This window comes from Rhizobium sp. BT03, assembly GCF_030053155.1.
GTDB lineage: Bacteria > Pseudomonadota > Alphaproteobacteria > Rhizobiales > Rhizobiaceae > Rhizobium.
The window spans coordinates 114,689-228,043 of record NZ_CP125642.1 but is presented as its reverse complement, the minus strand read 5'-3'; the positions used below and the strand labels follow the sequence as shown (position 1 = coordinate 228,043).

At 61.5% G+C, this 113,355-nt stretch carries 102 protein-coding genes and 1 pseudogene (2 of these 103 only partly in view); 43 read left to right on the top strand and 60 right to left on the bottom strand.

Features of this window, described 5'->3' with window-relative positions; all coding sequences use genetic code 11:
- From QMO80_RS25845 to QMO80_RS25825, 5 genes are all read right to left on the bottom strand, one after another.
- Positions 1-157 carry the 5' portion of a GYD domain-containing protein gene (locus QMO80_RS25845; RefSeq protein WP_071091803.1) on the bottom strand. It extends 176 nt beyond the left edge of the window, so 157 of the gene's 333 nt are visible here — the first part of the coding sequence; it begins with the start codon at positions 155-157; its stop codon lies beyond the left edge, outside the window.
- Positions 158-214: 57 nt separating this feature from the next.
- Complete coding sequence (locus QMO80_RS25840; protein ID WP_283201172.1) at positions 215-463, bottom strand: hypothetical protein; 249 nt, start codon at positions 461-463, stop codon at positions 215-217.
- Between the two features lie 65 nt (positions 464-528).
- A complete protein-coding gene (locus QMO80_RS25835; protein ID WP_283201171.1) occupies positions 529-1,143 on the bottom strand; it encodes a cysteine hydrolase in 615 nt (204 codons plus the stop codon).
- A 53-nt stretch (positions 1,144-1,196) separates the two neighbouring features.
- Positions 1,197-1,871 carry a glutathione S-transferase family protein gene (locus QMO80_RS25830; protein WP_283201170.1) on the bottom strand — a complete coding sequence of 225 codons (675 nt, stop codon included), beginning with the start codon at positions 1,869-1,871 and terminating at the stop codon, positions 1,197-1,199.
- Between the two features lie 50 nt (positions 1,872-1,921).
- Positions 1,922-2,680 (bottom strand): SDR family NAD(P)-dependent oxidoreductase, encoded by a 759-nt coding sequence (locus QMO80_RS25825; protein WP_283201169.1) that lies wholly within the window; start codon positions 2,678-2,680, stop codon positions 1,922-1,924.
- Positions 2,681-2,850: 170 nt separating this feature from the next.
- Here QMO80_RS25825 and QMO80_RS25820 point away from each other — a divergent pair, with 170 nt between their 5' ends.
- A complete protein-coding gene (locus QMO80_RS25820; RefSeq protein ID WP_283201168.1) occupies positions 2,851-3,750 on the top strand; it encodes an AraC family transcriptional regulator in 900 nt (299 codons plus the stop codon).
- A gap of 66 nt (positions 3,751-3,816) precedes the next feature.
- Here the strand turns inward: QMO80_RS25820 and QMO80_RS25815 are convergent, their stop codons facing one another.
- The 12 genes from QMO80_RS25815 to QMO80_RS25760 all read right to left on the bottom strand — a co-directional run bounded on the left by QMO80_RS25815 (position 3,817) and on the right by QMO80_RS25760 (position 15,665).
- Positions 3,817-4,587 carry an SDR family NAD(P)-dependent oxidoreductase gene (locus tag QMO80_RS25815; RefSeq protein ID WP_283201225.1) on the bottom strand — a complete coding sequence of 257 codons (771 nt, stop codon included), beginning with the start codon at positions 4,585-4,587 and terminating at the stop codon, positions 3,817-3,819.
- 783 nt (positions 4,588-5,370) lie between these two features.
- Positions 5,371-6,246 carry an FHA domain-containing protein gene (locus tag QMO80_RS25810; protein WP_283201167.1) on the bottom strand — a complete coding sequence of 292 codons (876 nt, stop codon included), beginning with the start codon at positions 6,244-6,246 and terminating at the stop codon, positions 5,371-5,373.
- Between the two features lie 2 nt (positions 6,247-6,248).
- Positions 6,249-7,151 carry a type II secretion system F family protein gene (locus QMO80_RS25805; RefSeq protein WP_283201166.1) on the bottom strand — a complete coding sequence of 301 codons (903 nt, stop codon included), beginning with the start codon at positions 7,149-7,151 and terminating at the stop codon, positions 6,249-6,251.
- Positions 7,151-8,014, bottom strand: a complete 864-nt coding sequence (locus QMO80_RS25800; protein ID WP_283201165.1) for a type II secretion system F family protein — start codon at positions 8,012-8,014, stop codon at positions 7,151-7,153. The genes QMO80_RS25805 and QMO80_RS25800 overlap by 1 nt, the downstream gene beginning before the upstream one ends.
- 10 nt (positions 8,015-8,024) lie before the next feature.
- Entirely contained in the window at positions 8,025-9,923 is a 1,899-nt protein-coding gene (locus QMO80_RS25795; protein ID WP_283201164.1) for an ATPase, T2SS/T4P/T4SS family, read from the bottom strand.
- Between the two features lie 20 nt (positions 9,924-9,943).
- Positions 9,944-10,882, bottom strand: a complete 939-nt coding sequence (locus QMO80_RS25790; protein ID WP_283201163.1) for a Flp pilus assembly protein CpaB — start codon at positions 10,880-10,882, stop codon at positions 9,944-9,946.
- A complete protein-coding gene (locus QMO80_RS25785) occupies positions 10,879-11,793 on the bottom strand; it encodes a hypothetical protein (RefSeq protein ID WP_283201162.1) in 915 nt (304 codons plus the stop codon). Before QMO80_RS25785 ends, QMO80_RS25790 begins: the two co-directional genes overlap by 4 nt.
- A 1-nt stretch (position 11,794) precedes the next feature.
- Positions 11,795-12,472 carry a TadE/TadG family type IV pilus assembly protein gene (locus QMO80_RS25780; RefSeq protein ID WP_283201161.1) on the bottom strand — a complete coding sequence of 226 codons (678 nt, stop codon included), beginning with the start codon at positions 12,470-12,472 and terminating at the stop codon, positions 11,795-11,797.
- Positions 12,444-14,084 carry a TadE/TadG family type IV pilus assembly protein gene (locus tag QMO80_RS25775; RefSeq protein ID WP_283201160.1) on the bottom strand — a complete coding sequence of 547 codons (1,641 nt, stop codon included), beginning with the start codon at positions 14,082-14,084 and terminating at the stop codon, positions 12,444-12,446. The genes QMO80_RS25780 and QMO80_RS25775 overlap by 29 nt, the downstream gene beginning before the upstream one ends.
- Positions 14,081-14,878 (bottom strand): TadE/TadG family type IV pilus assembly protein, encoded by a 798-nt coding sequence (locus QMO80_RS25770; protein WP_071091753.1) that lies wholly within the window; start codon positions 14,876-14,878, stop codon positions 14,081-14,083. Before QMO80_RS25770 ends, QMO80_RS25775 begins: the two co-directional genes overlap by 4 nt.
- A 5-nt stretch (positions 14,879-14,883) precedes the next feature.
- Complete coding sequence (locus QMO80_RS25765) at positions 14,884-15,447, bottom strand: prepilin peptidase (RefSeq protein WP_049735002.1); 564 nt, start codon at positions 15,445-15,447, stop codon at positions 14,884-14,886.
- Positions 15,448-15,461: 14 nt separating this feature from the next.
- On the bottom strand, positions 15,462-15,665 hold the full coding sequence (locus QMO80_RS25760) for a hypothetical protein (protein ID WP_003563674.1): 204 nt from the start codon (positions 15,663-15,665) through the stop codon (positions 15,462-15,464).
- A 382-nt stretch (positions 15,666-16,047) separates the two neighbouring features.
- On the opposite strand from QMO80_RS25760, the pseudogene QMO80_RS25750 reads away from it, so the two are divergent.
- Positions 16,048-17,448 (top strand): annotated as a pseudogene (locus QMO80_RS25750) (CpaF family protein).
- Between the two features lie 74 nt (positions 17,449-17,522).
- Here the strand turns inward: QMO80_RS25750 and QMO80_RS25745 are convergent.
- Together QMO80_RS25745 and QMO80_RS25740 are read right to left on the bottom strand one after the other, a co-directional pair.
- Positions 17,523-18,929, bottom strand: a complete 1,407-nt coding sequence (locus tag QMO80_RS25745; protein ID WP_283201158.1) for an RtcB family protein — start codon at positions 18,927-18,929, stop codon at positions 17,523-17,525.
- Positions 18,930-19,724: 795 nt separating this feature from the next.
- Entirely contained in the window at positions 19,725-21,281 is a 1,557-nt protein-coding gene (locus tag QMO80_RS25740; protein WP_283201157.1) for an RNA-binding protein, read from the bottom strand.
- Positions 21,282-21,491: 210 nt separating this feature from the next.
- On the opposite strand from QMO80_RS25740, the gene rtcR reads away from it, so the two are divergent.
- The gene (rtcR, locus tag QMO80_RS25735; protein WP_283201156.1) at positions 21,492-23,099 is read left to right on the top strand and encodes an RNA repair transcriptional activator RtcR; all 1,608 of its coding nucleotides are present in this window, start codon (positions 21,492-21,494) and stop codon (positions 23,097-23,099) included.
- A 279-nt stretch (positions 23,100-23,378) separates the two neighbouring features.
- Here rtcR and QMO80_RS25730 read toward each other — a convergent pair whose 3' ends face one another.
- The 5 genes from QMO80_RS25730 to QMO80_RS25710 form a co-directional block, all read right to left on the bottom strand.
- Positions 23,379-24,509, bottom strand: a complete 1,131-nt coding sequence (locus QMO80_RS25730) for an RNA ligase (protein WP_283201155.1) — start codon at positions 24,507-24,509, stop codon at positions 23,379-23,381.
- A 464-nt stretch (positions 24,510-24,973) separates the two neighbouring features.
- The gene (locus QMO80_RS25725) at positions 24,974-25,519 is read right to left on the bottom strand and encodes a sarcosine oxidase subunit gamma family protein (protein WP_283201154.1); all 546 of its coding nucleotides are present in this window, start codon (positions 25,517-25,519) and stop codon (positions 24,974-24,976) included.
- Entirely contained in the window at positions 25,512-28,466 is a 2,955-nt protein-coding gene (locus QMO80_RS25720; RefSeq protein ID WP_283201153.1) for a sarcosine oxidase subunit alpha family protein, read from the bottom strand. The genes QMO80_RS25725 and QMO80_RS25720 overlap by 8 nt, the downstream gene beginning before the upstream one ends.
- Positions 28,463-28,744: a sarcosine oxidase subunit delta gene (locus QMO80_RS25715; RefSeq protein WP_283201152.1), complete on the bottom strand. Its 282-nt coding sequence runs from the start codon at positions 28,742-28,744 to the stop codon at positions 28,463-28,465. The genes QMO80_RS25720 and QMO80_RS25715 overlap by 4 nt, the downstream gene beginning before the upstream one ends.
- Positions 28,745-28,755: 11 nt before the next feature.
- Positions 28,756-30,006: a sarcosine oxidase subunit beta family protein gene (locus QMO80_RS25710; RefSeq protein WP_283201151.1), complete on the bottom strand. Its 1,251-nt coding sequence runs from the start codon at positions 30,004-30,006 to the stop codon at positions 28,756-28,758.
- An 87-nt stretch (positions 30,007-30,093) separates the two neighbouring features.
- On the opposite strand from QMO80_RS25710, the gene QMO80_RS25705 reads away from it, so the two are divergent.
- From QMO80_RS25705 to purU, 7 genes are all read left to right on the top strand, one after another.
- Positions 30,094-31,053: a GlxA family transcriptional regulator gene (locus QMO80_RS25705; RefSeq protein WP_283201150.1), complete on the top strand. Its 960-nt coding sequence runs from the start codon at positions 30,094-30,096 to the stop codon at positions 31,051-31,053.
- Positions 31,054-31,124: 71 nt separating this feature from the next.
- Positions 31,125-31,808, top strand: a complete 684-nt coding sequence (locus QMO80_RS25700; RefSeq protein ID WP_283201149.1) for a helix-turn-helix domain-containing protein — start codon at positions 31,125-31,127, stop codon at positions 31,806-31,808.
- An 89-nt stretch (positions 31,809-31,897) separates the two neighbouring features.
- Positions 31,898-32,803: a glutamine amidotransferase family protein gene (locus QMO80_RS25695; protein WP_283201148.1), complete on the top strand. Its 906-nt coding sequence runs from the start codon at positions 31,898-31,900 to the stop codon at positions 32,801-32,803.
- Between the two features lie 55 nt (positions 32,804-32,858).
- Positions 32,859-33,545 carry a GXGXG domain-containing protein gene (locus QMO80_RS25690; protein WP_283201147.1) on the top strand — a complete coding sequence of 229 codons (687 nt, stop codon included), beginning with the start codon at positions 32,859-32,861 and terminating at the stop codon, positions 33,543-33,545.
- A 14-nt stretch (positions 33,546-33,559) separates the two neighbouring features.
- Entirely contained in the window at positions 33,560-34,888 is a 1,329-nt protein-coding gene (locus tag QMO80_RS25685; protein ID WP_116409417.1) for an FMN-binding glutamate synthase family protein, read from the top strand.
- 81 nt (positions 34,889-34,969) lie between these two features.
- Positions 34,970-36,277 carry a type III glutamate--ammonia ligase gene (glnT, locus tag QMO80_RS25680; RefSeq protein WP_283201146.1) on the top strand — a complete coding sequence of 436 codons (1,308 nt, stop codon included), beginning with the start codon at positions 34,970-34,972 and terminating at the stop codon, positions 36,275-36,277.
- Positions 36,278-36,439: 162 nt separating this feature from the next.
- On the top strand, positions 36,440-37,324 hold the full coding sequence (gene purU / locus QMO80_RS25675; protein WP_283201145.1) for a formyltetrahydrofolate deformylase: 885 nt from the start codon (positions 36,440-36,442) through the stop codon (positions 37,322-37,324).
- 119 nt (positions 37,325-37,443) lie between these two features.
- Here the strand turns inward: purU and QMO80_RS25670 are convergent, their stop codons facing one another.
- The 7 genes from QMO80_RS25670 to QMO80_RS25640 form a co-directional block, all read right to left on the bottom strand.
- On the bottom strand, positions 37,444-38,265 hold the full coding sequence (locus tag QMO80_RS25670; RefSeq protein WP_283201224.1) for an oxidoreductase: 822 nt from the start codon (positions 38,263-38,265) through the stop codon (positions 37,444-37,446).
- Between the two features lie 510 nt (positions 38,266-38,775).
- Positions 38,776-39,069, bottom strand: a complete 294-nt coding sequence (locus QMO80_RS25665; RefSeq protein WP_283201144.1) for a MurR/RpiR family transcriptional regulator — start codon at positions 39,067-39,069, stop codon at positions 38,776-38,778.
- 109 nt (positions 39,070-39,178) lie between these two features.
- Complete coding sequence (gene iolG / locus QMO80_RS25660) at positions 39,179-40,171, bottom strand: inositol 2-dehydrogenase (protein ID WP_283201143.1); 993 nt, start codon at positions 40,169-40,171, stop codon at positions 39,179-39,181.
- 45 nt (positions 40,172-40,216) lie between these two features.
- Positions 40,217-41,020 carry a TIM barrel protein gene (locus QMO80_RS25655; RefSeq protein ID WP_283201142.1) on the bottom strand — a complete coding sequence of 268 codons (804 nt, stop codon included), beginning with the start codon at positions 41,018-41,020 and terminating at the stop codon, positions 40,217-40,219.
- A gap of 81 nt (positions 41,021-41,101) precedes the next feature.
- Positions 41,102-41,896, bottom strand: a complete 795-nt coding sequence (locus tag QMO80_RS25650; RefSeq protein ID WP_283201141.1) for an ATP-binding cassette domain-containing protein — start codon at positions 41,894-41,896, stop codon at positions 41,102-41,104.
- Between the two features lie 2 nt (positions 41,897-41,898).
- Positions 41,899-43,020, bottom strand: coding sequence for an ABC transporter permease (locus QMO80_RS25645; RefSeq protein ID WP_283201140.1), 1,122 nt, complete (start codon positions 43,018-43,020; stop codon positions 41,899-41,901).
- 125 nt (positions 43,021-43,145) lie between these two features.
- Positions 43,146-44,093, bottom strand: a complete 948-nt coding sequence (locus QMO80_RS25640) for a sugar ABC transporter substrate-binding protein (RefSeq protein WP_283201139.1) — start codon at positions 44,091-44,093, stop codon at positions 43,146-43,148.
- A gap of 171 nt (positions 44,094-44,264) precedes the next feature.
- On the opposite strand from QMO80_RS25640, the gene QMO80_RS25635 reads away from it, so the two are divergent.
- Positions 44,265-45,260 carry a LacI family DNA-binding transcriptional regulator gene (locus QMO80_RS25635; protein WP_283201223.1) on the top strand — a complete coding sequence of 332 codons (996 nt, stop codon included), beginning with the start codon at positions 44,265-44,267 and terminating at the stop codon, positions 45,258-45,260.
- Positions 45,261-45,288: 28 nt separating this feature from the next.
- Here the strand turns inward: QMO80_RS25635 and QMO80_RS25630 are convergent, their stop codons facing one another.
- From QMO80_RS25630 to QMO80_RS25620, 3 genes are read right to left on the bottom strand one after another with little or no spacing between them, the layout of a single operon-like run.
- A complete protein-coding gene (locus tag QMO80_RS25630) occupies positions 45,289-45,930 on the bottom strand; it encodes a TetR/AcrR family transcriptional regulator (protein WP_283201222.1) in 642 nt (213 codons plus the stop codon).
- A gap of 17 nt (positions 45,931-45,947) precedes the next feature.
- Positions 45,948-49,076, bottom strand: a complete 3,129-nt coding sequence (locus QMO80_RS25625) for an efflux RND transporter permease subunit (protein WP_283201138.1) — start codon at positions 49,074-49,076, stop codon at positions 45,948-45,950.
- Positions 49,076-50,191 carry an efflux RND transporter periplasmic adaptor subunit gene (locus tag QMO80_RS25620; protein ID WP_283201137.1) on the bottom strand — a complete coding sequence of 372 codons (1,116 nt, stop codon included), beginning with the start codon at positions 50,189-50,191 and terminating at the stop codon, positions 49,076-49,078. Before QMO80_RS25620 ends, QMO80_RS25625 begins: the two co-directional genes overlap by 1 nt.
- A 98-nt stretch (positions 50,192-50,289) precedes the next feature.
- Between QMO80_RS25620 and QMO80_RS25615 the strand changes: the two genes are divergently transcribed.
- Positions 50,290-50,877, top strand: a complete 588-nt coding sequence (locus QMO80_RS25615) for a TetR/AcrR family transcriptional regulator (RefSeq protein WP_283201136.1) — start codon at positions 50,290-50,292, stop codon at positions 50,875-50,877.
- An 85-nt stretch (positions 50,878-50,962) separates the two neighbouring features.
- Complete coding sequence (locus QMO80_RS25610) at positions 50,963-51,973, top strand: helix-turn-helix domain-containing protein (protein ID WP_283201135.1); 1,011 nt, start codon at positions 50,963-50,965, stop codon at positions 51,971-51,973.
- Between the two features lie 121 nt (positions 51,974-52,094).
- Here QMO80_RS25610 and QMO80_RS25605 read toward each other — a convergent pair whose 3' ends face one another.
- A complete protein-coding gene (locus QMO80_RS25605; protein ID WP_283201134.1) occupies positions 52,095-52,718 on the bottom strand; it encodes an outer membrane protein in 624 nt (207 codons plus the stop codon).
- Positions 52,719-53,152: 434 nt separating this feature from the next.
- Here QMO80_RS25605 and minC point away from each other — a divergent pair, with 434 nt between their 5' ends.
- From minC to minE, 3 genes are all read left to right on the top strand, one after another.
- Positions 53,153-53,878 carry a septum site-determining protein MinC gene (minC, locus tag QMO80_RS25600; protein WP_283201133.1) on the top strand — a complete coding sequence of 242 codons (726 nt, stop codon included), beginning with the start codon at positions 53,153-53,155 and terminating at the stop codon, positions 53,876-53,878.
- An 83-nt stretch (positions 53,879-53,961) separates the two neighbouring features.
- Positions 53,962-54,777, top strand: a complete 816-nt coding sequence (gene minD, locus QMO80_RS25595) for a septum site-determining protein MinD (protein WP_003594851.1) — start codon at positions 53,962-53,964, stop codon at positions 54,775-54,777.
- Positions 54,774-55,034: a cell division topological specificity factor MinE gene (minE, locus tag QMO80_RS25590; protein ID WP_049734360.1), complete on the top strand. Its 261-nt coding sequence runs from the start codon at positions 54,774-54,776 to the stop codon at positions 55,032-55,034. Before minD ends, minE begins: the two co-directional genes overlap by 4 nt.
- A gap of 41 nt (positions 55,035-55,075) precedes the next feature.
- Here minE and QMO80_RS25585 read toward each other — a convergent pair whose 3' ends face one another.
- The 6 genes from QMO80_RS25585 to QMO80_RS25560 form a co-directional block, all read right to left on the bottom strand.
- On the bottom strand, positions 55,076-55,456 hold the full coding sequence (locus QMO80_RS25585) for a DUF6481 family protein (protein WP_116276594.1): 381 nt from the start codon (positions 55,454-55,456) through the stop codon (positions 55,076-55,078).
- Positions 55,457-55,600: 144 nt separating this feature from the next.
- Complete coding sequence (locus QMO80_RS25580; RefSeq protein ID WP_283201132.1) at positions 55,601-55,825, bottom strand: hypothetical protein; 225 nt, start codon at positions 55,823-55,825, stop codon at positions 55,601-55,603.
- 232 nt (positions 55,826-56,057) lie between these two features.
- On the bottom strand, positions 56,058-56,267 hold the full coding sequence (locus QMO80_RS25575; RefSeq protein WP_283201131.1) for a cold-shock protein: 210 nt from the start codon (positions 56,265-56,267) through the stop codon (positions 56,058-56,060).
- Between the two features lie 11 nt (positions 56,268-56,278).
- Positions 56,279-56,464, bottom strand: coding sequence for a hypothetical protein (locus tag QMO80_RS25570; RefSeq protein WP_283201130.1), 186 nt, complete (start codon positions 56,462-56,464; stop codon positions 56,279-56,281).
- A 101-nt stretch (positions 56,465-56,565) separates the two neighbouring features.
- Positions 56,566-57,597, bottom strand: coding sequence for an aldo/keto reductase (locus tag QMO80_RS25565; RefSeq protein ID WP_283201129.1), 1,032 nt, complete (start codon positions 57,595-57,597; stop codon positions 56,566-56,568).
- Between the two features lie 224 nt (positions 57,598-57,821).
- The gene (locus QMO80_RS25560) at positions 57,822-59,090 is read right to left on the bottom strand and encodes an NAD(P)/FAD-dependent oxidoreductase (RefSeq protein WP_283201128.1); all 1,269 of its coding nucleotides are present in this window, start codon (positions 59,088-59,090) and stop codon (positions 57,822-57,824) included.
- 115 nt (positions 59,091-59,205) lie between these two features.
- Between QMO80_RS25560 and QMO80_RS25555 the strand changes: the two genes are divergently transcribed.
- The 5 genes from QMO80_RS25555 (at position 59,206) to QMO80_RS25535 (ending at position 63,584) form a co-directional block, all read left to right on the top strand.
- Complete coding sequence (locus QMO80_RS25555; RefSeq protein WP_283201127.1) at positions 59,206-60,186, top strand: 3'-5' exonuclease; 981 nt, start codon at positions 59,206-59,208, stop codon at positions 60,184-60,186.
- A 190-nt stretch (positions 60,187-60,376) separates the two neighbouring features.
- Entirely contained in the window at positions 60,377-60,523 is a 147-nt protein-coding gene (locus tag QMO80_RS25550; RefSeq protein WP_011428254.1) for a DUF1127 domain-containing protein, read from the top strand.
- Positions 60,524-61,129: 606 nt separating this feature from the next.
- The gene (kduI, locus tag QMO80_RS25545; protein WP_283201126.1) at positions 61,130-61,966 is read left to right on the top strand and encodes a 5-dehydro-4-deoxy-D-glucuronate isomerase; all 837 of its coding nucleotides are present in this window, start codon (positions 61,130-61,132) and stop codon (positions 61,964-61,966) included.
- Positions 61,963-62,727 (top strand): 2-dehydro-3-deoxy-D-gluconate 5-dehydrogenase KduD, encoded by a 765-nt coding sequence (kduD, locus tag QMO80_RS25540; RefSeq protein WP_283201125.1) that lies wholly within the window; start codon positions 61,963-61,965, stop codon positions 62,725-62,727. Before kduI ends, kduD begins: the two co-directional genes overlap by 4 nt.
- A gap of 113 nt (positions 62,728-62,840) precedes the next feature.
- Positions 62,841-63,584 (top strand): FadR/GntR family transcriptional regulator, encoded by a 744-nt coding sequence (locus tag QMO80_RS25535; protein ID WP_283201124.1) that lies wholly within the window; start codon positions 62,841-62,843, stop codon positions 63,582-63,584.
- 4 nt (positions 63,585-63,588) lie between these two features.
- On the opposite strand, the gene QMO80_RS25530 is transcribed toward QMO80_RS25535, so the two are convergent.
- The 3 genes from QMO80_RS25530 to QMO80_RS25520 all read right to left on the bottom strand — a co-directional run bounded on the left by QMO80_RS25530 (position 63,589) and on the right by QMO80_RS25520 (position 67,762).
- Entirely contained in the window at positions 63,589-66,876 is a 3,288-nt protein-coding gene (locus QMO80_RS25530) for a cellobiose phosphorylase (protein ID WP_283201123.1), read from the bottom strand.
- 99 nt (positions 66,877-66,975) lie between these two features.
- Positions 66,976-67,119 carry a hypothetical protein gene (locus tag QMO80_RS25525; protein WP_283201122.1) on the bottom strand — a complete coding sequence of 48 codons (144 nt, stop codon included), beginning with the start codon at positions 67,117-67,119 and terminating at the stop codon, positions 66,976-66,978.
- 34 nt (positions 67,120-67,153) lie between these two features.
- Complete coding sequence (locus QMO80_RS25520; RefSeq protein ID WP_283201121.1) at positions 67,154-67,762, bottom strand: DUF2026 family protein; 609 nt, start codon at positions 67,760-67,762, stop codon at positions 67,154-67,156.
- Positions 67,763-68,042: 280 nt separating this feature from the next.
- On the opposite strand from QMO80_RS25520, the gene QMO80_RS25515 reads away from it, so the two are divergent.
- Positions 68,043-68,453 carry a hypothetical protein gene (locus tag QMO80_RS25515; protein ID WP_283201120.1) on the top strand — a complete coding sequence of 137 codons (411 nt, stop codon included), beginning with the start codon at positions 68,043-68,045 and terminating at the stop codon, positions 68,451-68,453.
- A gap of 68 nt (positions 68,454-68,521) precedes the next feature.
- Here the strand turns inward: QMO80_RS25515 and QMO80_RS25510 are convergent, their stop codons facing one another.
- From QMO80_RS25510 to QMO80_RS25500, 3 genes are all read right to left on the bottom strand, one after another.
- Entirely contained in the window at positions 68,522-69,133 is a 612-nt protein-coding gene (locus tag QMO80_RS25510) for a L,D-transpeptidase (RefSeq protein WP_283201119.1), read from the bottom strand.
- Between the two features lie 103 nt (positions 69,134-69,236).
- Positions 69,237-70,778: a DHA2 family efflux MFS transporter permease subunit gene (locus tag QMO80_RS25505; RefSeq protein WP_283201118.1), complete on the bottom strand. Its 1,542-nt coding sequence runs from the start codon at positions 70,776-70,778 to the stop codon at positions 69,237-69,239.
- A 201-nt stretch (positions 70,779-70,979) separates the two neighbouring features.
- Complete coding sequence (locus QMO80_RS25500) at positions 70,980-71,888, bottom strand: flagellin (protein WP_283201117.1); 909 nt, start codon at positions 71,886-71,888, stop codon at positions 70,980-70,982.
- Positions 71,889-72,225: 337 nt separating this feature from the next.
- Here QMO80_RS25500 and QMO80_RS25495 point away from each other — a divergent pair, with 337 nt between their 5' ends.
- Genes QMO80_RS25495 through QMO80_RS25470 form a run of 6 tightly spaced genes read left to right on the top strand, consistent with a single transcriptional unit; the run spans position 72,226 to position 79,645 of the window.
- Positions 72,226-73,917 carry an ABC transporter substrate-binding protein gene (locus QMO80_RS25495; RefSeq protein WP_283201116.1) on the top strand — a complete coding sequence of 564 codons (1,692 nt, stop codon included), beginning with the start codon at positions 72,226-72,228 and terminating at the stop codon, positions 73,915-73,917.
- Positions 73,918-73,936: 19 nt separating this feature from the next.
- Positions 73,937-74,917, top strand: coding sequence for an ABC transporter permease (locus QMO80_RS25490; RefSeq protein WP_283201115.1), 981 nt, complete (start codon positions 73,937-73,939; stop codon positions 74,915-74,917).
- Positions 74,917-75,819 carry an ABC transporter permease gene (locus QMO80_RS25485; RefSeq protein ID WP_283201114.1) on the top strand — a complete coding sequence of 301 codons (903 nt, stop codon included), beginning with the start codon at positions 74,917-74,919 and terminating at the stop codon, positions 75,817-75,819. The genes QMO80_RS25490 and QMO80_RS25485 overlap by 1 nt, the downstream gene beginning before the upstream one ends.
- Entirely contained in the window at positions 75,816-76,631 is an 816-nt protein-coding gene (locus QMO80_RS25480; protein WP_283201113.1) for an ABC transporter ATP-binding protein, read from the top strand. The genes QMO80_RS25485 and QMO80_RS25480 overlap by 4 nt, the downstream gene beginning before the upstream one ends.
- Positions 76,628-77,572: an ABC transporter ATP-binding protein gene (locus QMO80_RS25475; protein ID WP_283201112.1), complete on the top strand. Its 945-nt coding sequence runs from the start codon at positions 76,628-76,630 to the stop codon at positions 77,570-77,572. Before QMO80_RS25480 ends, QMO80_RS25475 begins: the two co-directional genes overlap by 4 nt.
- Positions 77,573-77,623: 51 nt before the next feature.
- Positions 77,624-79,645: a beta-N-acetylhexosaminidase gene (locus tag QMO80_RS25470; protein ID WP_283201111.1), complete on the top strand. Its 2,022-nt coding sequence runs from the start codon at positions 77,624-77,626 to the stop codon at positions 79,643-79,645.
- Between the two features lie 77 nt (positions 79,646-79,722).
- Here QMO80_RS25470 and QMO80_RS25465 read toward each other — a convergent pair whose 3' ends face one another.
- Positions 79,723-80,199 (bottom strand): helix-turn-helix domain-containing protein, encoded by a 477-nt coding sequence (locus QMO80_RS25465; RefSeq protein ID WP_283201110.1) that lies wholly within the window; start codon positions 80,197-80,199, stop codon positions 79,723-79,725.
- A gap of 188 nt (positions 80,200-80,387) precedes the next feature.
- Between QMO80_RS25465 and QMO80_RS25460 the strand changes: the two genes are divergently transcribed.
- The gene (locus QMO80_RS25460; RefSeq protein WP_283201109.1) at positions 80,388-81,389 is read left to right on the top strand and encodes an NADP-dependent oxidoreductase; all 1,002 of its coding nucleotides are present in this window, start codon (positions 80,388-80,390) and stop codon (positions 81,387-81,389) included.
- 12 nt (positions 81,390-81,401) lie between these two features.
- On the opposite strand, the gene QMO80_RS25455 is transcribed toward QMO80_RS25460, so the two are convergent.
- Positions 81,402-82,142 (bottom strand): AraC family transcriptional regulator, encoded by a 741-nt coding sequence (locus QMO80_RS25455; protein WP_283201221.1) that lies wholly within the window; start codon positions 82,140-82,142, stop codon positions 81,402-81,404.
- 276 nt (positions 82,143-82,418) lie between these two features.
- On the opposite strand from QMO80_RS25455, the gene QMO80_RS25450 reads away from it, so the two are divergent.
- A complete protein-coding gene (locus tag QMO80_RS25450; RefSeq protein ID WP_283201108.1) occupies positions 82,419-83,333 on the top strand; it encodes a DMT family transporter in 915 nt (304 codons plus the stop codon).
- A 2-nt stretch (positions 83,334-83,335) separates the two neighbouring features.
- Here the strand turns inward: QMO80_RS25450 and QMO80_RS25445 are convergent, their stop codons facing one another.
- The 5 genes from QMO80_RS25445 to QMO80_RS25425 form a co-directional block, all read right to left on the bottom strand.
- Positions 83,336-84,538, bottom strand: coding sequence for an ROK family transcriptional regulator (locus QMO80_RS25445; RefSeq protein ID WP_283201107.1), 1,203 nt, complete (start codon positions 84,536-84,538; stop codon positions 83,336-83,338).
- Between the two features lie 75 nt (positions 84,539-84,613).
- Positions 84,614-85,837, bottom strand: coding sequence for an MFS transporter (locus QMO80_RS25440; protein WP_283201106.1), 1,224 nt, complete (start codon positions 85,835-85,837; stop codon positions 84,614-84,616).
- A 98-nt stretch (positions 85,838-85,935) separates the two neighbouring features.
- Positions 85,936-86,712, bottom strand: a complete 777-nt coding sequence (locus QMO80_RS25435) for an SDR family oxidoreductase (protein WP_283201105.1) — start codon at positions 86,710-86,712, stop codon at positions 85,936-85,938.
- Between the two features lie 25 nt (positions 86,713-86,737).
- A complete protein-coding gene (locus tag QMO80_RS25430) occupies positions 86,738-87,601 on the bottom strand; it encodes a MurR/RpiR family transcriptional regulator (RefSeq protein ID WP_283201104.1) in 864 nt (287 codons plus the stop codon).
- 21 nt (positions 87,602-87,622) lie between these two features.
- Positions 87,623-88,012: a RidA family protein gene (locus QMO80_RS25425; RefSeq protein WP_183610415.1), complete on the bottom strand. Its 390-nt coding sequence runs from the start codon at positions 88,010-88,012 to the stop codon at positions 87,623-87,625.
- Between the two features lie 111 nt (positions 88,013-88,123).
- Between QMO80_RS25425 and QMO80_RS25420 the strand changes: the two genes are divergently transcribed.
- From QMO80_RS25420 to QMO80_RS25400, 5 genes are all read left to right on the top strand, one after another.
- Positions 88,124-88,606, top strand: a complete 483-nt coding sequence (locus QMO80_RS25420) for a hypothetical protein (protein ID WP_283201103.1) — start codon at positions 88,124-88,126, stop codon at positions 88,604-88,606.
- A gap of 29 nt (positions 88,607-88,635) precedes the next feature.
- Complete coding sequence (locus QMO80_RS25415) at positions 88,636-90,111, top strand: M81 family metallopeptidase (protein ID WP_283201102.1); 1,476 nt, start codon at positions 88,636-88,638, stop codon at positions 90,109-90,111.
- Positions 90,112-91,212 (top strand): D-TA family PLP-dependent enzyme, encoded by a 1,101-nt coding sequence (locus tag QMO80_RS25410; protein ID WP_283201101.1) that lies wholly within the window; start codon positions 90,112-90,114, stop codon positions 91,210-91,212.
- Between the two features lie 323 nt (positions 91,213-91,535).
- Complete coding sequence (locus QMO80_RS25405) at positions 91,536-98,015, top strand: hypothetical protein (protein ID WP_283201100.1); 6,480 nt, start codon at positions 91,536-91,538, stop codon at positions 98,013-98,015.
- On the top strand, positions 97,975-98,685 hold the full coding sequence (locus tag QMO80_RS25400) for a hypothetical protein (protein ID WP_283201099.1): 711 nt from the start codon (positions 97,975-97,977) through the stop codon (positions 98,683-98,685). The genes QMO80_RS25405 and QMO80_RS25400 overlap by 41 nt, the downstream gene beginning before the upstream one ends.
- 134 nt (positions 98,686-98,819) lie before the next feature.
- Here the strand turns inward: QMO80_RS25400 and QMO80_RS25395 are convergent, their stop codons facing one another.
- The 5 genes from QMO80_RS25395 to QMO80_RS25375 form a co-directional block, all read right to left on the bottom strand.
- Positions 98,820-99,953, bottom strand: coding sequence for an ABC transporter ATP-binding protein (locus QMO80_RS25395; RefSeq protein ID WP_283201098.1), 1,134 nt, complete (start codon positions 99,951-99,953; stop codon positions 98,820-98,822).
- Positions 99,954-100,046: 93 nt separating this feature from the next.
- Positions 100,047-101,252, bottom strand: a complete 1,206-nt coding sequence (locus tag QMO80_RS25390) for an ABC transporter substrate-binding protein (RefSeq protein ID WP_283201220.1) — start codon at positions 101,250-101,252, stop codon at positions 100,047-100,049.
- Positions 101,253-101,326: 74 nt separating this feature from the next.
- A complete protein-coding gene (locus tag QMO80_RS25385) occupies positions 101,327-102,184 on the bottom strand; it encodes a carbohydrate ABC transporter permease (protein WP_049735831.1) in 858 nt (285 codons plus the stop codon).
- Entirely contained in the window at positions 102,181-103,065 is an 885-nt protein-coding gene (locus QMO80_RS25380) for a carbohydrate ABC transporter permease (RefSeq protein ID WP_283201097.1), read from the bottom strand. Before QMO80_RS25380 ends, QMO80_RS25385 begins: the two co-directional genes overlap by 4 nt.
- Positions 103,066-103,078: 13 nt before the next feature.
- Positions 103,079-104,236, bottom strand: coding sequence for a Gfo/Idh/MocA family protein (locus QMO80_RS25375; protein WP_283201096.1), 1,158 nt, complete (start codon positions 104,234-104,236; stop codon positions 103,079-103,081).
- A 318-nt stretch (positions 104,237-104,554) separates the two neighbouring features.
- Between QMO80_RS25375 and yghX the strand changes: the two genes are divergently transcribed.
- On the top strand, positions 104,555-105,442 hold the full coding sequence (yghX, locus tag QMO80_RS25370) for a YghX family hydrolase (RefSeq protein WP_283201095.1): 888 nt from the start codon (positions 104,555-104,557) through the stop codon (positions 105,440-105,442).
- Positions 105,443-105,508: 66 nt separating this feature from the next.
- Here the strand turns inward: yghX and QMO80_RS25365 are convergent, their stop codons facing one another.
- Positions 105,509-106,882, bottom strand: a complete 1,374-nt coding sequence (locus QMO80_RS25365; protein WP_283201094.1) for an MmgE/PrpD family protein — start codon at positions 106,880-106,882, stop codon at positions 105,509-105,511.
- 38 nt (positions 106,883-106,920) lie between these two features.
- Here QMO80_RS25365 and QMO80_RS25360 point away from each other — a divergent pair, with 38 nt between their 5' ends.
- From QMO80_RS25360 to QMO80_RS25330, 7 genes are all read left to right on the top strand, one after another.
- Positions 106,921-107,895, top strand: a complete 975-nt coding sequence (locus tag QMO80_RS25360; protein ID WP_283201093.1) for a LysR family transcriptional regulator — start codon at positions 106,921-106,923, stop codon at positions 107,893-107,895.
- 37 nt (positions 107,896-107,932) lie between these two features.
- On the top strand, positions 107,933-108,838 hold the full coding sequence (locus tag QMO80_RS25355) for a LysR family transcriptional regulator (RefSeq protein ID WP_062940264.1): 906 nt from the start codon (positions 107,933-107,935) through the stop codon (positions 108,836-108,838).
- A gap of 178 nt (positions 108,839-109,016) precedes the next feature.
- Entirely contained in the window at positions 109,017-109,961 is a 945-nt protein-coding gene (locus QMO80_RS25350) for an ABC transporter permease (RefSeq protein ID WP_283201092.1), read from the top strand.
- A complete protein-coding gene (locus QMO80_RS25345) occupies positions 109,958-110,776 on the top strand; it encodes an ABC transporter permease (RefSeq protein WP_283201091.1) in 819 nt (272 codons plus the stop codon). The genes QMO80_RS25350 and QMO80_RS25345 overlap by 4 nt, the downstream gene beginning before the upstream one ends.
- A complete protein-coding gene (locus tag QMO80_RS25340) occupies positions 110,773-112,401 on the top strand; it encodes an ABC transporter ATP-binding protein (RefSeq protein WP_283201090.1) in 1,629 nt (542 codons plus the stop codon). The genes QMO80_RS25345 and QMO80_RS25340 overlap by 4 nt, the downstream gene beginning before the upstream one ends.
- Position 112,402: 1 nt before the next feature.
- The gene (locus QMO80_RS25335) at positions 112,403-113,266 is read left to right on the top strand and encodes a class A beta-lactamase-related serine hydrolase (RefSeq protein ID WP_283201089.1); all 864 of its coding nucleotides are present in this window, start codon (positions 112,403-112,405) and stop codon (positions 113,264-113,266) included.
- A 24-nt stretch (positions 113,267-113,290) separates the two neighbouring features.
- On the top strand, positions 113,291-113,355 hold the 5' end (the start) of the coding sequence (locus tag QMO80_RS25330; RefSeq protein ID WP_283201088.1) for an ABC transporter substrate-binding protein. The gene runs 1,480 nt beyond the window's last position; the window shows 65 of its 1,545 coding nt (coding positions 1-65); its start codon is at positions 113,291-113,293; its stop codon lies off the right edge, out of view.

Here is a 113,355-nt window from a genome sequence, read left to right as displayed (position 1 = left end):
TCCAGTCAGTTTCCCCGGTCGTGACGTAGAAAGAATGCTGTTTCCCGCCTGCTGCTTCCATGATGGCACGGGCCGCCGCTTCCCGGTCCGATGGATCGGCGATCATTCCCTTCGCTGCCGTGGCTGAATAGCACCCTGTGATTATGAACAGTGGCATAGGACATCCTCCCTCAACTATCGGGCAGATCGGGTGATCTGCCGCATATTCAATATCTCACATATAGGCGCCCGCCGCGATCAGATTAAACCGGAGTAAACCGGCGTACCTCGTGAGAAAGTCCCGCGCCGCCCTCTTCTCCGCCGAAACATCGAAACCGAGGATAAGGATGTCGGCGAAACTGCCGGAGGCCGCGCGCGCCACCTTTTCTTTCGGCGGCGCGATCCGGATACCCGCCGCGCATTGATCGAGCGCACACAGGGTGTGAGCGCCGGCCGCGCGCGCCACCGGGCCGGCGACGTGCAACAGCGGTGGCTGGCCGGGAGAACTATGCCCGGCGCCACCTCGGTGGAGCTCGGCATCGCAACGGCTTAAGCCTGCGTCATGAATGCCTGCGTCGTGATCGCATTTGCGTAGAAAGGTGCGATGTCGCTCAGGAACGAGGTCTGCTGTTCCCTGGTGAAGGCCGCCGACGCATCGTAGATGACGTTGGTGTGATAGCCGAGGTCGTGGGCGTTGCGCACGGTCGATTCGACGCACTGCCGCAGGGCGAAGCCCATGACGTAGATGTCGAAGATCCGGTTGTTGCGCAGATAGCTGTCGAGCGTGGTGGCGGCAAAGGCGCTGCCGCCGCCGGTGCGCTCGCTGATGACATATTCGCCGTCGCGAGGCTCGAACCCAGGGAAGAAATCGGTCTGCTCGCCGAGGAACGAGCCATAGTCGCGCACCATCTTGCGCAGCCCGTACTTCCCTTCGCCCAGCACCCGGTAGTTCGGTTCAAGCACCATCCTGACGTGGATGACCTCGATGTTGCGGCGCCGGGCTTGTTCGAGGATCGTCTTCGAATTGACGATCGCGGTGTCGATCTGCTCGCGGTCCTGGAACTGGCCGTTGATGCCGCCGGTGGGGGCCAGCCAGTCGTTCTGGTATTCGATGAGGATCAGCGCGCTCCTGGCGCCGGCTTCGTGGGATAGGTGGTCGGTCATGATGTTACTCCTTTGTTTGAATGATGTTCGGGTGCTCGCCCCTGCGGCCGGCGTCAGGCCGCGAGGAGAGCCTGATGCTGGCGCAGATGCGCGCGGAAGCGTTCGGCATAGTTCTCGATCACCGCATTCCCCACGCTGGCGCGCACCGCCAGCGCCGCCCGCCACGCCGAGACACGCGGGAAGCCTTCGAAGATCGCCTGCGACACGGCGGGGTCGATGATCGCGAAATAGCGGAAGAGCGGGGCGTAGACCGCATCGACCATGCCGAAGGCGGCACCGGCGAAATACGGCCCCGATCCGAGCTCCGCCTCCAGCTTCCGGAGCCGGTCGCGAAACGCGGCCCGCTTGGCGTCCGCTGTCGCCGGATCGGTGGCGTTGAGAAACTGCCAGCCATCGGCCAGCGTCTGCGTGGCGAACTCGATCCACGCGCGCTGCCGGGCGCGCAGCAGCGCATCGTCGGGATACATCGCCGCGCCGCCCTGCGTTTCCTCCAGATACTCGCAGATCACCATGCTTTCGAAGAGGATGGCGTCCTCCTCGTCGGTCTGGTGCACCTTGAGCAGCGGAACCTTGCCGGTCGGCGACAACGCCAGAAACCAGTCGGGCTTGGCCGAGAGGTCGACGTTGATCCGCTCGAACAGCACGTTCTTCTCGAGAAGGACGATCGCGGCGCGTTGAACGAACGGGCAGAGCGGGTGGCTGATGAGTGTCAGGCTGGGGTCGGGCATGATGGCCTCTCGATGTGACGGAAATTCCGGATGGAGGAGCGGCGCAACGGTCAGATCGCCTGGCCGCCCGAGATGTCGAAGGTCGTGCCGTTCGCCCAGCCCATGTCATCGGACAGGATGGCCGCGACCGCGCCGCCGATGTCGTCGGGCTCGCCGACACGGCCGAGCGCGATGGTCCCGGCGACATAAGCGTTCACATTCGCATCGTCGCGAACCACGCCGCCGCCGAAGTCGGTCGCGATAGCCCCCGGCGCGATCGTGTTCACGCGGATCTGCCGCGCCCCCAGCTCGACCGCCATGAACTTGGTCAGCGTCTGGATCGCCGCCTTCGCCGCCGCATAGAGGCCGTAGCCCGCCATCGTCACACGCACGAAGCCGGACGAGACGTTCAGGATGCGCCCGCCATCGGCGATCAGCGGCAGCAGCTTCTGCGTCAGGAAGACCGGGCCGCGCAGATGCGTGTCGATCAGCTGGTCAAACTGTTCCTCGGTCGCGTCGGTCATCAGCGCGTACAGGCCCTGGCCGGCATTGTTGACCAGGAAGTCGAACTGCTCGCGACCGAACCGGGTCTTCAGCATGTCGGCCACCGTCTCGGCAAATGCCGGGAAGCTCGCCGAATTGCTGACGTCGAGCGCGATCATCGCGGCCTTGCCGCCCAGCGCCTCGATCTCCTGGCGCAGCGTATCGGCCTCTGCCGCGCCGCTGCGATAGGTGCCGATGATGGCGACGCCGCGCTTGGCGAGATGCAGCGCCATGCTGCGGCCGAGGCCGCGGCTGGCGCCGGTGATGAGTGCGATCTTTTTGGTCATGGTCTGTCCTTCCTGGAGTGATCTCGCCGGAGTGCCGCACCGCTGCGGCGTCGTTCCGATGCCAACCAGATAAGCCCGGCGGCCCGCGCCCGCCCGCCCAATGCTCTCAATCTATTGCCTGATTGTCTCAGGCTCTTTGCTTGTTCGAAAAACGGTGTCATAGAAGGCTGATGACCGAGCATCTCCAGCCGCATATCGACCTCGCCCTGCGCCACGCGCGATCGGGGATGACCGTTACGCCGATCCGGCGACTGGAGATCGGCGTGGGGCAGGCGACATCAGGCACGTCGCCGTGCCTGTACCGCTCGATGATCTGCTTCATCCTGCAGGGGTCGAAGGATGTGGCGATCCACGACAATCTGTTGCGCTACGACTCCTCGCAGTATCTCGTCAGCGCGCTGGATCTGCCGCTGAGCGGCCAGATCCACGATGCCGATGGCGGCCGGCCCTATATCGCGGTGTCGCTCGTTCTCGACCCCGCACTGCTGGCCGAGATCGCGTCCACCATGCCGCCGGTGCGCGACGCCGATGCGCCCGGCATCGGGATCGCGATCAATCCGATGACCCCGCCGCTGCGCGACACGCTGCTGCGCCTGCTGGCGTTGCTCGACACGCCGGCCGACATTCCGGTCCTGGCGCCGATGGCGGAACGCGAATTGCTTTATCGTCTCCTGCAAGGCCCGCAGGGACGCCTGCTGCGCCATATCGCCCGGCCCGAGGGCGCGCTCGGCCGGATCCGGCGTGCGGTCGAATGGATTCGCGATCACCACAATACGCGGCTGCGGATCGAAGCCCTCTGCGACGCAAGCGGCATGAGCCGCGCCAGCCTGCACCGCCACTTCGTGGCGCTGACAGGGCTGAGCCCGATCCAGTATCAGAAGCAGCTTCGATTGCAGGAGGCGCGACAACTGCTGCTCTCCGGTGACCGAACCGCCTCAGACGTCGCCTTCGCAGTCGGTTACGAAAGCGCCTCGCAATTCAGTCGCGAATATCTCCGGCAATTCGGCGTACCCCCGGTGCGCGACATACGCCAGCTCAGGCAGGCGATCGGCAGCTCGGCAGCGGCGTAATCGGCCATCTTGCATCGTCTGTGGGAGGCTCGGCGGCGGAACGAACGCGGAGGGATGAGGCGGTCGTCAGGCGACGGACCATCCACCGTCCACCAGCAGGTTGGCGCCGGTGATCAGGCCCGCAGCCGGCGATGCCAGGAAGACGACAGCGCCCACCACATCATCGGTTTCGCCGATCCGGCCGAGTGGAATGTGATCGAGCGTCGCTTTGCGATTGCCGGCATCGGAGAGAAACGGTGCCGTGCCATCGGTGTGAATGAAGGTCGGCGATACGGTGTTGACGGTGACATTATAGCGTGCCCATTCAGCGGCAAGGCAGCGCGTGAGGTGATTGATTGCCGCCTTGCTCATGCAATAGATGGCTTCACCGCGTAGCGCCACGGTGCCGGCCTGCGAGCTGATGTTGATGATCCGGCCGCCATTGCGCTGGATCATGTGACGCCCGACTGCCTGCGTCATCAGAAAGGTGCCCTTGATGTTGACATCGAGGATCTCGTCAAGGTCCTTCTCCTCAACGAGTTCTGCGAGATTGCCGGGAGCCACGCCGACATTGTTGACGAGGACGTCGATCCGGCCGAACGTCGCCAGCGCCGCATCGACAGCTTGGGCGATATGGGCCTTGTTGGGAAGATCCAGTTCAACAGCGAGGATTTTTCTTCCCAGCCCCTCGAGTTCGGCAACCAGTCCCGCCGATGCTGCGACATCGCGCACCCCCAAGACAATATCGGAACCTGCGGCGGCACAGGCAAGCGCGCAAGCCCGGCCGATGCCACGGCTCGCTCCCGTCACCAAAGTCACCTTGCCCTCAAGGCTGAAGTCCGGCGCATTCTTCTGCATCATCCTGCCTCCCTCGATGACATCAATTTATGACAGGGTCGGCAGGCGGATGCCAGATATTCCACAAATCACGGGGGTCGGAAACACAGCGCCGGGGTTCAAGAGAGCCTCATCTAAGGTGCCCCGCAGGGGTCCAAGAGAGCCTCATCCTGAGGCGCCCCGCAGGGGCCTCGAAGGACGAGGCGGGTGCGCAGGCGTTGATACATGCAAGAAGCAGCGCTGCGGCGCACTTCGAGGCTTCGCCCTTCGGGCTGCGCTGAGCATGAGGGACGTTGGAGGACGCCGCGCCCCAACAACAGGCGCTTGCGATGCCCTATGCAAATCACGGGCGTCGGAGAATGCAGCGCCGGGGTCCAAGAGAGCCTCATCCTGAGGCGCCCCGCAGGGGCCTCGAAGGACGGGGCGGGTGTGCCGACATCAGGCGCAGCAAACCCAATCGTTGCCGGCTTTGCGCCAGAAGCGGACGTCCATGAAAAAAATGCCACCGAGATCTTTGCCGCGGCGTTGCCTCAGAATTCGCCCCCCTGGGGAGAAGAGGGAGCAAGGCGCACCAACACTGCCCAAACGAACCCACCTGTCCAAAGGCACTCCATCCAATGGAGTCGTTGGCGAAGCGGCAATCTCCCTCTTCTCCCCAGCGGGGGTCCGAAGGACGGGTTGAGACCCGTGGCTCAACCCCGGTCGGTGGCCCGCAGGGTCGGATGAGGGGGCCGCACTTTCACTATCGCCCTTCGCTCATTCCATTGCCGAGTGAGGCTAATATCAGCCCTGCACCGCCAGCCATCACCGCCTTGCCGGCGGCTTCACGGCCGCCCGACGCTGCAGCGCGAACCGCGCCGCCGAGCAGTTGACGTCGGGCACGAGGTCGTAGGTCTGCTGGTAGAGCGTCTGCGCCAGCGTGTTGTTGCCGCGGTTTTCCGAGGCAAGGGCGGCAAGCGCCGTGCGTTTGTAGGCCTCGACGATCGGTTCGGCGGCCTTTGCCAGTGCGACCTCGTCGGCGGGTTCGGCGCTGAGCGCAAGGGCGGCATAGGTGGCATCGCCATCGCGGCCGACGCGGCCGCCGACGGCGCCGTTGAAGCTGGCTTCGGAGACCTGGCGCATGCGCCGCGCATTCTTGATGCAGGTCGGGATGCGGGCGGCCTCGGCGTTGATGCGCTCGGCCGTCGGGCCGCCCTCGGTGCTGCCGCTGTCCGACAGGATGACGTAACCGATGATGCCGACAATGGCGAGATAGGCGAGCCCCATGCCGGCGAGAAACGCCGGCTGCTTGAAGAGAGGCTTCTGCGGCTTGTCGTCTCCCGTCTTGGACACCTCCTTCTTCGGCGCCTCCTTGGCGGGCGCCTTGACGACGAACTGGAATTCGACGTCCTTGCCCAGACGAAAACTGTCGCCTGATTTCAGCGAGGCCGTCTGCAGCAGTGCTTCGCCGCGCAGCATGATCGGGTTCAGCCCCATGCGGCGGATGATGAAGCCGCCGTCGCCCTGTTTTTCGATGCGCGCATGGATCGGCGCCAGGAAGGGATCGTCGACGACGATATCGGCGTTCGAAGCCCGCCCGATCGACATTTCGGGCCGGTCGAGCGCATGGCTGCGGCTCTGGCCGCCGGGGCCGGTCTGCAGCAGGCTGGGTTTGTTTCCGCGAAAGAAGGAAAAGGCCATGATCAGAACATCCCACTCGACATCATCTCGACAATTGCCGGCGCCAGCACCAGAAGCAGGATCGACACGACGATCATCATCGCCGGCATGACGATCTTGGCCTTCAGCTTTTCACTGGCCCGGTCGGCTTTTTCCCAGCGGCGGAAACGCAGGTCGCGCGCATGTTCGCGCAGCAGCTCGACACGGTTGCTGCCCTCGACCTCGCCCTGGATCACCGCACGGATGACGCGGATAACCTCCTCGGCGGTCATCCTGCGCTCCAGGCGCTGCAGCGCCTCGACCATGCCGGTGCCGAGCGCCACGTCCTTCAGCGTCTGGTCGATCTCCTCGCTCATCACGGTGCCGGGGGCGGCCTCGGCATAGAGCCTGAGGCTTTCCGGCAGGGTCGCCTGCGCCTGCTGGGTCATGACGACGAGGTCGAGGAAATAGGGGAATTCGCGCGAAATGCGCTCCTTGCGGTCCTGCATCTTGTCGTCGGCGACCACCCAGAAATAGATGGCGGGGATCAGCCCGAGGATCAGACCGGCGACCAGGCCGCCGATGATGCTGCCGCTGGCAATGCCGAACAGCACCCCGAGCAGGACGAAGCCGAACAGGCTCATGACGAGCAGCAGCGCGATATATTCGCGCCCGGTGACGCCGCCGAAGGGCCGGCCGCCATAGATCAGCTTCTGCTCAAGCTGCGCGCCGTAATCGGCGAGCCACGGCTCGAAATGCAGCAGCACGAATTCGACCGGCGTGCGCATGCCGATGCTGTCGACGATATTCGGCGGCGGCCCGTCGCCGCCGGCGGAGCGGCGCACCACCTGGATGCTGCCGAGCAGATCGCCGATCCACCAGACGAAGAGGGCGGCGGTGATGCCGGCAAGAACGACGGCGATCGGAGCGAGGGGTATCTGAGACATCAGACCGACACCTTCATCATCGAGCGCATCCAGAAGAAACCGGTGGCGTAGAGAATGGCGCCGACGATGGCGATGACGATGCCGATGGCGTTGCCGAACACCTTGTCGATCAGCTCCGGCTGGCCGAAGAAGATCATCAGGATCATGAACAGCGCGCCGCCGTTGACGACGCGGAAATTCATGCGCGCCTGCGACGACGAGGTGGTGATCTTCTGATCGAGCTTCCAGATTTCCTTGAAGGATTTCGACATTTCTGTCAGCGGCTCGGAAATATCGCCACCCTGGCGGGCGAAGAGGCCGAGGGCGGCATCGACCATCTTGAAATGCAGGCTCGGCACGGTGCGGCCGTGGCGGTCGAGCGCCTCGACCAGGCCGATGCCGAGCTTCTGTTCGCGGGCGATGCGCTCGAACTCGCGCGAGGCCGGCATCTGGCCGGTGTCGGCCACCGCATTGACGGCGACGGCGAGCGGCTTGCCGGTGCGCACCGCCGAGACGATCTGGTCGACGGCATAGGGAAGCTGCGATTCGATCTGCAGCCAGCGCCGCTGCAGGAAATAGCGGATGACCGCCTTGGGCAGGAAGAAGGCGACGGGAATGGCGATGACGATGCCGAAGATCGGCCCGAAGATCAGCGAGATCAGCACGAAGACGACGATCGCCGTGATGCCGTAGGCCAGAATCATCGTATAGGGCGGAACGGCATCGCGCCCGAAGACCTGCGCCGCTTCGCTGGCGAGCGCGATATCGCGTTCGGTGGCGCGCAGCAGCGGCGCCGGCCAGCGCACCGGCGCGCCCCAGACGAGCAGCCCCGCCGTCACCGCCCCGAGGGCGACCGTAAAAATCTGCAGAATGCTGATATCCATGGTTTTTCCCTCAAACGAACATGTCGAGTTTTTCGATTTCACCGTCTTCTCCGAACTCGACGAGTTCGGCGACGAAACTCGGCAGGTAGCCGGTGAAGGCATGCACCGCCTGGCCGCCGGCGCGGCCGACGAGATGGAAGATCGGCTCGACGATGACGAGGCCGGTATCCGGATCGATGCCGATCACCTCGGATATTTCGGTCACGGCGCGCCGGCCGCTTTCCAGGCGGTTGAGCTGCACGACGAGCTCGACGGCGGCGACGATCTGCTGGCGGATCGCCATGACAGGCAGCGAGCTCTGGCCCTGCAGCACCATCACCTCAAGGCGGGTCATCATGTCCTGCGGCGTATTGGCATGCGCCGTCGTCATCGAGCCGGCATGGCCGGTATTCATCGCCTGCAGCATGTCGATTGCCTCGGCGCCGCGGCACTCGCCGACGATGATGCGGTCGGGGCGCATGCGCAGCGCGTTGCGCACCAGATCACGGATGGTGACGCTGGTTTCGGACTCCGCCGTTTTCGGCCGCGATTGCAAGTAGACGACATGGATGCCGTCGAGCTGCAGTTCCGACGTATCCTCGACGGCAACGACGCGCTCGCCGATCGGGATGAACTGCGACAGGCTGTTCAACAGCGTCGTCTTGCCGGAGCCGGTGCCGCCGGAGACGACGATGTTCTTGCGGGCCCGCACCGCCGCTTCGAGGAAGGCGCGCATCGGTTCGCTGAGCGCGCCTGCCGTCACCAGCTTGGAGATGTCGAGCCGCGACTTGCCGCCGAATTTGCGGATGGTGAGACAAGCGCCCTTGACCGCCAGCGGCGGGATCACGGCATTGACGCGCGAGCCGTCGGGCATGCGGAAGTCGGCCATAGCCTCGCTCTCGTTGATCGAGCGGTTGGAATCGACGGCGATGCGCTCGATCACCTTCATCAGCTGCCGCTCATTGGCGAAGGCGAACGGATAGCGCTCCAGCAGGCCGAATTTTTCGACATAGATCTCGTCGTAGCGCGTCACCATGATTTCCGAGATGACGTCGAGATCCATCAGCTCCGAGATCGTGCCCCAGCGATACATCAGCTCCTCGATATTGGAGCGCAGATGCATATGGGCGATCTCGTAACGGTCGCCGGCATTGAAGAGCGCCTGCCGGGACTGGAAGGCAGCGCTGAACCGCGTGTCGAGCTGGGCGAAGTCGGCGCGGGTGGATTCGAAATTCAGCTTCAGCTGCAGCGCCGAGATCAGCGCCTTGCCGACATCGAACAGGCGGCGATTGTCCTGCTCCTCGCGCAACAGGCTGGCGGCCGTCGACGAGGCATCGCGCCGGCCGGTGCGGGCAATGCGTTTTGCCAGCCAGCGATAGACGGCGTTCTTGATGACGAGGATGACGAGATCCTGCGGCGCACCGTCGAGCGCCTCCTTGATGAACATGTCGAGCCGTTCGCGGATGCGGTTTCGCGTGTCCTCGCGGCCGAAATCGGAGGATTTGACCAGACGGTCATATTGCGTGTCTTTTAGCAGCCGCTCATGTATCTCCATCTGCAACGCCAGCACCCGCTCCTGGTCCGGAAACTGCGTCACCGCTTCGGCCGCCGCGGCCGGTTCGACCAGTTCGATCGTGACGTTCGGCACCCAGATCGACATGCCGGCCGAAACCGCAACCGGCGTACCGGCCCGCAGCGGCTGGTCGTCGACACGGGTCGGGTTGCGGCCGTGATGCTGCACCGACCAGCCCTGGCCGGATTTGCGCAGCACGAATTGCGGCGAAGAAACGTGGCTGCCGCGCAGCCGCACGACGCCGGCGCCGGCCGGCAGCGTCAGCGTGCTGCTTTCGCCGACGAAATAGGTCTCGTTCGCCGAAAGCGGGATTACCTCCCGGCCGCTGCCATCCTCATAGGAAATCTTCAACAGCATGGCTCACTCCCCAGCGACCGTCACATGCGCGTCCAGTTGATGCTCGGCAGTTCCTCGACGCTATTGTCGGCCGGATTGCGCAGCACCATGTTCAGGCTGCCGTTCGACTGGCCGAGCGCGAAAATCAGCATTTCGGCCTCCGACGGCGTCACCTCAACGGTCACGTTATTGTAGGTGCTGTTGGCCTTGGTGATGGCGCCCTCAGCCGTCGTCGCCGCGCCGACGGCGAGCACTTTGACATTCTGCAGGAAGGTGCGGGTGACGACGCGGGTGCGCGAGCTGATTCCGAGTTTATAATCCTGCGCCTGCTTGCGGTAGGCATTGACGTCATTCTCGTCGGCGCCCGGATATTGGGTGAGATAGTTCTTCAGCATCTGCTCGACCGGCGAGGCGGGCTGGGCCGGAGCCGGCGGCTGGCCGGCCACGGCAGGCGCTTGTCCGGGAACGGCCGGTGCCTGGCCGGGGGTTCCCGGCTGCGCCGCGGCGGCAGGCGCCACCGGTTCGACCGGCTCATCGACGGTGCCGATAATATCGACATAGCTGCCGGGCTCGACGAAGTGGCCGACGGCGGCAGCGGCGTTGACGGGAAGGGTGAGCGCCCGTTTGCCGGGCGCGATCATCGTCGTCAGGCGGCCGCCGTCATTATCGTCGAAATACTGGAAGAGCAGCACCGAGCCGGCCGGAATGTCGGCCGCGGCCGTCCTGTCCTTCAGCCATTCCTGATAGGCGCTGGCCGCAGGCACGGCGAGCTTGGCGAGCGCCCCGAAGCTTTCCGGCAGCATGACCGGTTCGGCAAGCATATCTGATGTGATCGCCTGACCGCGCGTCACCTTCCGGTCGGGCTGGAGCCGCATGAAGGCATAGGCCACCTGCTCGTTCTTGACGCTCTCGGTCCAGAAGTAGAGCAGAACGCCGGTGATCAGCCCGACGATGACGGCCGCGATGAGCTTCCAGTTCATGGTGTTATTCCTTCGACGAAGGGTTGCCTGATTTGAATGACCTCGACGGTCCGGCCGTCGCTCTTGCTGCTGGTGTAGAGAACATTGGCCTCGACGCTGCCGCGCCGGCCGTAAAGGGCAGTGACCCCGCCGCGCTCAGCCGGCGGCGCCTCGATGGTGAAACCATCACGGGTGAGAAGCTCGGCGCGCGCATCCGACCAGCGCACGGCCGACAGCGAGCCTTTCGAGACGACCGTGCGCGAGGTATGGCCCTTGTCGCGGTCGCCGATATCGCTCAGCACCTCGACGCCGGCCGGCGGGCGCAGCGACTGCGGCAGCTTGCTGACATCGGCGGGCGCCGCAAAGGCCGGCAGCGACGACGCCACGTCCTCGAAGCGGCTCATCAGCACCTCGGTCACCGGCGCATCGGCGGGGCGGCGGATCATGATCGAGACACCCGGGATCGGCGCTCTCGTCGAGGAATTTTCCGGGTCCTGCCGTCGGAGATAATCGAGCGCCGCCTCGCCGTCGCCGTCGAAGAAACGAACCACCACGGCAAGGTCGTCGCGGATGCGGCTTACCTTCGGGACGATCAGCATGTTGGCGGCGATGACGGCCGTCAGCTCCTGCCTGTCATTGCTTTTCGGCAGGGCAGGACGGGTATTGACGGCCAGCACCCGCAGCCATTCGTCGGTGATGTCGGAAATGCTGCGATCGCTCTGGTAGGGCGTGAATTCGAGCGGCTGGCCGTTGATGACGAGATCGCGCGGCGAACGTTCCGGCGCGCCGACAATGCCGGCCAGCATCGAATTCAGCGTCGCCCGGAAATCCTTGTAGACCTCGGCGCGGCCCGGCGTGGCCAAGGCGGCGGCAAGCCCGATACCGAACGCGGTGGCCAGAAGATGAACGGAGATGCGCGCGCCCTGTCTCATCCTATTTCGCTCCCGGAAAGACGCCGTCGAACAGATCGCCGGAATCGTCGGCCACATCGCGGATTTCCCGGCGCAGCGTCGGGTCGTAGCCGCGGCGCGTGGTGTCGTTGTTGTGCGAGGCAAACAGCGTTGCATCGTCCACGGTGAACGCATCCTTCCAGCGGATGCTCCTGATCGTATCGAGGTCGTCGGAATCCCTGAACTTGTAGACGCGGTCGGCCGTCGCGGTGACCAGCTGCGGTTTTTCATTGGCGAGGTCGCCGACCATATCGCCGAAGTCGCGGCCGTCGCTCTTCAGCGTGTTCTGGACGTCGTCCCAGACGAAGGTGCGCTGCGGCTCGCCGCCGCCTTCGTGCGAGGGCGTGCGCGAGCAGCTCATGGCGTCGCGTCCGGGCAGCGCCGGCAGAGAGGGGAGTGGAAAGACGTTCGAGAAATCCGAGGTGCAGTCCAGCCCGTTCGCCTCGGCGAAGGCGGCGTTGCGCATCGCCAGCATGGTGCCCACCTTCTTGGTGGAGATCCTGTTGGCATGGATCATGAAGATCACGATCAGCAGGATGACGGGTGCGGCGAGCACGAATTCGATCGAGGCCAGGCCGCGCCTGTCGCGGTGCAGCCGCATCATCAGGCCGCCGGCCGGCGCACCGGCAGGATCAGTGTGTGTTGACGGCAGCCCAGGCATTGGCTCCTCCCTTGTCGAAGACGCGGGTCAGGCCGGTGAAACTATCGGCGGCCGGGCTCTGCTTGATGGTGTTCGAAACCTCGCCGGTATCATCGGCGAGCGTGGCCGGCGCCAGCGATGCGAGCCAGTCCTGCGTATAGAGATCGAAGGCCGTGTAATTATGGACCCAGCTCTGCGCTAGCGCATAGGCGGACGGCGTCTTGTCCTTGAAGATGCGGATCTGCAGCCGGGCCCGCGGCGCACGCGAAACGATCGCCAGCGTCTGATAGTCATCGAGCTGCTCGCCGCCGAAGGGCGTGAAGTTGAAGGGGATGCGGCCCTTCAGCCAGTAAGGCTTGGGGAAGGAGATGACCGGCAGGGCGGCACCTGCCACAGAGATCGCCCCACCGGCCGGCCCGCAGACCTGGTTCCAGATCATGTCGAACTTGCGGGTGAAATCGTTCTCGTCCTTCGTCTGCTTGTCGGAATAGCGCGGCGGAACGTCGATCGGCAGCTGGAAGGGGTTCACGACGCCGAATTCAAGGCCGAAGAACTCCTCTGCAACGAAGAAGCTGGCATCGAGCGTCAGTTCCTCCCACCAGCTGAGATCGGCATATTGCTCGATGATCGCCTTGAACGGGATCTTACTCAGATAGGCCGGTCCGAAGGCTTCATAGAAGATGTAGAAGTTCACCAGCGCATCGTCGATGCCGCTTTCGTGGTTGACGAAGTCGCGGATATGGCTGCCGTCGACGCCGCCGGCGGTCAACGGACCCTTGCCGTTGGGGAAGCCGCGATTGGCGAATTCGCCGCGCATCAGCAGCGGGTCCTGTCCCTCCGTACCCCTGCTCATGGCAAGGCACATTTCAGCATAGGCCGCAGCGGGATTGACGCCGTCGCGATCGACCGGAAGGTTGCCGCCGGCACCTTCTCCGGCGTCGTTGCAGGATTCGCATGGCGGATGGAAGACGACATGGTCCGAGTTGTTCATGCGCACCAGATGCAGGGCTTCGTTGCCGACGCGCTGCGGAAAGCTCTCGACGAGATAGTCGTTGAGATCGTTCATGCCGTCGATGATGTCGCTGGACTTCACGATGAGGCCCCAGGGATCATAATCGATCTGTGCTTTTACCGTGTAGGCAATCGCAAGGCTGGCCTCCGTCGCCCGGAACCCCTGGAACGCCAAGCAGGCGCCGTAGATGATGCCGCCGACGATCGGAACCTTCTGCCAGCCCGGGCAATAGGGCATCGGCGGCATCGGCGGCAGCAGCGACGCCGGGCCGAAGCCCTCGGTGAAGGAGTATTCGGCAAGTTTCGCCAGAATGGCGGTCGAGCGCAGGGCCAGCTCCGCCGTGGTGAGTTGGAAGGCGACCGAGGTCGCCATGACGACGGTGGCCTGCGAGGAGGCGACATTGTTCATCGCCATGATGTTGAGATAGCGCGCTTCCCAGTCGGCATGGACGAGGGCGGCGGCGTCGGCCGTGTCCTGCGTGCGCTGCTTGTCGTAGATCATCTGTCCGGTATTCAGGATCCAGACGATCATCAGGGCGAGCGCGATCGTCATGTAGAGAATGATCGGCGACAGGAAGCCGCGTTCGTCGCGGTGCAGGCGTTTGATGAGGGTCGGTGTCATAGCAGGTTCACCTCCGCCTTCGAGATCGTGTAGTAGCGGCCGTCTTTCCTCTGGCCGCGGGCAAAGACCCAGCCGGCATATTCGAGCAGCAGGAAGCGCGCTTCGACCTTGGCGGTCACCGGCACATGCGGCGAGCGGTTGATGGCGGCATAGAGCGCCATCGGCGCGCGGTCGACGGTGACGGTTACGTTCTGCGGGTCGAACATGTAGCGGGCCTGGTTGCGCATCGCCCGCCAGTTCTTCGAAAGCCCGGAAGCATCGGCAAGGCTTTTCAGCGCCTCTTCCGGCGGCTGGCAGGCGCCGACGCATTTCAACTGGTCGTAGGGGGCGGCCGGGATCAGCGCCAGGCGGGCGGCAAGATCGGCCTTGCCGGGAGCAGCATCGTCATCGCAGGTCTTGGCGTCGATGAAGCTGCGGATGGTGATCGGCAGGGCCGGGCAGAAATAGACGCGGGCGCTGCGGGCCGCCGCATAGGCGGCATAATGGGTGAAGAGGTGATTTTTCGCCAGGATTGCGAACTGGAAGACCACGAACATGAAGAAGACGAAGACCGGCGTGACGAGCACGAAATCCATCATCGTCGTGCTGCCGGAGATATCGCCATGCAGCTCCGATATCCGGCGCCGGCGGGCGGAAAGCCGCGGCAACAGCAGCATCGAGGCAAGCAAAATCATCGCGATCGCAAAGGTGCCGAAGAGCGCGCCGTGATCCTCAGGGATCCAGAAGGTCCGCGAGTGCAGGATCGAACTCCAGAAGGCACCGTCGAAGAGGGGGCGTTCGAGTTCAGCGCGCATTGCCGTTACCTCACGAGTGAAAGAGGGGTGAAATCGGGCATGAACAGGCACCAGAGAAGTCCGAGAGCGGCGGCAACGCCGAAGCGGACGGTATGATGTGTCTCGCGCGGCTTCAGCACCGAGGCGGCATCGCGGAAACCGGCAGGCAGCAGCAGGGCAAACAATCCGACGTTCCGGGCCAGTACGCTCCACTGAACGCGCAGCGCCATCGAGAAAACGGCGATCACACCGCCGACCATCAGCGATGCGAGCGTCACGTCGATGGCGGGCCAGAGGCCGAGAATGGCGCCGAGCGCCGCCATCAGCTTGACGTCGCCGCCGCCGCAGCTTCCGGCTGCGAAGGCGATGATGAAGATCATGCCGGCCGCAAGGAGGCCGGCAAAGGCAAGGCCGATCCCTGCCAGACCACCGTTGACTGCCGCCAGCATGAAACCGGCAAGCAGGCAGGGATAGGTCACGGCGTTCGGGATGTGACCCTGGCGGTGATCGAGCACCGCCGCGGTCGTGGCGCAAGCGACGGCAAGAGCCGCCGCTGCAGGCATCAGGGTCAGATCGTAGGTCATATCCATGACACGGGACCCGCTTATTGACCCGGCTCGGGAATTCTCTCGGCATCCGAGAGCGCCGTGTTCTTTTCGTTGAACCATTCGCCGATCTGTTTGCCGAATGCGAGCAGGAGCAGCATCAGCGGAATGACGATCAGGGCGACGGCAAGGACGATCTGGGCCATGTCGCCGCGTTCGTCCTGGTGAAGTGCAATTGCGAGAGTCTTGAGTTTTCCAAACATCTGCGTATTCCTCGTTCCTAGGTTTGTTTCGGATCGAAGACCTGAGAGAAGATTACCAAGCATACGGTATCGATCCGAACCAGCACGTTGCTCGTTCCAATGATATGTTCTGCTTCAGCTTTTCTTCCCCGGCGGCCAACGCTTGTTGAGCAACACCATTAAGACCCAAGAGTGCGCCCAAGGCCAGCCCTCCGTCAAGCAAACGGAACGGAGGGTTCCAATTGTCTTGGAGGCGTCTCATGATGAAACGCAGTTGACGGCTGAAATTGCAAACTAACCGCCTGAACCTGCTATAGTTTTACCCTTTGGAACGCGTTCTTCGCCGGCATTGCGCGCTATCGTTCACTGCCCCATAATTGGTCAATTCTTTCAAGGCGATAGAATAGATGGAACAGAAGCACGAGATCCGCCGCCCGCGCGGGGACGCGACCATGGCGTTGCTTGACGATCTGGATTAAGCTTATCCGACAGATTGGGCTTGGCCCTTCAGTCGTTCCGGAGAGAAAACCATGGAAACGATGAGCAGCATTCTGATACTTGCACTGGTCCTCATTCCGCTGATGATGTTCTTTCCGACCGCGGTCCAGATGATGGCGACATTGTTCGGCATGAGCACGGTTCTGGTGGGGATGCCGCTCTGATGAAGGCCGTTTCCGACGACGCCGCCGAACAGGCGACCTTCCAGGTCCTGACTCGGGCGCTGGACAAGCTCCTGGGGCCGATCCGCTTCCTGCTCGAGGATCCGAGCGTTTCCGAAATCCTGATCAACGGGACATCCGATATCTTCGTCGAAAGGCGCGGCAAGCTCGAACGCGCCGATACGCGGTTTGCCAGCCGCGAGGACCTGGAATCGGCCGCGCGCAGCATCGCGCAATTCTCCGGCAAACGGCTGACGCCGGAGGAGCCGAGCGTCGAAGCCCGCCTGCCGGATGGCTCGCGCGTGCAGATGATCCAGCCGCCCGCCGCCCGCACCGGCCTCTGCATCTCCATCCGCCGCTTTTTGAAAGAGCACCGCAGCATCCGCGATCTCGTCACCCAGGGCAGCCTGACCGAGCAGTCGCTGACGCTGCTGCAGGCGGCCGTCGGGCTGCAGAAGAACGTCATCATTTCAGGCGGCACCGGCACCGGCAAGACGACGATGCTGAACGCCCTGTCGGAAGCCTTTGCCGACCACGAGCGCATCATCGTCATTGAGGACACCTCGGAACTGCAGATCCGCAAGGAGCATGTCGTCTATCTCGAAGTGACCAAGCCCGACCGTTTCGGCCGCGGCGGCGCCAGCATCCGCGACCTGTTCCGCTCGTCGCTGCGCATGCGGCCCGACCGCATCATCGTCGGCGAGTGCCGCGGCGGCGAGGCGCTCGACATGATCCAGGCGATGACCTCGGGCCATAGCGGCAGCCTGTCGACGGTGCATGCGAACACACCTTACGACGCCCTGCACCGGCTGGAAACGCTGGCGCTGATGTCGGATATCGACATGCCGCTGCGGCCGCTACGCGCCCAGATCGCCTCGGCGGTCGACGTCGTCGTGCAGATCGCCCGCTTCAAACGCACCGGACGACGCCGGGTGATCGAGATTTCCGAGATCAAAGGCCTCAACGAGGACGGCCAATATATCGTCGAGAGCATCTATAAGCTCGAAGGCGACGGCCATTCCAACTCCGACGGCGCATTGCTGTGGACCGGCGTCGTCCCGAGCTTCGCCGCCGATGCGGTGGAAGAACTGCAAGGCGCAGAGCGCGCGGAATGGATGAAGCCCGCCGCGCGGGAAACGGCTTGAAGCCTATTGGCAGACACTGGGAATCTGGTGCCTTTGAGGGAAGGGAGGGCAAGCCTGGTTGCCTTCCCCGGTGTTTACCGGCGCTTTTTACGCCAGGGTGCATTCTGCTGCCAGTCGCCGGCCATGATGCTCCCGTAGGGGATCACCTCGTCGACCACTTCGGCCAAGCCGTAGTGCTCGATCTGCCCCCGCACGTTCGCAGCGCTCTTGTAGGCGCTCGGCAGTTCCGACACATCGGCGAAACCGGAGAAGAACCGCGCGTCCAGACCGCTTGTTTCTTTCTCCAGAATAGCCGCGATGTTGTTCGGGCTGAGCCCCCGCGAATCCGCTCCATGTTCCGCAGACAACTGCCTCATATGCGCGCTGCGCGAAAAGTTGCGGCCGGCGCCATGCGGCGAGAAGCCGAGGCCATGGGCCGCGTTCGAGCCGCGAACGATCAGGATCGGTTCCGCCATATTGAGCGGAATGATGGTCAGATCGGTCGCGTCATGCGCCCAGTTGTCGAAGGCAGGGGTGGCACCCTTTCCGTGGTAGAACAGCCCGTCCGACTTCCGGAAGACGAAATTATGCTCGTTCCAGAAGCGGTCCGCGACCTTGGCCGAGAGCTTTTCCGCCGCCATGTCGTGAAGCACATAGTGGTTCTCCTTCGTCCACTGGCGGATCGTCTGCAGCGCCGACCAGTAGGCATCGCCTTCCTCGGTATCCGCCGGAATCCAAGCATTCTCCCTATGCGTCTCAGGCGAGATCTGTTCCCGAAACTGGTTGGCGACCTTCATGCCCTTGTCGTAGAGCCGCGCCCCCGGTGCTCGCGATCCGTGGTGGGTCACAAGCGCGGTTTCCCCGCTCGACTTCATCGTCCCGACATAGGCGAAATGATTGCCGTCGCCCTGGGTGGCGAAATGCTCGATGCCGGCGCTCAGCGCCCCATCGCGCAGATAAGGATTCTGCTGGAAGGCTGAAAGCGTCGCCTCGGAAGGCTTGAGCTGCGCGCCGCGCGGCCGGCCGCCGGGACCGAAATGCGTCACCGCATGCACAGCGTCGAGAAGCGACTTCGGATCCACGCCAGGAAAGATGGAGATCGCCATGGAGCAGCAGATATCGGCCGAATGCATGCCCGGATGGATCGCTTCGGACGCCACTACGCCGCCGACCGGGATCGTTCCGACCGGACCGGCCGGGCAAGCGTCCGGCATGATCGCCGCGGCCCGGACGACCGGTGTCCGCACCAGCGCCCGCATCGTCGCATTGACCTTCTCGACATTGTCTTGCTCAAAGGCATTCTCGGCGCGGATGTTGGAATAGATCTCGATATCGTTGTCAGTCCTCAAGGCAAGCGTCGGCCCGGGCTGGAAGGCCCTTGCCGCCTCCAGCGCATCGGTCAGCGAGCCGCCCTTGCGCAAAACCGCGTTGGCCGCGTCGAGAGCCGGGCGAAACCACTTCCCCTGGCTCAAGCCGGCATCGATCAAATCCTGTCCGCTCATTACCGCTATCATTGTCTTTTCTGCGTCCGCAGTCCTTCTTGTTCCGTTGCGTCTCTTCACACCGCCTGGGCGACGAGCATTGCGGAGATCTATCTCGCCGCACGCATTCCACGATCGTGGCGCGATGCGGCCCCTGTAGCCACCGGCGGCATTCGCCCAGGCTTTCTTCATCATCCCGACGACGAGATTGGGCAGGACAATTTACTGAGCTACGCGCTCCTTTCGGAAACACGGGATGATTTGAACACCCGACCTGCCCGCCGGAAATCCGATGGGCCGCTCTACCTGTAGTTCTGCCGGCATTCGCCGAGTTTATTCCGTCCCCGTGAAACGGGTAGTGCATGCCATGCAGCGGCGACGAGGGTGGACGAAACCGGATGGCCCCGCTCGTGCCAGAGAGCGTATGCCCAGGAGGAGTCGAACCTGCCAGACCATCCAACTTTGGAGGCTGTAGTTCCGTCCGGCATTCGCCACTGCAATCTTCGTCATGGCGACAAGTGTCCGGGAAACAGCTTGCTCTACCAACTGAGCTACAGGACCAGGCCCTGGCGAGGTTCGAACTCGCGACACAGATGTAGTTACCCATGCATTCGCCATGTCATTCCATACGTCCGTGACGACAAGGTGTGGTGAAACATCCTGCTCTATCCGCTGAGCTACGGGTCCATAAACTGGAGGACCCGACGGGATTCGAACCCGCGACCAGGAGATTAACGATCTGTAGTTTCATCCGGCATTCGTCACGGCTCCCCGCGCCGTTCACGGCGGCGCGAGAATATTGCTTCTGTGAGCCCGTCAGAGCTCGATTGCCTCGATGGCTTTCACCCAGCCATCCGCTCCTTTGCTGTTGGCCGCGAAAGCCGTGATCACCCCGTAGACGGCATCCGAGAAGCCACCGATGTTGAGCACGTCGTCCCGCGTCGGCGCCTGCGTCGTGGCGTGGGGCTGGATGTCGAGGCAGACCAGCTTTGCAGCCGGGTTGGCCCGCTTGATCCTGGCCCATTCCGTCATCACCGCCGTCGGCTGGCCGCTGCCACGCGCATCCACCCAGGACTCATTGTCCGAGATGAACACCACGAGATCGACCTTGGCCCTCTCGTTTGCCAGCATCTTCAGCGGTGCGGAGCAATTGGTTCCGCCGCCACCGATTTTCGCCAGCTTACCGGCATTGGTCATCACCGAATCCCGCTTGTTGAGGCTGACGCGCACCACGTCATTCTCGAACGGCAGCACCCGCGCCTTCGGGTTGCGCTGCAGGAACGCCGCGGTCATCAGACCGGCGACATCGATGCAACGGACCGAGGACGTCGCGCCCTTCCGGTAACCGGTCACGGGCGAGCCCATGGAACCCGACACGTCGGGGCAGAGCACCACATTGCCCATCAGGGAGGGCACATTGGCGATGGCGATATCCATCGCGTCCTGAAGCGCATCCCGCACGACATCCGGAACCTGGCCATCGACCATCTTCCACGCCATCATCAACTGATAGGGGAAGACCTTTGCCTTGCGGATTTCCTCCGGATCGGCAAGCCGCGCCGCCAGCGCCTCGGCAAAACCCTCGACCTCGAACACGCGGTTGCGTGCAAAGGTGTTGAGGTTCTGCCGCACCATCTGCCAGCCGCCCTTGCGGGCGATCTCGACCCAATGCTCCCGTGTCAACGGCAGCGAGGTCAGCATCTGGAACGGCACATCAGGCACTGGCACCGTCTGGTCGCGCCGGAACGCTTCCAATGCCTTGACGAGTTCCGGCAGTGCCGCGTAGTCGTGCGGCTTGCCGATCGCCCAGGCATAAAGCGCCTTGCGCTCCTCCGTAGCCGGCTTCGGATGCACCATGCGGATGACGTCGGCGAGCGAAGGATCGTTTCCGACCATCGCACGCAGGATCTGCTCGGTGCTGGCCCGTTCGAGCCACGCCTGCACCACCTTTTTCGGGCGTGTGCCGAGCGACTTGCGACCCGCGGCGCCAGAGCGCATGACCTGCACGAAGCCGCGCAGCATCTTGCCGCTCTTCACCACCCGCGGAAATGCACGGGCGAAGGCATCGCTCTGAAGGCTGGATAGCATGGCGAGCAACGTCACCGGCATGTCCTTCATGTGACCCTTCTCAGCGGCGTAAACAGCCACTTTGGCGAGAAATTCCGGCTCGACCTGAAGGGCAAGCGTCTTTATCGCGTCAAGCTGCTCAGCTCCATCAGCATAGAAGGTGCCGTTGAACGTGCCGGTCACAGCATATTGCGCCAGCGCCTCGCGCGGCGTCAGCCGGTAGGCAGGGGCCGCTTCATGATTTTTTGTGTCCGTTCCCGGAAGCAGTTTTCCGAGGTAGGTTTTGAAGATCGCCTTGTTGACCATGACAGCCCCTCTTGTGTGGTTCGTGCCAGATACCTTTCAAGACGCGTGCCAGTTTGGAGAAAAGTACACCTCCCGCCTGCATTTTTACTTTATCTGTTTGTTTTTAAATATTAAATTTTTCAGAGCCTTCATGCACAATCATGAATTGCGAAAATCCACATCCCGATTATATTATCGCAAACTATATAGCTTTATAATTTTGGATAAGTCATGAAGCGCCGTGTCGCCATCAGCATATTGGGAACCACCCTCGACGCAGGGAAATGGGAAAATCGCTGGAGCCGCTGGCGGCCCAATGTCGCGCTCTGCCAGCAACCGGGCTTATTCATCGACCGGCTGGAGCTGATCCACGACAACCACTCGCAAGCTCTCTGTCACCGCATCGTTGCCGACATCGAAACGGTGGCGCCGGCAACCGAGGTGCGGAGCAATGTCATCAACTTCCGGGATCCCTGGGATTTTTCGGAGGTCTACACGAACCTCAGGGACTTTGCCCGCAACTACAACTTCGACCCGGACACCGAAGACTATCTCGTCAACATCACCACCGGCACCCATGTGGCACAGATCTGCTGGTTCCTGCTGACCGAAGCCCGCATCATTCCCGGCCAGCTGCTGCAGCTCTCGCCGCCGCGCGACCGCGAACCGGAGCAGGATTTCGCCGGCACGCATCGGATCATCGACCTCGATCTCTCCCGCTATGACGAAATCGCCAAGCGCTTCGCCTCCGAGCGCGAAGACGCCGCCTCCTTCCTGAAGTCGGGGATTTCGACCCGTAGCGCCGCCTTCAACAGAATGATCGACGAGATCGAGAGGGTGGTGATCCGCTCGACGGCGCCCGTTCTGCTGACCGGCCCGACCGGCGCCGGCAAGTCGCAACTCGCCCGCCGGATCTACGAGCTGAAGAAGAGCCAGCGCAAGCTCAGCGGTCCGTTCATCGAGGTCAACTGCGCGACCCTGCGCGGCGACCAGGCCATGTCCACCCTGTTCGGCCATGTGAAAGGCGCGTTTACCGGCGCTGCCGGCGAGCGTGCCGGCTTGCTCAAGTCCGCCGACAAAGGCGTGCTGTTCCTTGACGAGATTGGCGAACTTGGCCTCGACGAACAGGCCATGTGCCTGCGCGCGATCGAGGAAAAGAAGTTCCTGCCCGTGGGCGCTGATCGGGAGGCCTCCGCGGACTTTCAGCTGCTTGCCGGCACCAATCGCGATCTTGGCGAGGATGTCCGCAAAGGCAGGTTCCGCGAAGATCTCTATGCCCGCCTGAACCTCTGGACGTTCCAGCTGCCGGCCCTGCGCGATCGCAAGGAGGACATAGAGCCCAATCTCGACTTCGAGCTCAGGCGTTATCTGGAACGAGAAGGCGAAAATGTGACTTTCAACAAGGAAGCACGGGAACGCTATCTTACTTTCGCAACTGGCCCGCTAGCCGTCTGGAGCGCCAACTTTCGCGATCTCTCGGCGTCGGTGACGCGTATGGCGACCCTCGCGCCGCATGGGCGCATCACGACCGACGTCGTCGATGATGAAGTCCGGCGGTTGAATGCGTTTTGGCGCAGCTCAAGTGACGACGGTAGGGTGGATCTGATCATTGAAGAAGTGCTGGGTGCAGAGACGGCCGCTCGCCTCGATCGCTTCGACACGGCCCAGCTTGCCGCCGTTCTTCACACTTGCCGTCAACACGCCACGGCAAGTGCTGCGGGCAGAGCCCTGTTTGCGATGTCGCGACTGGAGAAAAGGAGCAGCAACGACGCCGATCGCCTGAGTAAATATCTCGCGCGCTTCGGCCTCAGATTCGAGGATATCAGGAAAGCCGGATAAAGGCTTGTGGTAACCGGTGTTCCACTGCCACGTTGCCCTGTCTGGGCTAATCTGTGATCGGCTTTCCATGTTTCTCCATGGAGAGTACATTGGATGTTTTCACGACTAGGAAGTCTGGGCGTGAGGTTCACCTATCGAACGCCTTCTGGAGCAAAGCACACGTTCCACTTGTTGCCGCTATTTAACGCATTATTGCTTCAATGTCACAGCCGAAGGAACCTCTCATCCGAGGCGTTCTCCAATCCTGCATTCACGCCAGGGCTACTGTACGCTGCAAATCTACGATGTTGCCTCATCAATCACACGCCCCATGGCATATGACGGCTGGTAACCTGGCAACACGTTGCCAGTGGGTCTGATGGAACGCATCAACGCGTCTCGGGACTTGCCTACGATTGCACCTGCTTTTCGCAAGCCAAAAACGTAAGGACCCACGTCAGCAGGCAGTGAATTGAGCGACAATCCCAACTCTTTATCGGAAAGATGGGCGACAGATGCTGCCAGTTCAGCTACCTTCCTTTCCATCGCCGCGTATGCCGTCGTCAGGAGGAGTACGATGTTGTCAAAATCGCTCCAAAACTCTTCCGGCAAATCACGACGAATTGCCGCCATGTCGTCCCCAGCGGCCATTGCTTCCCACATTGCCAATGGCGTGCAGCGTGAGATCAACGCATGGATACGACGGTACTCGGAGCCTTTGAGTTTGAGGCGCAAGCCATTTGTGAATCTAACGACAAATCCCTCGTTGTCGCGTGGGAGCGTTGCAGTATGGAGCATCATGTCCGCCATATTCCCGAACTCATGGCGTTCGGCCGCACGCCATCCCAACGCTTGGCTGGTCGTTCGAACCTCGTCGTAGGTTACTTCAAGACCTGAAGCGTGGTAGGCCGCCAACATCACCATGGCAGGCTCCGCATATCGCACGACAATTCTGTTTTCCGGATATACCGCCTCGAACAGATATGTCGTATCCGGCGACAGACCGGAGAGATCGTGGGCATCCAAGCGTGCTTGAGCCCATAGGGCCTGTTCGGAGTCGAACGCGCCTTTGGTGGCTGCGTGCCAACGGCCAGCATCATTGAACACGATTATCAGACTACCATCGAGCTTTTCGAACGCCTCAAACGGCAGATCGGGTACTTCGCCATGCCGCTCGCCGACATTGAAAAACTTTGGAAACGGCGTGGCAACGACCCGACCAGCGCCCTCGTCCACAATGAGACCGCGAGCGATCAGCGAAAACCGATCCCAACCACCCTCATATACGCACCGGGGGGTATAGATGTAGAGCTGCAAAGTACCGGTTGCGTTCTGACGGCGATGGACATGGCCGAGCCCTTGGGCTCGCTTCAAGCCAGCGATAAGGTCGGGAAACGGGATTTGGCGTGCAGGGTGTATCAGGTCGTTCATCTTTTCACAGCACCCTCCTTTATCGCCTTCAGAATTAATTCTGGCTGAATTTATCAATTGTTCAGCCGTTCCACGCCGTCAAACGCGATTTACTGATAGATTTGATTGTCCGCTCTGATGGATGCATCGCCTATTGGGTTCGGATCCAGCACAGCCTTTGCCAATGATTTCGCTACTGGCGTTCGCGATCCCCGCGTCGAAGCGTGAATCCGATTCGAGATAACGGTTCGATCAATCATGCTCAAAGAATTTATCTCGCGGCATTATCTAGGCTGCCACAAGGTGTGATTGGGGCACCGCTTAGTATCTGCTCCATCGTCAGTCCCTAAAATTTCGCCGCCATCCTCTTCGCTGTAGCGAATTCTCGTGTAGGCTCGATGGTCAACGGCTGCGTGCCACCGCGCCGGAAAGTTGAACCTTCCAGCTATTTCGCTCAATCGTCGATCTTTGTGCCGGCACGGCCCTCACGCGCCATCCTTTTCAACGCTCGCCGCCATATGCCTGAGTTCGTCCCAGAGGCTTTCGGCAAAACTGCGCAGAACGGTGAGTTCGAAGCTGTCATCGCCGGTGCGGGCGATCTGGACGGAGATGTGGCCGACCATGGTCATCGCCGAACTGCCTTCCGGGAAAACGGCGGGATCGAGATCGATGGCGGTGCCTTTTGAGAGAAGCAGCCGCGAGGATCGGCCTGAGATGCCGATGCGCACGCGACCGTGGCTCTGGTCCATGACGAAGGCTTTTCCCGCGAGTGCTGCCGCAAGGGCGGCAAGACTGGCGGCGGAAAGCGGCTCGCTGCCGGCGACGAACCATTGGCGGAAGCCGGCCTTGCGGATCGAACTGTTGGTAAAGCCGGCTTTGGCCAATTCCGTGGCGAGAGCCGCCGGCTCGATCGCGCCGAGCACGTGCAGGAGATGGCCTTCCGGCAGGGCCTCCAGCCGGATGCCTGCTCCGGAAATGCCACTATATGCCGCTCCGGCAAGAACCGGTTTGTGCTGGGGAAGATCAGGCATGGAGCTTCTCGTTTTCGGGATCGATGAAGACGGGATGGCAGAGCACCGCATCGGTGAATTCATTGCGCAGGCCGTTCCAGACCGTCACCTTTTCGCCGATGCGCTCCGGCCCGCGCCGGACGAGCGCCAGGCCGATCGTATGGCCGAGGCTCGGCGAGAAGGCGCTCGATGTAACGTAGCCCTGGTCGTTTTCCAGCGTCGCCGCGGCGCCCTCGGCAAGGATATGCGAGCCGGTGCGGAAGCCGCTTGCCGGATTGAGCGGCTTGACGCCGACGAGGCGCGGGCGCTCGGGATCCTGCAGGCCGTCACGGGCGAGCATCGCCTTGCCGATGAAATCCGGCTTGGTCGATGACACCATGCGGCCGAAGCCGAGATCGCCTGGGGTGACCGTGCCGTTGATCTCGGCATGGGTGACATGGCCCTTTTCGATGCGCATGACGCCGAGTGCTTCGACACCATAGGCTGAGATGCCATGCTTCTCGCCTGCCGCCATGATGGCATCGGCAACGCTTTCGCCGTAGCCGGCCGGCACGGCCAGTTCGTAGGCGAGTTCGCCGGAGAAGGAGATGCGGAAGAGACGGCCTTCGAGGCGGCCTGCGAATAGCGACACCTTGCGGGCGCTCATGAAGGGGAAGGCTGCATCGGACAAATCCTCGTCGACGATCTCCGAAAGGATGGCGCGGGACTTCGGCCCGGCAACGGCCATCTGCGCCCATTGATCGGTCGAGGAGGCGAAGCAGACGTCGAGTTCCGGCCAGAGCGTCTGGGCGCAGAATTCGAGATGGGTCAGCACGCCGGCGGCCAGCGCCGTCGTCGTCGTCATGAAGAAATGCTCGTCGCTGAAGCGGCTGGTGGTGCCGTCGTCATAGATGAAGCCGTCCTCGCGCAGCATGATGCCGTAACGCGCCTTGCCCAGAGCAAGCTTGGCGAAACCGTTGCAATAGACGCGATCGAGGAAGGTCGCGGCGTCGCGGCCGAAAATTTCGATCTTGCCGAGTGTGGAAACGTCGCAGAGGCCGGCATTTTTGCGGATATTCAGCACTTCGCGGTCGACGCTTTCGCGCCACGTCGTCTCGCCGGCGCGCGGGAACCAGGAGGAGCGATACCAGAGACCGGTTTCGACGAAGACCGCGCCATTCTTCTCAGCCCAGCCGTGCAACGGCGATTTGCGCGCCGGCTGGAAATCTTTGCCGCGCGATGCCCCAGTCAAAGCGCCGAAGGAAACGGGCGTATAAAAGGGCCGGAAGGTCGTCGTTCCCACTTCAGCGGGTGACACGCCGCGCGCCTCGGCAAGAATACCGATGGCGTTGATGTTGGAAAGCTTGCCCTGGTCGGTCGCCATGCCTGATGTGGTATAACGCTTGGCAAGCTCGACATGGCCGTAGCCTTCGCGCACGGCAAGCCCGAGGTCCTTGAGATGCACGTCGTTCTGATAATCGACGAAAGCCTTGCCCTTCGAGCCCTTGACGGACCAGAGAGGCTTTGCGCGGTGCACCGTCTCGGCGGCCGAGGCAAAGGCCGGTTCCGTCGAGAAGCCGATCGCTTTCAATGCGGCCGCCGCCTTTGCGGCGCCATCGCCCAGGCAGGCCGCGATTTCCTCAAGGCCGGCAGCCGAGCCGGCAACGGTAAGACCGTCCTGCGCGGCCGGCGCTAGAAACGCCGCGGCCTCGTCCGACCATTGCGGCTTGCCGCCGCGATGGCAGGCAAGATGAATGATCGGGCTCCAGCCGCCCGACATGGCAAGCGCGTCGGCTTCGATGCGGCGAATGCCGCTTGCGGTTTCGACGCTGACGCCGTTGAGGCGCTTGCCGCCTTCGGCATCGATCACCCGGGCGCCCTTCAGCACCTCGGCGCGGCCCTGCCAGCCCTTGCCGGCATCGGCGCGGCTGTCGACGATCGCCGCGACCTGGAGGCCGGCCGCTTCCAAATCGGCAGCGGTGCGGTAACCGGCATCGTTGGAAGTGAAAACGACAGTGCTTTTACCTGGCGCCACTGCCTGCCGGTTGAGATAGCTGCGCATGGCGCCTGACATCATCACGCCGGGAATATCATTGCCGCCGAAGACCAGCGGCCGCTCCTCGGCGCCCGTCGCCAGGATCGCCTGGCGGGCGACGATGCGCCACAAGCGTTCGACCGGGCGTTCCGGATCGGGCAGCGCCACATGTTTCTGCACGCGTTCGACGGCGCCGAAGACATTGTCGTCGTACCAGCCGAAGACAGTCATGCGCGGCAGGCGGCGCACATTTTCCAGCCCCTCGAGTTCCGTCAGCAGCTCGCCGAGAAGCGTATCCGCCGGCTTGCCCTCGATCGTGCCACTCTCACAAAGCAGGCTGCCGCCGAGTTCGGGGCCTTCGTCGGCGAGGATGACTCGGGCGCCGGCGCGGCCGGCGGTGAGTGCCGCGGCAAGGCCGGCAGGGCCGGCGCCGATCACCAGCAGATCGCAATGCGCCCAGCATTTCTCATAAATATCGGGATCGGCCTCATAGGAAGCTCTGCCGAGGCCGGCCGCCTTGCGGATCACCGGCTCGTAGAGTTTTTCCCAGAGCGCCGCCGGCCACATGAAGGTCTTGTAGTAGAAACCGGCGCTGAGGAAGGGCGAGAGCAGGCCGTTGACCGCGCCGATATCGAAGCCGAGCGAAGGCCAGCGGTTCTGGCTCTTTGCCGTCAGCCCCTCGTAGAGCTCGATCATGGTCGCGCGCGTATTCGGTTCGGTGCGCCCGCCGCTGCCTGTCGTCACCAGCGCGTTCGGTTCGGCGGCACCCGCCGTCAGGATGCCGCGCGGGCGATGGTATTTAAAGCTGCGGCCGACGAGCTGGATGCCGTTGGCCAGCAGCGCCGAGGCGAGCGTATCGCCCGGATGGCCTTGCAGCGCCTTGCCGTCGAAACTGAAGCCGAGTGTCATGGCGCGGTCGATGCGCCCGCCGGAGGAAAGACGGAAGCTCGTCATGCCTTTCCTCCGCCGAGCTTCGCAAGGGCGGCGTCCCTGACGCCATGGACAGCATGGGTGACGGTATCGCGTTCGACGATCAGCCAGCGGCGGCATCCGGAGGAGTGGTGCCAATATTCGCTGTGGCGGCCACGCGGATTGTCGCGCAGATAGACATAGTCGAACCAGGCATCCGCCCCGGCATCCGGCGCCGGCCTGACAAGGCTAGCATCGCCGCGGATCGAGAATTCCTCCTTGGGCCGAGCGCCGCAATGGGGACAGGAAATCAGGCTCGCCATGTTGAGTGTCCTCAGTGCAGATTGGGCTGGGCGCCGACGCCCTTTTCGTCGATCGGATAGCCGCGCGCGAAACGGTCGAGCCGGAAGGCGCGCGCCGTCTGATGCGGCGTGTTGCGGGCGATCAGATGGGCGTAGCAGAAGCCGGAGGCGGGCGTCGCCTTGAAGCCGCCGTAACACCAGCCGGCGTTGAGATAGAGATTACCGATATGGGTGCGGTCGATGATCGGCGAGCCGTCCATGCTCATGTCCATCACCCCGCCCCAGGAACGGAGATAACGCACCCGCGACAGGGATGGGATCATCGCCAGCCCCGCTTCGGCGACATGCTCGACCGACGCCAGATTGCCGCGCTGGGCATAGGAATTGTAGCCGTCGATATCGCCGCCGAAAACAAGGCCGCCCTTATCAGACTGGGAGACGTAGAAATGTCCGGCGCCGAAGGTGACGACATTGTCGATGAAGGGTTTCAGCCCTTCGGAGACGAAGGCCTGCAGCACATGGCTTTCGATCGGCAGGCGAAGGCCGGCCATATCGGCGACGACGGTGGAATTGCCGGCCGCCGCCAGCGCCAGCTTGCCGCAGCCGATAAAGCCCCTGCTGGTCTCGACGCCGGTCACCTGACCGTTTTCGCGGCGGATTCCGGTCACCTCGCATTGGGTGATGATGTCGACGCCGCGGCTGTCGGCGCCGCGCGCATAACCCCAGGCGACCGCATCGTGGCGCACCGTGCCGCCGCGCGGCTGGAACAGGGCGCCCATCACCGGGAAACGCGCATTGTCGAAATCGAGGAAGGGCAGCTTTTTGCGCACCGCCTGCCGATCGAGAAGCTCCGCATCGACCCCGTGCAGCCGCATGGCGTTGCCGCGGCGCGTATAGGCATCGCGCTGCGCATCGGAATGGAAGAGGTTGAGCACGCCGCGCTGCGAGACCATGGCGTTGAAATTGAAGTCCTGCTCCAGCCCTTCCCAAAGCTTCATCGACAGCTCGTAGAAAGGATTGTTGCCGGGAAGCAGGTAGTTCGAGCGGATGATCGTCGTGTTCCGGCCGATATTGCCGGAGCCGAGATAGCCCTTTTCGAGGACGGCGACATTGGTGATGCCGAATTCCTTGGCGAGATAATACGCGGTGGCAAGGCCGTGACCGCCGCCGCCGACAATGACGACATCATAATGCGGCTTCGGCGCGGGGTCACGCCAGGCGGGCGCCCAGCTTTTGTTGCCGCGAAGGCCGTTGAGGAAAATCGAAAGAGCAGAGTAGCGCATGGGTCAATCCGAATGGAACGACCGCATGATGCCAGAAAGGCGACGCGCGACTTGCGCAATTAGGACATAAATGGTTAGAAAAGAGACATGTCCTCATCCGATAATAGAAATGTCCAGGAGATCGGCTTCATCCTGATCCCGGGATTTGCACTGATGTCCTATGCCTCGGCGACCGAGCCGCTCAGAGCGGCAAACCTTTTGGCCGGACGAGAGATCTATCGCCTGTCGATCTTTTCGCCGGACGGCGCGCCGGTGCTCTCGTCCTCGGGCGTCAGCGTGCCGGCCGAAGCTCTACCGGCCAGGGGTTCAGGCCTCGGCACGGCCTTCGTCTGCGCCGGCGGCTTGCCGCGGGACTGGCGTTATCCCGGCGTGCTTGCCTGCCTGAGGCAGTTGGCGCGCGAAGGTGTGAGGATCGGCGGCATTTCGGGCGGTCCCTATCTGATGGCGGCCGCCGGACTGCTTGCCGGCCGCGATTTTACCATCCACTGGGAGCATGCCGCCGCCCTTCTCGAGGCCTTCCCGGATCTCACGCCGCGCCAGGCGCGCTTCATGATCGACGCCAACCGCATCACCTGCGGCGGCGGCATCGCACCGCTCGACATGATGCATGTGCTGATCGCCGAGCGCATGGGACCGGATTTCGCCCGCCGCGTCAGCGACTGGTATCTTCACACCGAGGTCAACGAGCCCGCCGCCCCGCAGCGCGCCTCGCTGGCCGAGCGCTACGGCGTCCATCATCCCGGGCTGCTCAGCGTTCTCGAACGCATGGAGGAGACGATCGAAATGCCGCTCGGCCGCGCCGCCATGGCACGCATCGCCGGCGTCACCACCCGCCATCTCGACCGGCTCTTCTCAGCCCATCTCGGCACCACCTTTCTCGATCAATACCATCGGATCAGGCTGCAGCATGCCCATCGCCTGCTGAAACAGAGCCCGCTTTCCGTCTCGGAGATCGCGGTCGCCACCGGCTTTTCCAGTCTCAGCCATTTTTCCCGGCTGTTCCGCGCCGCCTACGGCATCGCTCCGCGCGAGGCGCGGCGGGAATAGGTTTTCTTCACGGTTGAGAAAATTTCACTATGACGATAGGGTTGGCTTCGGACAAAAGCGAAGGCGGCAGCATGAAAACCAAGCGTGAAGCGGCAAATCAACCGGACGAGGCGCATGGCGGACGCACGCCCTTTTCGCAGGATCCGCATGCCGTTCGGGAACCGAAGGAAAACAACCTCGAAATGGCGATCGGCCATGAGGTGCGCGCCTACCGCAAAAAACTCGGCATCACCGTCACCGATCTCGCGGCTGCGACCGGCATTTCGCTCGGCATGCTGTCGAAGATCGAAAACGGCAACATCTCGCCGTCGCTGACGACACTGCAATCGCTGTCACGGGCGCTCGGCGTGCCGATGACCGCTTTCTTCCGCCGCTATGAGGAGCCGCGCAACGCCGTCTTCGTCAAGGCGGGGCAGGGTATCGAGCTGGAACGGCGCGGCACGCGCGCCGGCCATCAATATAATCTGCTCGGCCATATCGACAACAATACCAGCGGCGTCATCGTCGAGCCCTATCTCATCACGCTGACGGCCGACTCCGATGTCTTCCCGACCTTTCAGCACGAGGGCATGGAGTTTCTCTATATGCTCGAAGGCGAGGTTATCTACCGCCACGGCGACCAGCTTTTCCAGATGCAGCCGGGCGACAGCCTGTTCTTCGATGCCGATGCGCCGCATGGGCCGGAACAGCTGGTGAAGCTGCCGAGCAAATACCTCTCGATCATCAGTTATCCCCAGCAGAACTCCAGAAGCTGATTTGCCTTAAAAGAAAAATTTATTCTTCCCAGTTGATGCCCTGAAACAGACCTGCTACTCCTTTCTCAACATGAACGGAGGCACGCGCTATGTGCGGCATTGTTGGACTGTTCCTCAAGGACAAGAGCCTTGAATCTCAGTTGGGAAATCTGCTCTCGGATATGCTGATCACCATGACGGATCGCGGGCCGGATTCGGCCGGCATCGCGATCTATGGCGGTGCTGCCGAGGGCAGGGCGAAGATCACCATCCAGTCCGCCAACCCCAGCGCGGACTTCGAAGGCCTTGCCGCCGACCTCGAGAAGGCCGGCATCAAAGCCGAGGTATCGATCAAGAGCACGCATGCGGTCATCGAGCTTGATGCCTCCAAGCTTGGAACCGTGCGCAAGGCGCTCGAAGAGATCCGCCCGGCGGTCCGTCTGATGGGATCGGGCGAAAGCGTCGAGATCTACAAGGAAATCGGCCTTCCGAAAGATGTCGTGAAGCGGTTCGACGTCCGCACCATGATCGGCACCCACGGCATCGGCCATACCCGCATGGCGACGGAATCCGCCGTCACCACGCTCGGCGCCCATCCGTTCTCGACCGGCGCCGACCAGTGCCTCGTGCACAACGGCTCGCTGTCCAACCACAACAATCTGCGCCGCGAACTCATCCGCGAAGGCATGAGCTTCGAAACGCAGAACGATTCCGAAGTCGCCGCCGCCTATCTCACCGCCGAAATGGCCAAGGGCAAGGATCTCGGCCAGGCGCTGACCCGCGCGCTCGACGATCTCGACGGCTTCTTCACCTTCGTCGTCGGCACCAAATCCGGCTTCGGCGTGGTGCGCGATCCGATCGCCTGCAAGCCCGCCGTCATGGCCGAGACCGACCAGTATGTCGCCTTCGGCTCGGAATACCGCGCGCTGGTCAACCTTCCCGGCATCGAGAATGCCCGCGTCTGGGAGCCGGAGCCGGCGACCGTTTATTTCTGGGATCACGACAAGGCGGCCTGAAGACGCCTGACAGCAGGAGTCGGCCTAGGCCGTCTCCCGGACCAACGAGGATTCAATGCCGACATTCGATCTTTCCAACACTCCTCTTCGCGAACTGAACAGCGCGCTGCATGCCCTTTCCCAAGGCGCCAACGACACCGAATTCGAGGTCATCAACCCGCGCGGCAGCCATGCCGTCGCCGTCGGCATCGACAGCCCCGTCACGGTCGCCGTCAGAGGCTCGGTCGGCTATTACTGCGCCGGCATGAATGACGGCGGCAGGGTTACGGTTCATGGGTCCGCCGGTCCGGGCGTTGCCGAAAACATGATGTCCGGCACCGTCGTCATCGAAGGCGACGCCAGCCAGTATGCCGGCGCCACCGGCCGCGGCGGCCTGCTCGTCATCAAGGGCAACGCGGCCTCGCGCTGCGGCATTTCGATGAAGGGCATCGACATCGTCGTTCACGGCAGCATCGGCCACATGTCGGCCTTCATGGGCCAGTCCGGCCATCTCGTCGTGCTCGGCGACGCCGGCGATGCGCTGGGGGATTCGCTCTACGAAGCCAAGCTTTTCGTCCGCGGCGAGGTCAAGAGCCTCGGCTCCGACTGCATCGAGAAAGAGATGCGGCGGGAGCATCTGGAGAAGCTTGCCGAGCTGCTCGAGCGCGCAGGGGTGACCGACGTCAGGCCCGAAGAGTTCAAGCGCTACGGCTCGGCCCGCAAGCTCTACAATTTCAACATCGACAACGCCGACGCGTATTGAGGCGAGGGATCCCCATGAGCTATCACAACCCCTATACCCCGCCACGCAAGTCCGCGACCTTCGACGATTATACGCTCGCCGAAATCCGCCGCGCGGCGGCGACCGGCATCTATGACATCCGCGGCGCCGGCACCAAGCGCAAGGTTCCGCATTTCGACGATCTGTTGTTTCTCGGCGCCTCCATCTCGCGCTACCCGCTCGAAGGTTATCGCGAGAAGTGCGACACGACAGTGGTGCTCGGCTCACGCTTCGCCAAGAAACCGATCACGCTGAAGACGCCGATCACCATTGCCGGCATGAGCTTCGGCGCGCTGTCCGGCAATGCCAAGGAAGCGCTCGGCCGCGGTGCGACGATATCGGGCACCTCTACCACGACAGGCGACGGCGGCATGACCGACGAGGAGCGCGGCCATTCGCAGACGCTGGTCTATCAATATCTGCCCTCGCGCTACGGCATGAACCCCAAGGATCTGCGCCGCGCCGATGCGATCGAAGTCGTGGTCGGCCAGGGCGCCAAGCCCGGCGGCGGCGGCATGCTGCTCGGCCAGAAGATCTCCGACCGCGTCGCCAATATGCGCAACCTGCCGAAGGGCATCGACCAGCGTTCGGCCTGCCGCCATCCGGATTGGACCGGCCCCGACGATCTTGAAATCAAGATCATGGAGCTGCGCGAGATCACCGATTGGGAAAAGCCGATCTACGTCAAGATCGGCGGCGCGCGGCCCTATTACGACACGGCCCTTGCGGTGAAAGCAGGCGCCGACGTCGTCGTGCTCGACGGCATGCAGGGCGGCACGGCGGCGACCCAGGACGTCTTCATCGAGAATGTCGGCATGCCGACACTTGCCTGCATTCGTCCGGCCGTCCAGGCGCTGCAGGAACTCGGTATGCACCGCAAAGTGCAGCTGATCGTTTCGGGCGGCATCCGCTCGGGTGCCGACGTCGCAAAGGCATTGGCGCTCGGCGCCGATGCGGTGGCGATCGGCACCGCCGCACTCGTCGCCATCGGCGACAACGATCCCCACTGGGAAGCGGAATATCAGAAGCTCGGCACGACGGCCGGCGCCTATGACGACTGGCATGAAGGCAAGGATCCGGCCGGCATCACCACCCAGGATCCGGAGCTTGCAAAACGCCTCGATCCGGTTGCGGCCGGCCGCCGCCTTGCCAACTACCTCAAGGTGATGACGCTCGAGGCGCAGACCATCGCGCGTGCCTGCGGCAAGAACCATCTTCACAACCTCGAGCCGGAAGACCTCGTCGCACTGACGATCGAGGCGTCGGCCATGGCGCAAGTGCCGCTCGCCGGCACCAACTGGATCCCCGGCAAGACCGGTTTTTAAAAAAACGCCCGGCCGGGCGCGTTTGGGAGGATGCGGCCGGCTTCATCATCAAGTGTCTAAGATCAATACAAGGGGACAAATGTGACACTGGACCTCTCGCAATACGCCTCCGAAAAAGGCATCAAATATTTCATGATCAGCTACACGGACCTGTTCGGCGCCCAACGCGCCAAGCTGGTTCCGGCGGAAGCCATTGCCGATATGCAGAAAGACGGCGCGGGCTTTGCGGGCTTTGCCACCTGGCTCGACCTGACGCCCGCCCATCCCGACCTGTTCGCGGTTCCCGATGCGTCCTCCGTCATCCAGCTGCCCTGGAAGAAAGACGTCGCCTGGGTTGCGGCCGACTGCGTCATGGACGATCAGCCGGTCGAACAGGCGCCGCGTGTGCTCCTGAAAAGACTGGTCGCCGAGGCTGCGAAAGAAGGGCTCAGGGTAAAAACCGGCGTCGAGCCGGAATTCTTCCTGATCTCCGCGGATGGTTCCGTCATCTCGGATCAGTTCGATACCGCCGAGAAGCCTTGCTACGATCAGCAGGCGGTGATGCGCCGCTATGACGTCATCGCCGAAATTTGCGATTACATGCTCGAACTCGGCTGGAAGCCCTATCAGAACGACCACGAGGATGCGAACGGCCAGTTCGAGATGAACTGGGAATATGACGACGTTCTGAAGACGGCGGACAAGCACTCCTTCTTCAAGTTCATGGTCAAGTCGGTCGCCGAAAAACACGGCCTTCGCGCCACCTTCATGCCGAAGCCCTTCAAGGGCCTGACCGGAAACGGCTGCCACGCCCATATTTCGGTCTGGGACATCGACGGCAAGGTCAACGCCTTTGCCGACAAGGAAATGGCTTTCGGCCTCTCGGCTCAGGGCAAGACCTTCCTCGGCGGCATCATGAAGCACGCCTCGGCACTTGCCGCTGTCACCAATCCGACGGTCAATTCCTACAAGCGCATCAACGCGCCGCGCACCACCTCCGGCGCTACCTGGTCGCCGAACACCGTCACCTGGACCGGCAACAACCGCACCCACATGGTGCGCGTTCCGGGACCGGGACGTTTCGAGCTGCGCCTGCCGGATGGGGCGGTCAATCCCTACTTGCTGCAGGCGATCATCATCGCCGCCGGCCTCGACGGCATCCGCAGCCAGGCAGACCCCGGCCGGCACTACGATATCGACATGTATGCCGAGGGCCATCTGGTGAAGGGCGCGCCGCGCCTGCCGCTCAACCTTCTCGATGCGCTGCGCGCTTATGATGCAGATGAGGGCTTGAAGCAGGCCATGGGCCTGGAATTTTCCGCCGCCTATCTCAAGCTCAAGCACCGGGAATGGAATACCTACTGCTCGCATTTCACCCAGTGGGAACGCGACAGCACGCTCGACATCTGAGGGGCCGACCGCTTTAGCTCTTTGTTTTTGTGCATGTCGTTATCCGGAAACCGCTGCACACTTTCCGGCGACATGCATTAAATGACCACCGACACGCCGGGGCTGACAAGCTTCGGCGTCGTCGCATCCCCGGGCACCTGATCTGGCCAAGGAAGAGACAGCATGAAAAACGTCGTACTCACCGTATCCTGCAGATCGACGCGCGGCATCGTTGCGGCGATTTCGAGCTATCTGGCGGAAAAGGGCTGCAACATCATCGACAGCTCGCAGTTCGACGATCTCGATACCGGCAAGTTCTTCATGCGCGTCTCCTTCATTTCGGAAGAGGGCCTGTCCGGCTCAGAGATCGGCGCCGATTTTGCCGCCGTCGCCGCACCCTTTTCGATGGACTACGAATTTCACGACAGCGAGAAGCGCATGAAGGTGCTGCTGATGGTGTCGCGCTTCGGCCATTGTCTCAACGACCTGCTCTACCGCTGGAAGATCGGGGCGCTTTCGATCGACATCGTCGGCGTCGTCTCCAACCATTTCGACTACCAGAAGGTCGTCGTCAACCACGACATTCCCTTCCACCATATTCCGGTCACCAAGGCCAACAAGGTGCAGGCCGAAGCCCATATCATGTCGGTGGCCGAGCAGACCGGCACCGAGCTGATCGTGCTTGCCCGCTACATGCAGATCCTGTCGGACGAGATGTGCCAGAAGATGTCGGGCAAGATCATCAACATCCACCATTCCTTCCTGCCGAGCTTCAAGGGCGCTAACCCCTACAAGCAGGCCTATGGCCGCGGCGTCAAACTGATCGGCGCCACCGCCCATTACGTCACCGCCGATCTCGACGAAGGCCCGATCATCGAGCAGGATACGGCGCGCATCACCCATGCCCAGTCGCCCGACGACTACGTCTCGATCGGCCGCGACGTCGAAAGCCAGGTGCTGGCCCGCGCCATCCACGCCCATATCCATCACCGTACCTTCATCAACGGCAACCGCACCGTCGTCTTCCCGGCAAGCCCCGGCAGCTACGCTTCCGAACGCATGGGTTGAACGCCGCCGGCCAGCCGGAAATTTAGACAAGCCTGTTCCGCCAGTCGCTCGGCGCGCGCTGGGGTCCTCACGCTAAATTAGGCCGGTGAGCCGACGACATCCGCAAGTTTGGACAAGACTTAGGACGCAGGACGCTTTCCGAAGCCGAACGTCTTGCGCAGGCTGCTGTCGACCGCGCTCGCCGGCATAAACCTGCGCAGCCGGCTTAGAAGCGTCGCCTGGCCGCCGGCCGGTTGGCGCATTTTGTATGGGCCGTTGATTGCCGCCAATATCTTCTCCGCAACCTTTACAGGCGACGGCGCGGTTTTGATCTGGGCCTGTACCGCCTTGATGGTCGCGTCCGCCTGCGCCGCGTAAGCTCCCAAGGGTGCCTCGGTCTGTGCCGCGTTTACATCGAGCTTGGTGTTGGTGAAGGTCGGCTCAATCAGCACGACGCGCACGTTGAACTCGCGAACCTCATGGTCCAGCGACTCCGACAATCCTTCGAGCGCATGCTTGCTGCTGGCATATATTCCCATGAACGGTGCCGGCAGGAAGCCGAGGACCGAGCTGATATTGATGATCAGCCCGCTGCGGGCGGCGCGCATGGAGGGCAAGGCAGCGCGGATCATCCGCAAAGGGCCGAAAACATTGGCATCGAATACCGTTTGCGCTTCGGCAGGCGACGTGTTCTCGACAGGGCCGACCAGCGAAACGCCGGCATTATTGACCAGGATGTCGATCTTGCCTGCCTCGGACAAAACCCATTGAACAAAATTGGAGACCGAAGCGTCATCGGTCACGTCGACAGTTCCATAGCGCACGCCGGGGATAGCGTTGACACGGTTAGGGTTGCGTACGCCCCCAAAAACCTGGAAGCCGTGTTGTACGAGAAGGCGGGCTGTGGCTTCGCCTATTCCGGAGGATGCTCCGGTGATGACGACAACTTTATTTTGAGACATGGATGCTCCTGGCGCGAGTGGTTGATTACGGGCTTCAATAGAAGGGTCGGAACTTTCACCCTGTCGCCAAAGGACAGCTTCCCAGACCCCGGCATCCAAGCGCGTAAGATTTCGATCTACATCTATTTTTGCTTTAGATGTCAGTCGAAATATAAAAGCAAGCACTTTTTGCTTTGCAGAGTTTTTTCGGTGACGACCGCTCTCCCGATCTCAGCCGATATCGCGGCGGCTCAGACACCGTCGCGCGCAAGGACGGCCCTCGCAAAGCTGGTAGCCAGGCGTTGAAGTCATCCGGGCTCTGCTACAGCGCCGCGCGCCTTTCAGACTCGCAAAGGACGCTGTAGCACTTTGAATTGCTGTATAATTTTGTGCTTAAATCGATTCCGATTTAGGGAATTATCCAGCAGGCGATCGCCAATAATGCCGCGACCTGCAGGTGCCCAGGCATGACATCCGATAAGGAATCAACGTCGCAGTCCGACGCCACTCAACGCAGCAAGCCGAGGCGCCTCATGGCGTAAACTCGAAACGTTCTCGAATATGTGAGGCACAGAGTTTTTTCAGGCTGCGGTAGGATCCAATTCCGAGATGGCTGCCAAGCCTCATGACTGTGGTTTGCGAGACATTGCATTTTTTCGCGACAGCGGCTGCGCTTTCGAAGGCGATTAATTCCGGCTGCGCAAGCATCTGCCTGGCCACCTGCTCCAGCTGCCTGGGCAGTCGGATCCGCTTCTTGGCAATAAACTGCTCTATCTCCCGCAAAGTTTGGGGATGTTGATCGCTTGTATGGGGGATGTTTGGCACTGGCGTCTCCGAACGATCTGCCATTAATTTACGAGCAGCACGCGGTTCCCGTCGTCTTGGGGCAGGCGAGACAGCGGATCCTTCGGATCAGGCTGTCTCGCCTCCAACGTTAGTTGACGGCGATCGGCCTGCCAGTGCGCCAGCTCTCGGTGGCCGCCTCCGCCAGTTTCTGTGCCTGCAGGCCATCAAAACCGCTCGGTCTGGGCGACCGATTGCCGCTGTCGACCGCGTCGATGAAGGCATCGATCTCGTGGGCGTAGGCCTGGGCGTAACGTTCGAGGAAGAAATACTGGACGGGATCGCCGCAGATGCCGCCGGCATTAGAAAGCTCGACGCTCGTTGCCTGGATGTTTTTCGCCGCCAACATGCCGGTGGCGCCGTGGACTTCGATGCGCTGGTCGTAGCCGTAGGTCGCGCGGCGCGAATTGGTAATGACCGCAATGCGCCCGGAAGCCGTCTGCATCTGCACCGCGGCGGTGTCCACATCGCCCTCGGCTCCGATTGCCTTGTCGACAAGCGACGATCCGAGTGCATTTACGACGACGAATTCTTCGCCCATCAGGAAGCGGGCCATGTCGAAATCATGGATCATCATGTCCCGGAAGAGGCCGCCCGAAGACTGTACGTATTCCGGCGGCGGCGGTGCGGGATCCCGGCTGGTGATCGTCACGATCTCGATCTCGCCGATATCGCCGTGGCGCAGGCGCGCTTCCACATTGGCAAAATTCGGGTCGAAACGGCGATTGAAGCCGATCATCAGTGTCGAATTGTTCTTATCGACCACATCGAGGCAGGCATTTATGCGTTCGACCGAAAGGGAGACCGGTTTCTCGCAAAGGACTGCCTTGCCGGCTCTCGAGGCGGCCTCGATCAGGTCGGCGTGGCTCGGCGTCGGCGTCGCGATCAGGATCGCATCGACGTTCGCGGAATTGATGACATCCTCCGCGCTGGCTACCTCGGCGCCCGTCTGCGCCGCAAGCGCATCTGCAGAGGCCGTGAAGGCATCCGCCACGTAAGCAAGCTTCGCCTTGCGGTTCGCCGCAATGGTCGAGGCATGCACCTTGCCTATCCGGCCGGCGCCGATCACTCCAAACCTAATCATCGGTATTTCTCCATTATGTATAAGCGTTGAGACCTGTCTCATTGTTCAGATCGTGAAGGAGTCGCGAAAGCGGGCAAGCGCGGCCTCATCGTCGCCGGAGGCCCAGGCCTCCATGCCCACCGGGCCGGAATAACCCATGGCGTTTAGCGCCTTGGCGACGCCGTTCCAGTTGACCTCGCCGGTACCGGGCTCGCAGCGGCCAGGCACATCGGCAACCTGGATTTCGCCGATCCAAGGCAGGCATTTGCGGCAAAGCTCGATCAGGTTTCCCTCGCCAATCTGGGCATGGTAGAGATCGAGATTAAGGCGGAGCCGAGGATGATTGACGCTGGAGACAAGCACCAACGTGTCTTCGGCGCGCCCGAACGGCACGCCCGGATGATCGACCGGCAGGTTGAGGTTCTCGAGCGTGAAGGTGACGCCTTCTTCTTCGGCCATGTCGACGACACGGCAGAGGGTGTCACGCGCCTTCAGCCACATGGCGCCGGTCACGACTTCGACTGGCTGGACCGGCAAGCCTCTGTCTCCCAGACCTGTGCCGTGCAGATTGAGCCTTTGCACGCCGAGCCGCTTACCGATCTGCGCCGTTTCGCGTGCCGTCTTGAGAAGTTCGGCGGCACCTTCGTCGTCCGTCAGACGACCGGCGAGATAGCCGTTCATGATTGTAAAGGTCGCGCCCGTTGCCTCCAACTTGCCGAGATCGTGCTCCGGCCAATTCCACAGACCAACGCCGAAGCCCATTTCCTTCAGGCGCGAGGCGCGCCACTCGATCGGTTTGTCGCGCCAGAGCATTTCCGCACAGGCGGCGAGCGTGAACGGAGGCAAGGAATTTTGTGATCGATCGTCCATGATCGTGTTCCATCGTTATTGCGTGAATGAGAGGCGATTGCTTCTTTGCAATGGTCGAACCGCTTGTGGTGTAACCGCGGGCTAGATCGTACCGCCGAGTTCTTCGGACAGTTGCTGCAGCTCCTTGCCACCGGCCATCAGGTTCTGGAGCTCGTCCATCGCGATGTTCGCCTTTGCGTATGTGCCAAGCGTTTGACCGCGGTTGAGGATGGTGAAACGGTCGGCCACCGCATAGGCGTGGCGGACATTGTGGGTAATAAAGATAACGCCCAATCCTTTCTGCCGGACCTGATGGATGTACTTCAACACCATTGATGTCTGCGCCACGCCGAGCGCCGAGGTCGGCTCGTCCAGGATGAGGATCTTGGCGCCGAAATAGACCGCTCGTGCGATGGCCACGCACTGGCGTTCACCGCCGGAAAGCGTGCCGACGGCCTGGTTGGGATCGCGGATATCGATGCCGATCTTGCGCATTTCCTCGCGCGTGACGTCATTGCAGTGATCGAAGTCGATATGACGGAATAGGAAGACGCCTCTGCGAGGTTCCCGCCCCATGAAGAAATTGCGGGTAATCGACATCAGGGGGATCATCGCAAGATCCTGGTAGACGGTCGCGATCCCCGCATCGAGGGCATCCCGGGGGCTCCTGAAATCGACCGGCTTTCCCTCCACCCGGAACTCGCCGCCGCTCGGGCGGACAACGCCGGATAGCGTCTTGATCAGCGTGGATTTGCCTGCGCCATTGTCTCCCAGCAGGCAAAGCACCTCTCCGGCGGAGACTTGCATGGACACGCCGTTCAATGCGATCACCGAACCGTAGTGCTTGACGATATCGGTCACTTCGATGACCGGAGTTCGAATGTTGACGTCAACCATGATCAGCGCTCCCCGGTAACCTTGCGGCGAATGAAATTGTTGAAGAGCACGGCCAGCAACAGCATCGAGCCGAGGAACACCTGAAACCAGTCGGAGTCGAACTTGGTATAGGTCAGGCCGATCGAAACCGAGCCGAAGATAATCGCACCGAAGAAGGCGCCGATCGCCGAGCCGTAGCCGCCGGTGAGCAGACATCCGCCGATAACGGCTGCGATGATGGCTTCGAATTCCTTTTGAAATCCGCGCCTGGCGTCGGTGGAACCAGCATCGAGTACGGTGATGATCGCGACGAGAGCTGCCGCACATGCCGTCAGCGCAAAGAGGCCGGTTTTAACCCTGTGAACCGGGACACCCGAGTTCCTCGCCGCATTGGGATCGCCGCCGGCCGCAAAGACCCAGTTGCCGGTGCGCGTACGCAATAAGACCCAGGTCGCAAGCAGGGCAAGGGCTACGAACCACAAGACGGAAACCGGAACGCCCGTGACCTTCGGCACGCCATTGGGGAACTTGTCGATCAGATCATGATCCGCAAGCCATAAGAAGGCGCCCTTCAGGGCTTCGCCGGAGAAAATTCCAAGCAGCGGGCTGTCCTTGACATGGTCGCTGACGCCGCGGAGCTGCGTCGAGCCACCGGTCGCCCATTTCAGGCCGACAAGCGTCAGGCCGCGGAGAATAAAGAGGAACGCCAGCGTCACGATAAAGGATGGCAGACGCGTATGGATCACGATCTGTCCGTTGATCGCGCCCATGAAGGCGGCGAAAAGCATCGTCATCACGATGGCGACCGACAATGGCTGCCCGAAGTTCGTCAGGATGACACCAAAGACCAGTCCAGCGAATGCGACCATAGACCCGATCGAGAGATCGAACTCGCCGCCGATCATCAGGAGTGCGGCCGCGATAGCGAGGATCCCCAATTGGGAGGCCGGCGCCATGATCGTCATCACACCCGAAAGCGAAAACATCGTGGGGTCTGCGGTGAGAAAGAAAAATACGATGACGAGCACTAGGCCGGCCACAGCTCCAAGCTCGGGCCGACGCATCAGTTGCGTCAGAAAGCCCACCTGCTTGATGCGCTCATCGGCTTTCGGCGTAACCGCCGCTTTCTGCTCAAGCGAAGCCATGATTCCTCCCTGTGAATGTAATTTGGCGCTTCATCTGCGCTGCCTTGCAGCGCGTTCCATCGAACCAAAGCTCCTCCCCGACAACAGGGAGGAACTTCGGGGAGGATGCCTTTCGGCAATCTCGTTCAGCGGATTCCCTTAGCAGAAAGATCGACCACCTGAGCGGCCTTTTCTTTGGTGATCAGGTTCGGACCGGAAGGGACGTTGCCACCCGGGATGAGCCCGTATTTGGCGTAATTGGCCAGAAACACGACAGGCAGATAGCCCTGAAGGAATTGCTGCTGATCGATCGCGAAAGCGGCCTTGCCGTCTGCCACCGCCTTCAGAAAATCAGCCGAAAGGTCGAATGTTGCCACCTTGATCTTCCCGGCCATACCGACATCTTCGACAGCCGCCAACGCCGGCTCACCGGCTGTGCTGGCGCCGAGCGCCATAACGGTATCGACGGCTGAGTTGGAACTCAACGCTGCCTTGACCTTCGCCCGAACATCGGCCGGATCGTTGCTGACAGGAAGCACCGTGACCTTGCCGCCGAAACCATCGGCAAAGCCCTTGCAACGCAGATCGAGCGAAACATTGCCGACTTCCTGATTGACGCACAGGCCTTCCTTACCGCCCAGTTCCTGCAGCTTCGCGCCGGCGGCTTTGCCGGCGGTATATTCGTCCTGACCGACATGCAGAAGCGCGCCCAGCTCTTTCGAAACATCGGAGCCGGAATTGATCGAGATGACCGGGATCCCCGCGGCGACGGCCTTCTTGATGGAAGGGCCAAGGGCCGAGGCGTCCGGAATGGAGACGATCAGCCCATCGGGTTTCTGATTGACGGCAGCATCGATAAGCTGCCCCATCGACACCATGTCGAAAGTTTCCGGCGCACGATATTCGACACTGGCACCCATGTCCTTGGCCGCTGCGCTCACGCCGTTCTTGACGACGGACCAGAATGGATCGTTGGCTTGACCGTGAGTGACGGCAACGATGCGAATGTCGGCGGCATTGGCAACTGCTGAAGACGCGATGATCGCGGCCGTCAAGGCGGCGCCTGCGACAAGTGATTTCAGACCAAATTTCATTTTACCCTCCCAAAAGGATCCAACGGGTGGATCTTCCCAATGCTACCGGTTGCAACTCCTTTTGCACCCGGTAGCAAGCTTGGCAAAATTACTTTGTCCTCGACAAAAATCAAGGATCTATTCCATTTTTATTTTTTTGTGGAATATTCATTCCAATTGAGGAGGCGGCAAATGCGCAAGCGGGCGACAGCAAAAGAGGTGGCGGAAGCCGCCGGCGTATCGAAATGGACGGTCATCCGCGCCTTCACTCCAGGGGCGTCCATTACAGATGCCAGCCGACAGAAGGTGCTTCAGGCGGCAGAGGCTCTGAATTACTCACCCAACCTGCTTGCCCGCAGCCTTGCAACGAACACGACGCATCAGGTCGCCGTATTTGTCGACGATTTCGCGAATCCGCATAAGCTTCCAGTTCTGGAGAGGTTGACGAAACGTTTGCAGGCAGAGGGTCTGCTGGCCGTGCTGGTCAACATCAATCATCATTTCGACCACGTTCACGCGCTGATAAACGCCGACCAGAGACAATTCGACGCCGTCATTCTGTTCGGTACAGCCTTTCGCGAGGAGACACTGAGCGACCGACGGCTTCATCCCGGTTTGCCGCCAATGTTTGTTCTTGCGAGAGACAGCCAAATTCCTGGCGTTCCTGCCATCGCCTGCGATGCCGAACTCGCCCTTGGCGAAATCGTAGACTACCTGTTCGACAAGGGATATCGCCGCCCCGGCTTCATGACGGGGGCGAAGACGCTGTCGACCGCGCTCGGCCGGCGGCAGCACTATTTAAATTTCTGGCATAGGAAGGGAGTCGAAAGCGTTGTTGAGCTGACCGCACGAAAATATAGCGCCGAAGCCGGGGCCGAGGCGGTTCGAGCCTATCTGAGCGCCACGTCGCCCGCTTCACGTATCGATGTGCTGATGTGCGAAAACGATATTCTGGCGCTCGGAGCGATGGATGTCACTCGAAGCGAGTTCGGCCTTCGCGTTCCCCGGGATCTGGCGGTGGTCGGCTTCGACAATATTGAACTGGGAGCCGCTCACGCGTATGGCCTCACCTCCTACGAACAGCCCGCCGAAGAGATGATCAACATGACGGTCGAAATGATCACTGGAAAGCGCGCGGCCGAAACGGCCATATTGGCGGGCCGCCTCGTGCCTAGATTATCCGCTTGAGCTTTTTCGGAGAGTCGGCAGCGCTAGATTAAGCGCTTATCCCTTCAGGCAGGACGCGCTCTGATGTGCCGAGCGCTTTCATGATGAAGCGGATTTGGGCGTGGAGGCTGACTGCGGCGGCATCACCCTCCTGAACCCGCTGCTCGACCAGAACCGGATGGAAGAACGGCAGGAAGGCGGTAATGATGCCGCGCGCGGCTTCGTCAACGTCTTCGACGTTGAACTCTCCTGTCTGCAGACCCTCGCGGACAAGGGCTTTGAGGATTGCCAGGATCTGCTCATTATGCGCGTTGATCGTTGACCAACTTCCATCCATGGCGGCGACGAGCAGCTCGTGCATGGGCCTGTCCTCCACCAGCCTTCTCGTGCTGTGCCGGTGGATGGCGGTCAAAAGATCCGCCAGCTTTTTGCTCGCCGGCGCATTCGATCGGGCAATCGCCAAAGCGATTTCAGCAACCTCTTTGACCACAAGTCCGCAGACAGAACTGTTGATCGCCGTCCTCGAGGGAAAGAAGCGATAGATATTGGCCCGGCTCATGCCGAGTTCGGCGGCGATGTCGGCGACCGACGTCTTGTGATAGCCGATCCGCCGAAAATACCTTTCCGCCACCTCGAGAATTCGCGTCCGCGACTGCTCCAGGTCAGTTGCTGTCGGATCCCCAAAAGTCATCGCCGCCTCGGAGAACATCACTCGGCAGCCAATGCCGTTGGTAATTCCACCTCCTTCGGTAACTCCACCTCCTTCGGTGAATTTTCATGGTTTTCATTTTTCGTCGGCTTGATGCGGAACCAGCTGGCGTAGAGAGCGGGAAGGAAGAGCAGGATCATCACCGTGCCGACCGCCGTGCCACCGATCAGCGTGTAGGCCATCGATCCCCAGAACACCGAGTGCGTGAGAGGTATGAAGGCAAGCACGGCGGCAAGGGCTGTCAGGATGACAGGACGCGTCCGCTGCACCGTCGCTTCGATGACGGCGTGATAATCGTCGAGACCGGCTGCCTTGTTCTCCTTGATCTGTTCCGTCAGGATCAGGGTGTTGCGCATCAGAATTCCCGCCAGCCCGATCAATCCGAGAATGGCATTGAAGCCGAAGGGCTTGTCGAAGAGCAGCAGGACGGGAACCGCCCCGGCAAGACCGAGCGGCCCGGTCAGCATGACCATGGTCATCGTCGACAGGCTGCGGACCTGCAGCACGATCACGATCAGCATGGCGGCAATCATCACCGGGAAGATTTTCACCAGGGCGTTATTGGCCTTGAGTGATTCCTCGATGTTTCCGCCCATCTCGATCCGATATCCGACAGGAAGCGAGGCGATCAGCGGCTGAAGCGCCTTCAGAATCTGCTCAGATACTTCAGGCGGCTGCGACGCCTCGTTGATATCGGAACGAATGGTGATGACAGGCATACGGTCGCGCCGTTTCAGGATCGGCTCTTCAAACCGGATTTCCGAGTGGCCGATCTGATCGAGCGGAACCTGCCGCCCATCCCGGCTCATCAGCGAGAAGTCTGCCAATCGTGACGGGTCAAGCCGGTTTTCGCCGGCACTGCGGGCAACGACAGGCACGCTGCGGATATTTTCGCGAACCTCGGTGATCGGAATTCCGCTCAGCAGCAATTGCATCTGCTGGCCTGCCTCGGCCGGCGACAGGCCGATCAGGTTCAGCCGATCCTGGTCGGGAACGAAGCGCAACACCGGCGTGCGGTTGCCCCAATCGCGGTTTGCCTGGCGCACATCCGGCACGCTCTTCATGATGTCGAGGGCTTTCTCGGATATCTGGTACAGTTGCTGCGGATCAGGGCCGGTGATCCGGAATTCGACCGGAAACGGCGTGTAGGGACCGAAGACGAGCTGGGTGACGCGGACATAGGCTTCGGGGGCGAGCCCGTCCGAAACGGCGGCGCGCAGGCGAAGCTTCAAGTCCTCGCGTGTGTGAGCGTCGGGGGTCAGCACGACGATCTTGGCGAAAGACGGGTCCGGCAATTCCGGCGCCATGGCAAAGAAGAAGCGGGGAGCGCCCTGGCCGACATAGCTGGTGACGGTCTTTGCCTCCGGCTGCTTCTGCAGCCAGTCTTCGAGCTTTTCAACCGTTGCCGTCGTCGTCTCGATGCTGGTGCCTTCGGGCATGCGGACTTCGACGAGAACTTCGGGACGGTCCGACGTCGGGAAGAATTGCTTTTTCACCGAGCCCATTCCAACGACGGAGGCCCCCATGGCGATGACGACCACCGCACAGATGAGGAACTTGTGGCGCACGGTGAACTCGATCAGCCGCCGCAGGCGCTGGTAATTCGGGGTGTTGTAGATGGCGTGATGGCCACCTTCGACCGGCTTGATCGCCGGCAGCATCTTGACGCCGAGATAGGGGGTGAAGATCACCGCGACGATCCAGGAGACGATCAGGGCAAAGCCCACGACCCAGAAGATGTTACCGGCATATTCGCCGGCGGTCGACCGGGCAAAGCCGACCGGCATCAGCCCGATGATCGTCACCAGCGTGCCCGACAGCATCGGGGCCGCGGTATGGCTCCAGGCATAGGCGGCCGCCTTGATGCGATCCATCCCCTCTTCCATCTTCACCACCATCACCTCGATGGCGATGATGGCGTCGTCGACCAGGAGGCCGAGCGCCAGGATGAGCGCACCAAGGGTGATGCGATCGAAGAACCGGCCGGTTTCCAGCATGATGAGGAAGACGACGGCAAGGGTCAGCGGAACGGCCAGAGCGACGACGATCCCGACACGCCAGCCGAGGCTGACAAGGCTGACGAACAGTACGACACCGAGCGCCATGGCGAATTTCAGCATGAACTCGCCGACGGCCTCGTCGATGTTGACGGCCTGGTCGCTGACCTTGGCGAGCGTCATGCCGAGCGGCAGGGTCTTTGCAATGGCGGCGGATCTTTCCTCCAGCGCCTTGCCGAGGTCTAGACCGTTCCAGCCCTGTTGCATCACCGCCGCCAGCATGATGGCGGGCTCGCCGTCATGGCGAATGAGATAGGTGGCGGGATCTTGATAACCGCGCCGCACGTCGGCAAAATCCGAGAGCTTCAAGGTGCGTCCGGCCGCAGCGACCGGCGTGTCTGATATCGCCTGGATACTGTCATAGGCGCCGTCGAAGCGAATGAACACCTGGGGGCCTCGCGTATCGATCGATCCGGCCGGCGTCACGGTGTTTTGCCGCTGCAAGGCGGCCGCGATGTCCTGTGCCGAAATGCCGAGGGTGGCGAGCTTGGCATAGGAGAACTCGACGAAGATCTGTTCGGGCCGCTCTCCGAGAATGTTGATCTTCTTGACTCCAGGCACATGCAGGAGATCCTGGCGGATCACCTCGGCCTGGCGCACGAGCTCGCGCATCGGCATGCCCTTGGCCTTCAGCGCATAAAGCCCGAAGCTGACATCGGAATACTCGTCGTTGACAAAGGGACCGAGCACGCCCCTCGGCAGGTTGCGGGCCTCGTCTCCGAGCTTCTTTCGCGCCTGATAGAATTCCTCCTCGACTTCAGTGGCCGGCGTACTGTCCTTCAAGGTGACGGTCAAAAAGGCGTAGCCGGGCCGCGTTGTCGTCTCGACACGATCGTACCAGGTGAGTTCCTGGAGGCGCTTTTCGAGCGGCTCGGCGACCAGATCCTGCATTTCGCGCGCTGTCGCGCCCGGCCACACGGCTGTCACGGTCAGGGTCTTGATGGTGAAGGAGGGGTCTTCGGCGCGCCCGAGCTTGACGAAGGCATAGGCGCCGGCGGCGGCGAGCAGTACGATGAAGAACAGCGTGACGGCCCGCTCGCGAACGGCGAGCGCAGATAGATTGAAATTCATCAGTTTGCCGCCTCTGCCTGTTCCACCTTGGTGCGCACGCTGGCGCCGTCCTGCAGCAGATGGGCGCCGAGAGCGACGACCGGCTCGCCTGCATTGACGCTGGAAACCACCGCGATCTCCTCACCCATCTGTTCGATTTTCACCTGCCGGAAGTGGACGGTCGACGATGTCTGATCGAAGACCCAGACGCCGGTGCGACTGCCATCGTCCAATAAGGCGCCGACCGGCACCGCGGCATGCGATTGGCCGCTGCTGCTGGCGATCCTGATCGTCACTGTCGCACCCAGCGGCGCCGACGCTGCGGCGCCGTCCAGAACCCAGCGCGCCTCATAGGTGCGGGTTTGCGGATCGGCTGCGTCGGAGATCTGCCGAAGCCGCGCCTTGTCCTGCCGGCTTTCGCTCCCGTAGACACTGGCATCGGCGATGTCGCCGATCTCAGGCCTGAGGAATTCCGGAAGCCAGACCAGCGCTTCACGCGGACCGGCCTGTGCGAGCCGGACCACGGTTTGTCCCGCCGTCACGACCTGTCCCGGCTCGCCCAGCGTTTCGACGACCGTTCCATCAGTATCGGCAACCAGGACGGAATAGGCGGTCTCGTTTTCCGCGACCTTGGCGTCCGCTTCGGCCGCGGCAAGCTGCGCGGTGGCGGTGTCGAGCGCTGCCTTTGCCTGCTCGTAGCGCTGCGGCGTCGCGGCCAATCCGTTTTTCACCAAAGCGGCATAACGTCTCTCGTCTGCCTGCGCTTGCGTCAGAACGGCCTCGGCTGCAGTGACAGCGTTTCGTTTCGCCGTCTGTGCGAGACGCAGATCGGTCTCGTCGATGCGCATCAGGGGCTGACCGGCCTTGACCTGCACGCCGACGTCCACATAACGCTGGACGATCTTGCCCGGTACCCGAAAACCAAGATTGCTCTGCACCCGCGCGGCGATGGTGCCGGTGAAGCTGCGCTCGGCTGTCTCCGGCGTCGTTGCTTCCACCAGTTTGACGAATGGCGGTGCGGTGCGGGGATCGGCGGCTTGCGCGCTTCCTTGCGAGGACACCCCGACAAAGAAATATGCCGTGGCGCCGGCAGCTGCCAGCAGGCCGAACGAGGCGAGGAGGATTTTGCGGTTCATGTCAGTAAGCCTTCTTGACGGGCGCAGCGATTAAATTAGATTGCGATCTAACTCTAAAACTGCTATAGATGTCAAATGAAATCTAATTGGAGATCGCAATGAGAGTCAGTCGCGCTCAGGCCGAGGCCAATCGTGAGACGGTAATCAATGTCGCAAGCCGGCTTTTCCGGGAGCATGGCTTCGACGGCATCGGGCTGAAGGATCTGATGAAAGGAGCCGGCCTGACCCAAGGCGGGTTCTACAAACAGTTCGAATCGAAGGATGATCTCGTGGCGCTGGCGTCCGGGCGGGCGATGGAAAGTGCCGTCCGCAGATGGTCGAGGGTTGCCGCCGGAAGCGCCGAACCGCTTGAAGCGGTTGTCGGCATGTATCTGTCGACCGGGCACCAGGAAGAGAAAGGTGATGGCTGCCCCTTGGCCGCACTCGGCTCCGATGCGGCACGCCAGAGTGAAGAGGTGCGACTTCCGTTCCAAAATGGCATCGAGGCGCATCTTCAGATTCTCGACGAATTGATCCCGGCATCGGACGGCGCGAAACCCTATGACAAAGCCATGGTCGTCCTGTCCCTCATGGTGGGCGCGGTCACCATCTCTCGCATCATGACCGATCAGGGCATGTCGGAGCGACTGCTCGAAACCGCGGCCGATGCCGTCAAGCGTATCGCGGGCGACACAGCGGAGGAATAAGATCCCGGCTCTGCACCGTCATTGCCGAAAACGATCAGCGCAGGCGAATAGCCTCACCGCTCCACCCGCGAATCCACAGGCTCTCATGATCAATAACGCCGCACGCACTCCACGATGGGCCGGCGCAGACTTCAACGGAATGTTGGAGACATTCCTCGGGCCTGCCCACTTCGACGCATCGCCGGTTCATAGCGCGAAAGGCTTTCGTTGGTCGGCGGATGCACGGACACACGGTGCGGTGACGGTTGCCGATCTCGCATGCAATGGAGAGTGGAACCTTTCGGCCACCGCAGAGACGCCGGAATGGCTCACCATTCACGTGCCGCGCGAGGGTTTCTCCGGCATGACGCGACGGCAGATCACGACCACAGCGTCGCCGGGCCAGATCCTGCTTGGCCAAAGCCACGAGGCGGATCACTTCCTCGTGCGGGGAGCGCTGCATCGATCGCAAAAACTCTTTCTCGATTGGGAGCAGATTCGCCGGACCTTCGGGCAGTTGTTCGAAGCCCCGCTTGTCGGATCGCTGGACCTGTCACCCGTCGTAGATGGATCAACTCCCTCAGGACATCTCGTCAAGAACCTCGTCGAGACGATGATCTCCGGCATACTCGGAGACGGCATCTTGCTGCAGTCGCCGATAGCGATGACCAACCTCCCCCAGGCGCTCGCCGAATTGCTGATCAGATCGGTGCCGCATCGCTACTCTCAGCGTCTGGAGCAGGCAGCATTTACACCCGCTCCCCGGCACATTCGCCGGGCTATCGATTTCATGCACGCCAATATTGCCGAGCCGATCACGATCGCGATGATCGCTCAATCCGCCAACGTCTCGGTTCGCGCCTTGGAAACCGGCTTCCGGACTTTCAAAGGGGCGACACCGGGCAGCTACTTGAGAACTCTAAGGTTACGCGCAGCCAGAAAAGACCTGCTGGATCGGTCGAACCTGCAGAGCATCAGGGATATCTGTCTGAAATGGGGATTCGTCCACGCCGGCCGCTTTTCTGTACTGTACGGGTCGGTTTACGGGGAAAGTCCTCGGGAAACCCGCAGGCGAAAATCGGAGCTCGTCCCACCTCGGCAGACGGCAGCCTTTTGACTTTGCAGGGATAGCCCAAGACCTCCGCCGCGTTAATCTGAAACCAGCCGCGCCGAGTGGGAACCTAAAAAGCCCCGCCAACATGGCGAGGCTCTCATAACGCTGATCTGGTCGACAGTTCTTAGAACTTTACGCCGACACCGAACTTGAGCTCGTGCTGGTCGAGGTCGACATCAACGCCCAAAATATCTTTTTTGCCGAAGTCGTTGAAGCGATATTCCCCACGAACGAAGATATTGTCGGTGAAGGCAAAGTCGACGCCAGCGCCGACGGTATAGCCATTGAAGGTTTCCGTTTCCTTGTCGAAACCCGGTACGTCCACATAACCGCGTGTGGCAGTCCAGCCGGCTGCGCCGAAGATGAGCGCCTTGTCGAAAGCGTAACCGACACGACCACGAACAGCGCCGGCCCAATCGGTTCCGATGTCTGCACCCAGCGCTTCCTGTTCATTCCAGTTGTGTTCCAGGTTGCCCTCGATACCGACAACGATGCTGTCGAACTGGAAGTTGTAGCCGGCAAATCCGCCGAAGACGCCGCCGTTGAAATCCTCAGAATCGCTGAAGCCGCCGACGCTGAAATCACCATTGAGCCATGCGGCGCCGCCATCGATGCCGAAATACGGACCCGACCAGGTGAAAACGGGTGCAGCCGCAACAGGCGCAGCCGGGACGTCCTGAACGGCGTCGGCTGCGAACGCAGTGGTAGCGACAAGTGCGAGTAAGGTAGTGGCGATAGTTAACTTCATTTCTGTACCCCATGGCATGACATTGCAACCAGAGGATATAACAGCGGATCCTAAAAAAGCTGTAGCGATAATAACACAGTCGCGGAATTGTACGCGATAGTACAAGTTGCGCATTGCGGGGAGGTGAAGAGCCAGCCGAAGCCCCGCCGGTCACGCCTGCGACAGCGCATTTTATCGTCGCGGGCAGTCAACGCCGTCATCCGGGCGAGGTCGGTAACCAGCCCCGCTTGCCAGCCTTGAAATTGATGCAGGCTTTGGTTAATCCTATGCCAGCACCTGCCCTCACTTCGCGATTACAAAAATATAATCTTTTTAGGTAGTTACTTGAAGTTTCGCCCTCAACCGAGCCGCATCACGTTAGGGAATATCTACGCCGCGTTAACTTTTTGTTAACCATGTCGGCGGTAGACATGGTCAACGATTTCTTCACATAGATGACCAAAGTGCTAACAGACGCTCGCTCTATCCGCATCAAGGGCCGCTCCTTCCTGGCCGTCATGTTGTCTCCGGACCTTCCTTTCGATGATTGGTTGGCGAGGCTCGACGATCTGGCCGCGCGTTCGGCCGGTTTCTTCCTCGGACGCCCGGTCGTGCTCGATCTGACCGATCTGCAAATCGACAAGCCGCAGCTGAAGGAGCTCATCGCCGAACTGGCCAAGCGCAATGTCAGCATCATGGGCATCGAGGGGGCGCGACCTTCCATTCTCGGCTCGGGCATGCCGCCGGCGCTGAAAGGCGGTCGCTCCGCTTCCGACATCGAGGTTCAGGCCAATGAACCTGCCGATTCAGCGGTGAAACCAGCAGTAGCAGCCGAGATCCGTCCGGCAACGACGCAATCGATCGTCATCCGGGAGCCGGTGCGCTCGGGGCAATCGGTGATCTTCCCGGAAGGCGACGTCACCATCGTCGGGTCGGTCGCCTCGGGCGCCGAAGTCATCGCCGGCGGGTCGGTCCATATCTATGGGGCGCTGCGTGGCCGGGCCATGGCGGGGTCCATCGGCAACGCCTCGGCGCGGATCTTCTGCCGCAAGCTCGAGGCCGAACTGGTTGCAATCGACGGCATCTACAAAATGGCGGAAGACATGGCGCCCAATCTTCGCGGGCAGGCTGTTCAGCTCTGGCTCGAAGACGATGCGATCATGGCGGACAAACTGATCTGACCACAGCACCGCGCGTCTCTTCAGACGCGCGAAGGACACGACGTAACACTTTGAATTACTGCGGCACGGCAAAGGAGAGAGACATGGGGAAAGTGATCGTCGTCACGTCAGGCAAGGGCGGGGTCGGAAAGACGACCTCGACCGCCGCATTGGGAGCGGCGCTGGCGCAACGCAATGAAAAGGTCGTCGTCGTCGATTTCGACGTCGGCCTGCGCAATCTCGACCTCGTCATGGGCGCCGAGCGCCGGGTCGTCTACGACCTGATCAATGTCATCCAGGGTGATGCCAAACTCACCCAGGCGCTGATCCGCGACAAGCGGCTGGAGACGCTGTTCCTGCTGCCGGCCTCGCAGACGCGCGACAAGGACAATCTGACGGCCGAGGGCGTCGAACGCGTCATCAACGACCTGAAGCGCTATTTCGACTGGATCATCTGCGACAGCCCTGCCGGGATCGAGCGCGGCGCAACGCTTGCCATGCGCCATGCCGATGTCGCTGTCGTCGTCACCAACCCTGAGGTCTCGTCGGTGCGCGATTCCGATCGCATCATCGGCCTGCTCGATGCCAAGACCGCCAAGGCCGAACGCGGCGAGCGGATGGAAAAGCACCTGCTGCTGACCCGCTACGACGCCAACCGCGCCGAACGCGGCGACATGCTCAAGGTCGACGACGTGCTGGAAATCCTGTCCATCCCGTTGCTCGGCATCGTGCCCGAAAGCATGGATGTCCTGCGGGCATCCAATATCGGTGCGCCGGTCACGCTGGCAGAAAGCCGCAGCCCGGCTGCAATGGCCTATTTCGATGCCGCCCGCCGGCTCGCCGGCGAGTTGGTGCCGATGGCGATCCCTGAGGAAAAGCGCAATATTTTCGGCAAGATCTTCGGACGGAGGGCAGCATGAATATTTTCCGTCTCTTCAACAAGCAGAGAACCGCACCGGCCGCCCGCGAACGCCTGCAGGTGCTTCTTGCCCATGAGCGCTCTTCGGCCGGCTCGGACCTGGTCACGCTGCTGCGTGAGGAAATCCTGGCGGTGATCGCAAAGCATGTCGAGCTTGATCATGACAAGGTGCAGGTGACGATCGATCGCAACGAATACGTCTCGACGCTCGAAATCGATGTCGAAATCCCGTTGAATGCGGCCGTGCAGGCCGCCTGAAAGACAGCGCCGCCTGTTGTGACAACAGGCGGCGCCGGCATTTACGACTTTCGGGCTTTTCGGTTGGCGTAACGCAGGTCGCGTGCAGCCTTCCGGGCGGCTTCATCGGCAATGACGCGAGCGATCCGGTCTTTGTCAGCCGCTTCGCGCGCCTCGGCGTCGGCGCGTGCTGCGGCCTCTGCGGCGGCCTGGCGTTCTGCTTCGGCGGCTTGAGCCTGCGCGCGTTCCTCAAGCTTTACCCGCTCCCGCTCGGCGCGGCGTTCTTCCCTGGCCGCGGCGACGGCCTGACGCTCTGCCTGCTTGGCGAGCCGGGTCGGTTCAGCCTTATCCTTGGCGTCACGATACGCATTGAGGAGAGCAGCCTTGGCTTCGGCAGCGGCGCCGCGACGATCGGAAAGCTCATTGTTTCTGGCGTTTTTCAATTCTGTTACCTGACTGGTTGACTGCGACGTTAGAGCATGAATGCCGAAAACTGTGCGGCTTTCGGATGACCCTATGCTCTATTTCTTCGATTGGGATCCGGATGCTATTATGCCAATCCGGTTCGAAATCATCTAGATCTTGAATCACATTTTCTTTTTTCGCTTCACGGCAGGGCCGTCGGCCGCCATCAAGCGATCCTGCAATTCCTTGGCCTCACGGGCTGCGCGCAATCTCAAGGTCTTTTCCTCGCGGGCGCGCACGGTCTGGTCGATTTCCTCAACCGCGCGGCTGCGCGCCAAGAATTGCGATTGTACGTTTCCGAAGGCGATCTCCGCCCGCTGGCGCGATTTGCTATGTGTATCCGTCATATCAGTCCTGGATTTTCGTGGCAGCGCCGCGCGTCTGCCAAAAAGACACGCAAAGGACGCTGCAACACTTTGAAATGCTGCATAATTCCTTAGATCAATTCCGATTTAAGGAATTATGCAATCGCCGCTCGGCGTGCGCAACAAAAAGGCCAGGCAACTTGCCTGACCTCGCCGGTATCATGCTTTCAACAGTGCCAGTACATCCGTGGTCACAGGAAAGCAGATAACAATTTTAGGCAGTTCGCAGATTGCAAGCGGACATTTTGCCCGACTTGTTATCGCGTTCAAGCTCGTAGCCGATCTTCTGGCCTTCGACGATTTCACGCATTCCGGCGCGCTCGACGGCAGAGATGTGAACGAAGGCGTCAGCGCCGCCGTCATCAGGCTGAATGAAGCCGAAGCCCTTGGTGGAATTGAACCATTTAACTGTGCCAGTGGTCATAACAAACCCTTTCATAGCAATTGAATGACCGCGCGTGCGGGAAGCACGACGGATGATGATCTCGATTTTGAAGAGGGAAGTTCGTCCAGGGCACGTTGCCAGCGCGCGATAACAAAAGTCAAACAAGCAATATCGACAATGCCGATATAAGCATCGAATCTGAATTCGTCAACTTTTAGTTTTTTGGAAATTTTCATTCGTCATAAAGTTGCATCTCGAGATTTTACATATCGCTGTCGCGCATGGCCTCATGCGCTGCGAGTGAGCCGCATTTTCTGCGGCTCGTCATGCGTCGTGCTCAACGGCCGCCTTCGACCTTGCGGTGGCGCTGGTTGATGCCGCCCTTGCCGTAGGGATAGTCGAAAGGCCGAGGGGCGCTGACCTCATTCAGTCTCGCCATGTCGTCGCCTGTGAGCTTGAGCTTCATGGCGCCGAGATTGTCGGCCAGTTGCTCCGGCGTGCGGGCGCCGAGGATGACCGAGGTGATCGCCGGCTGCGCCGCCGTCCAGGCGAGCGCCACCTGCGCCATGCTGACGCCGTGCGCCTTGGCGATTTCCTCGACAACCGCGATGATCGCCCAGGTTCGTTCCATCGCATTGCGCGGCGCATAGGATTCGCCGCCGCGGTTGGGATTTTCGCCCAGGCGGGTGGCGCCGGTCGGCATCTCGTCGCGCTTGTATTTGCCGGTCAGCCAGCCACCGCCGAGCGGCGACCACGGCAACAGGCCCATGCCGGCATCCTGGCAGGCGGCGACGATTTCAAGCTCGATGTCGCGCACCAGCAGGTTATATTGCGGCTGCAGCGTCACCGGGCGCGTATAACCGCGCGCCTTGGCGATCTCCGAGGCCTTGGCGATATGCCAGCCGACATAGTTGGAGAAGCCGTAATAGCCGATCTTGCCTGAGGAAACCGCGTCGTCGAGGAAGCGCAGCGTTTCCTCGATCGGCGTCAGCGCGTCCCAGGCATGCATCTGGTAGAGGTCGATCTGATCAAGGCCGAGGCGGCTGAGAGAATCGTCGAGCGCCTGGCCGAGATGCCGGCGCGACAGGCCGATATCGTTCGGTCCGTTGCCCATCGGAAAGCGGCCCTTGGTGGCGACGATCGCCTGGCGGGCTTCGGTCGGGCGGGCCTTCAGCCAGCGTCCGATGATCTCTTCCGACTTGCCGGCGCTGTAGACATCGGCGGTATCGATGAAATTGCCGCCCCAGGCGAAATAATCGTCGAGCAGCTTGTGCGAGGCCGCTTCGTCGGCCTCCGCGCCGAAGGTCATGGTGCCCAGGCAATAGGCGGTGACGACGGTCCCGCTGGGACCGAGCTTGCGATAATCCATTTCTTCCTCCTGATGCAGAGGCCCGCAGCCGACGCGCAAAATCGCCGGGATAGAAGCCGGGGCTTCCGCAATCTAATGACAATATCGAGCTTGAGGCGGCCGCTTGCCGCCGGATGACGTCTGGCGCCCTGGCTCATCTGGCGCAGGGGCTGGAGCAACATACCCAATCCCGCCCGTGCCACAAGTGGGAAAAAATATTCCCGCGGGCCAGCGCGGCCGGCGACTTACGCTTTTCTCGACAGCGATCCGGCAATCAGATCGGCTGCGGCGACGCCGGTCTCGTAGGCGCCGTGCGCCGTCGAATAACGCGCGCGCGAACAGGCTTCGCCGGCAAAGAAGATCCGTCCGTCATGCGGTGCGGCGAGGACCCCGCGCAGATCGGAGGCGCCGGGTTCGGCATAGGAATAGGAGCCGCCGATATGGGGTGCAGCGGCCCAGGCCGAGATCGCGGCCACCGACAAATGCTTGCGGACATCGGCGCCGAATTGTGCCGCCAGCTCATCTCCAGCGAAGGCAAAGGCGGCCTCTTTCCCCTCCCGCTCCAGATCATGCGCGAGGTCGCCGGCAAAATAGGCTTCGACGACAGGAGCGCCGAGCGGCCGGAGCTGATAGGTGCCGGTGGCAGCACGGCTGACGGAGCCGAGCATATGGGTATCGGCCGGCAGCGCCTCCGGATGGGCGAGCCTGAGGAAGAGCTTGTCGGCAAGCCCGAGCGGCAGGCGCGCCGCCGCCTCGATCTTCTCGGGCAAGGGAGGGTCGAAGACGATCCTGCCGGCGGCAAGCACATTGGTGGAAACGGTCACCAGCACCGCACGGGCGCTGAGCCCACCCCGGTTCGTCTCGATGCCGACACCGCCGGCAGGGCGGTGGTTTATGCGCGTGACCTCGACGCCGAGCCTTGCCGGAACCGGCCTGCCGTAAAGCGAGATCAATGTTCCATAGCCCTCGCGCACCCGCCAATCGGGGCCGGGGCCGGGGTCGTATCTGGTGTAGTCGACGACCGACGAGCGTTCCAGCTCGGCGCCGGTGATATACGTGCCGATCGCCCGGATCTGGCCGTTCCAGGAATTGCCGGGTTCGAGCATCGCGGCCAGATTTGTGTCATCGCCCTCATGACTGTCGAGCCGTTCAAAATAGGCGCCGATCGCATGTTGCGCGGCCTGGGTCTCCGCATCGTCGCGCTGCAGCCGCCGGCCGCCGTTCCAGGGCGCCGGTGTGCGGTCGACCGTCAATCCGACCGCATCGGCAAGCCCCGTCCAGGCATTGGTCCGCGCCCCGTGCAGCCAGCCGCAGCCGAGATCGAGCGCGATATCGGATGCTCCCGGCAGCCCGACCGACGAGGCGCGGCCGCCGAGACGATCGGCGGCTTCCAGAAGCAGGATCGAAAGATCCGGGCGGATCGCCTGCAGGTGCCGGGCGGCGGCAATGCCGGCGGCGCCGGCGCCGATGATGACGACATCCTGTTCGACACCCTTACCGTTGTCACCGGGCATGGCTTTTCCTTTGGCTGCGCGCGCTCAGCTAATCTTTCATGTCCACGAAAGGCAAGGGCTGGGGATAGCGCCGCGCGCGATGGATTAAACCGCGTCTCCGTGACATACAGGTCCGATGAGCGTGCAGAGAGATTCGCAACTCGACATGTTTGCCAGGGCATCGCCGGCAGTCGCCAAGGCGCGCGCTCCCTCGCGCCGGCCGTTGTCGCAGCCGGCCGGCCATTCCGATGAAGATATGGCGCGCACGCTTGAAGAGAGCGGCAATTACCGCATCCTGCGGAAACTGACCGCCCGGCCGATCGCAACGGTCAGACGGCCGGAATTTCTGCGGCTCGGCGTCATTCTCGATACGGAGACGACCGGTCTCAATCACCGCAGCGACGAAATCATCGAAATCGGCGCCGTCGGCTTCACATTCGACGATGACGGCGGGATCGGCGATATTGTCGGCATCTATGGCGGCCTGCAACAGCCGTCGCGGCCGATACCGCCGGAGGTTACCCGGCTGACCGGCATCACCGATTCGATGGTCGAAGGCCAGGTCATCGACAGCAGATCGTTGAGCGCGCTGATCGAGCCGGCGGATCTGATCATCGCCCACAATGCCGGTTTCGACCGGCCGTTCTGCGAAGCTTTCTCCAGGATTTTCGCCGGCAAGGCCTGGGCGTGCTCGGTTTCGGAGATCGACTGGAGCGCCCGCGGTTTCGAAGGCACCAAGCTCGGCTATCTCGTCGGCCAGGCCGGGTATTTCCATGACGGCCACCGCGCCGTGGATGACTGCCACGCGCTGCTGGAAATTCTCGATCGAGAACAAGGCGACGGTGAAAGCCCGTTTGCCGAGCTTTACCGCGCCAGCCAGCGCTCGCGGATTCGCATTTTTGCCGAACACAGCCCGTTCGAGATGAAGGACCATCTGAAGGCGAGGGGGTATCGCTGGTCGGATGGCAGCGACGGCCGGCTGAAGTCCTGGTGGATCGAAGTCGGCGAAGACGATCTTGACGACGAGCTTTCCTATCTGCGCTCGGACATCTACCGGTGGAAAGAGGCAGAGCCGCCGATCGTGCGGCTGACGGCCTTCGATCGCTTCAAACTCTGACCGCGAAGCGGCTCGGATCCAGATCGAAAATACGCCCCGAATATGCCGACCCATGCAAACGTCGCATAGGTGCAGTGATGCATTGGCGCTGCAACTATCGAAGGGCTCGTATTATATACCTCTCATCGAAGCGAACGAAGCGCCAAGGACTGGCAGCTAGGCTTCGAAAGCCCACGGAAAGGGGATCATCATGAACGTAGCACGCTCTTTTAACAACTGGCGCAAGTACCGTCAGACGGTCGCTGAACTGGGCCGTATGTCCACGCGCGAACTGGACGACCTCGGCATCGGCCGCGGCGACATCCGCAACGTCGCTCGCGCTGCCATCGCCCGCTAACGGCCTGTAGACTAAGCATTTACTAAGAGTTTGGCCGGCGCCTGCTTTCTCCAGAAGCGGGCGCTTTGCTTTTGTGCTTCAGGTAGGCCGGGACCACCTGATCAAGCCGCCCGCTTTTCGCATAACGCATAGCTGCCCTGCAAAGAAATGCCTACCAACTGAGCAGGAAATAAGTATGATTATTTCTATCGAAGCGATGCACCTCCTCCCGCATCGCTTCGATATGCAGGCGCCCCATCCTCCTCCCAGGGTCGTCTGCGGGAACGGCAGCACTCCTCCTCCCAGCTGTCGTTCGGTTTTTTTCGAAAGCCTGCCGCACCTCCTCCCGCGGCAGGCTTTTTCGTTTTTGGTCGATCGCCTCGAAAACCACGGCGCGCCATCCATCGCCGGGCGATGTTGGACTTCTCCTGCTTATCCCTGATTTTACTGATGTTTCCTGGGATCGTCGCCGGTTGCGGCCGTGAGCTGCAGAAACATATTGACTCCGAATTTGTCGTACAACTATGTAACCATTCGGTTCACTGCCGAGCGAAACGGATCGACGAACGGATCCGGCTTCGCTCGAGCAACGACGCTTGACGACAACGAAACTGAAGGAATTTTGACATGCAGATCGACGTGAGGCACGCCTCCCATCCCGAGGCCGTGCGCAATTACGACACCGAGACGCTGCGGCGTCACTTTCTGGTGGAAACCGTCTTTGCGGGCGGCGAGATCCGGCTGACTTATTCCCATTACGACCGCATGGTCATCGGCGGCGCGACGCCGCTCGCCGACGGGCTGCCGCTGACGGCGCCGACGGCGATCGGCCAGGAAACTTTCCTTGCCGAGCGTGAACTCGGCGCGCTGAACATCGGCGGCGCCGGGCGCATCAGCGTCGACGGCACGAGCTACGATCTCGCCAAATATGATTGCCTCTATGTCGGCAAGGGCGCCAAGGACCTCCGGTTCGAAAGTGCGGATGCCGCCAATCCGGCCAAGTTCTATCTGGTCTCGACGCCGGCGCATCAGACGCATCCGACGGTGTTGCTCACCCGCGAAAAGGCCCGCCACCTGACGCCGGGTGAAGCCGCGACGGCCAACAAGCGGTCGATCTACCAGTTCATCCATCCTGAGGTTTGCCAGTCCTGCCAGCTGACCCTCGGCTTCACCATGATCGAAGCCGGCAGCGTCTGGAACACCATGCCGGCCCATACGCATGACCGCCGCATGGAAGCCTATCTCTATTTCGATCTCGAAGCCGAGCAGCGCGTCTTCCACTTCATGGGCGAGCCGCAGCAGACCCGGCATATGCTGGTCGCCAACGAACAGGCGGTCATCTCGCCGCCCTGGTCGATCCATTCCGGCGCCGGCACCAAGAATTACAGCTTCATCTGGGCGATGGCCGGCGACAATAAAAGCTTCACCGACATGGATCACATCGCCATTGCGGATCTGAGGTGAGCGCCGTGGCCAATCCCTTCGACCTCACAGGCAGGACTGCCGTCGTCACCGGCGCCAATACCGGCATCGGCCAGGCCATCGCGGCAGCGCTGGCCGAGGCCGGCGCCTCGATCGTCGCCGTCGGCCGGTCCTCGATGGATGAAACCGAGGCGCTGGTGAAACAGGCGGGAAGCCGCTTCCATGTCGTCAAGGCCGATCTCGGCACCATCGAACCGGTCAAGGGGATCGTCGCCGAGGCCATCCAGACCTTCGGCGGCCTCGACATTCTCGTCAACAATGCCGGCATCATCCGCCGCGCCGATGCGCTCGATTTCACCGAGGAAGACTGGGACGCGGTGATCGACGTCAACCTGAAGACGGCCTTCTTCCTGTCGCAGGCGGCCGGCCGCCACATGGTCGACAAGGGCAGGGGCAAGATCATCAACATCGCCTCGCTGCTCTCCTTCCAGGGCGGCATCCGCATTCCCTCCTATACCGCCTCGAAAAGCGGCCTTGCCGGACTGACTAAGCTGCTGGCCTGCGAATGGGCCGGCAAGGGCGTCAACGTCAACGCCATTGCGCCGGGTTATTTCGTCACCAACAACACCACGGCGCTGCGCGAGGATGCCGACCGCAACGCCGCCATTCTTTCCCGCATTCCGGCCGGGCGCTGGGGAACACCCGCCGAGCTCGGCGGCGCCGCCGTCTTCCTGGCATCGTCGGCCTCCGACTACGTGCACGGAACGGTTCTGCCCGTCGATGGCGGCTGGCTGGCGCGGTGATCCGCATCATCAGGAGCGGCGGTGACCGACGTCGTTTTGCCTTTCCCGCCGGCATGCGTTAGCAAAAGGAAATGAGGCTGGCGCGGCCGCATCAGGGGCAGGATCGATACGAGATGACGGAAAGAGGCAACGCGGTCACCACCACTCGGCAGCTGCCGAACCTGCGCAGCGGCCTTGCCGATATGCTGATGGCGCAGATCGAATCCGGTGATCTGAAACCCGGCCAGCGCCTGCCGACCGAACAAGCAATCATGAGGACGACCGGCGTCAGCCGGACGATCGTTCGCGAAGCGCTCGCCACGCTCCGCGCCAAGGGCCTGATCACCACGCGGCAGGGCCTCGGGGCTTTCGTCTCGAACGATCCGACGCCCAGATCCTTCTCGATCATTCCCAACGACCTGCAGTCGATCGACGAGGTTCTGCGCGTGCTGGAGCTGCGCATGGGGGTCGAATACGAAGCCGCCGGTCTTGCCGCGCTGCGGCGCACGCCCGAAGATCTCGGCCGCATGCAGGCTCGGCTCGATGCGCTCGACAAGGCGCTCGAGGAGGGCGGATATGGCGCGCAGGAGGATTACGCCTTCCACCGGTCGATCCTGGTCGCGACGCAGAATTCCTATTATGGCCGCCTCTTCGATACGTTCGGCGACATCATGGTGCCGCGGCAATGGGCGCGCCTGGACAAGATGACGGCGGTCGAGCGCAAGCGCCATGCGGCGCGCATGCGCCGGGAGCACCACGCCATATTCACGGCGATCCGCGACGGCGAGGAGGCTGCCGCCCGTCGCGCCATCCGAACGCACCTGTCGAAGAGTGCCGCCCGCTTCGAAGAACTGCGCGACGCCAGCACTTCCTCTTGAAGTGTTAGGCCTTTGGCTTCGCTTTCATCAGCCGCCGCCAGGCTGCGTGATCCGTCTGCAGCTCGACGGAGGCGTGAGCCTCGGGCAGCAGCGGTTTGCGTCTGCGCCGGCCGAAGCGCCGTTTGAAGCCGAGGATATTTTCGACAACGCTCCTCGTGTAGAGCCCGGGGCCGCTGGAATAGATGCGCCAGCCGCCATCGACAGCGACCTTTCCGGCCTTGACGCCCTCCCATTCGGCCTCCGCCTGATAGCGGTCATGGAAAGCCGCATCGCTGCTGCTGAAATAAGTATTGCGCTGGCGCAGCGAAGCCTGCGGCAGCGCCGCGGTAACGGCGATCGGATTCGCAACGGCAATTGCCTTCCAGAGTTCGTCCGCTGCAGCGCCCAGAGCGAGGGTTTCGCAATAGCGCAGATGCGCATGCACATACATCAGCCCGATCTCGCGGCCGAAAAAGGAGGAGGATTCGGCGCGGCGAAACAGCGTCTCGGGTCCGCCGGCATAGGTCGCGGGCCTTTCCATCAGCCGCACGCCGTCGGGGAAGAGCAGATGCTCCTCGATCAGCGTCATATGATCCTGCCTCTGCGCCGGCGTGAACAGCCCGCCGAGCATCGCCTGCGTCATCGAGATCAGCGAGTAGGAGAGGCCGGTGCGCTTATCGCTCGGGTGCAGCAGCAATTCGACGCCGTCATGGGCGGGATCGAAGATACCGTAGCCGGCCACGATACCGTCCCGCACGAGATGGCGGTTGAAATCCCGGCGCATCGCGGTTGCGGTCTTCCTCAACGCTTTAGCGTCATCGCCACGGCCGAGGCGGCGCAGGATCGCCGAATAACGGACGATCTGCTCGTAGAGTAGGGCGACGGTCCAGCTGCTGACCATCCAATCGCGCAGATGCGGATCGGCCGGCTGCAGGGAATCGTTCCAGTCTCCCTCGCCATAGCGGATCAGATGCGTTCCCGGAATGAACTGGCCGCGGACGGTATCGAGCAGTTTCTCGACATGGATCGCGATGGTGTCGGTCTCCGCCGCCTTCTGCATGGTCTTTTCGTCACGCCAGGAGACTTTCTCGTCGAGAACGGCGAGATCGCCCGTCGCTTCGATATAGTCGCAGAGCGCTTTCAGCGGCCAGACGACGATATCGCCATGACTGTCGCCTGCCCTGATGTTGGCATAAGGCTCCAGCATGAACCATTGCGGCCAGTCGCCTTTCTCAAGATATTGCTCGCTGAAGACGGTTTTCACCACTTCTTTGGCTTCACGGTCATGCTCGTAGGCAAGCAGGAACTCGATCGGGCCCTGGCAGGCGTCGCGCGTGCCCCAGGCCGCACCGGTATATTGCTCGAGGCCGTGCGGCACGCTCAGATGCACGATGGCGTCGTGCGCGAGCCAGGGCAGCAGCGTCGCCTGCGCGGCAAGATCCGATGAAGGGCTGTCGATCGTCAGGCCGCGCACGGTGTTGCGCCAGAATTTGGAAGCCGGCGCCAGCATCGCTTCATCGGTGACGCCGGCCTGATACCGCTCTGCCAGCCGGTCGGCGTCTTCAGCATCGGTCATCGAGCCGACGACGGCGAATGAGAGCGCCTGTGTCGGCTGCGAGCGCAGCGCGACGAAGGCGCCGTTGCGTGGCATCCCATCGATATAAAGCAGTTCGTCGCCGCCGATCTCCTCGATGGCATCGGGCGTCGAACTTACCAGCCAATAACCGGCAGCGGGATAACGCTCCCCCCAGAGCCAGGTCTGATCCGGCCGGAAATGGATACGCTTGCGCGCCGTATCGAATTCGATCCGGCCGCCCGCGTCATATTCACGTTCGCCGAGCACCACATGGCCGAAGACCAGGAAGCGGCACGGCTTGCCCTCGACCGAGACCGCCCACTGCATTGCCGCATCCTCGCCGGAGGCGACCGCCGTTACAATGATCGTGCGGCCGGCGCACTGATAGATCCAGCGGCAGTCGCTGAGCCCCATTTCGAAAGCCGACGGCACCGCCAGCAGCTGCCAGCCAGCGCCGACATCCGCCATGATGCGCAGCCCGCTGGTGCGCGTCAGATTGTAGGGATCGCGGGAGACGGAGAAGAGCTTGTGAAAGGAGGTATTGCCGATCGTCAGCTGCGCGCCGAAGATGCCCTGCATCCAGCAGGTCGTGGCAAGGGTGGAATCGTCGAGCAGCATATTCTCACCACTTCTGACGATCGCACCGTGGCGGCGCGCCACCAACAGCTCCTTGTCGCGCAGCACGACGTGACGGTTCAGCGCGCCATCCGGTACGAAGAACGACAGCAGCTTTCCGCCGGCGCGCTCTTCCAGGCTCCGCTCGGGATAAAGGCGGCCGATCGCCTTTTTGTCGAGCGGCTCGACCTCCAGCAGAGACGCGTCCTGCAGCAGGCTGCGGACCGGCACCGTCTCCTCGAGATCGCCGATCACCCTCTCTGCCGCCGCAAGCCCGTCGAGCCGAAGAAGATCGGCATCGCTCGACGCCTCGGGATGATCGGCGGCAAAGAGCGCGAAGAAGGTCGCAGTCGCGCCGCTTGCCGAAATGGAGAGCGATTTCGACTGGATGGCCGGACATGCCGTCTCCTGCTGCCGCCGCTTGCTCGGCAGGCTGGTGCCGAAGGGGCCGACCAAGAGGTCGCCGAGGCGGTATTTCGCCTGCACCAGCTGGATCGCATCCGTGGCATAGGCAGCCGCGCCGTCGAGGCAGCCCTGCATGAGCCAGGGATTGCGGCCACCACCCTGTTTGAGATTTTGCCGGTTCATCACCACGGGACCAAACGTCTGATGATCGGCGATATGGTGATCGACATATTGGGAGGCATAGGCTTCGCTGTTCATCAGGAAGCCGCGATCGCCGAGGCCGACATCCTGGATCAGCACCAGATCCGCCGGCAGCGTTTTCTCCTTCAGGTGCCGGAGGGCGACACGCCAGACCCATGCCGTTTCGGTGGGATGCAGCTCGAGCCGGACGTTATAGCCGATATCGCCGGTTTTTCCGCTCCACGAAAAGCGCGTCGCATCATGTCCGAAGCTGCCATTGGCGCGCGGCCCGACGATTTCGACGACCTCCGGCCGAGCGCCGCCGATGCGCAGATAAAGCCGCCCGATGCCGCCGATGAGCGGCGAGCCCTGGATCTGGTTGATCTGCACCGCTCCCTTGTCGTCGGCATATTCGATGGCAAACAGCGTCCCGTTCGGCAGCGCCGATATCGACAGGCCGGAACCGTTGCTGATCGCAAGGAGGCCAAACTCGTCGCGGCGGGGCATTTGAAAACTGCGGGCAGTGTCCGGGGCCATTGAAATCTCGTCGATTGGCGTCAGAGGAGAATCGAAGGATGACGCAAAATGCTTGAGAGAAATCTTACCCGCGGGCGGCAAGACCGGCAACGGGTCACTTCACCTCGGCGCCAGCCGCCGGGCGAAAGGCACGCAGACGAGCGAGCAGCCGGTCAGGACGGCGACGACCATCCAGGCTTCGTTGATCGCCTGAACGCTGGCCGCGGTCGTGCCTTCCTGTGCCTCTTGCGGCGAGAAAGGCATTAGACAATTCCGCTAGCCCAGTGGCGCGTCGCTCTCACCAACTGCCGACAAGCGGATTGCCGATAAGAGGAACGCTTCTGGTCTTGCCTGACTGATTGCCCACGGAGATAGCGGCAGCCATATTTTTGGGAGTCTTTCGAAACCACGTTGCTGCAACAGTTGCCAGATCACCGATCATCGCAAGTTTGTGCCAATCCTGAAAGCGGGCGGCGGTCGCGGCAGGTTCGGACAAATAGAAGAAGTCTCCGGAGTGGTTCAAATCATTGATGCTGGGCGCCATGGATGACAAGGGCCGCTGAAACATCTTTGACGGGACCTGGAGACCTGCCGCCGTCTCTGAGAACGCAGGGGCCATGAAATCAATGGCCCAACCGTCTGCTTCGACCCAGCAATGGAAATTCTCACCGGCTCCTGTGACGTAACCATCCTCACGGTGGTCGGCAAACAGGATCATTGTCCCATCCAGATTATATGCCGCAAGGCCGCCTTTGGGCGTCGCTTTCACCTTATAGTGCTGTTCGAGAATGAACGAGCCGAATGTAGCGAAGTACATACAGGCGTGCGCGGGATTTCCGTTCTCATTCAAGATCAAGCTATTGATAACTCGATAAATCCGGTGATAGTCGGTTTGCTTGATCAGCATTTCTGTTTACCTGTTTTCATTCAACTGGTTGCTTGTCGACGACATAGCCCCACATTTCCACAGCTAGTAGCACAACGCGTGAGTATGCGAAGCCGAGAATGTCGCCCTCATGAAACGCATAAAGGGGCTGCGCCCCTTGTGCCGGCGAAATTGGATTGCAGTCTTACATCCCCTTGAGCGGTGCAATCTCGGCCGAATCCACGGGCGTTCCCAATGAGACGTTTTTTGCTTGGCGAATTGGCTCAACTCCAGATAAGAGCCCTCATTTTGAGAGGGCAACATGCGGAAATTATTATTGATTCTATTCAGCTCGGTCATCGTCGCGGGACCGGCACACGCTCAAGCGAGGGTTCAGGCCACCCACAGCAATCGCCTGATTGAGAGCTACCGCGCGTATATCGGCAAGGCTGATCTTTACAACTCGAATGGGGCTAGACTTACCCAGCCGTGGCAGATCATCCGACAAGACAGGGCGAATTTCCATCAGTACCGTGTGCGCGATCCTGACGATCAATCAGACTCGTTCTTTACCGATCCGGCAAATCGCCAAGCTATGGAGCAGATGCTTCGGAACGGAACGATGACGCGAGAGGCCGCCGATATGATCGTGCGTGGCAGCGTATGGATTGACGTCGATATCTACGGTGGCCAAGGAACCGGTCGATGGATCGACGTTACTGTATCTGATTGATATTTCCCGCAACGGGCAGCCGCGTCGACGTATGACTGGCGAGCAACCTGCGACCGCAGCCGATCCGATTACCGCTGGACGATCACTCGGGTCCCCGGCTGGACCATATCGTAAAGTTCCTCGACGTCCTCGCGGTACATCCGAAAGCAACCGCTCGAAGCATTGGTTCCGATGGAGGCGGGGTCGTTGGTGCCGTGGATGCGGAGCAGCCCGTCGGCCAGGTAAATTGCGCGGGTTCCAAGCGGATTGGCAGGGCCAGCCTTCACGACCGCGGGAAGCCTTGGGTTCTTCTGCCGCATGCTCGCCGTCGGCCGCCATTCGGGATGCATTCGCTTGGATACGACCCGGGTTGATCCGTACCATTGCTTGCCTTCGCGGCCGACGGCGATTGGGTAGGCGAACTGTTCACCCGATGACGTCATGTAAATAAGGGTGTGCTCACGCGTGGCGATCACGATGGTTCCCCTTGCACTTCGTGTCGAGGGTTCTCTGCGATCATACAGAGGTTCCTGATCGCGAGGGGCGGGGTCGTAATACGGCGGAGGTGGATACGGGCTATACGGGTCATCATAGTCGTAGCCGCCGTATTCGTCGTATCCATCATACGGTTCATAAACTTGGGCATGGGCTTGAACCACCGTCAGCAAAACGGCCACAGCAAGAAGAGCCAGCAATCTCATTTTTCGCCATCCGCTTGTATCTCAAGCATGAATGGATCGAATTCTGTGGCGGCACTATGACCATTGCCCATTTGGGGTGACCTGCCACTGTCAGCGACGGTCTTCACCCCGGCGCCGGCCGTCTGGCGAAGGGCACGCAGACGAGGGCGCAGCCGGTGAGGACGGCGACGACCATCCAGGCTTCGTTGATCGCCTGAACGCTGGCTGCGGTCTGGACCAGCGGATCGAGCAGCGCCGTGGTCTCCGCATCGAAGCTGCCGCTATGGCCCGATATGGCCGGAAGGGGTGCGCCGACGAATGCCGCGGCGTCGACGTCACCGGCCTGAAGGCGCGCCCACAGGCTTTGGCCCAGCGGCTCCGAGCGGGTGTAGATGATCGTGTCGATCAGGGCGATGCCGATCGCCCCGCCGAGATTGCGCATCAGATTGAAGAGCCCGCTGGCATCGGGAATGCGATCGGCCGGGAGCGTGCCGAGCGCCAGCCGCGTCGGCGGCAGCAGGCAGAACATGATGGCGACGCCGCGCACGATCTGCGGCCAGAACATCGCATCGTAATCCGAACGGGGATCCTGAAAGGCGCTCATGCCGACGCCGATCGCAAACAGCGCGAAACCGGCGGTCGACAGCAGCCGCGCATCCATGCGCTTCTCCAGCGCGACCGCAACCGGCGCCGTGACCAGCTGGGCGATGCCGGTGACCAGCATCGTCACGCCGATTTCGAGCGCATCGTGGCCCCTGACGAAAGCGAGAAACACGGGCATCAGGTAGACCGAGCCGAACAGGCCGATGCCCAGCACGAAGCTTAAGGTCGAGCCGACGAGAAAGTTTCGATCGGCGAAATTGCCGAGATCGACGATCGGCCGGCGCCGGCGTAGCGTCCGCGCCGTGAACGCGCCGCCCGATACGAGGCAGACGACCAGCAGGCTCAGCACATAGGCCGAAGTCCAGCCGCTGGTCGGCGCCTCTTTCAGGCTGAGTTCCAGGCTCGTCAAGGCGGCGGCCATCAGCAGCAGCGACAGGCCGTCGAGATGCCGGAGTTCGGACGGATCGGCCGCCTGCCGTGGCAGGAAGCGGGCGGCCAGGATGGCCGAGGCAATGCCCGGAAGGATGTTGATCAGGAACAGCCAGTGCCAGGAATAGGTTTCGGTCAGCCATCCGCCGACGATCGGTCCGACGGTGGGCGCCAGCACCGCCAGCACGCCGGCGATCGTCGTCGCCAGCGCCTGCCGCTCGTTCGGGAACAGGATGAACACGGCCGAAAACACCGAAGGGATCAAGGTTCCGCCGGAAAAGCCCTGCAGCACCCGCCAGGCCACCAGTTCGCCGAAGCTGCCGCTCAGCGCGCAGCCGGCCGAGGCTGCGACGAACAGGCTGATGGCGGTCACGAACAGCCATCGCATCGAAAGCAGCCGCGTCAGCAGGCCGGTCAGCGGGATCGCCACCACTTCGGCGATCAGATAGGCCGTCTGTATCCAGCTCATCTGGTCGGGATCGATACCCAGCGCCGACTGGATGGTCGGCAGCGATGTCGCCACTACCTGAACGTCGAGGATCGCCATGAACATGCCGACGCACATGGCGAGGAAACCGAGCCAGACGATGGCGGGCGGTCGGTCGGGACGAGCAGGTTCAGGTCGTTTCAGCATACGATGATCCCGCGCACGGGCATTTTCCGGCCCGGTAACAATACCGACCATGTTAGCGATCGACATGTCAACCGGCATATCAGGGCAAAAGGGTCACCAAATAGAATCGAGCCCGACCGGGAAGGCCAGGCTCGATGTTCGATCTGTGAATGGGGTCCGGGCGCTTTATACGCCCGGGACGCTTTGCATCGGCGTTTGCGATTAGCCGCGGAAGAGCGACAGGATGTTCTGCGACGAGGAGTTGGCGATCGACAGCGACTGGATCGCGAGCTGCTGTTGCGTCTGCAGGGCGGAGAGCTTGCTCGATTCCTCCTCCATGTCGGCATCGACCAGCCGACCGACGCCCGAGTCGATCGAATCCGACAGCGCTCCGACGAAGTCTTCCTGCAGATCGATGCGTGTCGAGATCGAACCCAGTTGCGCACCTGCCGAGGTCATCGCCGACAGCGCGGATTCGATGGTCGAGAGCGCCGACTGGATCTGACCGGTGGTAAAATCGGTAATGTCGAGCGAGTAGACGGAATCGCCGTTTGCATCGGCCGTTCCGAGGATGCCCGTGGAGGTTTCGATCGACCCGCCGCTCATGCCGAACAGCACGTTGCCGGCGGAGCTGGTATCCAGAACGTAGTCCGTCATCTTGACGGAAACGGCGCCGGAGCCGTCGCGAACGAAGGAGGATACGACATTTTTCGTGCCGTCGGCGCCGGCGACCCAGTTTTCGCCCGAGAACGATGCCGACTGGGCAATGCTCATCAGCTGCTCCTGCAGCTGGCTGATTTCTTCCTGGACCTTCGACTTGTCGACACCGTCTTCGGTCGCGGCCACCAGCTTGGCTTTGATCTCGTCGACGACGTCGATCGCGCTGTCCATCGCCGTATAGGCGGTATCGACCTTTGCGGCGCCGAGGCCGAGTGCATCGGAGACGGCCGACAGCGCCTTGTTGTCGGAGCGCATCGTCGTGGCGATCGACCAGTAAGCGGCATTGTCGGATGCGCTGTCGACCCGATAGCCGGTGGAGACGCTGTTCTGTGTCGTTTCGAGACTGGAATTGATGCTGCGCAGCGTCTGAAGGGCAGACATCGCTGAGTTGTTGGTATTGATGCTCGTCATCGGAGTTCGCCTGCTTCGGAGGTTGAATATGTTGAAACCCGGGGAAACATCCCGGCCGTGGCGAGCAGCCTCATGCTTATCGACCAGTGTTTCCGATCAATTTCGCCATCGTTGGGTTAATTATCGTACTTAAAAGTACCTTAATGGTTAACGCAGCGAGCCCAGCCCTTGTTTTTTTGTTCACCATGAAATCGCGCCCGTCGATGCCCGCCGAAATCGGCTCCGGATGCTCCCCGCAAAAATTTGAGATCGGCAATTGACGGGGCGGCGGGAAACTGACTATCAATATTAAATCAATTTGATTGACTCTAAAAATAAACAACAAGGGAACGTTGGAATGAGATCAAGCAAAAGCCTATTCCGCCATATGTCCATGCGTACCGGCTCAGCGGCAGCAACCGCCCTGACGGCGCTCACCGCCTTCGGGACTGGCAGCGCGGCCGCTGAATCGGTGCTGACGATGCACATTGAGGAGCAGACCAGCTGGGTTCAGAACTTCAATCCGTTCGATCTTGCCGGCCGTCGGCAGAGCACGATGGATTTCATCTACGAGCCGCTGGTCATCTTCAATGCCGAGGACGGCGGCAAGCCGGTCTTCCGGCTGGCGACCGCCTACACATTCTCCAAGGACATGAAATCGGTCACCTACACGCTACGACCCGATCTGAAATGGTCCGACGGCCAGCCGCTGACCTCGGCCGACGTGAAATATACGATCGATCTGATGCTGAAGAATGCCGCGCTCGATACCGTCGGCGTCGGCGAGACCGTTGCCTCCGTCGAGACGCCGTCGGCGACCGAGGTGAAGATCGATCTCAAGGCGGTCAATTCCGATTTCCCGGAAACGCTTGCCGATCTCGCCGTCGTTCCCGAGCATATCTGGAAGGACGTTTCCGATCCTGTCGCCTTCAAGAACGAGAAGCCGGTCGGTTCCGGCCCGATGACGGAGCTGCGCCGCTTCACGCCGCAGGTCTACGAGCAGTGCCGCAACCCGAACTATTGGGATGCCGCCTCGCTGCATGTCGATTGCCTCAGGCTGCCGCAGATCTCCGGCAACGACCAGATGCTCGCCATTCTGCCTGAGGGCAACATGGACTGGATCGGATCTTTCATTCCCCAGATCGACAAGACCTTCGTGGCGCTGGACGCCGATCACAACGGCTATTGGCAGCCGCCGGCCGAAACCGTCGCCTTCCAGATGAACTTCAAGAGCGGCAATGACGGCAACCTCGAGGCCTATAAGGACCTGAACTTCCGCCATGCCTTCAGCCTCGCCATGGATCGCAAGTCCATGGTCGACATTGCCGGCTTCGGCTATCCCGTCGTCAACGAACATGCGACCGGCCTGCCGCCGCGCTTCGAAAGCTGGCGCAACAAACAGGCGGAAGGCGACAAGGACGCCTTCATGGGCTTCGATACCGAGAAGGCCAACAAAATCCTCGACGATGCGGGTTACAAGAAGGGCGCCGACGGCTTCCGCACAACCCCGAGCGGCAAGCCGATCGCCTTCCCGATCATCGTTCCGAACGGCTGGACGGACTGGATCGATGCGGTCCAGATCGCGGTCGAAGGCCTGCGCGCCGCCGGCATCAACGCGTCGGTCGCCACCCCGGAATACGAACAATGGCGCAAAGAGATCATCGACGGCAGCTTCGAGGTCGTCATGAATTCCCGCGCCGACGGCGCAACCCCGTTTCGCGGCTATTACCAGAGCCTTTCCACAGCCTATGGCGGGCGCATCACCGGCGCCCCCTCGCGTTATTCGAACCCGAAGCTGGACGCGCTTTTCGATCAGTATCTGCAGGCGACCTCGGATGAGGATCACAAGAAGATCTTCAACGACATTCAGCTGCTGATCGCCGACGACTTCCCCGTCGTGCCCGTCTTCAACGGCCCGACCTGGTATCAGTTCTCCAGCAAGCGCTTCACCGGCTGGGTGACCGACAAGGATCCGGTGATGAACCCGGAGGATCATGACAACAACCGCATGCGCCTGATGCATCTGCTGCGTCTCAAGCCGGTCAGCTAAACCCAGCGGGGGAGCGGAAATGCGCATTTCGAGCCGGCGCCTCGGCGTCTATGCGGTCGCGCTGGCCTTCGCCATCGTCGTGAACTTCATTCTTCCCCGGCTGATGCCGGGGAGCCCGGTCGATGCCATGGTCGCCCAGCTCGGTCCGCGGGCAACGCCTGCCGCCGTCGAGGCGATCAAGGCGCGTTTCGGCGCGGTCGACCAGCCGATGCTCTGGCAATTCGCCGATTATCTGAAGGGGCTTGCCACCTTCGATCTCGGCGTCTCGGTCAAATATTATCCCCAGACCGTCGTCCAGGTTCTCGGCCGCTCGGCGCTCTGGACCGTCTTCCTGGTGACGACGGCGATCATCTTCTCGCTCTGCGTCGGTGTCGTGCTGGGCGCAATTTCGGCCTGGCGCCGCGGCGGGCGTTTCGACACGATCGTCTCGCCGCTGTCGGTGATCATGATTTCGGTGCCGCCCGTCATCGTGGCACTGACGACGCTTTTCGTCTTCGCGGTTTCGCTGCGCTGGTTTCCGGTGGGCTATGCCTATGATCCCAATCTCGATCCCGCCTTCAATTTCACCTTTGCCGGCAGCGTCTTCGCCCATGCGATTCTGCCGGTGCTGACGCTTTCGCCGTTTCTGATCGGCGAATTCCAGACCACGATGCGCTCGTCGATGATCTCGGTGCTCGGCGAGGACTATGTGACCATGGGCCGCGCCAAGGGGCTGAGCCACCTCACGGTCATGTTCGGCTACGGCGCCCGCAATGCCATGCTTCCCGTTCTCACCAACCTGGCGCTGATGCTTGGCGCCGTCTTCGGCGGTTCGATCGTCACCGAGATCGTCTTCAACTATCCCGGCCTCGGACTGACGCTTTATACTGCGAGCATCGCCCGCGATTACCCGGTCATCCAGGGCCAGCTGCTGCTGATGACGCTCGCGACCCTCGGCGCCAACTTCCTGGTCGACATGATTTACGGGCTCGTCGATCCGAGATTGCGGGAGGCTGCGTGATGAACTTTACGCTATGGCCTATCCTCAAGCAGAAGAAGGCACTGGCCGGCCTGATCATCATCGCCGTCCTGTGGCTGATGGCACTGTTTGCGCCGCTCGTTGCACCCGGCGAGCCCGGAGCGCGTGTGGGACGCTCGCATCAGCCGCCGTCGATCGAACATGTTCTCGGCACCACCAAAATGGGGCGGGACGTCTATCGCCAGTTCGTCTGGGGCGCCCGCAGCTCTCTCTCGGTCGGTTTTGCCACGGGCATTGCCATCACCGTTCTCGGCACCGCCATCGGGCTTATCGCCGGTTATGCCGGCGGCAGGACGGATGCGTGGCTCGACCTTACGACGAATGCCGTGCTCGTCATCCCGAACATGCCGCTCTTGATCCTGCTCGCCTCCTTCGCCGGCACGGTGGGACCGCTGACGATCATGACGATCATCGCGCTGACCTCCTGGCCGTGGGGCGCCCGCATGACGCGGTCGCAGACGATGGCGCTGCGCAACCGCGATTTCGTCACCGCGTCGAAAATGATCGGCGAGCCGGCCTGGCGCATCATCTTCGTGGAAATCCTGCCGAACCTGACGACGCTGATCGGCATCAACCTCGTCGGCAGCATCATCTACGCCATCGTTGCCCAGACGACGCTCGAATATCTCGGCTTCGGCGATCCGCTGAAAGTCTCCTGGGGCACGATGCTCTACAACGCCCAGAATTCCTCGGCGATCATGGTCGGCGCCTGGTGGGATATCGGAGTGCCGGCGCTCGGCATTGCGCTGACCGGCCTTGGGCTTGCCCTGTTGAATTTCACCTTCGACGAGATCGCCAATCCGCAGCTGCGCTCCGGCCCGGCGCTGACCCGCTGGTTCCGCCTCAACCGCGCCCGCAACCGGGAACTGGAGCTTGGCCGATGAGCGACAATCTGCTGGAAATCGAAAAGCTCAATGTCGACTACCTCGTCGACAAGGGAGAGTTCCGCGCCGTCAAGGACGTGTCCTTCACGATCGGCCGCGGCGAAATCTTCGGGCTTGCCGGTGAATCCGGCTGCGGCAAGAGCACGATCGCCTATGCCATCACCCGTCTTTCCAAGGCGCCCGCCTGGATCAGCGGCGGCAGCATCCGGCTCACCGGCCAGGATCTGCTCAGACTGCCGGAACGCGAGCTGCAGACGATCCGCTGGAAGCGCATCGGCATGGTCTTCCAGAGCGCGATGAATTCGCTCAATCCGCTGATGCGGGTCGAGGCGCAGTTCCACGACGTCCTGCGCCGGCACACCGGCTGCTCGCAGGCGGAATCCCGGGCGCGGGCCGAAGAGATGTTCCGTCTCGTCGGCATTCCCACCCATCGCATCGGCGACTACCCGCACCAGTTCTCCGGCGGCATGCGCCAGCGCATCGTCATCGCGATCTGCCTGGCGCTCAGACCCGAACTCATCATCATGGACGAGCCGACGACGGCGCTCGACGTGGTCGTGCAGCGGGAGATCCTCGAACAGGTTGTCGACCTGCAACGAACCTACGGCTTCTCCGTGCTCTTCATCACCCATGACCTGCACCTTATGGCGCAGCTCTGCCGGCGCATCGGCGTCATGCTGAAGGGCGAACTGGTCGAAGTGGGCGACGTCGGCCAGGTCGCCCATGCGCCGCGGCACGACTATACGCGCAAGCTCTGGAACGCCATTCCACAGCTTCCCGGCAATCCGCATCTATCGGAGCTCATGGCATGAAAGCGGAGCCAAATCCCGTTACCGCCGAAGCCGTGATCCGGCTCGAGGACATCAAGCGCGATTTCGGTGCGGTCCGGGCGCTGAAAGGCGTGTCCTTCTCGCTCTTTCCCGGCCGGGCATTGGCGCTCGTCGGCGAATCCGGCTGCGGCAAGACGACCTGCGCCCGCATCATCGCGCGCCTGGACAAACCGACCGGCGGCAGGCTGTTTTTCCGCGGGCAGGAGCTGACCGCCCGCGGCGAGACCGGGGATGGGCATCGCTACCGCAGGGAGGTGCAGATGGTCTTTCAGGATCCGTTCTCCTCGCTCAATCCGGCCTTCACCGTCAGCCATCATCTGGCGCGACCGCTGCAACTGCATCGGCCCGCCGGCGCCAGAACGGAGCTTGCCGAGGAGATTGCCCGGCTGCTGGCAAGCGTCGGGCTGGACCCCGATGTGACCCGGCGGAAATTCCCGCATGAACTCTCCGGCGGTCAGCGCCAGCGCGTCAATATCGCCCGGGCGCTGGCCGTGGCGCCGAGCGTGCTGGTCGCCGACGAGCCGACCTCGATGCTCGACGTTTCCATCCGCAAGGATATTCTCGATCTGCTCGCCAGGGTGAAACGTGAAAACGACCTCGCCATGCTCTATATCACCCACGATATCGCAACGGCGGCGCATGTGGCCGAGGAGATCGTCGTGATGTTTGCCGGCCAGATGGTCGAATGGGGCGACACCGAAAGGGTTCTCTCCCATCCCAGCCATCCCTATACGCGGCTGCTGCTTTCCGCCGTTCCCGACGGCAGCAGGCCGTTCGTGACCGGCGGAAGCGCGCGTTTCCTCGAACAGGCGGAAAAGGTGCGCGCGCTGAGCCGCCCGGAATCGACCGTGATCGAACAGGTCGGGCCTAACCATTTCATCCGCGCGCCCGGCGTTTCCAATGCCGGAATGCACAAGAGCTGATTTCAAAAGCCTGCTTCTCAAGAGGCCAATGTTCAAAAGGAAAGAGTGATCATGTCCACACCGCGACCGAAGGCCCTGCGGCTCGAAACTCTCTGGAACCCGCCTGCCGACGGCAAGGAATTCTCCTATGTGCTGCGCCTCAAGAATCTCGGCAGCGAGCCGCTCTCGCATTTCTCCCTCTGCGTCAGCGGCCCTGGCCGCGTCGATCCGGCCGGGCGGGTCGAAGGTGCGACGGTCTCGAAGCGGCTCTCCAATTTCACCGAATTCCAGCCGCCGGCCGATTTTGTTCTCGCCGCCGGCGAGACCTGGACGATCTCGGTTTTCGCGCTGAGCTGGCAGTTCCGCCATTGGACGGACGGCGCAACGAGCGCCTATCTCGCGCTTTCCGACGGCGGCACCATCGTGCTCGGCATCGAGCCGACGCGCTCTTCGGTCAGCAATGCGGCCCTGAAGCGAGGCGCCGAGATCTATCCGGTTCCCGCCAACGCGCCCGTTCAGGTGTCGATCATTCCCTGGCCAAACCATGTGGCGGTCGCCTCCCGTCGTCCCTTGCCGGCCGGTTTTGCGCCGCGGGCGCAGAGCGGCGAAGGGGAGGCGGCGGCGCAGAGCTTCGCGGCGCTGGTGGAACATCTCTTCGCCGTCGAAGGCATCGTGCGCACCGAGGCGGAAGGTGCCGTGGCCGTCACCCTGAAGGATGCCGCCGGCTTCGGCCCCGAAGCCTATCGGCTGAGCTTCGACGAGGAAACCTTGACCGTCGAGGCAAGCAGCCGGACCGGCTTTCTCTACGGCCTGGTGACGCTCGGCCAGATCTGGCGCGGCGCCAGGCTGCATCCCGGGGTCTTCCAGTTTCCTGCAGCCGGCGAGATCGTCGACGAGCCGGCGATGGGCTGGCGCGGCCTGCATCTCGATGTCGCCCGCCAGTTTTACGGCGCGGCCGAGGTCAAGAAGCTGATCGCGGTGCTTGCCTGGAACAAGCTCAACCGCTTCCACTGGCACCTTTCCGACGACGAGGCCTGGCGCGTCGAGATCGACGCTTATCCCGCGCTGACCGAAATCGGCGCCTGGCGCGGCCACGGCCTTGCCGTTCCGCCGCTGCTGGGCTCCAGCCCGGCCCGCACAGGCGGTTATTATCCCAAATCAGTCATCCGCGAGATCGTCGCTGAGGCAAAGAGCTTCGGCGTCGAGATCGTGCCGGAGATCGACATGCCCGGCCATTGCTACGCCATGCAGCAGGCGATACCCGAACTGCGCGATCCGGCCGAAGTCGGCAGCTATTATTCGGTTCAGGGCTTTCCCGACAATTGCATCAATCCCGCCCTTGAGAAGACCTACGAGATCGTCGAGACCATCCTTTCGGAACTCATCGAGCTCTTTCCGTTCAAGGTGATCCATCTCGGCGCCGACGAGGTGCCGCTCGGGGCGTGGTCCGGCTCGCCCGCAGCGCTCGCCCGCCTTCGCAGTGTGGCCGGCGACGCGGTTGCCGATGCGCATGCCAAGCGGCTGAACGTCGTCACCAATACGCATGGCGCCGATGATATCCATGGCTCAGGCGCGGCCATCCTGCAGGCGGAGTTCCTGGAACGGGTGCAGCGTTTCCTGGCGGGCAAGGGCTGCATCACCGGCGGCTGGGAAGAGGCGGCCCACGGCGATGTCATCGACAAAGCGAAGAGCTATCTCTGCAGCTGGCGCAATGTCGAGGTCTCGGCCGAACTTGCCGAACGCGGGTACGACATGGTCGTCTGCCCCGGGCAGGTCTATTACCTCGACATGGCGCTGCGGCCGGACTGGGACGAGCCCGGCGCCAGCTGGGCGGGAACGTCGGACGCCGAAAAACTCTATAATTTCGATCCGCTCAAAGGCTGGACGGCAGCGCAGAAACAGAAACTGCTCGGCATCCAGGCCTGCATCTGGTCGGAACCGATGACGGACCGCGCCGTTTTCGACCGCCTCGTTTTCCCGCGTATCTCCGGACTTGCCGAAACCGGCTGGACGAAACCCTCCTCCAAGTCATGGGAACGCTTCAAGGCGCTCGCAGGGCTGATGCCGCTGCTTTACGGGCTGCAACAGTCGTAGCGCTCGGGCCGAGCTTTGATTTGCGGACTATCCTTGCCATCGCGGGAGGCGGTGGTGGCAAGGATGCCGGCATTGCGTCAAGGGGAGTTGCCGGCACCATCGTCATCCGCCGCAGGCGGCTTACAGCCGGGTGCGGCGACACGGATAGGACGGGTTCCAACAGGAGCGCCAGTCGCCCGGTCGATGGTGACCGGATCGATCTCGGTTCCGGTCTCGGCGTCGAAGAAGCGGGTGACGTCACCGCCGCCGCGGTGTTTGCGGCCCCAGGCGCCGATCGCAAACAGCACCGGCAGAAAGTCGCGGCCGGCTTCCGTCAGCACATATTCGTCGCGCGGCGGACGCTCGGAATAGCGGCGTTTTTGCAGCAGCCCTTCCTCGGTCAGCGATGACAGCCGCCCCGTCAGCATGGTCGGGGCGATGCCGAGGCTTTTTCGAAAATCATCGAAGCGGGTCAGCCCCGCATGGGCGTCGCGCATGATCAGCATGCTCCACGCATCGCCGACAAGCGCCAGGCTGCGGGCGATCAGGCACGGCTGTTCCGAAAGATTCCTCATGTCGATATCTTTTTAGTAGTGACTAGCTATCGATTTGATAGTAACAGGTTGCGCATGGATGTTCCACGTCAAAACGAAGGCGCGTCGACGAGCAGGAGAGAACCCGGCATTGCCTGGTTTCAACCGGCTTCCCGATTGAACCTGCATTGCCGCGCCGCCGGCTCCTCACAGAAACGAAAGTTCGTGCCATGAAAACATTCCTGATCGATCGCTACAAGAAAGGCGGCGCCCTCAGGCTCGGCCAGAGCCCTGAACCGCAGCTGCGCGAGAATGACGTCATGGTCGAGATCCATGCCGCCAGCGTCAACCCGCTGGATGCCAAGATCCGGGACGGAGAGTTCAAGCTGATCGTGCCGTACCGGCTTCCGTTGGTGCTCGGCAATGATGTCGCCGGCGTCGTGGTGCGGGTGGGCGCCAATGTCGGCCATTTCAAGCCCGGCGACCAGGTCTATGCACGGCCCTGCCAGGATCGCATCGGCACGTTCGCGGAGTATATTGCCATCGACGCTGCCGATCTCGCGCTGAAGCCCGCCAATCTCGGCATGGAAGAGGCCGCATCCATTCCGCTTGCGGCACTGACCGCATGGCAGGCGCTGATCGAGCGCGCCAAGCTGCAGAAGGGGCAGAGGGTGCTGATCCATGCGGGCTCCGGCGGCGTCGGCACCATCGCGATCCAGCTTGCCAAACATCTCGGCGCCCATGTGGCGACGACGGTGAGCACGGCAAACGTCGATCTGGTGAAAGGCCTCGGCGCCGACGTGGTGGTCGATTACAAGAAGGACGATTTCGAAAAGCTGCTGAAGGGCTATGACGTCGTGCTGAACAGCCTCGGCAAGGACACGCTGGAGAAATCGCTCGCCGTCCTCAAGCCCGGCGGCAAGCTGATCTCGATATCGGGTCCGCCCGATCCCGATTTCGCCAGGGAAAACGGCCTCGGCTGGCCGCTGCAGCAGGTCATGCGCTTCTTGAGCTTCGGCATCCGGCGGAAATCGAAACGCCGGGGGATCGGCTATTCCTTCCTCTTCATGACGGCGAACGGCGCGCAGCTCGGCAAGATCACCGCGCTGATCGAGGCAGGCGCCATCCGCCCCGTCATCGACCGGACCTTCCAATTCGAGAAGACCAACGAGGCGCTGGCCTATGTGGAAACGGGACGCGCGAAAGGCAAGGTCGTCATCGCGGTGAAGTGAGGTAGAGGCGCGTCACGGTCGCTGCCGGTAGGCAGAGGGCGTGACGCCGGTGCCCAGCTTGAATGCCCGGGTCATGTGGCTCTGGCTGCTGAAGCCGCAGGCCGAAGCGATCTGCGCGATGGGATCCGTGCCTGATAGCATCGACTTGGCGCGCTCGACACGCCGGTGGGCCACCCAGCCATGCGGGGACACACCATAGCTTGCCCGGAACATCCGCTGAAAATGAAAGGCGCTGAGCTGCCCGATGGCTGCCAGATCCTGCAAGCGGATCGTCTCGTCGAGATGGGCCTCGATATAGTCCACGATCCGGCGCCTGATATGAGGAGCGAGCCCGCCGCTGATGGCGCGGGAACGCATCCCTGCGTAACGCGGATCAACGAAGAAATCCTTGATCGTCTGCGTCATCGCTTCTTCAGCCAACAGATGGTCGCCCGCCGACATCGCTTGCGTCATCTGCCGAAGCGTACGCGCCAGGGCGGGTGCATCCGCGAAGGTCGCTTCGGGAAGGACCATAAGCCTGGAATCGCGGTCAAACGTCTCGGCAAACATCCGGCGCATCTGATCGTCCGGAACGTAGAGATGGACGAATTCGAAAGGGTCGGTGATTTCCCATTCGGACGAGTGCCCCTGCGGCATGATGCACAGGGCTCCGGGCCGGCCCCGCGCCGCGGAGCCGCCATCCAGACGGCGCGTTCCGGCGCCGCCGGTGAGATAGAGGCTGAACGTATGTCCGTCCGGCCGCTCATAGCTCATCCTGTCGCTGCCATTGCTCCAGAGGGCCGCCGATCGCCCGAACCCCAAATCGATCGACTGCGACATGAGAGCAGAGGGGGATGCGGACAAAAAGCTGAAAACCGAGAGGCGGCTATCTTTCACCTATTCTTCCTCACACCTGTACGTCCTCGCGAATAATACCGGTGGACGGTCCGCGTGGCGAGCAGGAAGTCCGGGGCAATAAATTTCGTAGCAAGAATCTGCAAGAGCCCGGCTCACGGTTGGCCTATCGATCGAGAAAACGAGGATCACTCCATGGCAAATGCCGCTCTCTTCATCGCGACCGTCCTGATATGGGGGACGACCTGGATCGCCATTGCGATGCAGGTCGGTCCCGTGCCGGTCCTGGTCTCGGTCTTTTACAGATTTGCGCTCGCGGCCGTGATCCTCGTCGCCATCCTGGCTGTCATGCGGCGGCTGAAGCTGCCTGCCTTGCGCGATCAGCCTTTCATCCTTGCGCAAGCGCTCTGCCTGTTCAGCCTCAATTTCATTTGTTTCTACAACGCCGCCGGCTATATCCCGTCCGGGCTGATTTCTGTGATCTTCTCGCTCGCAACGATCTACAATGCCGTCAATGCGCGCCTGTTCTTCGGCGACCGCATTACCGGCCGCACGCTTCTGGCAGCCGCGCTCGGCGCCACCGGCCTCCTCCTGCTGTTCGCAGAGGAAATTGGCGTCGATTTCAATCTGGGCACGTTGAAAGGGATCGGGCTCGCGGCGCTCGGCACACTGTTCTTCTCGCTCGGCAATATGGCGTCGCGCCGAAACAGCGCGGCCGGGATCTCACCGCTGACCGCCAATGCCTGGGGCATGACCTATGGCGCGATTTTCCTCCTCTTCTTGATTGCCGTGACGCAAACGTCGGTCGTGGCGCCGCCCGACATCAGGTATCTTGCCGCACTGCTCTATCTCGCAGCAATCGGATCGGTGATCGGCTTCACCACCTACCTCATGCTGGTGTCGCGCATCGGCTCCTCACGCGCCGCCTATGCCACCGTCCTGTTCCCGATCGTCGCCCTGTCGCTGTCGACGGTCTTCGAGGGCTACCACTGGACCGGTCTCGGCCTGATCGGCCTGGCGCTGACGCTTCTCGGCAACGTGGTCATCTTTGCGCGGCCTCCAGCCCGCCGCGCGCTGCAAGCAGAGGCGAGGGCGCCGGCGGGCGAGTGAGATCAGCCGACCGGCTTTTGCAGGACGTCGAAGCGTGGATTGGTTTCGGAAAAGATCGGCAGGGCGGCGGCGCCGAGGATCGCGGTATCCTTGCCGGTCATGCCGATCATGACGCGGGGCACCATCCGCTTTTGATTGGGGTCGATCGGGGTGTGCAGCGGCTCCAGCCGCTCGGCAAGCCGGGCCATCAGCGAGGTCGAGATACTGCCGCCGAGCACGATGGTCTGCGGATCGAAGGCGAGTTCGAGGAAGTCGAGGGTCTGCCGCAGCGGCTGGACGGCCTGGCCGAGCCAGGCGTCCAGGCCTTCGCCGCCCTCGGCGATCCGCGCGTCGAGATCGTCGGGCGATAGCTCCTCGGCATTGGCGATGCCCATGAATTCGTAAGCGACGGTCGGCGAGACGTAGCGGTCGAGGCAGCCGCGCTTGCCGCAGCTGCAGAGTTTGCCGTGCGGCTCGACGATGATATGGCCGATCTCGCCGGCATTGTTGCGGCTGCCCTTATAGAGATGGCCGTCGAGGAACATTCCGGCGCCGATGCCGCCGCCGCCGGCCAGAAACAGATAGACGAAACTGCTCAAACCGCGGGCGACGCCGTGAAGACGCTCGCCGATCGCGGCTGATGTCGCATCGTTTTCGACCAGCACCGGCACCTTGACCCGCTGCTCCAGCTCATGCCCGACCGGAAAATCCTGCCAGCCGGGCAGGTTCTGCGGGCTGAGCGAAGTGATGCCGCCAGCGGCATACCGGCCGGGCAGGGCCATGCCGACGCCGAGCAGCCGGTGCCGGTCGAAGGCGAATGCCTGCTGCAGATCCTCGACGAGCGCTTGCAGAACCGGCATCGCCCTCTGCGGATCGGGATGTTCGACATGGCGCTCGATGCGGGCGCAGACGGCGCCGGAAAGATCCGTCAGGACGCCGCTGGCGCGCTGGCGGCCAAGCTCGAGGCCGATCGAATAGGCGCCGGCGGGATTGATCGAATAGGGGATGATCGGCTGGCCGCGCGCCAGCTTCTGCGCCTCGGCCGGAACGAGAAGATGCGAGCGCTCCAGTTCCTCGACGATATTCGACACGGTCTGGGCGGTCAGCGCCGTCATCCGGGCGATCGCCGCGCGCGACAAGGGACCGTGCGTCCGCACGGCCTCGATCACCACACGCCGGTTGTGAGATTTGGCCTGCTCGAGATTCGTGCCGGAAATCGCCTTCATGTGACCTTCAAAGGAAATGGTGCCTCACCCTTGTCACAAGACGGATAGCGATGAAAGCCACATTCTTTGTCAGGTCTATTCAACCTCGGCATCGGCACGCGCAACGGCAAGGCGCCGCTGCAGCAGGCCGAGGATCGTGATTCCTGACAGGCCGGTGACGGCGCTCAGAATGGCGGTTCCGGAATAACCCGCGACCGATGTGCCGACAGCAAAGACCAGTGCGCCGATCCCCGCACTCGCAAAAATATTGACCGAGATCAGCGCGCTGCCGAGGCCCGGCCGATCGGCAATGAGATCCTGCAGATAGGTGATCGGAATGCTGATGATCGCCGCAGCCCCGATGCCGGCGAGCAAGGTCAGCGCATAGAGGTGCCACGGCTGCGAGGCAAAGCCGAGAAGGCTTAGGAACAGGGCATAGATGATCGTGCCGGCGGCAAGCGCCGTCATCTGGCCGGTCTTCCGCGCAATCCGCGACCAGACGATGATGAAGACGACCTCCAGAAGCGCGACGATGCCGACAAGGATGCCGACATCGCTCAGCCCGCCATGCGCAGCACCTGTGGCGATCAGCGGCAAAAGCGCGTCATTGAGATGCAGCGTGCTGGTGATCAGCGCCACCCCTGCGATATGCGCCGAAATCCGCGGCGAAACCACCTGCCTGAGCGCCCCGAGATAGCTGAGGTGGTGAGCCGCGGCCATCTCCGTTCCCGCCCGCTTCGGCAAGGCGAAGAGGATGATGGCCTGGCATAGCAGGCAGGAGACGGCGGCGAAGAGATAGGCCGGCAGCATGCTCGATGCGCCCGAAAGCACCAGGCCGGTAATGCCTGGGATCAGCACCCAGGAGAGCGAGATCATCGCGCGCACGCCTGAATTGGCCGTCACCATGTCATTCCGGTTCATGCCCTGCATCGCCGCGCGCGCATTGGCAAACAGCAGCGAATTCAGCGCCCCGAAGATCGGCAATGGCAGCAGCCCGCTGATGGCGAAGATGGCCGCGCTCGGAAAGGCATAGACCATGCCGTAACCGACGATGCCGAAGATGCAAGCGCCGATCATCGCCGAACGGTATTCGCCGAGCCGGTCGGCAAGATTGCCGAGCAGGACGCTGACGACGACGTTCACCGCCGCCGAGGCGAAGCTCAAGAAGGAATAGAGGCCATCGCTCAGGCCCAGTTCGCGGATGCCGACGATCGAGCGATAGGGCGCCGTCATCGCCCCCGCCATTCCGAAAGTAAAAATGGCGATCATGCTGGCGCGGATCGCCGGATTGCGGAAAACGTCGGGGAAGAGGCGGCTCATGGGGTCATCAATTGTCAGGGAAATCGGCAGGCGCAGCCGCGGCGGGCAGTCCGGAAGATCATGCTATCGTTTCAGCTCGAAGATCGCAGCCCTGAATTTCAATAATGCTCCGATTGCGAGAAGGTCCGCGCCAGTTCGGCCTGGCCGGCGGTGAGGCCGCAATCGACGGGCAGGCAGACGCCCGTAATGGCGGCGGCGAGCGGACCGGCCAGGAAGCCGACGGCATTGGCGACATCCCGGGGATCGACGACCCGCTGCAGCGGATACCAGCGGCGCGCTTCCTCGAAGACATTCGGATTGGCGGCGGCGCGTTTCTCCCAGGCCTGCGTCTTCACCGTGCCGGGCGCGACGGCGTTGGAGCGGATGCCGAACTTGCCGTATTCGACGGCGACCAGCCGGGTGAAATGCAGCAGGCCGGCCTTGGCGGCGCTATAGGCCGGGTGCCCGAAGACATTCATGCCGTTGACCGAGGCGATGTTGACGACGGAGCCCTTCGACGCCTTCAGCATCGGTTCGAAGGCGCGGAAACACAGGAAGGCGGCTTCGAGATTGAGCGCATTGTCCGCCCGCCAGATCTCCGGCGTCGTCTCGTGCAGGCTGGTGGCCCGCGCCGCACCGGCATTGTTGACCAGGGTTCGCACCACGCCGGCCTCGGCGGCGCGGCTGACCAATTCCGCTATGCTCGCCTCGCTGGTCACATCACAGCCGGCAGCGACGAAGCGATCGGCCGGGCCGAGCTTCGAAGCGACGGCCGCCGCCGCCGCGGCATCGATATCGGCGAGCAGCACGACATCATGGTCATCGGCGAGGCGGGCGGCAATCGCCGCGCCGATATCGCCGGCCGCGCCGGTCACGATCGCTATCGACTGGGTCATTTTCCGTCGCTCCCGTTCATCAGCCTCAATCTCCAAGCAATTGCCGGTCGTCGCCGTCGCGGTGAATGACGAGCTGCTGCTTGATGCGCCGCAGCGTGGTCGTCGCCTTCGGCTGAACCGCATAGGCGACCAGGCTCGACAGAATATCGACCGTCGCGATATAGGCGATGCGTGTCGAGGTCGGGCGGTAGATATTGTTGCCCTCGGGCAAGTCGATCGGCACGACGATTTCGGCCGCCTTGGCGACCGGGCTTTCCGTCTGGGTCAGCGCGATCGTCTTCACCTTGGCGCCGCGGGCAAGCTCGAAGGCCCGCACCAGCTCCAGATTGCGCCCCGAAAACGACGAGCCGATCAGCACGTCGCCCGGCCTTGCCGCGGCCGCCATCATCAGCTGCATGCTGTGATCGGAACTTGCGGTGATGCGAAGCCCGAGGCGGAAGAGGCGGTTCTGCAGCTCGTCGGCGATCATCGACGAATTGCCGCCCGAGCCGAAGGCATAGATCATATCGGCCTTGGCGATATGAGAAACGGCGGCTTCGATCGCCGCCAGATCGAGCGAGCGATGAAGCAGAAACAGCGCGTTCTGCGCCTTGGTGATGATATCCTGGGCGACATCGGCCGGATCGGTGCTTTTCGATTCCGGCTTGAGATAGCGCACGCCGATATGGGCGGTGCGGGCGAGCTGCACCTTGAAATCGGAAAAGCTCTCGCAGCCGAGCCGCCGGCAAAAGCGGGTGACGGTCGGCGGCGAGACTTCGGCCCGTTCGGCAAGCTCGATGATCGAGGCGTTCACCGCGAACTCGAAATCGTTGACGATGATCTCGGCGATGCGGCTTTCGGAGGGAGAGAGCCGGCCCTTGTCTTCCTGCAATGTCGAAAAGATATCCAAAGCCGCTCCCGCCCTTATTCCTTATGCATCCTTCTTTTTATAGGCCACGCAGTCGATCTCAACCTTGCAATCGACCATCATCGACGATTGCACACAGGCGCGCGCCGGCGGATGCTCGCCGAAATACTCCTGATAGATCTTGTTGAAGGTCCAGAAGTCGCGTGGATCGTCGAGCCAGACGCCGACGCGCACGACATCCTCGACGCCGTATCCGGCCTCGTCGAGTATCGCCAGGACATTGGCGATCGTCTTGTGGGTCTGGGCGATGATGTTGCCGTCGATGATCTCGCCATCTTCCATTGCAACCTGGCCGGAAACATAGAGCCATCCGTCGGCCTCGACCGCACGCGCGAAAGGCAGCGCCTTGCCGCCGGCCCCCGTTTGAACAGTGCCATAGCGCTTGATGGGCATGCTGAAGTCCTTGCAAATTATTTTCTTGATAAGTTGACAAATGACCATAGAAAGCAGAATTTGACCAGTGAAAAACATGGATTATGAAAAGAATTTCAATCCGGGGCTGATATGCGCGACCCTTTCCAGAATCCTTTCCCCACCGACAACGCCCGGCAGGCGATCTGGGAAATGCTCGTTCCGCGCGATATCGATGCTTTTCTCGCCGCCGACTGGTCGAAGGTCGAGCATGATTTCGTCGAAGAGGGCTTCATCGGCATCGATGCCCAGAAGCAGGTGAGCCCCGACCGGTGGCGCCTGGCCTTTCCGACGCTGTCGGCCTATCGCCAGGAATGGCTGAGGCAGGCGAAGGATTTCGCCGAGCAGAGCTTCGCGGAAGATCCCCGCACGGCGATCTTCACCACGACGACGCTCGAGGATATCGAGATCGAAGGCGAGACGGCGCTGGTGCGCAAGAAATTCGACGGCGGCATTACCAGGGCTGACGGCACCCGCGACGTGCTGCAATGGCAGACGCTCTATTATTGCAGGCTGCACCAGGGGCGCTGGAAGATCTCAGGTTTCACGGGCTACCTGCCGAACCCGATGGGCTAAAGCGGGAAGACAACACGAAGGCGACTTTCTTGCGCATTTTCACGGCGGCATTGGCGACCGAGACCAATACTTTCTCCCCGATCTGCGTGGATCGCCGCGCATTCGAAGCCTCGCTTTATGCGCCCCCCGGCCAGCACCCGGAGACACCGACGCTCTGCACCGCGCCGATCACCGTCGGCCGCCGCGTCGCCCGGGAAAAGGGTTGGCAGCTGATCGAAGGCACCGCCACCTGGGCCGACCCCGCCGGCCTCGTCAACCGGGCGACCTATGAGGAACTGCGCGACGAAATCCTTGGCCAGTTGAGAGCGGCCATGCCTGTCGACGCCGTCGTCATGGGCCTGCATGGCGCCATGGTGGCAGCCGGATACGAGGATACCGAAGGCGATCTTCTCCAGCGCATGCGCGAGATCGTCGGGCCTGACGTCCTCATCTGCGCCGAACTCGATCCGCACAGCCACCTGACGGCCAAACGCGTCGCCGCCCTCGATTTCGCCGTCTATTTCAAGGAGTTTCCGCATACCGATTTCGTCGACCGCGCCGAGGATCTCTGGCGCATCGCCGTCGACACGCTGGAAGGCCGGGTCAAGCCCGCGATCTCCGTGTTCGACTGCCGGATGATCGACGTCTTTCCGACCTCGCGCGAGCCGATGCGCTCCTTCGTCGACAAGATCATGCGGATCGAAAAGGATGATCCCGATATCCTGTCGATCTCGGTGATCCACGGCTTCATGGTCGGCGACGTTCCCGAAATGGGAACGAAGCTGCTCGTCGTCACCGACAACAAGCCGGAAAAGGGCGCAGCCTTGGCGCGCGACCTCGGCCTCGAACTCTTCTCCAAGCGCGGCACCTTCATGGTGCCGCAGATCGACGAGAGGGAAGCCGTCTCGCGTGCAGTGGCCGCCACCGCATGGCCCGTCGTCATCGCCGATGTCTGGGACAATCCGGGCGGCGGCACGGCGGGCGACGCGACCGTCATCCTCGCCGAGCTGATGGCCCGCGGCGTCAGCAGCGCGGCCATCGGCACCATCTGGGATCCGATGGCGGTGCAGATCTGTTTTGCGGCAGGCGAGGGGGCGGAAATTCCGCTGCGCTTCGGCGCCAAATCGGCGCCCGGCACCGGCAATCCGATCGACGGCACGGTCAAGATCGTCAGGCTGGTGAAAAATGCCGAGATGCAGTTCGGCGAGAGCCTGGCGCCGTTCGGCGATGCCGCCCATATCGTGCTCGACGGCATCGACATCATCCTCAATTCGACGCGCGCCCAAAGCTTCGATCCGAGCCTGTTTTCGGTGATGGGCATCGATCCCGCCAAGCAGAAGATCCTGGTGATCAAATCCACCAATCACTTCTTCGCCTCCTTCTCCAGGATCGCCGCCGAAATCCTTTACTGCTCCGCCGGAACGCCCTATCCCAATAATCCGGCGACGACGCCGTACCGGCGGGCGCCGAAGACGATATGGCCGATCGTGGCCGATCCACACGGAAGAGAACGCGGAGCCGCCTGAATGCCTGATCGCAGCTTTGCCGTCGTCGCCAAGGCAGGAGACCGGATCGCCGATCTCTCGACGCCGCGCCCCGTGATCGACGAAGACCGGCTGGCTGCCAACATCGCCCGCGTTCAATCCTATATGGATGAGCACGGGCTGAACTTCCGCCCGCATATCAAGACCCACAAGATCCCGGCGCTCGCCGTCGCCCAGGTCTCCGCCGGCGCCAAGGGCATCAATTGCCAGAAGGTCACGGAAGCCGAGGTTTTCGCCGAAGCCGGCTTCAACGACATCCTCATCACCTTCAACATCCTCGGACAGCAGAAACTCGAGCGCCTGGCCAGGCTGAACGAGCGCATTTCTGATCTCAAGGTCGTCGCCGACAGCGAACAGACAGTCGACGGGCTGGCAGCGCATTTCTCCGGCCACAAGCCGCTGACGGTGCTCGTCGAATGCGACACCGGCGGCGGCCGCTGCGGCGTGCAGACGCCGGAAGAAGCAGCCTCACTTGCCAGGCGCATCGCCGCTGCCGACGGCCTCACCTTCGGCGGCATCGTCACCTATCCGAAGCCGCAATCGGCAGCCAGCGTCGAAGCCTTCATCACCGAGACGCTGGACCGCCTGAAATCCGACGGCATCGCCTGCCCGATCGTCAGCAATGGCGGAACGCCGAGCCTGTTCGAGGCGCATCTCGTCAAATCCGCCACCGAACACCGCGCCGGCACCTATATCTACAACGACCGCCAGATGGTGCGCATGGGCCATTGCACCGAGGACGATTGCGCCATGCATGTGCTGGCGACCATCGTCTCCCGTCCGACCGGCGACCGCGCCGTCATCGATGCCGGCTCGAAAGCGCTGACCTCGGATCTCCAGGGCTTCAGCGATTACGGCCTGATCGTCGGCTATCCCCAGGCGCGGATCACCAGCCTCTCGGAAGAACACGGCGTGATCGATCTCTCCAACTGCACCGGCCCCCGGCCGCAGATCGGCGAAAAGCTCTTCATCATCCCGAACCACACCTGCGTGGTGTCGAACCTGTTCGACACGATGGTATTTCATCGGGGTGGTGTCGTGACCCGCGTCGAGCAAGTCGCGGCCCGTGGGCTGGTCTGGTAGGGGTCGGTTCGGTTGAGGGCGAAATGACTCTGAGCATGTAAGGCCGCAGTTATTGGTGGATTGCTGGCGATCTCCGTATCAAAGGATGCAGTCGCTGATATCGCAAAGCGTGCGCTGAGCGCGGCAAATGACTTCGGCCGCCAATGGCCGACATCGGCTGTACGGGCGAGTGTCCGCTTTGGGGCCGTTTGCGATCCTTCAGCTTTTGGTAAGCTCCAACACAAACGTTCGTAGCCGAGTGACGGGCGAAGAGGCCTGTGTCAGAATGATCGCGTGAACATATACGACGTCTTGGGCATAGTCATCAGGCTGCGGGGCTCTTCTTGATCAATTCAACGACCAACATAGACTATCGTGGGGCGCGAGGGTCCAACGCAGGGGACCAATTCCACGAACTTTGGGCCCTGTTGCAAATTCTTGAACTGTTGAAGCCAGGGACCAACCTTACTGCAGTCGGCGTTGAAGGAGTGAAGGCGGACACTCCCGCTGATGCGGATGGCGCGACATGGGATGGCGTTGATGTCGCGCTGTACTATGGCGCGGCTTCGCTCGAAGCCGCCGATCGGGTTGAATTCGCGCAGCTAAAATATTCGTCGGCAAACCCAGAGAGCCCTTGGACCCTAGCCAGGCTGACTTACAACACCGCAAAAAAGGGAAACAACTCTGCCATTCGCAAGCTGGCAGACGCTTTCGAGGACGGGAAAGCCCGGATGAAGGCCGGAGCGGCGCTTAGAATCCGCTTCGTCAGCAATCAGGCAATCGCAAATGAACTAGGCATAGCGCTGGCGGCCCGATGGACCGGCGATTTCGCGACGGCGGGGCTGCCGAACTCTATCGTTACAAACCTGCGCGATCTTCAAAGCGCTACTGGTTTAAACCAATCCGAGTTTGCCGAATTTGTCGCTTGCCTCGATGTCACGGAATGCGGCGTTGGTTCGCGCTTTAAGCTCCAAGAAAACATTATAGGCGTTGTCGCCGAGCATCTTGGCGACGATGTTTCCTCGGAAGCCCGCGACCTTCAAATGCGTGTCCGCGACCTCATGCTGCCGGAACGCGCGAATGAGGTAGTGACAGAAAAGAATGTCCTCCTCTGGTTTGGCTTTTCCGCTCGTGAGGGCCTGTTTCCATCGGAACCCGATATCCGTCTTCCCTCCAATCCCATTAAACGCGCGGCCGCTGATACTGTCCTGACTCTGTTGAACAATGGAACGAATGTCATCTTGGTCCGCGGCGTTGGCGGTTGCGGGAAAACAACCCTCATGCGCCAGGTCCAAGATGGACTACCGTCAGGGTCCGTTTCTGTGAACTTTGATTGCTTTGGCGGCGGTCGGTATATCTATGCCGACGACAAGCGTCATCTCCCGGAAAAAGCTTTTTTGCAACTGTCCAACGAGATTGCGCTGGCTCTGCAATTGCCGCTTTTTATCCCGAGGGACTTGAAACACCCGGCGCATGTCGGCCTTTTCCTGTCAAAACTTAAAACGGCGGCGAAAGCGCTGGAACAACTCGATTCCAGGGCATTTCTCGTCATCATCATAGACGCTGCCGACAACTCCGTGGCAGCGGCCAGTGCCGCAAACCCGCAAGAACGTTCCTTTGTCCACGATCTCGCCCACGCTAATCTTGCGGAGCTTCCGTACAATGTGCGCTTCATTCTTTCGACACGCACGGCACGCAAAGACATCCTATTGCTGCCACCAAACACCGTCGAAGTCGAGTGCCCCTTATTTGATCTATCGGAGACAAAGCGGCACCTAGAGACTGTGGTATCGAACCCGTCTGATACCTACGTCGAGCAGTTCCATGGGCTCTCACACCAGAATCCCCGCGTGCAGGCATACGCATTATCCGCATCGAGCGCGGACCGCTCCAATCTTCTGGACGTGCTGCGTCCCGGAGGAAAAACGCTGCCCGACGTTCTCAGCTTGACCTTTGATTCAGCGCTGAAGAAGCTTGGGCAGGCCGCGATATTTGACCGTCTGTTGGCGGCTTTGGCATTTCTGCCCGCCCCGGCCAATGTTGGCGCCATAGCGCGGGTTGCGGGTTCACAAGACGGCATTGTTCGCGACTGGGCGGGTGATCTCGTACCTGGGCTTAGACTCCATGATGGAGCAGTCTCGATCGCGGACGAGGACTTCGAAACATACATAAAAGAGACAGCGCATAAGCACAAAATTGCCACCCTCGCACGCATCGCAGATGATTTTCTATCGAACTTCGCGACCGATCCTTATGCCTCCCTGCACGTAGCTGATGCGCTCGGCGCCGCTAATCGGGTAAATCAGCTTCTCACCGTCATTGAACGTGATCCGCAGGTCACTGCTATCGGCGATGCGGTTTTGAAGCGCCAAGTCCAGGTGCGGCGGCTATGGCTCGCTCTTCGGGCATCTCGGCACGCGGGCACAGTAGTTGATGCACTGAAGACCATTCTGATCAGTGCCGAGGCTGAGAAGGACGACAGCACGCTTACCGATTTGCTCGAAAGGGAACTCGATTTGTCCGTCGAGTTCAGCGGGGCTTCACTGCGAAGGACCATATTACTGGAGCGCGATCGTATAGCAAGGCATGGTACTTTTCTCGCCCATGACGCCGCAAGAGCCAGCCGCGCGGATGACGGTATAACGACTAGGGAGCAACTCCACTTTTACGATGCATGGCTTCGGGAACGCGAGAATGTTCAGGGAGACAAAATCAATGACTGGGAGATTGAAGATCGCGATATTGCCGCGCGGACTGAAGCAATCCTCTACCTTGTAGGGCCAGAGCAGGCGTTTTACAGTCTGATGCGGTGGTCGCCACCTAGCGTGCCGCTTCGCGTCGCTTTCATCCTCATTCCAGAATTGATTTCCACGGGGAAATCGAACGTCCTGCGCGAGTTGTTAGACCAAAACCTCGTTCCTCGACCATGGGACCTAATCGTCTGGTCGGCACTCGCGAGCGCGGGTGAAAGTATTGACGTCAATGCTATCGAACAGTCCTTGAAACGTATCCGGCGCAAATTCGTCCCCGACCCTGGAACATTCTTCAGCTCGTATAGTGAAGAAGACTGGGACAAAAAACTACTGGACGTGTTCATTACCTCGTGCGAGTTGGCCTACCGCCTCAAGGTCAATACGACTGTCCTCGTAGCAGCATTGAAAAGAATTCTAATATCTGTGGAAGGTAAACCGCGCCATTTATATGGCTCTGATTGCTACCGCATCGATGCGCTTTATCGGTGCTGGCTGCTGCTGGCTGCCCTTGAAGGAGAACCGTCGGAGATCAAGCGATTTTTGGCCTATGTGAAATCGTTGGAGCCATTGCCGCCGCCAGAAGACGAACCGAAAAATAGTTCGAAGAAAGCAACGCGCAAATCGCCGCTGGACAGTCAAAGAGATCGCCGCCTCCAGACCATCCTGCATACATTGTTCCCTGTGTATGCAGCTCGTCTTGCCGTATTAACCGGCAGCCGAGACGGGCAGCCCGCGTCTCCGTCGCTTCTTAGGTCGCTGGGCTCAATCCGCTCCTCGGCATGGGAGTTCGACCAAGATCATGATAGCATTAGTCTGCGCACGATCGCAGGACGTGCTGTTATGAGTCTTCTAATTGTCCCCGAGACTACAGCCGCCGAACTAGAGACGTGGGCCAGCGACCTGCTGCATGGTAAGTACGGCGACTGGCTCGCCCTGCGCCGAGCCAAGCTCTGGGAGCAGATGCGGGTGCGTCCGGCCGAAGCGAACGCTCTCATCGAACTGATTGCCAAGGCTTCGGCGGAAGTGTGCGACGCGCGGGCGTCCGCCTCTGACAAATTGGAAACCATGGTCCGCCTCGCACGGCTCGCGCTGCCCGTTAGCCGGTCTGATTCCGAAGCCCTCTTCAACGATGCCGTAAACATAGCGAAGGAGATCGACCAGGAGGCCATCGATCAGGTTGAGTTTGCCCAATCTGCGGCGGAAGCGGCGAGCTTTGACGATCCGCAAGAAAGCCGCCGCATCGCCGGCAGTTTGTTCACCTTTGTTTCCGGGGCGTACGAGCGGCTATCCAGTCGAGACTTTAATTGGAATGCGAGTGTTGGTGCTTTGGTCGCCACTGATCTACCATGCGCCCTTGCTGGTGTTTCGCGATGGGCGGATGAGGGAGTTGTCCAACTGGAGACGACCTTAGAAACGCTGATCCCGCTCGCCCTCAAACGCAAATTGATCAGCGCTGGCGAGGCCGCAGCGCTGGCTGGCGTCATGGAATCTGCCAATCGCACGATCTGCCGGAACATAACGAGCCATGCATCCCAAGGCGACCACGACGTGTTTGAAGAAGTCGCCAAAGACGCGTTGCTGCACGCCTCCCAGTCGGAACGCATCAGCATTGGTAAGGCCGTCCTTGAACAGCTTCCAGCATCTGCGCGCGGGGGATCATGGACCAAGCGCCTTCAACGAACCGTAGATTTCCGCGAACTGCTTGAAGGCCAAGAGCAGCCCGTCGGGGCGGTCCGCCTTGGCCGTCTACCCGCGTGGGAAATAACCGACGAACTACCGAAGGAATTTGTGTTTGAACCGATCGAACCATTCCTTGATGCCGAAGAGATTGAGAAGATTCTCAAGGAGGCGAACTCATCGGGGCTGCGTTACACTGATCGCGAACTGCTCGAAAAAATGATGAACGCGTCATCGGGCGTGAAGCACAGGGTTCCATTTCTCAAAGCAGTTGCCTCCATCTCGGACGAAGCGATTTGGAGTGGGACCAGAGAGGAGGTTCTTTCTGCAACCATCAAACAATGGAGAGGCACGCCTTCCGTTGATCGATGGTGCCGTGAAGAGCTTCCCGCTGTTATCGTCAATCAGTTTGCCAGCCTTGCACGCTGGATCAAGCAAGGCCAATCGACGCTCCCAGAAATGCTGCAACTGACTGGTCTCGACGCCAACGACAAACTGAACGTTATCCTGTCAGGAGTGGCTGAGAACGGCGACCTTTTGAGCAGTCGGTCTCTCTTTGGCGTCGCCGAGCTGATTTGCGAGGGTATCGCGCCCCGCGATCTTGGTTTCGTCTTGAGTTGGTATAGTGACCGGATGCTTGCGCGGATTCCTGCGGCGCAGCGCCAAGCATTGCCGCTTCAAGACACCCCACTGCAAACGCCTGAGGCGATAGGACGATTTGTCTTTGCGCTTATGAGCGATATCGACACTCGCATTCGTTGGCGTGCCGCCCATTGCTTTCGGAAACTTGCCCGACTGAGGTGCCGGGATGCTTTCAATGCAACGATCTCGCAAGTCGATCGCGTTGGGGACGCGGCGTTTCGCGATCCCAACGCGCCCTTTTTCTTCCTTGGTGCGCGCTTGTGGCTAGCGCTCGCAATGTATCGAGTCAGCGCAGAAAGCCCCACAGCGCTGGCGCCTTTCAAAGATGTCATCTTCAGCCTCGCGACCTCCCAGCTTCTGCCGCACGTGTTGATCCGCGAGTATGCCAAACGCACGCTTCTTCAAATGACATTAGCGGGCAACGTCAACCTGGATGCCGCCGAGAAACTGGCTCTTGAAAGGGTTAATCTTCCTCTCAAAGGCGAAACCGGCAAAGAAAGAAAATCGGGCACGTCGTTTGAGAACTATCGCCGGGATGAAGAGCGACGGTTCCAGTTCGGTGTCCTAGACACTTTGCGATACTGGTACGAAGATATCTTGCGTATCTTTCCGACCGTCTCTCCAGATCAGGTTTTGGCTATCGCAGAGCGATGGATCATAGATCGATGGGGCGCGGATCCAGAGGCAAACTGGTGGGACAAGGAATCAAGAAAAGGCCGATACGACGAGCGGCGTTTCGGCCTGTGGAGTAACGGCCACGGTTCAATGCCCACGATCGAGCGATACGGAAACTATCTTGAATGGCATGCAATGCACTGCACGATTGGCGAACTCTTGGAGACGCATCCGGCCACAAAAAGCGAAATGTCCTTTGATCGCTTTGATTATTGGCTTGGACAATATCTCCCCACCTCGCCGCCGGAGTGGTTGTCCGATCACCGCAGCACTACGCCGTTGGAGGCGCAATTCTGGCGTGCAGACCCGCGGACTGATAAAGGTTGGCTGTTCAATGTGCGGCGGGACGAGATCCTAAGAGAAATCGGGCTCTCAATGCCTTCGCGGCCAGGCTGGATTGTCGTTAAGGGTTATTGCACGGCACATTTTCCCAAGCGTGAAGAAAATATCTCCGTCTCCACCGCTCTAGTGTCCCCTAAGCCAGCTTTGTCGCTGGTTCGAGCGCTTCAGACGGTCGGCAACCACTTTGATTTCCGTATTCCCGATGAAGACGACGACGCCGAGATCAACGCTCCACCTTACCAGCTCACCGGCTGGCTCGCTTATTTTCAGGGAGATGCTGGCTTCGACAGCCGCGATCCTTCGCGTTATGAGGTCGGTCGAATCCACGCCGGACCGGGGAAAGCACTGATTAGTTCATTCGGTCTGGTTCAGCAAACGGACGGCGCGGCAATTTGGGTTTGTAAAGACACAGGCGAGGCAGCTTTAATATATGAAGCATGGTGCGATGAGCCATCACGCGAAAACGATTATCCTCGCCGAACTAAATCTGACGGTTGGCGGCTTTGGGCACGAGAGGACATCATTCAGTCGTTCTTGCAGAAAGAGGATATGGACCTAATCTTCGAGGTACGGATCGATCGCAGACTTCGGAATCAATACCAGCACTCTTACGAATCAGATGAAAAAAAGAAAACCCACGACAAAATCATCCTCCTCACAAGGGACGGCTCCATCCGCGACTGCAGAGGAGACTTTGGCGTTTGGCAAACGTCTCGTCGCCGAGTACGAGCTTGAATCTGGAGTCGATACGCTTGGTCGATGGCTAGTTCATCATATCGCCGAGCTTATCCAAGACGCCGAAGAAGCAACTTCCGCAGATATTGCCGATCGCCGAGCTGCGGCGGCGAACGCTATCTTGAAGTTTTGGGAGCACCGCCGATCGCTGGATAGAATCGACCCGCTTCGCGATCTCAAACCTCTGCTTGGCGTCATCAGAACGCTGAATCCGGATGAAAATAGATGGAGCCTGCACAGTCAAGATGGAAGCACCGCGCTCTGCGACCTCTATTCCGCTATACGACAGATCATAGTCTTCCTTCTGCTAGACAAAGCGCCTAGTGCGCAGGTTGAACAAAGCAAGTTCCTCTCGGACGAGGAAGCTGAAATCATCGGCGCATTGAACATTTGGCTCGCCGAGTACCAGAAGGAAGCGTTGAAGGCGAAACCTAAACCGCGGCCGCGAAAACGCCAAGCAGAGGCCAATAATTTTGACCCCAAGACTTACGTGCTTTCAGAGATAGATGATGCCCGACGGGCTCTCGACGCTCTGGAACGGGAAGTGCGTGGCCTCGCTCCGATCCCCAAGCCGAACCCGTACGAACTCCTGATAAATGAAAGGCTCCCGCAAATTCGAATAATCACGGTGCCGTCCAACGAAGACCAAGACGACAACTCGGAATTATAGTCGTACCGGACAGAGCGCTTCGTGGGTAAAGTCGCGAGAAAAGAATGCGCCTCGCGCCGCATCGTGATCGCGGGCAGCTTTCGCCCCCGGAACCAACCCCGGCAGGACGAACTGCCGACACCTAGCCAGCCGCTTCAAGCCGCCGTCGGGTTGATCACATTCATATCAATTTCGGTCAGTTCCACCCGCCGCTCAAAGGCAATGCCCGCCTCGTCGAAGAGATGGCAATCGGCGGCATTGATGCCGGTCGCAACCGGCGCATCGGCGCGGATGCCGACGCTGCCGGGGAGCATGGCGCAGAAGTTCTCGGCTTCGCCGTTGAGCGAGGCATAGGCGACCGTATTGGCGCCGAGGCGTTCGATGACGGTCGGGGTGACGGTGAAGACGATATCGCCGCCGTTGAGCTGGATATGCTCGGGGCGGATGCCGAGTGTCAGGGTTTTGCCTGATATGCCGTCGCGTGGCGTCACCGGCAGGAGGGCGGTCTGGCCGCGATACTCCACTTCGACGCCGGCGGCGCTGACGCCCTTGCAGGTGACGGGGAGAAAATTCATTTTCGGGTTGCCGATGAAGCCGGCGACGAACTTATTGGCAGGCTTGTGATAAAGCTCCAGCGGCGCGCCGGTCTGGGAGATATTGCCGGCATCGAGCACGACGATGCGGTCGGCCATCGTCATGGCCTCGACCTGGTCGTGCGTCACATAGATCATCGTGGCCTTCAGCTGCCGGTGCAGCTTGGCAAGCTCGATGCGCATATCGGCGCGCAGCGCCGCATCGAGGTTGGAGAGCGGCTCGTCGAACAGGAAGATCTTCGGTTCGCGCACGATGGCGCGGCCGATCGCGACGCGCTGGCGCTGGCCGCCGGAAAGCATGCCGGGCTTCTGCTGCAGCCGCTCTTCGAGGTGCAGGATGCGCGCCGCATTCTCCACCCTGGCCTTGAGCTTTGCCTCTTCCATCTTTTCGACGCGCAGCGGGAAGGCGATATTTTCGAAAACCGTCATGTGCGGATAGAGCGCGTAGGACTGGAACACCATGGCGATGCCGCGCTTGACGGGCGGCAGGTCGTTGACCCTGACGCCGTTGATGACGATGTCGCCTGCCGTCGTCGCATCGAGGCCGGCGATCATCCGCAGCAGGGTGGATTTGCCGCAGCCCGACGGCCCGACGAAGACGACGAACTCGCCATTCCTCACCTCGAGCTGCACGCCCTTCAGAACTTCGTAGTCGCCGTAGAATTTCTGAACTTTGTTGAGAAGGAGCTGTCCCAAAAATCTGTCTCCGCCGGCGGCCTTCGTCGCACATTCGATATGGGGGAGGGGCCGCGGCTTGTGCCGCGACCCCAGGGCGAGCCTCAAAAGGGCTTACTTGAAGGCTTCGATTTCGGCGGCAGCCTTCTTGAGTGCTGCCTCCGGTTCGGCCTTGCCTGTCACGACCGACTGGATCATCTCGATCATCGAGTTCTGGAAGCCCTTATAGTCGGTGAAGAGCGGCTCCGGACCACCATAGCTGATGCCCTCGATGAGCGGCTTCCAGTAAGGATCCTTGGCGACGAACTCGTCGACCTTCTTCGAGGGACGCAGCGGGGTGAGGCCGGCGCCGCCCTGCAGCTCGTATTCCGACTGGACATCGGGCGAGGTGATGAACTTGGCGAACTCGGTCGCCTTGTCCTCGACGCCGGAGCCCTTGAAGATCGCCAGGCTGTCGGTGATCAGCAGCGTGCCCGGGCCCTTGGCGTCGGGGCCGAGCGGCAGCGTGGTGATGCCCCAGCTGATCTGCGTCTTCTTCAGGCGGTCGGCGGCACCGGAGCCCGCCTGGATCATCGCCACCTTGCCATCGAGGAAGATGGCGCGGACTTCGTTCTGCTCATAGGCCGTCGGGCCTTCTTCGGAGTAGGGGACGATATCCTTATAGGCCTTCAGCGCGGCGAGAATCTGCGGGCTGTCGAGCGTGACCTTGCCGTCGGCATCGGTCACCGCGCCGTTATTGGTGTAAACCCAATGCATGAACTGGTGCATGGTGTTGTCGAACGTCTTGGCGGAGAGACCGAAGCCCGGAATGCCGGTCTTTTCCTTGATGGTCTTTGCCATCTCGATTTCTTCGGCCCAGGTCTTCGGCGGCTTCTCGGGATCGAGGCCGGCCTGCTTGAACAGGTCCTTGTTCCAGTAGAGCGCCTTGGTGGAGAAGGCGATCGGAACGCCCCACTGGTTGCCCTCGAAGGTCACCGTGTCGACGATGTGGGGGTAATAGGTCTTCTTCTCGTCGTCGGTCATCGGCACCGGAACGATAAGGTCGTTCTGGGCGAATTCCTTCAGCGTGCGCGAGCCGACATAGGCCATGGCCACAGGCGTGCCGGCGGCGGCCAGCGTCGTTGCCTTGTCCTGGCACTGCGCCCAGCCGACGACTTCGGGCGCAATCTTCCAGCCCGCGTTCTTTTCTTCCCACTGCTTGATGTATTTGACGTGGACCGGGTCGATCGTGTCGCCGCAATAGATCCAGCTGATTTCCTTGTCGGCCGCCTGGGCAGTGACCGCGGTCAGTGCGGTCGAACCGAGCAAGGCGAGCGCCATAAGGCCTGTCTTGATTGTTATACTCACGTCGTGACTCCCGTTCTTGTGTTAGCTGTTCACTCGTTTTTTTGGTCTTATTGTTTCACCGCACCGGCGGTCAGCCCGCCGACGAGGTAGCGCTGAAGGAAGAAGATGACGACCATTGCCGGCGCGATGCCGACAAAGGAAGCCGCCATGAGTTCGTTCCAGATAACCTCCTGCTTGCCGAAGTAAGCAAAGAGACCCACCGGCAAAGGCATGTATTCGGTCTTCGAGTTGAAGGTCAGCGCGAAGATGAATTGCTGGGCGTAAGCGCCGATGAAGGTGGTGATGGCGACGACGATGATCCCCGGCATCGCAATCGGCAGGATGACGCGGCGCAGCGTGTAGAAATGGCTGGCGCCATCCATGTAGGCGGCTTCGTTGAGTTCCTGCGGGATACGGATCATATAGGTGCGCAGCAGCCAGATCGCCGAGGGGATCAGGAAGGCGACGCCCGGCACGATCATGGCGAGATAGGTGTTGAGCACGCCCATGCTGCGCATCAGCCGGAAGAGCGGGATCAGCAGCACGGCGCCGGAGAACATGTTCACCGTCAGGAAGGCGCCGAGCAGGATGCCCATGCCCTTGAATTCGAACTTCGCAAAGGCATAGGCCGCCGGAATGACGAGGCAGAGCACGATCAGCGTGACGATGATCGAGATGAAGAAGGAGTTGAAGATATAGCGCCCGAAGCCCGGGACGCTGACCCACATCGTCCGGTAGGCCTCGAAGGAACCATTCTCCGGCCAGAAGCGGTAGGGCGAGGAGAAGAGCTGGCTGAGCGGCTTCAGCGACACCATGAAGCCTTCGAAGAAGGGCGCCAGCACGAAGAACAGAAAGAGCGCGATGCCGCAATAGATCAGGATGATCTCCCACCAGCGGTAACGGTCGATCATGGCGGGACTGCTCATGCGCGCTTCTCCGGGTTGAGGCGGCGGGTGACGCGGAAATAGGCAAAGCAGAAGAGCGACAGGAAGATGCAGATCAGCACGGCGCGGGCCGCCCCTTCGCCATATTTCTTCGAGCCGATGGCGGTCTGATAGGTATCGATGATCATCGTCGTCGTCTCGCCGCTCGGTCCGCCCTGCGTCAGGATCCAGATGATGTCGAACGAGTTGAAGGTGGCGATCAGCGACAGCATCGACATGGTGATGATGGCGGGCACCATCAGCGGCAAGGTGATGCGGCGGAAGCGATACCAGCGGCCGGCGCCGTCGGTCCATGCGGCCTCGTAAAGATCCTTCGGAATAGACTGGATCGCCGCCAGGAAATAGATCGTCACCAGCGGCACGCCGATCCACACGTCGGTGACGATCGTCGCCCAGAAGGCGGTGCTGCCATAGGCGAGGAAGGCGACCGGACCGTCGACCAGCCCGAAGCGCTGCAAAACGCCCGATATCATCCCGAACTGGCCATTATACATCCAGCCCCACATGAAGATGCCGATCGCCATCGGCACGATCCAGGGCGGCATGGTCAGTAGCCGGAACAGCGAGCGGCCGGGCACGGCGGCATTCAGCATGCAGGCGCCGAAGGTGCCGATTACCATTTTCAGCGCGACCGAGAAAAAGGTCCAGATGAAGGTGCGGAAGATGACCTCGGCAAAGGTGGCGTTGAAGATCTTCTCGTAATTGACCCAGCCGACCCAGTTGGTGGTCTTCTTCAGCGATGCATCGGTGAAGGAGAGAATGAAGGTATCGACGAGCGGATAGGCGACGATGGCGAGAACATAGAGAACGGCCGGAAGGAGGAGGATCCAGGCGAAGATGAAGGCGCTTCTTTGAACACTCATCTTGCCGCCGTCCTCAAGCCGCTCTGGCGTGAAGGGCCTCGTCGAAGCGGTCCCAGACGGGACGCAGATCGACGACGGTTTTCTTCATCCTCGCTTCGTCCATCGCGAGCGCCAGAATGCCGGCTTCGAGCGCATTCAGCGTGGAAACCGGAAGCTCGAGCCCGGTGCGCACGCTTTCCAGGAGGTCGCTCGCCATCTGTTCATCGGCGCCATAATGCTGGGAGAGCTCGGTGGCGGCATATTTGTTCTCGACCACCTTGTTGCCGGTCAGCTGCTCGTGCACATCGAGATAGCCGCGGACGAAATCGCCCTCGGCCATGCCGCGCGAGCCCATGATGGCGAAGCGGCGGAACTGGTCGGGCACGTTCAGATTGGTGTGGAAGTTCATGCCGACGCCGTTTTCATATTCGACGATCGCCACCTGGTAATCGATGATGTCGGCATCGCTGTCGAAGACCTTGTCCGATCCCATCCAGCCGCTCGGCTTGCGGTGGAAAAGCTCGAGGTCGTTGATCCCTTCGCGCGCCGGGTCGTTGGCCGGAATGAAGCTCTTGCGGCCGCCGAAACTCGCGACCCGCTCCGGCCGCGCGCCGACGACACCATTATAAAGGTCGAGGTCGTGGCAGCATTTCTCCAGCATGAAGCTGCCGGAATAGCGCTCGTAGCGGCGCCAGTCGCGCATGAAGAAGGCGCCGTGATAGGGCTCGATGTGTTCGGAGGCCTCGATCGAGACGATCTGGCCGAGCTTGCCCTCGGCCTGGATGGCGCGCAGATCCTTGTAGAGGGGCGAATAACGCAGCACCAGGCCGACCATCAGCCGCTCATGGCCGAACTTCGCCATCAGATGGGCAAGCTCGATGCTTTCGGCGATCGTGGTGACGATCGGCTTTTCGCAGAAGATCTTGAGCCCGGCTTGCAGCCCGAGCCTGATGTGATCAAGATGCAGGTGATTGGGGGAGCCGATCATCAGCAGATCGAGCTTTTCGGAAGCGAGCAGCTCCTGCGGCGAGCCATAGGCCTTGCCGACCGAAATTCCCTTTTCCGTCAATCCTGGAAGTCCGGCGGGTTCCGGATCCACATAGCCGACAATATCGAAGCTGCTATCGATCGCTTTGAAGACGTAGCCGAGATAGCCGAGCCGGAATCCCAGCCCGATGATTCCCACTTTCATGCCGATCAAGTTCCCAGTTTAGGTAATTTATTTTCTTTAAGTTGGGACAAAAAACGAGGGGCGTCAATAGAAAACGGGCATCACAGCAGGAGTATGAAATTTATTTTCATAGAGCGGTAGGCGGATGTCGATTGCCGGCTGCTGCAGGCGGGAGGCGGATCGCCGAAGGGAGGAGCGCGCACCGCTTGAAGCGGCCGCAGTGAATTCAGCCTCTGCTTCTGCTGCGGCAAGCACACGCGAGACTCGCGAAATGTTGAAAAGACACGTGAGTTTACGTGTGTAGGATGGTGCGAGAACCCGAGGCAAGGAGGAGCCATCATGACCCGCATGACAGCCAAGGATTTCCCGCAGGAACTTCTCGAACTCTATGATTACTACGCGCACGGGAAGATCACCAAGCGCGAGTTTCTCGACCGGGCCGGCAAATTCGCCGTCGGCGGGCTGACGGCAGCCGCCATTCTCTCGTCGCTGAGCCCCGATTATGCGCTGGCGACCCAGGTCGAGGCCACCGATCCCGATATATCAGCCGAATACATCACCTATCCCTCGCCGAAAGGAAATGGCGATGTCCGCGCCTATCTCGTCCGCCCGAAAAACGCCACCGGCAAAGTCGCCGCCGTGGTGGTCGTGCACGAAAACAGGGGCCTCAACCCCTATATCGAGGATGTGGCGCGGCGCGTGGCGAAGGCCGGTTTCATCGCGCTGGCCCCGGATGGCCTGACATCGGTCGGAGGCTACCCCGGCAATGACGAAAAGGGACGGGAGCTGCAGCAGAAGGTCGACCCGGAAAAGCTGATGAACGACTTCTTCGCGGCCGTGGAATTTCTGATGAAGAGCGATCTCACCACCGGCAAGGTCGGGATTACCGGCTTCTGCTATGGCGGCGGTGTCGCCAATGCCGCGGCGGTCGCCTATCCCGAACTGGCCGCCGCCGTGCCTTTCTACGGCAGGCAGCCGCGCGCCGAGGACGTGCCGAAGATCAAGGCGCCCCTGCTTCTGCATTATGCCGGGCTGGACAAGGGCATCAACGAAGGCTGGCCGGCCTATGAGGCCGCGCTGAAATCATCTCAAAAAACCTACGAGGCCTATGTCTACCCCGACGTCAATCACGGCTTCCACAATGATACCACGCCGCGCTACGACGAAGCGGCCGCCAAGCTCGCCTGGCAGCGCACGGTCGACTGGTTTAAGAAATACCTCGCCTGAGAAGGCCGAGTTGGACGATGCTGCGGGCGGGACGTGCTCCCGCCCTCTATTCGTGCTTGCGTGCGGTCAAGGCGACTGACGGTCGGTGATCAGGCTCCAGAAAGAACCGTCGCCGGACAGGTTTTCAAATTCGGCAAGCTTGCGAAGCTGGCGGAAAGAGGCGTCGGACACGCTCCGATTTCCCCAGCGCAAGCAGTCCATGAATTTGACTTGACGTTCGTCAACGCTCATCGGCGCTTCGCGCGATCCCTTCGCATGCAGGCGGGACTTTTTCAAAATGCGCCCGTCGCGCATCATGACCGTGACGACATGCGGGAGGCGCTCCACGCCTTTTTCCTCATCGGCCGAATAGGACTGCATGTCGATGCGCGGCATGAATTCCCGGATTTCCGGGCGCCCGATCTGCTGCCGTGTAAAGTCCGAAAGGCTAAGGCAGCCTTTGAGGAAAGCCGTCGCCAGGCAATATTGCATCGAGAAACGTGCCTGCATCTCATCGGCGGGGTCGGGATAAGCGAGGTTGCGGGCAGCGGATATGCCGACTTTCGTCTCGATCCCGGCAATATCATCCGCCAAAAGCCGATGCTCCTGCTTCAGATCCAGAAGCGCGTCGATGGCGCGATGGGTTGAAGCGCAGCAGGGATGGCGCTTGGTCACCACGCCCCGGCTTTCGATGATATGCTCCTGCTCGAATGTCAGGCCCTCCCAGCCCCTGGCATCATCGCCCCCGAAAAGGTCGAGGAAGCCTTGCGGCCGTTCGAGGATATCCGGCCGGCCGCTCAGACCCGCAAGCGCCATGCGCGCCGCATCCACGGCATTACGCGCTGCAATGCCGGCATGAAGCGGTTTGGCGGCCGTACCGAATTGCCCCTTCGGGCCGCAGGCGAAGCTCGTCGCAAGGCTCATCGCCGCGACTAAGCCGTTTTCGTCGGCACCGAGAAGCCGGGCCACGCCAGCCGCGGCCCCGATGCTGCCGACCGTCGCCGTTGCGTGCCAGCCCCTGTTGTAGTGAGAGGGATTGACGCCGAAGCCGACCGCCGCCTGCGCTTCCAGCCCAGCCAGGTAGGCCTCGAGAAATCGTCTTCCGCTTGTGCCCCTGCCGCTCGTCAGAACCGCCAGCAGCGCCGGCACCAGCACCGCGGAGGCATGCGCCCTCGCCGGATGGAAATTGTCATCGAAATCGAGCGCATGCGCCGCCGTCGCGTTGATGAGTGCGGCAAGCGAGGGCGAGGCCAAGCCGCCGGTGATGAGCCGCGCTTGGCCGCCGCCGGCGATTTCCCCGTCGAAAGCGCGGGTGAGCGCGGCGACGCTTTCATCGCCGCTGCCTGCAATCATGCAGCCGATGGTGTCGACCACGGCATCGCTTGCCCGTTCGATGGCGAGGGTTGAGAACGTCGTTCGCGACAGGAGCTGTTGCGCGATCGTCCGGAGAATGGTGACCATTGACGAAAGTCTTTCCGTGAGTTTGGTTCTCAGCGAAAATGTTCAAATTTCCTGAGGTCCGCAATCTTATGCGGTTTGCGGGTAGGGCTATCGATATTGGGGATAGAATGGCGCGAGACACGAGTGCGGCGATCAGCCTGAAGCATATCGAGGCCTATGACGCCATCGCTGCAACGGGCTCGACGATCGCCGCTTCCGTCGAGCTCGGGATCTCGCAATCGAACGCCAGCCGCTTGCTGCAGCAACTGGAAGACTATCTCGGCGTCCGGCTTTTCGACCGGGAAAAGAACCGGCTTCAACCGACCCGCGAGGGGCTGCAGCTCGGCCCGGAAATCCGGGCCATTTCCGACCGGCTGCGGGCCTTGAAAACGGCGGCGATGGAGCTCGAGAGCGGTCGCTCGCGCGACATCATGCTGCGGCTCGCCTTTCCCTCCAGCCTTTCCTCGACACGCATTCCGAAGCTGGTGAAGAATTTTCTCGCCGCAAATGGCCCAATGCGTGTTGAAGTCGCTTCCGGCAGCTATCTCGCCATCGAACGGATGGTGGCCGATGGCGAGGCCGATCTCGGTTTCGCGCGTCTGCCGCTGATGAGCCCGGGATTGAAGCCGGAGAAGATCATGTCGTCGCGGGTCATCTGCGCCCTGCACAACGATCATCCGAAGGCCGGCAGCCGGCAATTGTCGGTCGGCGACCTGAAGGGGCAGGATCTGATCATGCTGAACAGGGAGCGCCCAGTTCGCCATGAACTGGAGGCTTTGTTCTACAAGGCCGGCATCCGTCAGCGCCCGCTGCTCGAAGCGCATTCGGTGGCGAGCGCCTGCGCGCTGGCCGGCCAGGGGCTCGGCATTGCACTGGTCGGCGAGATCATCGCCCGCGAATATGCGACGCTGCCGCTGCAGTTCATTCCGCTCGAACCGGAACTGCCGGTTGCCTATGCGCTGATCAGCGGAGAGAAATTTCCGATGCCGAAGGCCGCCAGCCTCTTCCTTCAAAGCATTTCGGACTGGGCATGATGACGGCGCCAGAACCGTCCCGGGGGATCGCAAACGTATGAATATCAAGCAACTGGAAGTCCTGCGCACGCTCCTGGCGACAGGGTCGACGATTGCCACGGCAAAGACGATGGGTCTCAGCCAGTCCGGCGTCAGCCGCCTCCTCCAGCAGCTCGAGGCGGATCTTTCGATGTCGCTTTTCGTGCGCGACAAAGGCCGTCTCGTCCCCACCCCCGAGGCCCTGCTTCTTGCCCGCGATGCCGAAAACATCTTGCTGGCGGTCGACCGAATGTCGGGCCATGCCGAGGACTTACGAAGCGGCGCCGCCGGCCCGGAGATCGTCCGCATCGGTCTGCCGAGCAGCATGTGGGAGCATTTCGCGCCGGCAATGCTGGCCGATTACATCAGTGATTTCCCCGGCGTGCGGATCGAAACCTTCTTCGAGACGACGACCGCGATCAACAAGCTCGTCGAGCAGCGGGTGATCGATTTCGGCTTTCTGCGCATGGAGGGCGAGAGCGGACCGGGCATCGAGGTCGAGCGCGTCGCGACCGGCGAAAGCGTCTGCGTCGTTCCGAAGGATCATCCTCTTGCGAAGCTGGAGGAAATCACGGTCAGGAATTTGCGCGACGTGCCCCTCATTCTGATTGGCCGACAGCGGCCGAACCGTATGGCGCTCGACCAGACCTTCCGGCGGGCCGGCGTCAAGCAGATCGTCAAGATCGAGACGCATACCAACAGTTCGGCCTGTTCCTACGTCGCGCATGGCCTGGGGGTCACGATCATCAGCAGCTTCTATGCGAATCTCTATCGCCACCTGCCGGTGGTTCACCGTCCCTTCGTGCCGCGCGCGACCCAGGAGTTCGGATTGGCGAGGGCGGTCGGGACGCCGCTCTCGATTGCCGCCCACGCTCTGAGTGACGCCTTGAAACGACAAATCCAGCTTTCACAAAAAGACGTTTAAAATCAGATTTTTAATCTGGTCATTTAAGCCGACGCAGTCGCCTAGGTTGCCCTCTTATTCCGCATAGACTTATGACGGAATCGCATAATATTGCGGATATTTCTTCATTCGATCATAGTCTGCGGCAACGAAACCGATGGCGCTGGGCACTGTCCGTCGCCCATCGCGGGGAACAAAAATGCTGAAATTCGTTCTGAACCGCCTGCTGATGGCCTTGCCGACGATCGTCCTCGTTTCGGTGACCGTCTTCACGCTGATCCGCTTCATACCCGGCGATCCGGCGGCACTGATGCTGGGGGATATGGCTGAGCCGGCCCAGATCGCGGCGATGCGCTCGGAACTCGGCCTCGACAAATCGTTGCCGCAACAGTTCCTGATCTGGACCGCCAATGTCGTCCAGGGTGACTTCGGCAGCTCGATCGTCAACGGCGAGGCGGTTTTGCCGCTCGTCGTATCGCGCTTTCTGGTCAGCGCCGAAATCGTCATCGTCGCCGTTCTTCTGGCAAGCCTCATCGCCGTGCCGGCCGGCGTCATCGCCGCCTGGCGGCAGAACAGTCTGACGGATCTGGCGCTGGTCGGCACGGCAACGATCCTGCTGTCGATCCCGACATTCTGGCTCGGTCTCCTGCTTCTGCTTTTCTTCGGCTTGCAACTCGGCTGGCTACCGGTCCTCGGCTATGTCTCGATCGGCAGCAACGTCACCGGCGGCCTGCTCTACCTGGTGCTGCCGATCATGACCCTGGTCATTCACGAGATGGGTGTGTTGATCCGCATGGCACGCGCCTCGACGCTGGAAGTGCTGCGTCTAGACTATATCACCCACGCCCGGGCCAAGGGGCTTTCCGAAAGCGCCGTCCTTTGGCGGCACGCCTTCAAGAACGCCTTCGGCCCGACCTGGACGGTCATCGGCCTGATCCTCGGCAACCTGCTCGGCGGCATCGCCGTCATCGAGACGGTCTTCACCATTCCGGGGCTCGGACGGCTGATGGTCGACAGCATTTTTGCCCGCGATTACCCCGTCATCCAGGGGTGTCTGCTGTTCGTCTCGCTTTCCTATGTGCTGGTCAATTTGGTCGTCGACCTGCTCTATCCCTTGTTCGATCCGCGGGTAGTTGCCGAATGAAAAACGTCACCTTCAACGGCTTCATCGGCAGCATTCTGATTGCCGCATTGCTGATCTCCGCTGCGATCGGCCTCTTCTGGACCCCGTATGATCCGATGAAGCTCGGCTTCACGGCACGGCTGGCGGCGCCAAGCAGCGCCCACTGGCTCGGAACCGACGAATTCGGCCGCGACGTGCTCAGCCGCCTGATCGTCGGCGCCCGGGCGAGCGTCTGGATCGGCACCTTGACGGTCACATTCGCAACCGTCTGCGGCACGCTGATCGGTCTCGTCAGCGGTTACGCCCGCGGCTGGATCGATGCCGTCATCATGGCCGTCAACAACGCGCTTCTCGCCTTTCCGGGCATTCTTCTGGCGCTTGGATTGCTCGCCGTCTTCGGCGCCAACCAATATGGCATCATCTTCGCGCTGGGCATTGCCTATTCTCCGTCGATGGCCCGCGTTGTCCGGGGTGCAGTCCTGTCGCTGCGCGAGCGGGAATTCATCGAGGCCTCGAAGGTGATGGGCAATGGCGAGCTCTACACCATGTTCCGCCATATCCTTCCCAATTGCGTCGCCCCGATCACCGTGCTTGCGACCTCGATGTTCGGCTGGGCGATCCTTTCGGAAAGCGCGCTCAGCTTTCTCGGTCTCGGCGTTCCGCCACCGGCGCCGACCTGGGGCAACATGCTGGCCGCCGGCCGGCCGTTCATCGAGCAGGCGGTCTGGCTGGGTCTGTTCCCGGGCCTGGCGATCGCCCTGACGCTCCTCGGCATCAATCTTCTGGGCGACGCTCTTCGGGACAGACTCGATCCGCGGATGAGGGGGCTGAAATGACCAATGAAACGCTTTTGAATGTCCGCAACCTGTCGCTGCAGGTCACGGGGACCGGTGTGCAGGTCGTCAAGAACGTCAGCTTCGACATTGCCGCAGGCGAGATCTTCGGCATCGTCGGAGAAAGCGGCTCGGGCAAGACGCTGGCAACACGCGCGCTGATCTCGCTGCTGCCGGCACCGATCAAGGCGATCGGCGGCTCCGTCGCCTACAAGGGACGCGACGTGCTTTCGATGAACGGCGCGCAATTGCGCCAATTGCGGGGCGCGGAAATCGGTGTCGTCTTCCAGGAGCCGATGACTTCGCTCAATCCCTCGATGACCGTCGGCCGCCAACTCGAAGAAGGGTTGCGGCTGCACACGAAACTTTCGCAGGAAGAACGGCGCAGCCGGATCCTCGACATGCTGAACCGGGTCGGGATCCGCGATCCCGCCGGGGCGCTCACGTCCTACCCGCATGAATTCTCAGGCGGCATGCGCCAACGCATCATGCTGGCATCGGTCATGCTGCTGAAACCGGCGCTGTTGATTGCCGACGAGCCGACGACCGCGCTCGACGCGGTGATCCAGCGCGACGTCATGGAATTGATGGTCGAACTGACACAGGCGGAAGGCACCGCCGTGCTGCTGATCAGTCACGATCTGCCGATGGTTGCCCGCTATACCAACCGCATCGTCGTCATGGAAAAGGGCGTGATCGTCGAAGAAGGACGCACCGCCGATCTGCTCGACGCACCCAAGCGTCCCTATACCAAGAAATTGCTTTCCTCCCTGCCGTTCCGCGGAGAGAGGCGGACGATCGACAAGACCAAGGCGCCGATGGTCTCGGCGCGGGATATCGTCGTCGACTATCCGGGCCGGCGGTCGCTGATGAAGAAGGCAACGCCGAAGCGGGCACTGCATGGCGTCAGCATCGATATCCACGAGGGCGAAGTCGTGGCGCTTGTCGGTGGTTCCGGTTCCGGCAAAACCACGCTCGGCCGCACCATCGCCGGACTGGTCCGCGAGAGCGAGGGCGATATCCGGTTCAAGGGACGCAGCCGCGACGACGACTGGATGGACTACCGGCTGAATTGCCAGATGGTGTTTCAGGACCCTTATTCCTCGCTCAATCCGCGCATGACCATCGTAGCACTCGTCGAGGAAGCGCTGCGGCTCGTTCCCGATCTCGACGCTGCGGCAAAGCGCAAGCGCGCCCTGGAGACGCTTGAAGAAGTCGGGCTTGGGGCCGACTATGCGGAGCGCTATCCGCATGAGCTTTCGGGCGGCCAGCGTCAGCGCGTGGCGATTGCCCGGGCCATTGCGCGCCGGCCGAAATTCCTGATCGCCGACGAGCCGGTCTCGGCGCTTGACGTGACGGTCAGGGCGCAGGTGCTCGAACTCCTGTCCGATCTGCAAAAACGCTACGGCTTTTCCTGCCTGTTCATCAGCCACGATCTCGGCGTGGTCGAACAGGTGGCCGATCGCGTCGTCGTCATGCAGGACGGCCGGATCATCGAGGAGGGCGACCGCGATACGGTTTTCGACTGCCCGAAGGAGGCCTATACGCAACGGCTTCTCTCGGCCATCCCCGCTCTGGACCACAATGCCCAGGGCGGCGTGATCCTCAAATGGCGCCTGGAGAACTGACATGACGACGATGATTGAATCCGCAAAGCTCGCAGAGCGATTGAACGCCATCTGCGACGCCCAGCCTTTCGTGACACGCTTCATGGTGCGTGCGCTTTCAAGCGGTGAAACGATCGGCAGGGGCGCGGACGAGGAAACGCCCTCCGCCAGCACCCGAAAGACCTCGATCATGATGGCAGCCTTGAAGGCCGCCCATGAAGGCCGCCTCGATCTCGACGAACGGATCACCTACGAAAAGCGTTTCGCCGAGGAAGTGGCGAGCGGGATGTTCCGCTATCTCAGCCCCGGTATCGTCATATCGTTGCGCGACGCCATCACCGGCATGATGGTGCTGAGCGACAATGTCTGCACCAAGATGGTCTTCGAAAGGCTGACGCTCGAAGAGGTCGACAGCTATTGCAAGTCGATCGGCATGACCGGCACCAACCATCGCTTCCTCATCCCGCCCTTGGCGCTGTCGCCCGATCATTCATTGAAGGCCGTCACCACGACGACGGCGCGCGATCAGGTCTATCTGCTGCAGACCATCCTGGATGCGCAGGATTCGCGGGAAGCCGCCGACCGGCTCGGCTGCTCGCAGGCGCTCAGCGTCTATGCGCTTCAAACCCTGAAGAACCAGATCCTGCGTTATGCCATTCCCTCCCGGCTGCCGTTTGGCGTGCTCGTCGCCCACAAGGGCGGCACGGGAAAGCGCGGCCGCATGAATGCCGGCATCGTCTATCGCGACGGTTCCCCCTTCTACATCATCGCCGCCTATACCGACGACGTGCCGCAGGAAATGCCGGACGGCACGCCCGGCTACACAGTCGCGCTTGAAACCATCGGCAGACTCTCACGCGCCTGCTGGGATGAATTCCAATCCTAACGATCATAAAAAGAGGGTAGAACAATGCATAAGCTTCTTCTTGCAGGCACCATGTTGATGGCGATGACCGGCGTGGTCGACGCCCGCGA

What these genes read in the sequence shown, in the direction of transcription:
- QMO80_RS25335 (WP_283201089.1), top strand. Translation starts at nt 112,403, where the DNA reads ATGACGACGATGATTGAATCCGCAAAGCTCGCAGAGCGATTGAACGCC.
- QMO80_RS25655 (WP_283201142.1), bottom strand. Translation starts at nt 41,020, where the DNA reads ATGGACGATCGATCACAAAATTCCTTGCCTCCGTTCACGCTCGCCGCC.
- iolG (WP_283201143.1), bottom strand. Translation starts at nt 40,171, where the DNA reads ATGATTAGGTTTGGAGTGATCGGCGCCGGCCGGATAGGCAAGGTGCAT.
- QMO80_RS25790 (WP_283201163.1), bottom strand. Translation starts at nt 10,882, where the DNA reads ATGAACTGGAAGCTCATCGCGGCCGTCATCGTCGGGCTGATCACCGGC.
- QMO80_RS25490 (WP_283201115.1), top strand. Translation starts at nt 73,937, where the DNA reads ATGCGCATTTCGAGCCGGCGCCTCGGCGTCTATGCGGTCGCGCTGGCC.
- QMO80_RS25620 (WP_283201137.1), bottom strand. Translation starts at nt 50,191, where the DNA reads ATGAACCGCAAAATCCTCCTCGCCTCGTTCGGCCTGCTGGCAGCTGCC.
- QMO80_RS25340 (WP_283201090.1), top strand. Translation starts at nt 110,773, where the DNA reads ATGACCAATGAAACGCTTTTGAATGTCCGCAACCTGTCGCTGCAGGTC.
- QMO80_RS25355 (WP_062940264.1), top strand. Translation starts at nt 107,933, where the DNA reads ATGAATATCAAGCAACTGGAAGTCCTGCGCACGCTCCTGGCGACAGGG.
- QMO80_RS25640 (WP_283201139.1), bottom strand. Translation starts at nt 44,093, where the DNA reads ATGAAATTTGGTCTGAAATCACTTGTCGCAGGCGCCGCCTTGACGGCC.
- QMO80_RS25610 (WP_283201135.1), top strand. Translation starts at nt 50,963, where the DNA reads ATGATCAATAACGCCGCACGCACTCCACGATGGGCCGGCGCAGACTTC.
- QMO80_RS25465 (WP_283201110.1), bottom strand. Translation starts at nt 80,199, where the DNA reads ATGAGGAATCTTTCGGAACAGCCGTGCCTGATCGCCCGCAGCCTGGCG.
- QMO80_RS25645 (WP_283201140.1), bottom strand. Translation starts at nt 43,020, where the DNA reads ATGGCTTCGCTTGAGCAGAAAGCGGCGGTTACGCCGAAAGCCGATGAG.
- QMO80_RS25705 (WP_283201150.1), top strand. Translation starts at nt 30,094, where the DNA reads ATGTCCTCATCCGATAATAGAAATGTCCAGGAGATCGGCTTCATCCTG.
- QMO80_RS25510 (WP_283201119.1), bottom strand. Translation starts at nt 69,133, where the DNA reads ATGAGATTGCTGGCTCTTCTTGCTGTGGCCGTTTTGCTGACGGTGGTT.
- QMO80_RS25710 (WP_283201151.1), bottom strand. Translation starts at nt 30,006, where the DNA reads ATGCGCTACTCTGCTCTTTCGATTTTCCTCAACGGCCTTCGCGGCAAC.
- QMO80_RS25480 (WP_283201113.1), top strand. Translation starts at nt 75,816, where the DNA reads ATGAGCGACAATCTGCTGGAAATCGAAAAGCTCAATGTCGACTACCTC.
- QMO80_RS25825 (WP_283201169.1), bottom strand. Translation starts at nt 2,680, where the DNA reads ATGACCAAAAAGATCGCACTCATCACCGGCGCCAGCCGCGGCCTCGGC.
- QMO80_RS25635 (WP_283201223.1), top strand. Translation starts at nt 44,265, where the DNA reads ATGCGCAAGCGGGCGACAGCAAAAGAGGTGGCGGAAGCCGCCGGCGTA.
- minC (WP_283201133.1), top strand. Translation starts at nt 53,153, where the DNA reads ATGACCAAAGTGCTAACAGACGCTCGCTCTATCCGCATCAAGGGCCGC.
- QMO80_RS25740 (WP_283201157.1), bottom strand. Translation starts at nt 21,281, where the DNA reads ATGGTCAACAAGGCGATCTTCAAAACCTACCTCGGAAAACTGCTTCCG.
- yghX (WP_283201095.1), top strand. Translation starts at nt 104,555, where the DNA reads ATGACCCGCATGACAGCCAAGGATTTCCCGCAGGAACTTCTCGAACTC.
- QMO80_RS25360 (WP_283201093.1), top strand. Translation starts at nt 106,921, where the DNA reads ATGTTCAAATTTCCTGAGGTCCGCAATCTTATGCGGTTTGCGGGTAGG.
- QMO80_RS25345 (WP_283201091.1), top strand. Translation starts at nt 109,958, where the DNA reads ATGAAAAACGTCACCTTCAACGGCTTCATCGGCAGCATTCTGATTGCC.
- QMO80_RS25765 (WP_049735002.1), bottom strand. Translation starts at nt 15,447, where the DNA reads ATGGATATGACCTACGATCTGACCCTGATGCCTGCAGCGGCGGCTCTT.
- QMO80_RS25375 (WP_283201096.1), bottom strand. Translation starts at nt 104,236, where the DNA reads ATGAAAGTGGGAATCATCGGGCTGGGATTCCGGCTCGGCTATCTCGGC.
- minD (WP_003594851.1), top strand. Translation starts at nt 53,962, where the DNA reads ATGGGGAAAGTGATCGTCGTCACGTCAGGCAAGGGCGGGGTCGGAAAG.
- QMO80_RS25630 (WP_283201222.1), bottom strand. Translation starts at nt 45,930, where the DNA reads ATGACTTTTGGGGATCCGACAGCAACTGACCTGGAGCAGTCGCGGACG.
- QMO80_RS25565 (WP_283201129.1), bottom strand. Translation starts at nt 57,597, where the DNA reads ATGGATTATCGCAAGCTCGGTCCCAGCGGGACCGTCGTCACCGCCTAT.
- QMO80_RS25830 (WP_283201170.1), bottom strand. Translation starts at nt 1,871, where the DNA reads ATGCCCGACCCCAGCCTGACACTCATCAGCCACCCGCTCTGCCCGTTC.
- QMO80_RS25560 (WP_283201128.1), bottom strand. Translation starts at nt 59,090, where the DNA reads ATGCCCGGTGACAACGGTAAGGGTGTCGAACAGGATGTCGTCATCATC.
- QMO80_RS25650 (WP_283201141.1), bottom strand. Translation starts at nt 41,896, where the DNA reads ATGGTTGACGTCAACATTCGAACTCCGGTCATCGAAGTGACCGATATC.
- QMO80_RS25770 (WP_071091753.1), bottom strand. Translation starts at nt 14,878, where the DNA reads ATGCGCGCTGAACTCGAACGCCCCCTCTTCGACGGTGCCTTCTGGAGT.
- QMO80_RS25715 (WP_283201152.1), bottom strand. Translation starts at nt 28,744, where the DNA reads ATGGCGAGCCTGATTTCCTGTCCCCATTGCGGCGCTCGGCCCAAGGAG.
- QMO80_RS25670 (WP_283201224.1), bottom strand. Translation starts at nt 38,265, where the DNA reads ATGTCTCAAAATAAAGTTGTCGTCATCACCGGAGCATCCTCCGGAATA.
- QMO80_RS25730 (WP_283201155.1), bottom strand. Translation starts at nt 24,509, where the DNA reads ATGAACGACCTGATACACCCTGCACGCCAAATCCCGTTTCCCGACCTT.
- purU (WP_283201145.1), top strand. Translation starts at nt 36,440, where the DNA reads ATGAAAAACGTCGTACTCACCGTATCCTGCAGATCGACGCGCGGCATC.
- QMO80_RS25780 (WP_283201161.1), bottom strand. Translation starts at nt 12,472, where the DNA reads ATGCCTGGGCTGCCGTCAACACACACTGATCCTGCCGGTGCGCCGGCC.
- QMO80_RS25385 (WP_049735831.1), bottom strand. Translation starts at nt 102,184, where the DNA reads ATGAGCAGTCCCGCCATGATCGACCGTTACCGCTGGTGGGAGATCATC.
- QMO80_RS25475 (WP_283201112.1), top strand. Translation starts at nt 76,628, where the DNA reads ATGAAAGCGGAGCCAAATCCCGTTACCGCCGAAGCCGTGATCCGGCTC.
- QMO80_RS25390 (WP_283201220.1), bottom strand. Translation starts at nt 101,252, where the DNA reads ATGGCGCTCGCCTTGCTCGGTTCGACCGCACTGACCGCGGTCACTGCC.
- QMO80_RS25440 (WP_283201106.1), bottom strand. Translation starts at nt 85,837, where the DNA reads ATGAGCCGCCTCTTCCCCGACGTTTTCCGCAATCCGGCGATCCGCGCC.
- QMO80_RS25485 (WP_283201114.1), top strand. Translation starts at nt 74,917, where the DNA reads ATGAACTTTACGCTATGGCCTATCCTCAAGCAGAAGAAGGCACTGGCC.
- QMO80_RS25785 (WP_283201162.1), bottom strand. Translation starts at nt 11,793, where the DNA reads ATGAGACAGGGCGCGCGCATCTCCGTTCATCTTCTGGCCACCGCGTTC.
- QMO80_RS25550 (WP_011428254.1), top strand. Translation starts at nt 60,377, where the DNA reads ATGAACGTAGCACGCTCTTTTAACAACTGGCGCAAGTACCGTCAGACG.
- QMO80_RS25520 (WP_283201121.1), bottom strand. Translation starts at nt 67,762, where the DNA reads ATGCTGATCAAGCAAACCGACTATCACCGGATTTATCGAGTTATCAAT.
- QMO80_RS25530 (WP_283201123.1), bottom strand. Translation starts at nt 66,876, where the DNA reads ATGGCCCCGGACACTGCCCGCAGTTTTCAAATGCCCCGCCGCGACGAG.
- QMO80_RS25350 (WP_283201092.1), top strand. Translation starts at nt 109,017, where the DNA reads ATGCTGAAATTCGTTCTGAACCGCCTGCTGATGGCCTTGCCGACGATC.
- QMO80_RS25795 (WP_283201164.1), bottom strand. Translation starts at nt 9,923, where the DNA reads ATGCTGTTGAAGATTTCCTATGAGGATGGCAGCGGCCGGGAGGTAATC.
- QMO80_RS25435 (WP_283201105.1), bottom strand. Translation starts at nt 86,712, where the DNA reads ATGACCCAGTCGATAGCGATCGTGACCGGCGCGGCCGGCGATATCGGC.
- QMO80_RS25805 (WP_283201166.1), bottom strand. Translation starts at nt 7,151, where the DNA reads ATGTCTCAGATACCCCTCGCTCCGATCGCCGTCGTTCTTGCCGGCATC.
- QMO80_RS25425 (WP_183610415.1), bottom strand. Translation starts at nt 88,012, where the DNA reads ATGCCCATCAAGCGCTATGGCACTGTTCAAACGGGGGCCGGCGGCAAG.
- QMO80_RS25605 (WP_283201134.1), bottom strand. Translation starts at nt 52,718, where the DNA reads ATGAAGTTAACTATCGCCACTACCTTACTCGCACTTGTCGCTACCACT.
- QMO80_RS25700 (WP_283201149.1), top strand. Translation starts at nt 31,125, where the DNA reads ATGAAAACCAAGCGTGAAGCGGCAAATCAACCGGACGAGGCGCATGGC.
- QMO80_RS25515 (WP_283201120.1), top strand. Translation starts at nt 68,043, where the DNA reads ATGCGGAAATTATTATTGATTCTATTCAGCTCGGTCATCGTCGCGGGA.
- QMO80_RS25720 (WP_283201153.1), bottom strand. Translation starts at nt 28,466, where the DNA reads ATGACGAGCTTCCGTCTTTCCTCCGGCGGGCGCATCGACCGCGCCATG.
- QMO80_RS25820 (WP_283201168.1), top strand. Translation starts at nt 2,851, where the DNA reads ATGACCGAGCATCTCCAGCCGCATATCGACCTCGCCCTGCGCCACGCG.
- QMO80_RS25570 (WP_283201130.1), bottom strand. Translation starts at nt 56,464, where the DNA reads ATGAAAATTTCCAAAAAACTAAAAGTTGACGAATTCAGATTCGATGCT.
- QMO80_RS25625 (WP_283201138.1), bottom strand. Translation starts at nt 49,076, where the DNA reads ATGAATTTCAATCTATCTGCGCTCGCCGTTCGCGAGCGGGCCGTCACG.
- minE (WP_049734360.1), top strand. Translation starts at nt 54,774, where the DNA reads ATGAATATTTTCCGTCTCTTCAACAAGCAGAGAACCGCACCGGCCGCC.
- QMO80_RS25810 (WP_283201167.1), bottom strand. Translation starts at nt 6,246, where the DNA reads ATGGCCTTTTCCTTCTTTCGCGGAAACAAACCCAGCCTGCTGCAGACC.
- QMO80_RS25835 (WP_283201171.1), bottom strand. Translation starts at nt 1,143, where the DNA reads ATGACCGACCACCTATCCCACGAAGCCGGCGCCAGGAGCGCGCTGATC.
- QMO80_RS25365 (WP_283201094.1), bottom strand. Translation starts at nt 106,882, where the DNA reads ATGGTCACCATTCTCCGGACGATCGCGCAACAGCTCCTGTCGCGAACG.
- QMO80_RS25690 (WP_283201147.1), top strand. Translation starts at nt 32,859, where the DNA reads ATGCCGACATTCGATCTTTCCAACACTCCTCTTCGCGAACTGAACAGC.
- QMO80_RS25725 (WP_283201154.1), bottom strand. Translation starts at nt 25,519, where the DNA reads ATGCCTGATCTTCCCCAGCACAAACCGGTTCTTGCCGGAGCGGCATAT.
- QMO80_RS25575 (WP_283201131.1), bottom strand. Translation starts at nt 56,267, where the DNA reads ATGACCACTGGCACAGTTAAATGGTTCAATTCCACCAAGGGCTTCGGC.
- QMO80_RS25450 (WP_283201108.1), top strand. Translation starts at nt 82,419, where the DNA reads ATGGCAAATGCCGCTCTCTTCATCGCGACCGTCCTGATATGGGGGACG.
- QMO80_RS25695 (WP_283201148.1), top strand. Translation starts at nt 31,898, where the DNA reads ATGTGCGGCATTGTTGGACTGTTCCTCAAGGACAAGAGCCTTGAATCT.
- QMO80_RS25800 (WP_283201165.1), bottom strand. Translation starts at nt 8,014, where the DNA reads ATGGATATCAGCATTCTGCAGATTTTTACGGTCGCCCTCGGGGCGGTG.
- QMO80_RS25685 (WP_116409417.1), top strand. Translation starts at nt 33,560, where the DNA reads ATGAGCTATCACAACCCCTATACCCCGCCACGCAAGTCCGCGACCTTC.
- QMO80_RS25460 (WP_283201109.1), top strand. Translation starts at nt 80,388, where the DNA reads ATGAAAACATTCCTGATCGATCGCTACAAGAAAGGCGGCGCCCTCAGG.
- QMO80_RS25535 (WP_283201124.1), top strand. Translation starts at nt 62,841, where the DNA reads ATGACGGAAAGAGGCAACGCGGTCACCACCACTCGGCAGCTGCCGAAC.
- QMO80_RS25525 (WP_283201122.1), bottom strand. Translation starts at nt 67,119, where the DNA reads ATGCCTTTCTCGCCGCAAGAGGCACAGGAAGGCACGACCGCGGCCAGC.
- QMO80_RS25470 (WP_283201111.1), top strand. Translation starts at nt 77,624, where the DNA reads ATGTCCACACCGCGACCGAAGGCCCTGCGGCTCGAAACTCTCTGGAAC.
- QMO80_RS25500 (WP_283201117.1), bottom strand. Translation starts at nt 71,888, where the DNA reads ATGACGAGCATCAATACCAACAACTCAGCGATGTCTGCCCTTCAGACG.
- QMO80_RS25745 (WP_283201158.1), bottom strand. Translation starts at nt 18,929, where the DNA reads ATGAGCGGACAGGATTTGATCGATGCCGGCTTGAGCCAGGGGAAGTGG.
- QMO80_RS25505 (WP_283201118.1), bottom strand. Translation starts at nt 70,778, where the DNA reads ATGCTGAAACGACCTGAACCTGCTCGTCCCGACCGACCGCCCGCCATC.
- QMO80_RS25580 (WP_283201132.1), bottom strand. Translation starts at nt 55,825, where the DNA reads ATGACGGATACACATAGCAAATCGCGCCAGCGGGCGGAGATCGCCTTC.
- QMO80_RS25420 (WP_283201103.1), top strand. Translation starts at nt 88,124, where the DNA reads ATGCGCGACCCTTTCCAGAATCCTTTCCCCACCGACAACGCCCGGCAG.
- rtcR (WP_283201156.1), top strand. Translation starts at nt 21,492, where the DNA reads ATGAAGCGCCGTGTCGCCATCAGCATATTGGGAACCACCCTCGACGCA.
- QMO80_RS25775 (WP_283201160.1), bottom strand. Translation starts at nt 14,084, where the DNA reads ATGACACCGACCCTCATCAAACGCCTGCACCGCGACGAACGCGGCTTC.
- QMO80_RS25495 (WP_283201116.1), top strand. Translation starts at nt 72,226, where the DNA reads ATGAGATCAAGCAAAAGCCTATTCCGCCATATGTCCATGCGTACCGGC.
- QMO80_RS25380 (WP_283201097.1), bottom strand. Translation starts at nt 103,065, where the DNA reads ATGAGTGTTCAAAGAAGCGCCTTCATCTTCGCCTGGATCCTCCTCCTT.
- QMO80_RS25455 (WP_283201221.1), bottom strand. Translation starts at nt 82,142, where the DNA reads ATGAGCTATGAGCGGCCGGACGGACATACGTTCAGCCTCTATCTCACC.
- QMO80_RS25555 (WP_283201127.1), top strand. Translation starts at nt 59,206, where the DNA reads ATGAGCGTGCAGAGAGATTCGCAACTCGACATGTTTGCCAGGGCATCG.
- QMO80_RS25410 (WP_283201101.1), top strand. Translation starts at nt 90,112, where the DNA reads ATGCCTGATCGCAGCTTTGCCGTCGTCGCCAAGGCAGGAGACCGGATC.
- QMO80_RS25760 (WP_003563674.1), bottom strand. Translation starts at nt 15,665, where the DNA reads ATGTTTGGAAAACTCAAGACTCTCGCAATTGCACTTCACCAGGACGAA.
- QMO80_RS25445 (WP_283201107.1), bottom strand. Translation starts at nt 84,538, where the DNA reads ATGAAGGCGATTTCCGGCACGAATCTCGAGCAGGCCAAATCTCACAAC.
- QMO80_RS25815 (WP_283201225.1), bottom strand. Translation starts at nt 4,587, where the DNA reads ATGCAGAAGAATGCGCCGGACTTCAGCCTTGAGGGCAAGGTGACTTTG.
- kduI (WP_283201126.1), top strand. Translation starts at nt 61,130, where the DNA reads ATGCAGATCGACGTGAGGCACGCCTCCCATCCCGAGGCCGTGCGCAAT.
- QMO80_RS25615 (WP_283201136.1), top strand. Translation starts at nt 50,290, where the DNA reads ATGAGAGTCAGTCGCGCTCAGGCCGAGGCCAATCGTGAGACGGTAATC.